77 protein-coding genes and 3 pseudogenes are annotated in these 85242 nt (G+C 60.4%); 40 read left to right on the forward strand and 40 right to left on the reverse strand.

The window, feature by feature from the left end; translation table 11 throughout:
• Nucleotides 1-400: 400 nt before the first annotated feature.
• From F0169_RS01440 to yaaA, 14 genes and pseudogenes are all read right to left on the reverse strand, one after another.
• Nucleotides 401-1852: a mannose-1-phosphate guanylyltransferase/mannose-6-phosphate isomerase gene (locus F0169_RS01440; RefSeq protein ID WP_122250900.1), complete on the reverse strand. Its 1452-nt coding sequence runs from the start codon at nucleotides 1850-1852 to the stop codon at nucleotides 401-403.
• Between the two features lie 171 nt (nucleotides 1853-2023).
• A complete protein-coding gene (locus F0169_RS01445) occupies nucleotides 2024-2677 on the reverse strand; it encodes an alginate O-acetyltransferase AlgF (protein ID WP_058412017.1) in 654 nt (217 codons plus the stop codon).
• Nucleotides 2678-2693: 16 nt separating this feature from the next.
• Nucleotides 2694-3878, reverse strand: coding sequence for an alginate O-acetyltransferase (locus tag F0169_RS01450; RefSeq protein WP_152745239.1), 1185 nt, complete (start codon nucleotides 3876-3878; stop codon nucleotides 2694-2696).
• A gap of 10 nt (nucleotides 3879-3888) precedes the next feature.
• Nucleotides 3889-5421, reverse strand: a complete 1533-nt coding sequence (locus F0169_RS01455) for an MBOAT family O-acyltransferase (protein WP_152745240.1) — start codon at nucleotides 5419-5421, stop codon at nucleotides 3889-3891.
• Between the two features lie 228 nt (nucleotides 5422-5649).
• Nucleotides 5650-6759 carry a mannuronate-specific alginate lyase gene (locus F0169_RS01460; RefSeq protein ID WP_082648995.1) on the reverse strand — a complete coding sequence of 370 codons (1110 nt, stop codon included), beginning with the start codon at nucleotides 6757-6759 and terminating at the stop codon, nucleotides 5650-5652.
• Between the two features lie 8 nt (nucleotides 6760-6767).
• A complete protein-coding gene (locus F0169_RS28120; protein WP_341869078.1) occupies nucleotides 6768-7970 on the reverse strand; it encodes an alginate O-acetyltransferase in 1203 nt (400 codons plus the stop codon).
• A complete protein-coding gene (locus F0169_RS27635) occupies nucleotides 7862-8224 on the reverse strand; it encodes an alginate O-acetyltransferase AlgX-related protein (protein WP_341869076.1) in 363 nt (120 codons plus the stop codon). Before F0169_RS27635 ends, F0169_RS28120 begins: the two co-directional genes overlap by 109 nt.
• A gap of 2 nt (nucleotides 8225-8226) precedes the next feature.
• A pseudogene (algG, locus tag F0169_RS01470) lies at nucleotides 8227-9817 on the reverse strand (mannuronan 5-epimerase AlgG).
• Entirely contained in the window at nucleotides 9817-11304 is a 1488-nt protein-coding gene (locus tag F0169_RS01475) for an alginate export family protein (RefSeq protein WP_152745241.1), read from the reverse strand. The pseudogene algG and the gene F0169_RS01475 overlap by 1 nt, the downstream one beginning before the upstream one ends.
• Complete coding sequence (gene algK / locus F0169_RS01480; RefSeq protein ID WP_425274269.1) at nucleotides 11301-12824, reverse strand: alginate biosynthesis TPR repeat lipoprotein AlgK; 1524 nt, start codon at nucleotides 12822-12824, stop codon at nucleotides 11301-11303. The genes F0169_RS01475 and algK overlap by 4 nt, the downstream gene beginning before the upstream one ends.
• Before the next feature lie 8 nt (nucleotides 12825-12832).
• A complete protein-coding gene (locus tag F0169_RS01485; protein WP_058412011.1) occupies nucleotides 12833-13999 on the reverse strand; it encodes an alginate biosynthesis protein Alg44 in 1167 nt (388 codons plus the stop codon).
• 35 nt (nucleotides 14000-14034) lie between these two features.
• The gene (gene alg8, locus F0169_RS01495) at nucleotides 14035-15516 is read right to left on the reverse strand and encodes a mannuronan synthase (protein ID WP_058412010.1); all 1482 of its coding nucleotides are present in this window, start codon (nucleotides 15514-15516) and stop codon (nucleotides 14035-14037) included.
• Between the two features lie 113 nt (nucleotides 15517-15629).
• Nucleotides 15630-16946 (reverse strand): nucleotide sugar dehydrogenase, encoded by a 1317-nt coding sequence (locus F0169_RS01500; protein ID WP_058412009.1) that lies wholly within the window; start codon nucleotides 16944-16946, stop codon nucleotides 15630-15632.
• Nucleotides 16947-17855: 909 nt separating this feature from the next.
• Nucleotides 17856-18635 carry a peroxide stress protein YaaA gene (gene yaaA, locus F0169_RS01505; RefSeq protein ID WP_058412008.1) on the reverse strand — a complete coding sequence of 260 codons (780 nt, stop codon included), beginning with the start codon at nucleotides 18633-18635 and terminating at the stop codon, nucleotides 17856-17858.
• A 119-nt stretch (nucleotides 18636-18754) separates the two neighbouring features.
• On the opposite strand from yaaA, the gene F0169_RS01510 reads away from it, so the two are divergent.
• The 5 genes from F0169_RS01510 to moaE all read left to right on the forward strand — a co-directional run bounded on the left by F0169_RS01510 (nucleotide 18755) and on the right by moaE (nucleotide 22936).
• Nucleotides 18755-19879, forward strand: coding sequence for a polysaccharide deacetylase family protein (locus F0169_RS01510; protein WP_172979295.1), 1125 nt, complete (start codon nucleotides 18755-18757; stop codon nucleotides 19877-19879).
• Between the two features lie 347 nt (nucleotides 19880-20226).
• Complete coding sequence (locus F0169_RS01515) at nucleotides 20227-21621, forward strand: PhoH family protein (RefSeq protein WP_058412006.1); 1395 nt, start codon at nucleotides 20227-20229, stop codon at nucleotides 21619-21621.
• Between the two features lie 150 nt (nucleotides 21622-21771).
• On the forward strand, nucleotides 21772-22245 hold the full coding sequence (gene moaC, locus F0169_RS01520) for a cyclic pyranopterin monophosphate synthase MoaC (protein ID WP_058412005.1): 474 nt from the start codon (nucleotides 21772-21774) through the stop codon (nucleotides 22243-22245).
• Nucleotides 22242-22484, forward strand: a complete 243-nt coding sequence (gene moaD, locus F0169_RS01525) for a molybdopterin converting factor subunit 1 (protein WP_058412004.1) — start codon at nucleotides 22242-22244, stop codon at nucleotides 22482-22484. The genes moaC and moaD overlap by 4 nt, the downstream gene beginning before the upstream one ends.
• A gap of 2 nt (nucleotides 22485-22486) precedes the next feature.
• On the forward strand, nucleotides 22487-22936 hold the full coding sequence (moaE, locus tag F0169_RS01530) for a molybdopterin synthase catalytic subunit MoaE (protein ID WP_152745242.1): 450 nt from the start codon (nucleotides 22487-22489) through the stop codon (nucleotides 22934-22936).
• Between the two features lie 142 nt (nucleotides 22937-23078).
• Here moaE and rhlB read toward each other — a convergent pair whose 3' ends face one another.
• Nucleotides 23079-24548 carry an ATP-dependent RNA helicase RhlB gene (gene rhlB, locus F0169_RS01535; RefSeq protein ID WP_172979298.1) on the reverse strand — a complete coding sequence of 490 codons (1470 nt, stop codon included), beginning with the start codon at nucleotides 24546-24548 and terminating at the stop codon, nucleotides 23079-23081.
• A 96-nt stretch (nucleotides 24549-24644) separates the two neighbouring features.
• Nucleotides 24645-25301 carry an alpha/beta hydrolase gene (locus F0169_RS01540; RefSeq protein ID WP_152745243.1) on the reverse strand — a complete coding sequence of 219 codons (657 nt, stop codon included), beginning with the start codon at nucleotides 25299-25301 and terminating at the stop codon, nucleotides 24645-24647.
• 346 nt (nucleotides 25302-25647) lie between these two features.
• On the opposite strand from F0169_RS01540, the gene F0169_RS01545 reads away from it, so the two are divergent.
• From F0169_RS01545 to F0169_RS01560, 4 genes and pseudogenes are all read left to right on the forward strand, one after another.
• Nucleotides 25648-26679 (forward strand): amino acid ABC transporter substrate-binding protein, encoded by a 1032-nt coding sequence (locus F0169_RS01545; protein ID WP_053254520.1) that lies wholly within the window; start codon nucleotides 25648-25650, stop codon nucleotides 26677-26679.
• A 72-nt stretch (nucleotides 26680-26751) separates the two neighbouring features.
• Nucleotides 26752-27933 (forward strand): amino acid ABC transporter permease, encoded by a 1182-nt coding sequence (locus F0169_RS01550; protein WP_099237233.1) that lies wholly within the window; start codon nucleotides 26752-26754, stop codon nucleotides 27931-27933.
• 10 nt (nucleotides 27934-27943) lie between these two features.
• Nucleotides 27944-29040, forward strand: a pseudogene (locus F0169_RS01555) (amino acid ABC transporter permease).
• Nucleotides 29041-29051: 11 nt separating this feature from the next.
• A complete protein-coding gene (locus F0169_RS01560) occupies nucleotides 29052-29816 on the forward strand; it encodes an amino acid ABC transporter ATP-binding protein (protein ID WP_003171943.1) in 765 nt (254 codons plus the stop codon).
• 63 nt (nucleotides 29817-29879) lie between these two features.
• Here the strand turns inward: F0169_RS01560 and F0169_RS01565 are convergent, their stop codons facing one another.
• On the reverse strand, nucleotides 29880-30371 hold the full coding sequence (locus F0169_RS01565) for a type II toxin-antitoxin system MqsA family antitoxin (RefSeq protein WP_152745244.1): 492 nt from the start codon (nucleotides 30369-30371) through the stop codon (nucleotides 29880-29882).
• Nucleotides 30371-30679 (reverse strand): type II toxin-antitoxin system MqsR family toxin, encoded by a 309-nt coding sequence (locus F0169_RS01570; RefSeq protein WP_152745245.1) that lies wholly within the window; start codon nucleotides 30677-30679, stop codon nucleotides 30371-30373. The genes F0169_RS01565 and F0169_RS01570 overlap by 1 nt, the downstream gene beginning before the upstream one ends.
• A 159-nt stretch (nucleotides 30680-30838) precedes the next feature.
• On the opposite strand from F0169_RS01570, the gene F0169_RS01575 reads away from it, so the two are divergent.
• Both F0169_RS01575 and F0169_RS01580 read left to right on the forward strand, forming a co-directional pair.
• A complete protein-coding gene (locus tag F0169_RS01575) occupies nucleotides 30839-31498 on the forward strand; it encodes a FadR/GntR family transcriptional regulator (RefSeq protein ID WP_152745246.1) in 660 nt (219 codons plus the stop codon).
• On the forward strand, nucleotides 31488-32753 hold the full coding sequence (locus F0169_RS01580; RefSeq protein ID WP_152745247.1) for a CynX/NimT family MFS transporter: 1266 nt from the start codon (nucleotides 31488-31490) through the stop codon (nucleotides 32751-32753). The genes F0169_RS01575 and F0169_RS01580 overlap by 11 nt, the downstream gene beginning before the upstream one ends.
• A 2-nt stretch (nucleotides 32754-32755) precedes the next feature.
• Here F0169_RS01580 and F0169_RS01585 read toward each other — a convergent pair whose 3' ends face one another.
• The 7 genes from F0169_RS01585 to F0169_RS01615 all read right to left on the reverse strand — a co-directional run bounded on the left by F0169_RS01585 (nucleotide 32756) and on the right by F0169_RS01615 (nucleotide 39882).
• Nucleotides 32756-33406, reverse strand: coding sequence for a DUF1120 domain-containing protein (locus F0169_RS01585; RefSeq protein WP_152745248.1), 651 nt, complete (start codon nucleotides 33404-33406; stop codon nucleotides 32756-32758).
• Between the two features lie 22 nt (nucleotides 33407-33428).
• On the reverse strand, nucleotides 33429-34574 hold the full coding sequence (locus tag F0169_RS01590; RefSeq protein WP_152745249.1) for a DUF1120 domain-containing protein: 1146 nt from the start codon (nucleotides 34572-34574) through the stop codon (nucleotides 33429-33431).
• Nucleotides 34575-34585: 11 nt separating this feature from the next.
• Nucleotides 34586-37015: a fimbria/pilus outer membrane usher protein gene (locus F0169_RS01595; protein ID WP_152745250.1), complete on the reverse strand. Its 2430-nt coding sequence runs from the start codon at nucleotides 37013-37015 to the stop codon at nucleotides 34586-34588.
• Between the two features lie 128 nt (nucleotides 37016-37143).
• Complete coding sequence (locus tag F0169_RS01600; protein ID WP_241679030.1) at nucleotides 37144-37839, reverse strand: fimbria/pilus chaperone family protein; 696 nt, start codon at nucleotides 37837-37839, stop codon at nucleotides 37144-37146.
• A gap of 50 nt (nucleotides 37840-37889) precedes the next feature.
• Nucleotides 37890-38516, reverse strand: coding sequence for a DUF1120 domain-containing protein (locus tag F0169_RS01605; protein WP_152745252.1), 627 nt, complete (start codon nucleotides 38514-38516; stop codon nucleotides 37890-37892).
• Between the two features lie 90 nt (nucleotides 38517-38606).
• Nucleotides 38607-39224: a DUF1120 domain-containing protein gene (locus F0169_RS01610; protein WP_152745253.1), complete on the reverse strand. Its 618-nt coding sequence runs from the start codon at nucleotides 39222-39224 to the stop codon at nucleotides 38607-38609.
• Nucleotides 39225-39261: 37 nt separating this feature from the next.
• Entirely contained in the window at nucleotides 39262-39882 is a 621-nt protein-coding gene (locus F0169_RS01615; protein WP_152745254.1) for a DUF1120 domain-containing protein, read from the reverse strand.
• A gap of 537 nt (nucleotides 39883-40419) precedes the next feature.
• Between F0169_RS01615 and F0169_RS01620 the strand changes: the two genes are divergently transcribed.
• The 9 genes from F0169_RS01620 (at nucleotide 40420) to dacB (ending at nucleotide 49824) form a co-directional block, all read left to right on the forward strand.
• Nucleotides 40420-41142 (forward strand): response regulator, encoded by a 723-nt coding sequence (locus tag F0169_RS01620; protein WP_341869077.1) that lies wholly within the window; start codon nucleotides 40420-40422, stop codon nucleotides 41140-41142.
• A 209-nt stretch (nucleotides 41143-41351) separates the two neighbouring features.
• A complete protein-coding gene (locus F0169_RS01625; protein ID WP_152745255.1) occupies nucleotides 41352-41987 on the forward strand; it encodes a response regulator in 636 nt (211 codons plus the stop codon).
• Between the two features lie 224 nt (nucleotides 41988-42211).
• Nucleotides 42212-42850 (forward strand): DUF1120 domain-containing protein, encoded by a 639-nt coding sequence (locus F0169_RS01630; protein WP_152745256.1) that lies wholly within the window; start codon nucleotides 42212-42214, stop codon nucleotides 42848-42850.
• Between the two features lie 100 nt (nucleotides 42851-42950).
• Complete coding sequence (locus F0169_RS01635) at nucleotides 42951-43421, forward strand: nuclear transport factor 2 family protein (protein WP_152745257.1); 471 nt, start codon at nucleotides 42951-42953, stop codon at nucleotides 43419-43421.
• A gap of 36 nt (nucleotides 43422-43457) precedes the next feature.
• The gene (locus F0169_RS01640) at nucleotides 43458-43733 is read left to right on the forward strand and encodes a GIY-YIG nuclease family protein (RefSeq protein ID WP_058412020.1); all 276 of its coding nucleotides are present in this window, start codon (nucleotides 43458-43460) and stop codon (nucleotides 43731-43733) included.
• 74 nt (nucleotides 43734-43807) lie between these two features.
• Nucleotides 43808-44743: a glutathione S-transferase family protein gene (locus F0169_RS01645; protein WP_152745259.1), complete on the forward strand. Its 936-nt coding sequence runs from the start codon at nucleotides 43808-43810 to the stop codon at nucleotides 44741-44743.
• 108 nt (nucleotides 44744-44851) lie between these two features.
• Nucleotides 44852-47272: a TonB-dependent siderophore receptor gene (locus F0169_RS01650; RefSeq protein WP_152745260.1), complete on the forward strand. Its 2421-nt coding sequence runs from the start codon at nucleotides 44852-44854 to the stop codon at nucleotides 47270-47272.
• On the forward strand, nucleotides 47272-48312 hold the full coding sequence (locus F0169_RS01655; protein ID WP_122250915.1) for a YncE family protein: 1041 nt from the start codon (nucleotides 47272-47274) through the stop codon (nucleotides 48310-48312). Before F0169_RS01650 ends, F0169_RS01655 begins: the two co-directional genes overlap by 1 nt.
• Before the next feature lie 54 nt (nucleotides 48313-48366).
• Nucleotides 48367-49824, forward strand: a complete 1458-nt coding sequence (dacB, locus tag F0169_RS01660) for a D-alanyl-D-alanine carboxypeptidase/D-alanyl-D-alanine endopeptidase (RefSeq protein WP_152745261.1) — start codon at nucleotides 48367-48369, stop codon at nucleotides 49822-49824.
• Nucleotide 49825: 1 nt separating this feature from the next.
• Here dacB and F0169_RS01665 read toward each other — a convergent pair whose 3' ends face one another.
• The gene (locus tag F0169_RS01665; RefSeq protein WP_152745262.1) at nucleotides 49826-50605 is read right to left on the reverse strand and encodes an IclR family transcriptional regulator; all 780 of its coding nucleotides are present in this window, start codon (nucleotides 50603-50605) and stop codon (nucleotides 49826-49828) included.
• 120 nt (nucleotides 50606-50725) lie between these two features.
• Here F0169_RS01665 and hmgA point away from each other — a divergent pair, with 120 nt between their 5' ends.
• The 3 genes from hmgA to maiA are packed head-to-tail and all read left to right on the forward strand — an operon-like array spanning nucleotide 50726 to nucleotide 53947.
• The gene (gene hmgA / locus F0169_RS01670; protein ID WP_152745263.1) at nucleotides 50726-52009 is read left to right on the forward strand and encodes a homogentisate 1,2-dioxygenase; all 1284 of its coding nucleotides are present in this window, start codon (nucleotides 50726-50728) and stop codon (nucleotides 52007-52009) included.
• 3 nt (nucleotides 52010-52012) lie between these two features.
• Nucleotides 52013-53299, forward strand: a complete 1287-nt coding sequence (fahA, locus tag F0169_RS01675) for a fumarylacetoacetase (RefSeq protein ID WP_152745264.1) — start codon at nucleotides 52013-52015, stop codon at nucleotides 53297-53299.
• A 12-nt stretch (nucleotides 53300-53311) separates the two neighbouring features.
• Entirely contained in the window at nucleotides 53312-53947 is a 636-nt protein-coding gene (gene maiA / locus F0169_RS01680) for a maleylacetoacetate isomerase (protein WP_152745265.1), read from the forward strand.
• Nucleotides 53948-54006: 59 nt separating this feature from the next.
• On the opposite strand, the gene F0169_RS01685 is transcribed toward maiA, so the two are convergent.
• Complete coding sequence (locus tag F0169_RS01685) at nucleotides 54007-54810, reverse strand: SirB1 family protein (protein WP_152745266.1); 804 nt, start codon at nucleotides 54808-54810, stop codon at nucleotides 54007-54009.
• Between the two features lie 187 nt (nucleotides 54811-54997).
• Between F0169_RS01685 and F0169_RS01690 the strand changes: the two are divergent.
• Nucleotides 54998-56016: pseudogene (locus F0169_RS01690) on the forward strand (Leu/Phe/Val dehydrogenase).
• 53 nt (nucleotides 56017-56069) lie between these two features.
• On the opposite strand, the gene F0169_RS01695 reads toward F0169_RS01690, so the two are convergent.
• Nucleotides 56070-56330, reverse strand: coding sequence for a YebG family protein (locus F0169_RS01695; protein ID WP_003171979.1), 261 nt, complete (start codon nucleotides 56328-56330; stop codon nucleotides 56070-56072).
• A 269-nt stretch (nucleotides 56331-56599) separates the two neighbouring features.
• Here F0169_RS01695 and F0169_RS01700 point away from each other — a divergent pair, with 269 nt between their 5' ends.
• Complete coding sequence (locus tag F0169_RS01700) at nucleotides 56600-56860, forward strand: DUF6124 family protein (RefSeq protein ID WP_152745267.1); 261 nt, start codon at nucleotides 56600-56602, stop codon at nucleotides 56858-56860.
• Nucleotides 56861-57243: 383 nt separating this feature from the next.
• Complete coding sequence (locus F0169_RS01705; protein WP_058411973.1) at nucleotides 57244-57732, forward strand: phosphate-starvation-inducible protein PsiE; 489 nt, start codon at nucleotides 57244-57246, stop codon at nucleotides 57730-57732.
• Here the strand turns inward: F0169_RS01705 and F0169_RS01710 are convergent.
• Together F0169_RS01710 and F0169_RS01715 are read right to left on the reverse strand one after the other, a co-directional pair.
• Complete coding sequence (locus F0169_RS01710; protein WP_058411972.1) at nucleotides 57729-58046, reverse strand: DUF3509 domain-containing protein; 318 nt, start codon at nucleotides 58044-58046, stop codon at nucleotides 57729-57731. The two genes, F0169_RS01705 and F0169_RS01710, sit on opposite strands and share 4 nt — an antisense overlap.
• 338 nt (nucleotides 58047-58384) lie before the next feature.
• Nucleotides 58385-59761 carry an L-serine ammonia-lyase gene (locus F0169_RS01715; protein WP_152745268.1) on the reverse strand — a complete coding sequence of 459 codons (1377 nt, stop codon included), beginning with the start codon at nucleotides 59759-59761 and terminating at the stop codon, nucleotides 58385-58387.
• Between the two features lie 137 nt (nucleotides 59762-59898).
• Here F0169_RS01715 and F0169_RS01720 point away from each other — a divergent pair, with 137 nt between their 5' ends.
• Entirely contained in the window at nucleotides 59899-60861 is a 963-nt protein-coding gene (locus tag F0169_RS01720) for a LysR substrate-binding domain-containing protein (protein ID WP_152745269.1), read from the forward strand.
• A gap of 196 nt (nucleotides 60862-61057) precedes the next feature.
• Nucleotides 61058-61471 carry an HPF/RaiA family ribosome-associated protein gene (locus tag F0169_RS01725; RefSeq protein ID WP_058411969.1) on the forward strand — a complete coding sequence of 138 codons (414 nt, stop codon included), beginning with the start codon at nucleotides 61058-61060 and terminating at the stop codon, nucleotides 61469-61471.
• A gap of 81 nt (nucleotides 61472-61552) precedes the next feature.
• Here F0169_RS01725 and fecA read toward each other — a convergent pair whose 3' ends face one another.
• The 3 genes from fecA to F0169_RS01740 all read right to left on the reverse strand — a co-directional run bounded on the left by fecA (nucleotide 61553) and on the right by F0169_RS01740 (nucleotide 65415).
• Nucleotides 61553-63889, reverse strand: coding sequence for a TonB-dependent Fe(3+) dicitrate receptor FecA (gene fecA, locus F0169_RS01730; RefSeq protein ID WP_152745270.1), 2337 nt, complete (start codon nucleotides 63887-63889; stop codon nucleotides 61553-61555).
• 99 nt (nucleotides 63890-63988) lie between these two features.
• On the reverse strand, nucleotides 63989-64930 hold the full coding sequence (locus tag F0169_RS01735; RefSeq protein WP_058411967.1) for a FecR domain-containing protein: 942 nt from the start codon (nucleotides 64928-64930) through the stop codon (nucleotides 63989-63991).
• Complete coding sequence (locus F0169_RS01740; protein WP_152745271.1) at nucleotides 64927-65415, reverse strand: sigma-70 family RNA polymerase sigma factor; 489 nt, start codon at nucleotides 65413-65415, stop codon at nucleotides 64927-64929. Before F0169_RS01740 ends, F0169_RS01735 begins: the two co-directional genes overlap by 4 nt.
• A 183-nt stretch (nucleotides 65416-65598) precedes the next feature.
• Between F0169_RS01740 and F0169_RS01745 the strand changes: the two genes are divergently transcribed.
• From F0169_RS01745 to F0169_RS01765, 5 genes are read left to right on the forward strand one after another with little or no spacing between them, the layout of a single operon-like run.
• Nucleotides 65599-65901 carry a DUF3649 domain-containing protein gene (locus F0169_RS01745; protein ID WP_058411966.1) on the forward strand — a complete coding sequence of 101 codons (303 nt, stop codon included), beginning with the start codon at nucleotides 65599-65601 and terminating at the stop codon, nucleotides 65899-65901.
• Complete coding sequence (locus F0169_RS01750) at nucleotides 65898-67472, forward strand: PepSY-associated TM helix domain-containing protein (protein ID WP_152745272.1); 1575 nt, start codon at nucleotides 65898-65900, stop codon at nucleotides 67470-67472. Before F0169_RS01745 ends, F0169_RS01750 begins: the two co-directional genes overlap by 4 nt.
• The gene (locus F0169_RS01755; RefSeq protein WP_152745273.1) at nucleotides 67473-67799 is read left to right on the forward strand and encodes a DUF3325 domain-containing protein; all 327 of its coding nucleotides are present in this window, start codon (nucleotides 67473-67475) and stop codon (nucleotides 67797-67799) included.
• Between the two features lie 7 nt (nucleotides 67800-67806).
• On the forward strand, nucleotides 67807-68385 hold the full coding sequence (locus F0169_RS01760) for an RNA polymerase sigma factor (RefSeq protein ID WP_058411963.1): 579 nt from the start codon (nucleotides 67807-67809) through the stop codon (nucleotides 68383-68385).
• Complete coding sequence (locus F0169_RS01765; RefSeq protein ID WP_172979297.1) at nucleotides 68382-69359, forward strand: FecR domain-containing protein; 978 nt, start codon at nucleotides 68382-68384, stop codon at nucleotides 69357-69359. The genes F0169_RS01760 and F0169_RS01765 overlap by 4 nt, the downstream gene beginning before the upstream one ends.
• 59 nt (nucleotides 69360-69418) lie before the next feature.
• Here F0169_RS01765 and F0169_RS01770 read toward each other — a convergent pair whose 3' ends face one another.
• Nucleotides 69419-69769, reverse strand: coding sequence for a glutaredoxin family protein (locus F0169_RS01770; RefSeq protein ID WP_058411961.1), 351 nt, complete (start codon nucleotides 69767-69769; stop codon nucleotides 69419-69421).
• The gene (gene yejK / locus F0169_RS01775) at nucleotides 69769-70773 is read right to left on the reverse strand and encodes a nucleoid-associated protein YejK (protein ID WP_058411960.1); all 1005 of its coding nucleotides are present in this window, start codon (nucleotides 70771-70773) and stop codon (nucleotides 69769-69771) included. The genes F0169_RS01770 and yejK overlap by 1 nt, the downstream gene beginning before the upstream one ends.
• 396 nt (nucleotides 70774-71169) lie before the next feature.
• Between yejK and F0169_RS01780 the strand changes: the two genes are divergently transcribed.
• Nucleotides 71170-71451: an HU family DNA-binding protein gene (locus F0169_RS01780; RefSeq protein WP_003188840.1), complete on the forward strand. Its 282-nt coding sequence runs from the start codon at nucleotides 71170-71172 to the stop codon at nucleotides 71449-71451.
• 68 nt (nucleotides 71452-71519) lie between these two features.
• Here F0169_RS01780 and rlmF read toward each other — a convergent pair whose 3' ends face one another.
• The 5 genes from rlmF to F0169_RS01805 all read right to left on the reverse strand — a co-directional run bounded on the left by rlmF (nucleotide 71520) and on the right by F0169_RS01805 (nucleotide 78111).
• Nucleotides 71520-72542: a 23S rRNA (adenine(1618)-N(6))-methyltransferase RlmF gene (gene rlmF, locus F0169_RS01785; RefSeq protein ID WP_058411959.1), complete on the reverse strand. Its 1023-nt coding sequence runs from the start codon at nucleotides 72540-72542 to the stop codon at nucleotides 71520-71522.
• 151 nt (nucleotides 72543-72693) lie between these two features.
• On the reverse strand, nucleotides 72694-75540 hold the full coding sequence (locus tag F0169_RS01790) for a valine--tRNA ligase (protein ID WP_152745274.1): 2847 nt from the start codon (nucleotides 75538-75540) through the stop codon (nucleotides 72694-72696).
• A 212-nt stretch (nucleotides 75541-75752) separates the two neighbouring features.
• On the reverse strand, nucleotides 75753-76133 hold the full coding sequence (locus F0169_RS01795) for a DNA polymerase III subunit chi (protein WP_152745275.1): 381 nt from the start codon (nucleotides 76131-76133) through the stop codon (nucleotides 75753-75755).
• A 7-nt stretch (nucleotides 76134-76140) separates the two neighbouring features.
• Nucleotides 76141-76569, reverse strand: a complete 429-nt coding sequence (locus F0169_RS01800; protein WP_058411956.1) for a DNA polymerase III subunit chi — start codon at nucleotides 76567-76569, stop codon at nucleotides 76141-76143.
• Between the two features lie 51 nt (nucleotides 76570-76620).
• Nucleotides 76621-78111, reverse strand: coding sequence for a leucyl aminopeptidase (locus F0169_RS01805; protein WP_058411955.1), 1491 nt, complete (start codon nucleotides 78109-78111; stop codon nucleotides 76621-76623).
• A 284-nt stretch (nucleotides 78112-78395) separates the two neighbouring features.
• Here F0169_RS01805 and lptF point away from each other — a divergent pair, with 284 nt between their 5' ends.
• From lptF to era, 6 genes are all read left to right on the forward strand, one after another.
• A complete protein-coding gene (gene lptF / locus F0169_RS01810; RefSeq protein WP_058411954.1) occupies nucleotides 78396-79514 on the forward strand; it encodes an LPS export ABC transporter permease LptF in 1119 nt (372 codons plus the stop codon).
• Nucleotides 79507-80586 carry an LPS export ABC transporter permease LptG gene (gene lptG, locus F0169_RS01815; protein WP_058411953.1) on the forward strand — a complete coding sequence of 360 codons (1080 nt, stop codon included), beginning with the start codon at nucleotides 79507-79509 and terminating at the stop codon, nucleotides 80584-80586. The genes lptF and lptG overlap by 8 nt, the downstream gene beginning before the upstream one ends.
• A 151-nt stretch (nucleotides 80587-80737) precedes the next feature.
• Complete coding sequence (lepA, locus tag F0169_RS01820; protein ID WP_058411952.1) at nucleotides 80738-82537, forward strand: translation elongation factor 4; 1800 nt, start codon at nucleotides 80738-80740, stop codon at nucleotides 82535-82537.
• Between the two features lie 5 nt (nucleotides 82538-82542).
• Entirely contained in the window at nucleotides 82543-83397 is an 855-nt protein-coding gene (gene lepB / locus F0169_RS01825; protein ID WP_058411951.1) for a signal peptidase I, read from the forward strand.
• Nucleotides 83398-83559: 162 nt separating this feature from the next.
• Nucleotides 83560-84249: a ribonuclease III gene (gene rnc, locus F0169_RS01830; RefSeq protein ID WP_058411950.1), complete on the forward strand. Its 690-nt coding sequence runs from the start codon at nucleotides 83560-83562 to the stop codon at nucleotides 84247-84249.
• Complete coding sequence (gene era / locus F0169_RS01835) at nucleotides 84242-85144, forward strand: GTPase Era (protein ID WP_027604661.1); 903 nt, start codon at nucleotides 84242-84244, stop codon at nucleotides 85142-85144. The genes rnc and era overlap by 8 nt, the downstream gene beginning before the upstream one ends.
• Nucleotides 85145-85242: the final 98 nt, after the last annotated feature.

An 85242-nucleotide genomic window follows, 5' to 3' on the forward strand; every position in this document is an offset into this window, starting at 1 on the left:
TCCCACAGTTGGACCGGGTGCAGCCTTGGAACAGGGTCAAACTTTGAGGGTTTGTCCCTCCCACAGTTGGACCGGGTGCAGCTTTGAAACAGGTTCAAACTTTGAGGGCTTGCCCCTCCCACAGTTGGACCGGGTGCAGCTTTGGAACAGGTTCAAACTTTGAGGGCTTGCCCTTCCCACAGTTGGACCGGGTGCAGCTTTGGAACAGGGTCAAACTTTGAGGGCTTGCCCTTCCCGCAGTTGGACCGGGTATAGCTTTGGAACACGGTCAAACTGTGGGAGCGGGCTTGCTCGCGATGAGGCCCTCAAAACCCCTGCAAAACCCAAAAAAAAGCCCCCACCCAGCCCACTGCGGATAGGGGACGCAATGGGCTGAATGAGGGCTTCTTGTACGACTGCTTTATTGCGCGATAGTTTTCACCGACACGCCACGTTCTATCGGCGTGGAGCGCCCGTAAATATCTTCAAAACGCTCGATGTCGTCTTCGCCCAGGTAGCTGCCCGATTGCACTTCGATGATCTCCAGCGGGATCTTGCCCGGGTTGCGCAGGCGGTGCACCGAGGCGATCGGGATGTAGGTGCTCTGGTTTTCGCAGAGCAGGAACACGTTCTCGTCACAGGTGACTTCGGCAGTGCCGCTGACCACAATCCAGTGCTCGGCGCGGTGGTGGTGCATCTGCAGCGACAGGCACGCGCCCGGTTTGACCGAGATGTGCTTGACCTGGAAACGCCCGCCCATGTCCACCGAGTCGTACGAGCCCCACGGGCGGTAAACTTCGCAGTGGTTCTGGGTTTCGTTGCGGCCCTGCTCGTTGAGGGTCGACACCATCTGCTTGACGCCCTGAACCTTGTCCTTGTGGGCAATCATCATCGCGTCCTTGGTTTCCACCACCACGATGTTGTCCAGGCCGATCACCGACACCAGTTTGCCGTTGCCGTGGATCATGCAATTGCGGCTGTCCTGGATCACCACGTCGCCTTTGCTGACGTTACCGTTGACGTCTTTATCGTTGACCGCCCACAGCGACGCCCAGCAACCGACGTCGCTCCAGCCTGCACTCAGCGGCACCACGCAGGCGCGCTGGGTTTTTTCCATCACGGCGTAGTCGATGGAGTTGTCCGGGCAGCAAGCGAAAGTCGCTTCGTCGAAGGTGATGGTGTCGGCATCCTGCTCGCTGCGTTCCAGGGTCAGTACGCAAGTGTCGTAGATGTCCGGCTCGTGCTTTTTCAGCTCTTCAAGGAAGCGGCTGGCGCGGAACAGGAACATGCCGCTGTTCCAGAAATAGCCGCCGCTTTTGACGAACTCGATGGCGCGTTTTTCATTCGGTTTTTCAACAAACTGCTCAACCCGGCTGACGCCTTCGGGCAGCAGCGAATCGTTGCTCGACTTGATGTAGCCGTAACCGGTTTCAGGGCGGGTCGCCGGCACGCCGAACAGCACCATTTCGCCACGCTCGGCCGCTACAGTGGCCAGCGCCAGTGCGCGTTGCAGGGCTTTCTGGTCGTCCAGCACGTGGTCGGCAGGCAGCACCAACATCAGTTCGTCGCGGCCTTCGTTAACCAGCATCATCGCGGTCAGGGCCACGGCCGGCGCGGTGTTGCGGCCGAACGGTTCCATCAGGATGCGCTGGGCTTCGAGCTTGCGGGCGCTCAGTTGCTCGTTGACGATAAAGCGGTGGTCCTTGTTGCACACCACGATCGGGGTGTCCATGCCTTCGAACACCAGGCGCTCCAGAGTTTGCTGGAACAGCGTGTGCTCGCCGGTCAGGGCCAGGAATTGCTTCGGGAACTGTTTACGCGAAAGCGGCCAAAGACGTGAGCCACTACCACCGGAAAGGATTACTGGGATCATGTGTTTCTCCTTGAAACGATATGAGTCAGAGCTACGAAGGTTTGTCGTTTCACTCTTGTATTTGTCTCGGTCCTTGTGGGAGCTGGCTTGCCTGCGATGCAGGCGACTCGGTCTGTCAGTGACACCGAGGTGATGCCATCGCGGGCAAGCCCGGCTCCCACAGGGAAATAATCAGCGGGTCGACACGGGGCGTTTTACCCAGACTGGCGAGATGCTCGAACCCGAGCCGGTCACATACAGCACCGCCGCTTCACCACGTTCCAACGCAACCGGCTTCACATCGCCGACTTTCTTGTCACCGTCGTACAACGCCAGGCTGACCTTCACCGGGTTGATTTCGCGTTCGCCACGGCCTTTGGCAGCCACGGACTTGACCACGTCGGTTTTGCCGTCGGCGGTTTTCAGGGTCAGCGCCTTGTCACTCAGGTTTTGCACGCGCACCAGGGATTTTTGCTTGTTCTTGAACGGCGGTTCTTCGATCAACTGTGGCTGGCCACTGCCGTTATTCACCAGCGTGTAGTAATGGTCGGCGGCGAGTTTGACCGGCACGGTCTGGCTGCCCAGCTTGGCGCTGTAGTCACCGCCCGGCATAAAGCTGAAGTCGCTGCTGGCCAACGGTGCCACTTCGCTCAGGTTGGTGCTGCCAACGGTGGCGCTGACTTCCTGGTTGCTAGCGTTGTACACGCGCACGAAGCTTGAGCCTTTGGGGGCGACAGGGCCGTACAGGGCGGCGTCGCCGGCGAAGGCGGACATTGAAGCAACGCTGATACCGGCAGCCAGGGCCAGAGTCTTGGCGAGACGACGAGGAGTTGTAGTGAAAGTCATGTGAGTTACCTCTCTTTCAGTTTTGCGCCCGGTCGGGCGTCTCGGATTTTTGCTGGTTAATTGGGGTGTTGCTTGCCATGTTCTGGTGACGTGAACCGGCTTGTTTAAGCTGTGCAACCCACTGCGGGTCGGCATCGCCGATTTCGTTGTCCACCGGCAGATAACGTTCAGGAAACTCCCAGATCAGCACCTGTGGCGGGCTGTTCTTGAAGTCGTCGCTGTTCAGGTAGCTGAGCATCGGCAGGATCGGCCCGTGGCCGTCTTCGGAGTAGTTGATAACGTCGCTGTGCAAGGCTTGCTTGAGCGCGCCGACGAAGTTCCAGTTGGGGTTGGCGCTGTAGCTGGTGCCCACCAGTGCCACCGGGGTTTCGCTGTCGCTGAACAGCGCTTCGTCGCCTTTGTTTTCGGCCAGGTGCGTGACGCGTTTTTGCAGCGGCTCTTTGGGCGGCATCAGGTTTTCAAACAGCGGGTCCAGCGGCAGGAACAACCGCAGGTCGCCCTTGTGTGGCTCGGTTTTCTCGGCTTCGGTGACGAAGCGCTGCGGCGCGCCGCTGAGCGGGGTTTTGTCGGCAATGGTTTTAGCCAACTGCTTGGCGGCGATTTCGGCGCCGTCAGGCGTCCAGTGGGTGTCGGTGCGCAGGAACACTTGCGTGCCGCCCAGCTTGGCCTGTTGCAACGGGCCGAGCAGGTCGGGGGCGATGATCTTGTCGGCCGCCACGCGGGCGTGGAAGTCCTGGTACAGGTTGGCGTGGATGCTCGCCGGTTTTACTTCGCCCAAGTGCTCCGGGTACAGGCGCACCTTGGCCGGCACAATCGCCATCACCAGTTGAATACCTTTGGCCTTGAGCGTCTGGCGCACGCCTTCGACCAGCGCGTAATTGCCCTCAAGGTTCTGGTCTTCATTGACGGCGGGGTTGAACTCCTCGTCGCTGTACAACCAGTGATCGCGGCCCAGCACCACGCCGGCGCGGCCTTCATTGAACAGCTTGTAGTCCAGCGCGGCCCAGAGGTTGGTGCCCAGGCGTTTGATCGGGAACGCGTCGTCGTAGTGCGTCTCGACGGCTTTGCTCCAGCGCCCGTTGAGCACCGTCGCGTCGGCGTTGGTGCTGAAACCCATGAAGCTGCGCAGCGACCAGGCGCCCAGCGCCAACAGCACCAGCATGAACAGGCTGACATAGAGCACGCGTAATGAACGAGTCATGGCAGGCCCCTCAGAATTGGAAGTAAAGGAACGGCGAGAAACTCTGCGCCGACAGTTTCAGAATCGAGGCCACGAACAGCAGCAGCACCGCCGCGCGCATTGCGTAGCGTGGCCAGTCAGCCGCCCAGTAGGCCGGTTGCACGGTGGCGTCTGTGCCCACCGTGAAACCTGGCTGGTGGATGCTGCCGGGGTTGTCGCCCGGCACCGCCTTGATCAGGCTCGGGTCGGCCGGTTTGCGCTTCTCGGCAGGGCGGTTGGTGTAGAAATCGCGCAGGCCGAAGAACGCCAATGTGGCGTACGCCACCACCAGAGTCGCGACTTGCAGGCCGGTGAGGTTGGCGCGGTTGAGTTCCGACAGCGACCACTCGCCAAAGCTGAACATCGCGCCGTACATGCGGCCGGCGACGTGCAGGTTTTCGGAGCGGAAGATTACCCAGCCCATCACCACCAGCAGGAAGGTGAAGGCCCAGCGCACCACGTTGAAGCTGCGCGGCGCGGTGTTCAGGCCGATGGCTTTTTCAATCGCCAGCCACATGCCGTGCCAGGCACCCCAGACGATGTAGGTGATGTTCGCACCGTGCCACAAACCGCCGAGCAGCATGGTCAGGAACAGGTTGCGGTAAGTGGTGAGCGTGCCTTTACGGTTGCCGCCCAGCGTGATGTACAGGTAGTCCCGCAACCAGGTCGACAGGCTGATGTGCCAGCGGCGCCAGAACTCGGTGATCGACTGGCTGATGTACGGCTGTTTGAAGTTTTCCATGAAGCGAAAACCCATCATCAAGCCCAAACCGATGGCCATGTCGCTGTAGCCGGAGAAGTCGAAGTAGAGCTGCGCGGTGTACGCCAGCGCGCCGAGCCAGGCGTCACCGGTGGTGGGGTTTTGCAGGGCAAAGCAGTGGTCGGCGACCACCGCCAGGGTGTCGGCGATAAATACCTTCTTGATGAAACCCTGCATGAACCGCGTGCAGCCCTCGGAGAACTTGTCGAGGGTGTGCGTGCGGTTGTTGAACTGGTCGGCCAGGTCGCGAAAGCGCAACACAGGGCCGGCGATCAAGTGCGGGAAAATCGCCACGAACGCCGCAAAGTCGATGAGGTTGCGGGTGGCCGGGGTGTCGCCGCGGTACACGTCGATGATGTAGCTGATGGACTCGAAGATGTAGAACGAGATACCGATCGGCAACAGCACGTGGGTGAGAATAAACGGCTCAAGGCCTGCCGACTTCATCATCAGGTTGATGCTGTCGACACCGAAGTTGGCGTACTTGAAGTAGCCGAGGATGCACAGGTCGACCGCCACGCCCAGCAGCAGCCAGCGCTGCGCCGGCTTGGTGCGCACGCCGGCCGCACCGACCTTGAGGCCGATCCAGTAATTCCACAGCGTGACGGCGGCGAACAGCGCCAAAAAGTCCACTCGCCACCAGGCGTAGAACACGTAGCTGGCAATCAGCAGCAGCAGGTTGCGATAGCGTTGCCCGCTTAAATAGTACAAGCCGAGAAAGATCGGCAAGAACAAAAACAGGAACACATTGGACGAGAAAACCATCCCGATCTCTCCATGTTTAACCAACAGTCAAGGGCCGCAGCCCCCCCAAACCCCCCCACGATTTCGCGGGAGGGCGGTACAACATTTCCACTGACAAAACCGGTTCAAGCGGTGGGAGGTGGCTTGCTCCCGATAGCGGTGTGGCATTCAACACAGAGGGCGACTGTTACACCGTCATCGGGAGCAAGCCCCCTCCCACATTTGAACCCGGTTTCGTCCGCTGGATTTTCAGCTGCCTTTGTTGCCCTTCTCGTGCGTCGGGTCGTAGACCTTGGTCAGGTCACCCCCAAGCCGGAAGGTCTTGAACGGTTGCATCGCGTGCTTGCGTTCGATCACGTCCGGGGCGCAGGTGTAGAGGGTGCAGAAGGGTTCCAGCCAGGCAAATTTCATGTCTTGCTTGAGGTCCTTCATGTCCTGCTCTTTGCCGTTCTTCTGCTCGAAAATTTCCGGGTCTTTCACCCCGGCCAGCACTTTTTCGCCGAGGCGTTTGAGCGCGCTGTTGTTTTCCTGGCGCAAATCAACACCGTTGACCAGCGCGAAACTGGCGATCATCGACAGCGGCGGCAGGGCGTAGTTGTGGTACGACAAAGCGCGTTGCTGACGCTTCAATTCGTTCGGCAAAAAGCCCTGGGCGTCGACCTGGTTGGCGCCGACCTTGTATTCCTTCACCGCCCAGTCAAACAGGTCGCGGCGGTTGGTGGCGACGGACGTGGCCATCACCGACCAGGCGGCCCAGTAAGAGTGGTTGTTGGTTTTTTCCAGCGGCAGGTTGTCCCAGTCGCTGACCACCTGATCCGCCATTTTGCTGAACCAGCCCTCGATCAACTGCGACTCTTGCTGGTGGTTGGCCAGCGGGTGGGAGTCGGAGAACTTCAGGCGTACATAGGCCGAGGCCATGCTGCCCAAGGCCCATTTGCGCATGGACTTGCCGGTGTGGTTGAAGTCTTTGGACATCAACGCATCCGCCTTGGCCCAACTGGTCAGCCAGTTCAAGGTGCATTCCAGTTGCTCCGGGCGGCCGTCGCGCATGAACTGCATCACGCGCTTGCTGGTGTCTTTTTCCAGCGTGGTGATGTCGGCGGTGCTGTCGCGAAAGGCTTTTTCGGATTGCACGTTCAGGGTCGAGCGCGCCTTGTCGGAGCCTTCGTACTTGCTGCGAAATTGCAGCGAGCCGGTGTAGGGCGCGGGCATGGCGCCGCAGTCATTCTTGAAATCACCGGTCTTGAACGCCTCGATCGGGGCCATATAGCCCTGTGGCGGACGCAGTGGGGCGGCGGCGTTAACGGAGCCGGCGAAGATCGCCATGCCCAGCAGCGTTGGAATCAATAACTTCTGCATAGGTAACCTCATTGCCCAAGTTGAGCGGTCTGTTGACCACGGCTCGGGAATACGTTGCGTGTGCAAATTTTCGCTTCAACCTTCTGCGCGGCCTGGCCCGCTTCCGGGCCTTGCACTTCCACGGCCAGCAAGTTCTGCGAGGCCCAGTCTTCATCAGTGCGCAGTTCGAAGGCGAAACGCCCGTCTGTATCGGATGTTTCGGGTTTTTCGATTTTGATGTCCTCGTGGCGACCGTTCATGTACCAGAGGGTGGCTTGCAGGGTTTTCACCGACGGGTCGGCGAAGCGGATGTCTACCTGGTGACTGCTGTTACGCAGGTCTTTGTTCGAACTGTTAACCAGCAATTCGTTCTTGCCGGGTTTAAGCGTGGTGCTGGCGCTCATCTGCGCGGTTTTGCCTTCGCAGCCGTTGTCGAGCAGCGACATCATCTGGCGGTAGATGGTCTCTTGGTCGAGGCGATACAGCGGCGAGAATTCCCAGATCAGAATTTTCGGCGGGCTTTTCTGGAACTCCTCGCTGCCCAGGTACTGGATCATCGAGCCCTCAAGGCCACCGCCAGGGAAGGCCACGTTGAGGATGTCGGCACCGATTTCCTGTTCAAGAAAGCCGGCGAAGTTGTAGTTCTTGCCGCTGTGGCTGGTCCCGACCAACGTGATCTGCGGGTTGCCCGTATCACCGAACAGGTCGCCATCACCGGCCTCGCCCTTGGGCTCGGTGGTGAACTGGTCCATGTACTGGATGGCGTAGCTGGTGCCGCAGAGTTGCCCGGCCATGTTGTGCAGGGTGCCGGTCTTGCCCATGCGCCCGGAGCGTTTGGTTTCGAACTCACGTTGGGGGATGTCGGCAAATTCAGGCATCGCACGCACTTTGGCGCCGACGATTTTTGCCGTGCGCTGGGCGCCGTAGGGTGTCCAGTGTTGGTCGCCACGGAAGTAAAAATCGTGCGCGGGCAATTCGTCCGGCAGTTGCTCGTTGGTCAACGGCGAGAGGTCCGGCACCACGTAGCCCATCTTGGCGAAACGCCCGAGCATGGTCTTGTAGTTGCCCAGCGCCTTGTCGAAATCGAACGAGGCTTTTTCTTCCGGGTTGAGCTTGTTGCGGTTCACCAGGCCACGGGTCGCTGGTAGACCACGACCAGTTCGACACCCTTGGCCTTGAACGCGTCGTGCAGTTGTTGCATGCGCTTGTAGCCGGCGGGGCTGGTGTCGAATTCGGTGCGCAAGTCTTCTTGGGTACGGAACAGCCAATCGCCTTGCGCTTGCACCAGCGTGGTGAAGTTCTGCTGGTAACGCGTGGTGTAGTTCTTCGCGTCGTGCGCTGCCGGGCACAGGCTGCAGCATGGTTCGGCGCTGAAGGTCGGCGCCTTCACATCGTCGGCGCGTACACCTTGGCTGGCCGCCAGCAGGCCGAGAGTCAAGCCCGAAAGGCTGAGCAGTTTGATCATGTGTGGGTGCATAAGGGTCATCCTCAGTCCTGCATTTCGGTCTGGCGTTCGACAGGGTCGATCAGCACGGCTTTCTGCTGGCGCACCAGCAGGTCGAGAATTTCTTCCTGGCGATCACCAAGAATGCCGGAGAAGCTGATGCCGCTGGTTTTGCTCGGCGCCAGCATCGACACGCGGTACAGCTCGATGCTCAGCGGCGAATCAATCGACAGCGGCCCGCTGCCGTTCACCCGCCAGCTCACCGCCGACCACGATCAGCGACACTTTGGCGTCGAACGGGTCGAGCGCGATGTCGCGGTCGGTGTCGGTCAAGTCTTTGATGTGGCCGTACACGCCGGTCAAGCCGTTGGCCATCGAGGTGTTTTCGTACAGGCGAATGTTCACGCTGTTACGCACCCGAATGCCGTGGCGACGGTTGGCGATCACCTTGTTGCCCCACAGCAAGTTGTCACCGCTCTCATAGAGCGTGATGCCGTCGGTGTGGTTGCGGTAGAACTCGTTGTCGACGACGAGGTTATTCACGCTGTTACGGTCGAGTACCAGGCCCGAGAGCTTGTTGTCGTAGCTGCGGTTGTTGAAGATGAAACTGTCGTTCACCTCCCGGGAAATGATGATGCCGTGCTTCTTTTTCGTGCCGTACACGGTGTTGTCCGCGATGATCAGGCCGTGCGAACGGTCGTGCGGGTCAATGCCGTAGACGATGTTGTCTTTGTAGGTGTTGCCCTTAAGCACAAAGCCTGTGGTCTCGTAGCAGTAGAAGCCGTACCACATGTCCGAGAACTCGGAATCAATGATCCAGCCGGTCGGCTCGGCTCGTTTGAGCACCTTGGCCATGTTCGGCGTGTACTGGGAGATACTCACCCCGTACGACTTGCTGTTGGCGTAGCCGAAGCTGGCCATTTTGGTCTTGGAAATGTAGGTCTCGGTGCCGCCCCAGGCCAACAGGAACGGGCGAAATTCCTTGGGCGACTGGAAGGTCGCCGGGCCATTGGTTTTTTCGTTCCAGCCGGTGATTTTGGTGTCACGCACAAACAACTGGCCGTCGTTGATCAGGAACGCGCCGGCTTGCTGGGACAGGCGCAGCTCTTGGGTCTTGTTGTCGATGTCGAGGATGCCTTTGCGCCCGACCACGATCGGCAACTTGGCCAAAAACACCCCCGGCGAGGTTTCGCTGAGGTACTGCTTGGGCACTTTGCCGAGCAGGTCCTTGAGGTTCAGGTAGCCGTCGTCGACAAAGATCGCCTGGGGAATGCCGTGCTGGCGCACCACCCATTCAGCCATCTTGTTGTCGCCGCCGATAAAGTCCTTGAGCGCGTCTTCCTGCATCATGCGGCGGATGCTGACTTTGCCCACTTTGGTGCGCACAATCTTCTTTTCCATCGCTGCCGCGGTGTAGCCCGACAGGTCCGGCAGGCTTGGTTTGGCCATTTCCAGCGGCGCCGTCGGCGGGCTGGAAATGGTGTAGGTCTTGGCCTGTTGCAGCTCTTTGGCGATGGTCGGCGCCTTCACCGCCGCACCGTCGGCAAAGGCCGAAGTGCTGGCCAGCAGCATCGCCGCGACCAACAGGCTGACCGAGCCTTTGAGGGCTTGAGGGTTCATCGCGCAGGCTCCCATCAGAATTTCCAGACCACGTCGACAAACGCGCGGTGCATGTAGGAGTCGACGCCGCTGCCATACGCATCGCCCGGCTTGAACACGCCGGCACGCAAGCGCACCAGCGCCGACGGTTCGTCGACCGACTGGCTGAGCGCGGCTGGCAGCAGGCCTTTTTTGAAGTACTTGGTGACGACCAGGTCCATCTCTTGGCCTAAGTCTTTTTTGCCGTCTTCAAGCGGCAAAGACGTGCTGGAGAGGATCGCGCCGGTCACGTCATCGGTGTTGTTTTGCACCGCGTCCACACCGTTGCTGCCCACCGGCTTGTTGCCGTCCACGCGCCAGAACTTGTGGTACACCAGGCTTGCGTCGTAGTCCTCGCGCAACTGCCAGGACCCGAACAGGCTCATCGACTGCATGTTGTTCATTTCGCCGCGAAACGCTTCGCCGAAGCGGTGCACGCGCGATTGCGTGCCGGTCCAGTTCGAACGGTTGCTTTGCAGGCCGTTCTGCTCATATTCGGCGCTGGCGCGTGAATAGGCCGCGCCGACTTGCCACTGCGGGTCGAGGCGCAAGCGCACGCCGAGGTCGGTGGCCCAGCCACTCACATCATCGCTGCGCTTGGCGTTTGTCGGGCGGCTGCCGTCGGCGTTCAAGGCGTTGACCGTGTCGCGGTCGCCGCGCATGCCGGTGACGCTGGCCCAGTAGTTAACGGTATTGGTGTTGCGCCAGTTATAGGCGTCGCTGTTGGCTTCGATGCCGAGCCATGTCAGGTCGCCGTTTTCGCGCTTGTCCAACGGGTCGCTGGCCACGCCCGGTTCGGCATAGTCGAGCTTGCCGTCGTCATGCGTGTGGTGGCCGCGCAGGCCGACCCAGTTGCCCGGCGCCCACTGGTAAGCGGCGTCTGCGTAGAAGTGCTGACGGTCTTTATCGACCGGCGACAGTTCTTTGAGGTCGGTGCGGTATTCGCTGAAACGCTCGGCCGCGCCGACATTCGCCTTGAGCAGCGTGGTGTCGAAGGTCCAGTTGAGTGCTTCGATATTGGTGTCGCGCCATTGGCCGTCGTCGTTGCGCAGGCGTTGGCGACCCAGTTTGAGGATTTCGCCGGGGTAGGGCGTGAAGCCGCTGTAGCCAACCCAGAACTCGCGCAGGGCCAAGTAGTTTTTCTTGGTTTTGCGGTCGTCGTTGCTCGATTGCTCGGTGCTGTCATCGGAGGACTGTTGCAGGGTGTCGGTCTCGATGATGTCGCTGGAGGCTACCGCCTGGCCCATCGCGTAGGCGCTCCACGCGCCGCTCTCGCCGTAGACCCACGGGCGCAGGTCGAGGCCGATGCCGTTAACGTCGCCGCCTTTTTGCGTGCCGAGGTCGCGGTCATCTTCGGACTGCCCGGTGATTTTTACGTCGACGCCGAAGTTCTTGGTTTCGGTCAGCGCAGCCAGGGTCGGGCACGACCACAGCAGGGCAAAGGTCAGGCCGATACCGGCCTTGACGAATGGGTTGAGCTTCATAGGGATTCCTCGCCGTCTTCTTCTTGCAGGGCATGCAGTTGCAGCGTGTTCTGGGCCAGGCTGCCGCGCGCGGCCAGTTCCTGTTGCACCAGGCGTTGGCCTTCGGCGCGTTGCTCAGGCGTCAGCGGGGCTTCGAGTTGCGTGGCCAGCTCATTCGCCTCTGGCGTGTCCTGGGCTTTAGCCAATTGGCTAAAGACATAGGCGTTCAATGGGTTGGGCTGGGTGCCCTTGCCTTGGGAAAACAACTGCGCGATGGCGAAGTCGGCGCTGTTCTGGCCGTTGCGTGCAGCGGTCAGCAAGTGGTCGAGGGCTTTTTGCGAATAGACCTTGCCCAAGTAGCCACGGCGGTAGATCTGGCCGAGGTAATAATCGGCGGCGACTTCCTTGCCCACGGCTTTTTCGAAATGCGCTTCGGCCGCTTTGGCATCTGCCGGCACCCACTTGCCTTCGAAGTAGAGTTTGCCCAGCACCAGCTCGGCGCGCGGCTGGTCGGCGGCGCGGCCGTTGTCCAGGTACTTCATCATCTGGTCGACGTCGCCCAGTTCCGGGAAGTCGTAGAGCAGTTGCGCCAGGCTGACCCAGGACGCCGGGTAGCCAGGGGCGATTTTTTCGAGCAGCGCCTGCGCGGTTTTTTCGTCGGTTTTGCCCAAGCTGGTATCACCCAATACACGCGCCACGCTGTCGACGCGTTGTGCGGTGACGGTGCCACGGCTGTAGCCGGCTTCCATCTGCTTGAGCAGTTCGGCTTGTTTTTCCGGCTCGGCTTTTTTCTGGTAGACCGTGGCCAGCTCGACGTAGCAGATGTCGGTGCTGTTCAGCGCGGCCTTGCAGATGCGCTCCACGTCATCCAGGTGCTGGTCGTAGGTGCCCTGAGTGCGATAGAGCAGCACTTGGGCCAGACCGGCTTCCGGGTAACCCGCTGCCTGCCATTGACTGATTTGCTGCTGGGCATTCACGTTCGGGAAGCTGTGCGGGTATTGCAGGTAGAGCATTGCCAGCGGGATCAGGGTATTGCCTTCGCCATTGGCAAAAGCTTTTTTCAGCAAGCCCTCGGCTTCGTGCTGCTCGGCCTCGGTGGCGCCCGGTTTGGCCACCAACAGGCGGCCCAGGCGTGCCTGTGCACGCGGCGAAGTATCGGCGGCCGCGCGGTAAGTGGCTTCGGCCTGCTTGATCTGCGCCGGGTCGCGGGTGCCGACCTGAATGTCGGCGAGGCCGACTTGGGCGTCGCTGTAGCCGAGGTTGGCGAGCTGCTGGTAATTCTGCTGCGCGGTCACCGTGTCGCCACGCTTCAAGGCTTCATTGGCCAGGCGCTGGTCGGGCAGGCCGGCGCAACCGGCGAGGCTGACGGCCAAGGCCAGCGCGCAGTACGCCGCGGCGAAGTGCGAGCGGCTCCGTGTGGGCGCTGGCTTGCCTGCGATGGCATCACCTCGGTGCATCTGAAAAACCGGGTCGCCTGCATCGCGGGCAAGCCCGGCTCCCACAGGGGGCAGTGCTATGGTTGAAATAGGGTTCACAGGCATGTCCTCGCTTACAGACCGTGAGCCATGGCTTTGTTGATCAGCCAGTTCAGGGACGGGCCACGGTCGCTGGTGACTTCTACCGGGCGACCGGCGTAGGTGCTGTCCAGCGGCGCATCGGGCTTGATCTGCACACGGATGTCGGAAGACAAGTCGGCGCTGTTCAGGCTGGTGCTGCTGACGATGGTGCCGGTGCGGGTCTGTTCTTCGTCGGCCACCTGGAAGTTAACCTGCGTGCCGGGGCGCACGTCGCCGAACTGGCGATAGGTGAAGCGTGCTTCAACCGTGGCCTGGCTGCCGCGTGGCACCAGTTGGAAGATTGCATCGCCCTTGCTGGCGTATTGGCCGTCGGCGACCAATTGTTGAGCGACCACGCAATCGCACGGCGAGGTCAGGGTGCCGGTCATTTGCTTGCCGAACAGTTCTTCAACCTTGGCCGGTTGCAGTTGGTCTTCGTCCAGATGGCCCTTGAGCACATCGAGCATGCTGGTGCTGAACGTGGCGAGTGGTGCGCCTTTGGCCGCTACCGAGTCACCTTTGAGCAGGCTTTGCACGGTGCCGTCGCGCGGCATGGTCACGTTTATGCCGGGTACGCTGACCAGGCCCGCCTGGGCGTGGCTGACGAAGTACATGCCGTACACCGATTTGAACACGAAACCGAACGCCGCCAGGCCCACCAAAAAGATCGCCAGGCTGAAGGTCACGGCGCGCAGGCGCCCGAACGCGGTCATGCCGCTGCCGCCATCCTTGACCTTGCGCGCCTTGGTGAAGTTGTCACGTTGCAGGGTGGCAAGCACGTCGCCCATCGACACGATGTCACCCGACAAATGCGAGGTGATCAAGTGGCGCAGGGTCGAGATGTCTTGCTGTTCGAGGTTCTGGAACTGGCAGCCGGTGCGGCCGTCCTGGCGGTTGTAAGAGCGAATCTGCAGCTCTACGTCCATCGCCAGGCCGAGGTTGTCGATGACGAATTGCAGGCGGCCCTTGTGCACTTCACCCACGGTCAACGGCTGGGTGGCGGTGAACGCCAGGCCGCCGGCGGAGAGGTCGATGACCCGCGCTTCGGTCGCTTTGCCGTCATTGCCGAAAAAGCGCAACTTGGCGGGGATTTTGACCCGCGCATGTTGGCGCTGGGCTTCGGATTCGTGGACTACGTTGGCGTTTACTTGGCTGTTCATCAGGGCATTCCTTAAGTTAATTCAGGCTTGGCAGGTCAGACCATCATCAGCAACACGGCAACAAAAATGCTGCCGGCGGAGAAGGTCATGGTCCGAGACGACCAGGTGTTGAACCAACGTTGAAAGCTGGCCAAATCGCGGGTCAGTTTGGTGTCCTGGCGGGTCCAGGACTGTTGATCAAGGCGGAAGAACACGTAGATTTTCACCAGTGCGCCCATGATCTGGTTGTAATACAGAATCACCGGGTACGCCGGGCCGATCGTGTGGCCGGAGCACGACAGCAACAGGGTCAGAATCAGGCGGGTGATGCCGATCCACAGCAGGTACGCGAGGATGAAGGCGCCGCCGTATTTGAAGGTGGCGATGATCGCCACGGTCAGGCCGAGCAGCGAGGTCCACATCGACACGCGCTGGTCGAACAGCACGATGCTGGTGAACACACCGAGGCGGCGAACACCCAGGCCGAGGGCGCGGGAGTTCTGGCGCAGGTTGTTGCCGTACCAGCGAAACATCAGTTTGCGGCTGGCCTTGATAAAGCTCTTTTCCGGCGGGTGTTCCACGGTGTTGATCGCGGCGTCCGGCACGTAGAAGGTGTCGTAGCCGAGGCGCATCAAGCTGAACCAGCTGGACTTGTCATCGCCGGTCAAAAACTTGAAGCGGCCCAGGCGCCAGTGTTGCAGCGAGTCGCTTTCCACGTCGGCGATAAAACCCGGGTCGGTGACCACGCTGGCACGGAACACCGACATGCGCCCGGTCATGGTCAGCACGCGTTTGGACAAGGCCATGGAGCACATGTTGATGTGGCGTTGGGCGAAGCGCAGCTTGTGCCATTCGCTCATGATGTAGCCGCCGCGCACTTCGCAGAACTCGTTGGTGGTCAGGCCGCCGACATTGCCGAACAGCTGGAACCACGGCACGGTTTTGCGCACCACGCCTTCGGCGAGCACGGTATCGCCGTCGATCACCGCAACCACCGCGCGGTCATCCGGCAGGTGGCGGGAGATGGCGCGGAAACCGAAGGCCAGGCCATCGCGCTTGCCGGTGCCGGCGATACGCACGAAGTCGAGCTTCACGTGTTCCGGCGGGTTCATGCGTTCCCACAAGCTCTTCACCAGCAGCTCATCGGACATTTCCACCAGCGAGCAGACCACGGTGGTGGGGAAGCCGCATTCGATGGCTTCGCGAATCACCGAGCTGTAGACCTGCGCGGTGGTCAACGCATCAATCCTGAAGCTGGTGACCATCAGGAACACATGCGAGGGGTCGGCGGCCTTGCCCAGCTTGCGCACTTTGCGCCGCAAGTGGGGGTAGACCACGTACAGGAACAGCATGCCGCGAAAGAAGTGCGTAGCACCCATCGAGTAGCGCCAGATACCCACGGCGCCAATCAGGAAGATAAAATTCTTCGACTCGGCGTCGAACGTACTCGCCGGCAACAGCAAGGCGAGTCCCATCAGCAGGCTCAAAAACAATAGCCAGCCTGCCGACTGTAAAAGTAGGTGTTTTAACTTGGACATGAGCGTCATCCGAAGGTGGTGAAAGCGGCTAGTTACAAGCCGCAAGCCGCAAGCTGCAATTGGCGGTGCTTTTACTCGCAGCTTGCAGCTCGAAACTTGCCGCTGCTCTTCCGTTACCAGCAAATGCCTTCGGTGCGGCCAGTCACGCTGGTGGCCTTGGACATGAAGCCCACCAGGTCGACCACTTGCTTGCCGTGCGGTGCGTTATGCGCCAGGGCACGGAATTTCTCGTCGCGGTTGCCAAGGATGATCACGTCGGAGTTGTTGATCACGGCGTCGAAGTCCGAGTTGAGCAGGGACGACACGTGCGGGATCTTGCCTTCGATGTAGTCTTTGTTCGCGCCGTGCACGCGGGCATATTCGACGTTGCTGTCGTAGATGCTCAGGTCGTAACCCTTGCCAATGAGCATTTCCGCCAGCTCGACCAATGGGCTTTCGCGCAGGTCATCGGTGCCGGCCTTGAAGCTCAGGCCCAGCAGCGCGACTTTGCGTTTGTCGTGGCTTTCGACGATGTCGAAGGCGTTCTGCACTTGCGACTCGTTGCTGCGCATCAGCGAGTTGAGCAGCGGCGCTTCCACGTCCAGCGAACCTGCGCGGTAGGTCAGGGCACGCACGTCTTTTGGCAGGCACGAGCCGCCGAACGCAAAGCCTGGGCGCATGTAGTACTGGGACAGGTTGAGGGTTTTGTCCTGGCAGACCACTTCCATCACTTCGCGACCATCGACGCCGACCGCTTTGGCGATGTTGCCGATCTCGTTGGCGAAGGTGACTTTGGTGGCGTGCCACACGTTGCAGGTGTACTTGATCATTTCGGCGACCGCGATGTCCTTGCGGATGATCGGTGCGTCGAGTTCCTCGTACAGCGACTGCAAGACATCGCCGGAGGCTTTGTCGAACTCGCCGATGACGGTCATTGGCGGCAGGTCGTAGTCGGCGATGGCGGTGGATTCACGCAGGAATTCCGGGTTGACCGCAACGCCGAAGTCGACACCGGCTTTTTTGCCGGAGCAGTCTTCGAGGATCGGGATCACCACATTGGCCACGGTGCCGGGCAGCACGGTGCTGCGCACTACCACGGTGTGGCGGGTGGTTTTGTCACGCAGCACAAAACCGATCTCGCGGCACACCGCTTCGATGTAATCGAGTTCCAGGTCGCCGTTTTTCTTGCTCGGCGTACCGACGCAAATCATCGACAGGTCAGTATCACGGATCGCGTCGGCGAAGTTGGTAGTGCCACGCAGTCGACCGGTTTCGATACCTTGGCTCAACAGTTCGCCCAAACCCGGTTCAACGATGGGCGATTTGCCTGCATTGATCAGGTCGATCTTATCCTTTGAGATGTCCACGCCGACCACTTCATGGCCCCGTGCAGACAGGCAACCGGCACAGACTGCGCCAACGTAACCCAAACCAAATATGCTGATGCGCATCGCATTTACCTCAATATTAATCATGCCAATTAGATGGCCGGAGTTCATGTTTGCAAACGTCACTGTTATCGCGAAGTTAGGCGAATAGACGCCTACTTACTGCGAAACGGCAGGTTAAATAACGAGTGACTAACAATGGCACTCAAGTTGTGCGCAACGTGGCCTTGTAATTGGGGCTTGCCCTGGAATGCAGCCAGTCTTCATGGGAGAAGGGCCTGACGCCAGTGCCGCAGGGTATTGATAAAGGTTATAAGCCTTTTATTATCAATGCCTTGGGTTGTCCCACTGACACATTCAGGTAAGCTCGGCCTTGGCCTTATAGTGTGTGGCAAATCATCCTTGTCGCCGCTCTTAACTATTCAATGGACAGGTGACCTGTGAGTCAAAGTTTAGCCGTGGCAACTTTGCTACTTCCGCTGGTCTTCAGGTAAGCCTTCTCTTACAGCAACAGAGAATTTCGCTACCGGTGGTATGAGCGGCGGTTCAGGATGAAGTTCCTGGCCACTCATCCTGTTTGCGTAAATTTCTTGAAATATTAGAAAAGATGGCACTGGTATTATATTGATAGTACCGTCTACTTGAACCCGTAGTTATAGGGAGTTGATGCGAAGAGATGGTTTTGTGCCACTACTGTTTTGAACATCCGGTGCCACTACGAAAAAAAATGAGAATTGTCGAATGAAATTTTTTTCATAAAGACGTACGGACGGTTTTCTTGCGTCAGATAAATGACGACCGGAGGGAGGCACGCGGATAAAACTGTGGGAGGGGGCTTGCTCCCGATAGCGGTGTTTAAGTCATAGATGCTTCGACTGACCCACCGCTATCGGGAGCAAGCCCCCTCCCACAGTTGACCTCAAGCAGCCTGAACAGCTGGGTATTGGAACGATCAATAGGCTGGGTATGGCGTTATTGGGGTGCGTGATCGCGCAAAAACACCAGGTTGTCCGGCTTGGACTGCTGCGCATCGAAGCGATAGCCCTGCACATCAAACTGCTTGAGCCTTGCCGGGTCGTTGATGCGTTCTTCAATCACAAAGCGGCTCATCATGCCCCGCGCCTTTTTGGCGTAGAAGCTGATGATCTTGTACTGGCCGTTTTTCAGGTCTTTGAACTCGGTGTTGATGATTCGCGCGTTCAGCGCCGTGCGCTTGACCGCCGAAAAGTACTCGTTGGACGCCAGGTTCAGCAGCAGGTCGTCGCCTTGTTCGGCGAGTGCTTCGTTAAGCCATTCGCTGATGCGCGTGCCCCAGAAGGCGTAGAGGTCTTTGCCGCGCGCGTTGGCGAGTTTGGTGCCCATCTCCAGCCGGTACGGCATCATCAGGTCCAATGGGCGCAGCAGGCCGTAGAGGCCCGAGAGCATGCGCAGGTGGTCCTGGGCGTAGTTGAAATCGGCGTCGCTGAAAGTCTCGGCATTCAGGCCGGTGTAAACGTCGCCTTTAAAGGCGAGCAGGGCTTGTTTGGCGTTGGCCGGGGTGAAATCCGGTGTCCAACTGCCGAAGCGTGCGGCATTCAGGCCGCCGATTTTGTCGGATACGTGCATCAGTTCGCTGATGTGCGCCGGGCTTAGTTGGCGCAGTTGCTCGATCAGTTCCCGGGAATGGTCCAGGTACTGCGGCTGGGTAAAGCGCTGGGTTACCGGCGGTGTCTCGAAGTCGAGGGTCTTGGCGGGGGAAATCACCATCAGCATGAAGTCGTCTCCTTTAATCGTGGGAGGATTCTAGGGGGTTGGGCGTTTTGACTCCACCTATGATGGCGATAGGCATGATCCGCTATGATGGGCGGTGACTCTGGAGAGGGAGACCCCGTGTGCGAATAGCGCTTTTATTGTCCGCGTGCCTGATAGGCTTGACCGCACACGCCGCCCCGGTGGATGTGGCCAGCCTGGACCGTGGCACCTGGCCCGAAAAACTCAGCAGCCCGGCGTTGTTCGACGTCGCCTCACGCGCCGAAATCCTGATGTTCGCGCACAGCCTGATTGCCAGCGAAAACCAGGACGAAGCCGCGCTCAAGCAACGCCTGGGCCTGAAGATCATCAACCTGGCCGCCATTGACGATTTGCGCCGCCAGCTCTGGCAGCGCCTGCTGGAAAACTACACGTTTGCCCAGCAAAGCTGCGAGGAAGACGCCTCGTTCTGTTACCTGGTCGAAAGCATGGATGACCTGCGTGAGCAGGCTGGCAAGTTCGCGCTCAGCGACGACTCCTTTTATATACGCTGGGCCGGGCCCAGCCATAACTTCCATGAGCGTTACCTGGACGAGCTGCTGCGCAAAGCCGCGCTGTTCCCGCAGATCAGCAGCGAAGTCGCGCGTTTCGGCGACCACGAGCGTAATGGCGAAGCCTTCAACGACCGCATGTTCCTGATGACCTTCGACGGCGGCCCGGCACCCGTCAGCGGCGCTACCGACTGGCTCACCGACTACCTGCGCAAACAAAAGACGAGCGCCATCTTTTTTGTGCTCGGCAGTAGCCTGCAAACCCGCGTCGAGCGCAGTTCTGCCGCGGATGTTCAGGCGCTGTATCAGGGCCAGTGCGTGGGCATACAGGGTTGGCAATACCGTTCGCACAGCCATTGGGTCGACTGGCAAAGCTCAATCACCCGCAGCGCATCGCTGGTGCAGAACCTGATGCCGGAAAACTACATGCCGCTGTTTCGCCCGCCTTACGGCCAGCGTCGCGCCGACAGCCAGGGGTTCTTTCAATCTCAAGGTTTGCAGGTGGCGTTGTGGGACATCGACTCCCAGGACGAACCGGGCAAACTCAAGGCCGATGAGGCGCAGGAGCGAGTGCTGACCTTGATGTTGCTGTGGCGCAAAGGTGTGATTGTGTTTCACGACACCCAAGACAAGGCGCGGGTAGCGTTGCCGATGTTATTGCAGGCAACGGCGCAAAGTGGGCTGGGTTGGCAGGACTGCCGGGAGGCGTTTCGCTGAAAAGCTCAAGTGCCCGGCCCTGCTGGGCATAAGGCGTTCAAGCGGTGATTTTTTGCGGCATTTCGATGCAGGCGGACTTCCGACTTTAACGGCGTGGCTGGCACTCGGCTAGTGCTATTCGTCATCCTGAAAAATAAACTTCAAAAAAACGTCAAAGTGCTTTTTTCTGTAATGCCTTTTGCGGTATTACGAAGTCAGACCGCCGAAACCTGCAACACAGGTGGCGTCTTCCAAGACTCCTCATGTGGGCACAACACTTGACGTCACTCAGGTGCTGTCGGTGGTCGAATCGAGGCGCAGCACCGCCCAGGTATTGCGTCGACTGGCTCCCACAAAGGTGACCGAGTATGGATGATCATGGACGTAACCCTTCTTCCGACCAGCCAATCCTTTATGTGCTTGATACCAACGTATTGATTCACGATCCAAACGCATTGCTTAACTTCGAAGAACACCACGTCGCCATCCCGATGATCGTGCTTGAGGAGCTCGACAAACTCAAAAGCGGGCACCACAGCGTTGCCGCCGAATGCCGCCAGGCCATCCGCCTGATCGACAAGACGCTGGGCGAAGCCTCGCCCGATGACGTTGAAGTGGGTGTACCGATCCAGCGCGGTAAAAGCGGGCCGAAGGGCTTGCTGTCGATTCTGATGAACAAGCGCAGCGAGCCCAACAGCCTGTTGCCGGAGAATCTGAACGACAACAAAATCATCAACCAATTGATCGACCTGCACGCACGCGACAAGGACTTGCGCCTCGTGCTGGTGACCAAAGACATCAATATGCGCCTCAAGGCACGAGCGTGTGGGATCGCTGCCGAGGACTACAGTACCGACCAACTGGTCGACGACGTGTCGATGCTTTCGCGTGGTTATCACACGGTGACCGGCTCGTTCTGGGACCTTGTGAGCAAGGTTGAAACCCGTCAAGACCACGGCCGCACCTGGCATCAGGTGCAATTGATCGACAACCTGCCTTCTGTGCACATCAATGAATTCATCATCGACGAACAGGGTTTTGTCGGCTGGATCAAAGAGATTCAGGTCGACAAGCTGCTGATTCTTGATCTGCACCAGGAACCCCTGTTGCATCAGGAAGCCTGGGGCCTGAAACCGCGTGACATCTACCAGAGCCTGGCGCTGTATGCGCTGCTCGACCCGGACATCCACTTGGTCAACCTGACGGGCGCTGCAGGTTCGGGGAAAACCATCCTCGCGCTGGCGGCCGCCATCGAGCAGACCATGGTGACCAAGCGCTATCGGCGCATCATCGCTACCCGCAGCGTGCAGGGCCTGGACCAGGAAATCGGTTTTCTGCCCGGCACCGAAGCGGAAAAAATGGAGCCGTGGTTGGGGGCGATCACCGACAACCTCGAAGCCTTGCACATGGATGACGAAAACACCCATGGCAGCGTCGATTACATCCTCAGCAAAGTGCCGTTGCAGTTTAAATCCCTCAACTACATCCGCGGTCGCAGCTTCCAGCAAAGCCTGATTTTGATCGATGAATGCCAGAACCTGACACCGCACCAGATGAAAACCATCATCACGCGTGCCGGCGCCGGTTCCAAAGTGGTGTGCCTGGGCAACCTGGCGCAAATCGACACCCCTTACCTGTCCGCGACCAGCTCCGGGCTTACGTACCTGACGGAACGCTTCAAAGACTTCCCGAACGGCGTGCACATTGCGCTGCAAGGGGTTCCTCGTTCGATTCTGGCTGAATACGCCGAGTCTCACTTGTAAGCGCAATGGGTGTAGGAGGGGGCTTGCTCCCGATGGCGGTGGCACGTTCAACGGCTCTGTTGACGGGCTGACCGCTATCGGGAGCAAGCCCCCTCCCACATTTATTGTGTGTTGGGTTTACAATCGGTGCTCCTGATCAGGAGTATTGCTGTGCTGACTCATCTCGATTCCCAAGGTCGCGCCCATATGGTCGACGTCACTGACAAAGCCGTGACGTTCCGTGAGGCCGTGGCCGAAGCGCGGGTGCGCATGCTGCCCGACACCCTGAAAATGATTGTCGACGGCGCCCATCCCAAGGGCGACGTGTTTGCCGTGGCGCGTATTGCCGGGATTCAGGCGGCTAAAAAAACCAGTGATCTGATCCCGCTGTGCCACCCGCTGATGCTCACCGGGGTCAAGGTTGAGCTGCGCGCCGAGGGCGTCGACGCGGTGCATATCCTGGCGCGCTGCAAACTCAGCGGCCAAACCGGTGTGGAGATGGAGGCACTCACCGCCGCCAGCGTCGCGGCGCTGACGATCTACGACATGTGCAAGGCGGTGGACCGTGGCATGACTATCGAAAGTATTCGCCTGCTGGAAAAACTCGGCGGTAAAAGTGGGCACTTCAAGGCGGATCAAGCATGAGCATCAACGTATTGTTTTTTGCGCGCTACGCCGAAGCGGTGGGCTTGGATTCACTGGAAGTCGAAGGCGACTTCGCGACAGTCGACGCGGTGCGCCTGGCGCTGGCCGGTGACCCCGGCTTTGAAGTGCTCAACGAGACGAGCCTGATGTGCGCGCGCAACCAGGAGTTGTGCGGCCTCGACGAGCCGTTGCAAGCCGGTGATGAAGTGGCGTTTTTCCCGCCTGTGACCGGAGGCTGACCATGGCCATTCGGGTGCAGGCCGAAGCGTTTGATCCCGGTGCCGAGCTGAATGCCATGCACGCAGCCAATGTTGGCGTGGGCGCGGTGGTGAGTTTTGTCGGTTATGTGCGCGACTTCAATGACGGCCACGAGGTGTCGGGGATGTTCCTTGAGCACTATCCCGGCATGACCGAAAAAGCCCTGGCCAAAATTGCCGTGGAAGCCCGGCAACGCTGGCCGCTGCTCAAGCTGAACGTGCTGCACCGTATTGGCGCGCTGGAGCCGGGCGAGCCCATCGTCTTCGTCGCCGCCGCCAGCGCGCATCGCCAGGCCGCGTTTGATGCCTGCGCGTTTGTGATGGACTACTTGAAGACCCGCGCGCCGTTCTGGAAGAAAGAAAACACCCCGCAAGGCCCGCATTGGGTTGAAGGGCGAGGCAGCGATCACGCTGCGGCAGACCGCTGGAAGTAAACACCTGACTAAAGGTGTATGGAGATCCAAATGTGGGAGCGGGCTTGCTCGCGAATGCGGTGTAACAGTCAGTACATCTTTAACTGACAGACCGCATTCGCGAGCAAGCCCGCTCCCACATTGTTTAACCGCATTTCAGCCTTTAAGGGCGTTTGCGCTCTACCGCTCGCAGCAAATGCGTCGACGGCGTTTCACAGCTGATCTTGCGCCCCAGCAGCGTCTCGATAGACGGCAACTGATACGAGTCATCTTCGCCGGCAAAGCTGATCGACACACCCGCAGCGCCTGCACGCCCGGTGCGGCCGATGCGGTGCACGTAGTCATCCGGCACTTCCGGCAGGGTGAAGTTGATCACGTGGCTGATGCCGTCGATGTGAATACCACGGCCAGCCACGTCAGTGGCGACCAGCACGCGAATCTTGCCTTCGCGAAAGCCTTCCAGCGTCTTGATGCGTTTGTGCTGCGGCACGTCGCCGGACAACTGCGCGGCGTTGACGCCATCACGCACCAGGCGTTCTTCAATGCGGCGCACTTCGTCCTTGCGGTTGGCAAAGACCATCACGCGTTCCCAGCCGTTGTCGGTGATCAGGTTGTAGAGCAGCTTGTACTTGTCGGCGCCGGCCACCGCGTAGATGTGCTGTTCGACGTTTTCACTGGCGACGTTCAGCGCTTCGATCTCGACGATGGACGGGTCGGTGGTCCATTGCTTGGCGAGGTTCATCACGTCTTCGGTAAAGGTCGCGGAGAACAGCAGCGTCTGGCGCTCGTCTTTCGGCGGGGTCTGGCGAATGATCTGACGCACTTGCGGGATGAAACCCATGTCGAGCATGCGGTCGGCTTCGTCCAGCACCATCACTTCGACCATGTCCAGGTGCACGTCGCCACGCTGGTTGAAGTCGAGCAGACGGCCAGGCGTTGCCACCAAAATGTCGCAATGGCGGGCTTCAAGGTGCTTGAGCTGCTTGTCGAAGTCCATGCCGCCGACGAACGTCATGACGTTGAGGCCGGTGTACTTGGTCAGGTCGGCGGCGTCTTTGGCGATCTGCACCACCAGCTCGCGGGTCGGGGCGATGATCAGCGCGCGCGGCTCACCCATGTAGCGTTCTTTGGGCGGCGGGGTTTGCAGCAGTTGGGTGATGATCGAAATCAGGAACGCGGCGGTCTTGCCGGTGCCGGTTTGGGCGCGGCCGATGGCGTCTTTACCTGCCAGCGTAAAGCCCAGCACTTGCGCCTGAATCGGCGTGCAGTAGGGGAAGCCGAGGTCCTGGATGGCGTGCATCAGTTCCGGGGCCAGTTTGAAGTCATGGAAGCGGGTTTTGCCTTCCAGCGGCTCGACGGCGAAGTCTTCGAGCTTCCACGCGGCCACGGGCGGTTTGGGTGCAGGCTCGCGACGCGGTGCCTTTGGCTGGGTAACTGGCGCGGCCTGTACCGGTTTTGCCTGTTCCGGCGCTGTCACCGGTGGTTTTTTCGGCGAGGCGGCACGCGCGGTCCGGTCGGGCTGATTACCGTCATTGCGGTTGCCGGGCATTGGGACAGGAGCACTGGGAACAGGCGCGAGCGGCTCAGCCTCGCTTTTGCCGAACATTTTCTTGAGTGCTTTGAGCACGGTGATCTCATTGTTTGGTTAAGGAATGTACGCCGGCCAGTGTAATGCAAGAATCGGGCGCGGCGTAGTGCGTTGGTCACACGGCTACATAATGTATGGATTTCAGCCCAGGCGAGCGGTCAACCACGCACCTATGTCGTGTATCTCTTGAGGTAACACTTCGTGGCCCATTGGGTATTCCTGCCATGTCACGGTGACACCACGGGTCTTCAAATGCTCAAAGGCGCTGCGGCCCATGGCGTTCTGTACCACGTCGTCGTGCTGGCCGTGCAGGCACAAGGCCGGAATGCGCTGCTGGCTGGCGGACAACTCCAGCTCGTCGTCGAAGGTTGGGGCGTAGGTGGAGAGGGCAATTACGCCACCGAGTTCGCCTTGCCATTTGATAAACGCGGTGTGGAACACCACGGCGCCGCCTTGTGAAAAGCCCGCCAGAAAAATCCGCGAGGCGTCTATTCCGCTGCTTTTTTGTTCTTTGATCAAATCCGTGAGCATTTTTGCCGACACGTCCAGCTCTTCCAGACTGATCGAGCGGGCCGGGCTCATGGCCTTGATGTCGTACCAGCTGGGCATCTCGTAACCGCCATTAATGGTCACCGGGCGGTTCGGCGCCTGGGGCAACACAAAGCGGGTGGTCAGTAGGGTGTCCTGCAACGCTTCAGCCACTGGCATAAAGTCGTAGCGATCGGCACCCAGGCCATGCAACCAGATTACGCAGGCGTCTGCGGGCTTGGCGGGCTGAAGAATCAAGGGTTCGGTCATGTCTGCTCCATAAATGTGCGTGCGCTCCGATTGGGTGCGTCGGAACAGTGCGCGACGGGTTGATCTGTTAAGAGAATGTCGCAAGGTTGTATGTTTTTCTATTGACCATGGGCTGAAACGGCTCAGTCAGCACTCTGGTACGGGGCTTGCTATGTGTAGGACGATGTCAGAACTGTCTGATGACGGTAACACTATCAGTGACTGCCGTTTATGGGATAGCCACTGTAATTACTGCGACGACTTCATGCCGCTTGACCCTAAAAAAAGCCAACACGGGTCGATACCGCCTCATAAGGGTGCGCTGGGGTTCGAGCTTCGACACAACAAGAGCAAATTGGAGGTTTGAATGAAGGTATTGAAATCCACCCTGGCCATCGTTACTGCGGCCGCCGTACTGGGTGTCAGTGGTTTTGCCCAAGCTGGCGCTACCCTTGACGCCGTGCAGAAGAAAGGCTTTGTGCAATGTGGCGTGAGTGACGGCCTGCCGGGTTTCTCGGTACCGGATGCCAGCGGCAAGATCCTCGGGATCGATGCTGACGTTTGCCGTGCCGTAGCTGCCGCCGTATTCGGTGACGCGACCAAGGTAAAATTCAGCCAGTTGAACGCCAAGGAGCGTTTCACCGCGCTTCAGTCCGGCGAAGTCGACATCCTGTCGCGTAACACCACCATGACCAGCTCTCGCGATGCGGGCATGGGCCTGAAATTCCCGGGCTTCATTACTTATTACGACGGCATCGGCTTCCTGGTTAACAACAAGCTGGGCGTCAAAAGTGCCAAGGAACTGGACGGTGCAACCATCTGCATCCAGGCCGGTACCACCACTGAGCTGAACGTTTCCGACTACTTCCGTGGCAACAACCTGAAGTACACCCCGATCACGTTCGACACCTCCGACGAAAGCGCCAAGTCGCTGGAATCCGGTCGTTGCGACGTGCTGACCTCCGACAAGTCCCAACTGTTTGCCCAGCGCAGCAAGTTGGCCTCGCCGAAGGACTACGTGGTTCTGCCGGAAACCATTTCCAAAGAACCTTTGGGCCCGGTCGTGCGTAACGGCGACGACGAGTGGCTGGCCATCGTGCGCTGGGTTGGCTACGCCATGCTCAACGCCGAAGAAGCCGGTATCACCTCGAAAAACGTTGAAGCTGAAGCCAAGTCCACCAAGAACCCGGACGTTGCTCGTCTGCTCGGTGCTGACGGCGAATACGGCAAAGACCTGAAAGTGAAAAAAGATTGGGTTGTACAGATCGTCAAGCAAGTCGGTAACTACGGTGAAGTGTTCGAGCGCAACCTGGGCAAGAGCACCCCGCTGGAAATCGACCGTGGCCTGAACGCACTGTGGAACAACGGCGGCATTCAATACGCACCACCTGTACGCTGATCGCTGATGGTTCAATCACCCGGTGGGCCAACCACCGGGTGATGTTCTGTTCCATTATTTCCGGGGCACTTCATGCAAAAACAAATCGGCGCACCAAAGCAGAAGCTCAGCTTCAGCGATCCCAAAGTGCGTGCGTGGCTCTTCCAGATCATCACCATTGTGGCGGTGATCTCGCTGGGCTGGTACCTCTTCGACAACACCCAGACCAACCTTCAACACCGGGGCATTACCTCGGGTTTCGACTTTCTTGAACGCAGTGCCGGGTTTGGCATCGCGCAACATTTGATCGACTACACCGAATCGGACAGCTACGCCCGGGTCTTTCTGATCGGGCTGCTCAACACCTTGCTGGTGACGGTGATCGGCGTCGTCCTGGCGACGCTTCTCGGGTTCATCATCGGCGTGGCGCGCCTGTCGCCGAACTGGATGATCAACAAGCTGGCGACCGTGTATGTGGAAGTTTTCCGCAACATTCCGCCCTTGCTGCAAATCCTGTTCTGGTACTTTGCCGTGTTCCTGACCATGCCGGGGCCGCGCAACAGCCATAACTTCGGCGACACCTTCTTTGTCAGCAGCCGCGGCCTGAACATGCCGGCAGCGCTCGCCGCTGACGGGTTTTGGCCGTTTGTGGTCAGCGTGGTGGTGGCGATTATCGCGATCGTGCTGATGACCCGCTGGGCCAATAAACGCTTTGAAGCGACGGGCGTACCGTTCCACAAATTCTGGGCGGGCCTTGCGCTGCTGGTGGTTATCCCGGCGCTGTGCGCGTTGATTTTCGGCGCGCCGCTGCACTGGGAAATGCCCAGGCTTGCGGGCTTCAACTTCGTCGGCGGCTGGGTACTGATCCCTGAACTGTTGGCGCTGACCCTGGCGCTTACCGTTTACACGGCAGCGTTTATTGCCGAGATCGTGCGGTCGGGCATCAAGTCGGTCAGCCACGGCCAAACCGAAGCGGCGCGCTCCCTCGGCTTGCGCCCTGGGCCAACGCTGCGCAAGGTGATCATCCCGCAAGCGTTGCGGGTGATCATTCCGCCGCTGACCAGCCAATACCTCAACCTGGCGAAAAACTCGTCGTTGGCCGCCGGTATCGGTTACCCGGAAATGGTTTCGCTGTTTGCCGGCACGGTGCTCAACCAGACCGGCCAGGCCATCGAAGTCATTGCCATCACCATGAGCGTGTACCTGGCGATCAGCATCAGCATTTCCCTGCTGATGAACTGGTACAACAAGCGCATTGCGCTGATCGAGCGGTGAGGAAACGCCCATGAGTACGCATTCTTTCAAACCTGACATGCCGCCGCCGAACAAAGTCTTCGGGCCGGTGGCATGGATGCGCGCCAACTTGTTTTCGAGTTGGCTCAATACCCTGCTGACATTGCTGGCCTTCTACCTGATCTACCTGGTGGTGCCGCCGATTTTGCATTGGGCGATTCTGGACGCTAACTGGGTCGGCACACGCGCGCAGACTGCACCAAAGAGGGCGCCTGCTGGGTGTTTATCCAACAGCGCTTCGGGCAGTTCATGTACGGCTACTACCCCGGCGACCTGCGCTGGCGTGTGGACCTGACCGTGTGGCTGGCGATTATTGGCGTGGCGCCGTTGTTCATCTCGCGTTTTCAACGCAAGGCGGTCTACGGCCTGAGCTTTCTGGTGCTGTACCCGATCATTGCCTACTTCCTGTTGCATGGCGGGATCTTCGGCCTGACCAACGTGGCCACCAGCCAATGGGGCGGCTTGATGCTGACCCTGGTGATCGCCACGGTCGGCATCGCCGGCGCCTTGCCACTGGGCATCGTGCTGGCGTTGGGGCGGCGTTCGAACATGCCGGCGATTCGGGTGGTCTGCGTGACCTTCATCGAATTCTGGCGCGGCGTACCGTTGATCACCGTGCTGTTCATGTCTTCGGTGATGCTGCCGCTGTTCCTGCCGGAAGGCATGGGCATCGACAAGCTGCTGCGGGCGTTGATCGGCGTGATCCTGTTCCAGTCGGCTTACGTGGCCGAAGTGGTGCGCGGTGGCTTGCAAGCGATTCCCAAGGGGCAGTACGAAGCGGCCGCAGCGATGGGCCTGGGTTACTGGCGCAGCATGGGCCTGGTGATCCTGCCGCAAGCCCTGAAGATGGTGATTCCGGGCATCGTCAACACGTTTATTGCGCTGTTCAAGGACACCAGCCTGGTGATCATCATCGGCCTGTTCGACCTGCTCAACAGCGTTAAACAAGCCGCCGCCGACCCGAAATGGTTGGGCATGGCCACTGAAGGCTACGTGTTCGCCGCCCTGGTGTTCTGGATTTTCTGTTTTGGTATGTCGCGCTATTCCATTCATTTGGAACACAAGCTCGACACAGGCCACAAGCGTTAGGAGTTGATGTTATGAGCGAAGCGATCAAACAGCCTGTGAGCCCTGAAGGCATTATCCAGATGCAGGGCGTCAACAAATGGTACGGCCAGTTCCACGTGTTGAAAGACATCAACCTCAACGTCAAGCAGGGCGAGCGTATCGTGCTGTGCGGCCCGTCGGGTTCGGGCAAGTCCACCACCATCCGCTGCCTCAACCGTTTGGAGGAGCACCAGCAAGGCCGCATCGTGGTCGATGGCGTGGAGCTGACCAACGACCTCAAGCAGATCGAAGCGATCCGCCGTGAAGTCGGCATGGTGTTCCAGCACTTCAACCTGTTCCCGCACCTGACCATCCTGCAGAACTGCACGCTGGCGCCGATGTGGGTGCGCAAGATGCCCAAGCGCAAGGCCGAAGAAATCGCCATGCACTACCTGGAGCGCGTGCGCATTCCAGAACAGGCGCACAAGTTTCCGGGGCAACTGTCCGGCGGCCAGCAACAGCGTGTGGCCATCGCTCGCGCGCTGTGCATGAAGCCGAAAATCATGCTGTTCGATGAACCGACCTCGGCGCTCGACCCTGAAATGGTCAAGGAAGTACTCGACACCATGATCGGCCTGGCCGAAGACGGCATGACCATGTTGTGCGTGACCCACGAAATGGGCTTCGCCCGCACCGTGGCCAACCGCGTGATCTTCATGGACAAAGGCGAAATCGTTGAGCAGGCGGCGCCGAATGACTTCTTCGACAACCCGCAGAACGATCGGACCAAGCTGTTCTTGAGCCAGATTCTGCATTGATCGATAAGTGATGCCTGAACATAAACCCGGCCGTGTGCCGGGTTTATTTTTGCCTGTTGTTTTTTAGGCGGACGCTTGAGTTGCCAGCGGTTGAGCGTCTTTTGCACTGAGCAATTGATTGAGGTCTTCGCCGGCCTTGAGGGCTTCTATCTCGGCCAGTAAGTGCGGGTGTTTATCCAGTAGGCGCATCAGCGTGAGCAGTGGCTCGGGCGGGAAAATCTCGGCCCTTTCATAGCGGGAAAATGCATTGTGCCCACGGCCGATCAACAGCCTCACGGCTTGCTTTTGGGTCAACTGCAATTTTCGGCGGATGCGCTTCATTTCGGCGGCGATGATGTGCCTGGCATCAATCAATAACTGGTCACTGGCAGTGGAGTAACGTTCTGCGCTGTCGTCGTCGTAATCGAATTCGATTTCCTTGCAGGCCTGGCATTCCCACCCCGCGATGTCTGGAATAGTGCGGGTCATGCCGCGTGTGTTGATCGTGAAGGTACGCCCCTCGAAATGCTGCATTGCATCATCAGACCCGCAGCTCACGCATTGTTGGGTTTTCATCAGGTGTTCTCCTTGAAGGAGATTACGGGAGGCCCACCGCCTGGGCGGTAAGTCACTTTGATGTAAATCTCCATAGCGTAAATTTTGATCAAATAGACGTCCTGCCACAGCCGGTGGTCCGAGTAGGTCGTCATTGACTTGTACAACATGCGGTTCTCAAGGGCGCAGACCACGAATCGCATTTGGCCGAGGCTCAATTCAAGTTGTCGAGCCCCCTCACGCGCGCTTGCTGTAAATGCTCTTATGCCCAGCCTTGTGACATCTGCCTTGATCAACGCGAGGTCGTAGTGAGGTGTGTACTTTTCCATAAGACATCTGAGCTCCATGATTACCCTCTGAGGGTAATTTTACCAATCGAAAATTCAGTTCCTTTCCCTGCCCAAAAACCCTAGTGCGTTGCCTTTGTAGGCAAGTCCGAATAGGCTGTGGGAAAATTCATCCCATGATTGGACGAAAGTGCGAAACCCATGACAGACATCGCCCCGCTGATCAAACGCTCGCTGGTCGACCAGGCCCTGGAGCAACTGCGCCAGCGCATCGCCCAAGGCGAATGGGCCATCGGCGAGCGCCTGCCCACCGAGCCTGAGCTGTGCGCCGAGCTGGGCATCAGCCGCAACACCGTGCGTGAGGCCATGCGCGTATTGGCGTTTTGCGGGTTGATCGAAATCCGCCAGGGCGACGGCAGTTACCTGCATTCGATGAGCGACCCGCTGGGGGCGATGCGTGCGTTATCGCACTGCACCCTCGAACAGGCGCAAGAGACGCGGCAGATGCTCGAAGTGGAGGCCATCGGGCTCGCCGCCGTGCGCCGTACCGAGGCAGATATGCACGGTTTGCGCGCGGCATTGCACGCGAGCGCCGCGCTGTATCACGGTGAGCTGGAGGCCTATATCAGCGCCGACCTGGTGTTCCACCAACGCTTGGTGGACGCGGCTCACAACCCGGCGTTGAGCGAGCTGTATCAGTATTTTTGCGCCATTGTCGCCGCGCAACTGCGCCAGACGCTGAGTATCTCGCCACGTCGCCAAGCGGTTTTTGACCTGCATATCGCCCTGCTCGATGCGGTGGAACAGCAAGACCCGCAACGCGCCAAATCCCTCTGCCGGCAGTTGATCAATGAACCGTGAAGCCAAGCACAGCCCCGAACTTCAAGCACTGCTGATCGACGCCGAAGCCTGCGACGAGGTGGTGCAGCACACCGCGCCGGTCGTCACGCGGCCCTGGCTATTGCTGTTGGGCCTGATTCTGGTGGCGATGAACCTGCGCCCGGCGTTGTCGAGCATGGCGCCGCTGCTGGCTGAGGTCTCGACTAGCCTGGGGTTGTCAGCGGCCAAAGCTGGGTTGCTGACCACGTTGCCAGTGCTTTGCCTGGGTTTGTTTGCGCCGATGGCGCCGATCCTGGCCCGACGCTTTGGTGCCGAGCGTGTGGTACTGGGGATTCTGCTGATGCTGGCTGGCGGGATTATCCTGCGCAGTTCGTTCGGTGAGGTCGGGCTGTTCGCCGGCAGCCTGATCGCCGGTGCGAGCATCGGCATCATCGGCGTATTGCTGCCGGGTATCGTCAAGCGCGACTTTGCCAAACAGGCCGGCACCTTCACCGGCGTGTACACCATGGCGCTGTGCCTGGGCGCCGCGTTGGCTGCAGGCTCCACGGTGCCACTCAGCAAATATTTCGGCGACAGCTGGAACATCGGCCTGGGCTTCTGGATGCTGCCGGCGCTGGTGGCGGCGCTGTTCTGGTTGCCGCAAGTCGGGCAAAAGCACGGCGCGCATCAGGTCGCCTATCGCGTGAAGGGTTTGCTGCGCGACCCATTGGCCTGGCAGGTCACGCTGTACATGGGGCTGCAATCGTCGCTGGCCTACATCGTATTTGGTTGGTTGCCGTCGATTCTTATCGGCCGCGGCCTTAGCGCGACTCAGGCCGGGTTAGTGCTCTCGGGTTCGGTGATGGTGCAACTGCTCAGTTCGCTGGCCGCACCGTGGCTGGCCACCCGTGGCAAAGACCAGCGCCTGGCCATCGTGGTGGTGATGCTGTTGACCCTGGGCGGTTTGTTTGGCTGTTTGTATGCGCCCATTGATGGGCTGTGGGGCTGGGCGATTGTGTTGGGCTTGGGGCAGGGCGGCACGTTCAGCCTGGCGCTGACCTTGATCGTGCTGCGTTCGCGCGATGCCCATGTGGCCGCCAACCTGTCGGGTATGGCGCAAGGCATCGGCTACACGCTGGCCTCACTTGGGCCGCTCACGGTCGGGCTGGTGCATGACTGGACCGGCGGTTGGGCGGCTGTCGGCTGGGTGTTTGCGGTGCTTGGCGCGGGGGCTTTGGTCGCCGGCCTTGGCGCCGGTCGCGCACGCTACGTGCAGGTCACCTGCGAGAAACGCTGAGGTTACAGGTACACCACCTCCAGGGTCGCGAAGCCGTCCAGGCGTGTTTCGCTGCTCAGGTCGAGGTTCTGTTTGGCATTGATCACCGTATCGATTTTGATCGTGCTGCTCAGGTGCTTGATGGCCACCGGGCCTTGCGTACTGCCTTCGGTGTCGGTGAAGCCCAGATAGCTGTTGGCGCCTATGTCGATTGCGTTGCGGTTGGCGCTACGCCAGGCAACGCCGCCAGTGGTGGACTCGGTGCCGTACACGGTCGGCATCGAGTCGGCCACGGTGTGTGCCGGGTCAAAACTCACGGAATACACGCCGAGCCGATTGCCGCTATTGTCGAACCCCAGCCCGTAGTAGATCTCGCTGTTGACCGACGCCGAGCCCTCGCGGTTGTCGTGCATGCGCAGCGCGAAGCGGCTTGGGCCGTTGCAACCCAGCTCGATTTGCAGGTGCTTGGCCGGCAAGCGGGTGTTCTTGTCCTGGTTCAGGTCCTGCCGGGAAATTTTGCCGTAGTCGATCACGCCGCCACTGGAAAGCAATGGCGTGCAAGCGGCGGGGATGATCAGGCCCTTGACGGCCAGGTCGGCGGTGGAGGCGGCGAAAGTGGGTGGCGCGCCCGCCAGGCAAAACAGGGTTAAAACGGCAATACAGTGGATGTTCATGCTGTGGTTCCTCGCGAAACGCTTACTGATAAAAGATTTCGAGGGTGCCGGCACCGTCGATTCTCACCACATCGCTCAAGTCCAGTTCCTCGGTGGGTGCCAGGTAAGCCCTGATACGCACCGTGCCAGCCAGGTTCTGAATCGCCACCGGGCCGGTGGTAATGCCGATGCTGTCGGTAAAGCCCACGTAGCTGTTGGCGGCCATGGCGATCTGCCGACCGCTGGAACTGCTCCAGGCCGCGCCATTGCTGGTGGAGTCGGTGCGATAAAGCTGCGCCACGGTGTCGGCGGTAAAATCCGCCGGGTCGATGGTCAGGTAGTAGCGCCCGATTTTGTTGCGGCTGGCATCCAGGTTCAGGCCGTATGCCGTGCCGTCAATGCCGCCGGTGGCCGTGCCGTCGCGGTTGTCTTGCATCACCAGGGCAAAGCGCGCCGGGGCGTCGCAGTTGATGGAAAACAGCAGGCTCTTGGCAGCCAGCGAGGTTTCGCTCGTGGCGTTCAGGCTTTTGGCCGACAGCGTGCCGTAATCGACAATGCCGCCGCTGGACAACTGCGGCGTACACGCCACCGGAGCGAAACGCGCGCGCAGGCTCAGTTGACGGTAACGTTCGGCCCGGCGGGCTTCGAACTGCCCGGAGACGTCCCAGGTAGTCGCTTCCCTGACTTGGGTGGCGGCAATGTCGGCCCAGGCCTTGACCAACAGCTGCACGGAAAAATGCTTGCCGCTGAGCACGGCGCCGTTTTGCACTGGCGCAATCGCATGCTCAGGGCGCCAATTGAGCGTCGCTGCGCTGGCCGCAGGCGCTTGGCCTACGCCTGGCAGCAGGCCTAATTCCACCGGTTTTCCGTCGAGGATGGCATCACTGACCTGGATCTCGTAGCTGCCGTGGTCGGTAAAGCGAAACCGTTGCGCGTTTGCCGCCAGCGCGGTGTAAAACAGGCTCGGGTCCAGCGCTTGCGGGCAAGACAGGCTCAGGCTCACGCGGCGCTCGCCGAGCAAACGTTGCGCATCGCTGTCGTTTTGCGCAAGGCGGTTCATCTGGCCGAAATCCAGCAGCGCTTCACTCAGGTTCAACTGGCACTCGTCCAGCGCCAGCGCGTTGCCGGCCAGGCCGAGCGTCAGCACGCCGGCACTCAACAGGCGTCGCGTAACAGGGATGTAGCGCATGGCAGTGGTCCTCAAGGTTGATGGCAACGGGCTGCCGCGGTTTCGAAATACACCTCGGGGTTACCCTTTGCCGGCAGCTCAAACTGCAGGTGGCATGCGGGCATGCCAGGCGCTTTGATCCACAGCGGCGGTTGGTCGATGACGTTGGGTAAAAACACTTGGCCGGCCTCCTGCACCACGGTGACAAAATCACCCTCGGCGGTGCTGACCGTGGCGCCGCGTGGCAACGATGTGCCCTGGTCGGTGGTGACGCTGAGCAATACTCGCCGGGTCATGGCCACGCCGAAATCGATGCGGTCGACTGCCCCTCGACCGGCTGTGACAATCGCCAGGCCATTGTTGATGTCGGCATTGCGCGGCAGTGAGCGGGTTTGCACTTCGACCGGGCTGCGGCCATAGGCATTCACCTGCGGCACCACGGCCTGGCCTTGCCAGTCGGTCCATACCGGGCCGCTTGGGGTGCTCACCTGGACGCCGCTCATGTCGCCTACCGAGAGCACGGCGAAAGTGTCGCGCACCGGGTAGGGCGAGAGTGTGACCCCGCCGCCATGCACCACCACCGCACCGCGTGCGCCACCTTGATAGCTTGAGCGTTCGGCATCGGAACGGCTGTAACTGAAGTCGAGCTGGCTGTAGCGCGGCAGGGTCGAAATGCCCACTGTGGTTTCCACCTGTTGATCGCGAGAATCGTGCTCGGCGCTGACGCGGTAACTGAATTGATCGTTGACCTGCTCGTTCAGGCCCACGCCGCTGCGCTGTTCGCCGCCCGCGTTGCGCACCCAACTGCGTGCCCGGCGGTTTTCGCCCAGCGGCATACTGATATTCAGGTACACCGCGTTATCTTGCTGTTGGCGACCGCCCATTTGCCATTCGGCACTGGCCGACAGCGACACGCCAGCAACGCTGGTGCCCCAGGACGCGAGGGCGCGGCTGCTGGTCTCGCCGGCAAAGGTGCTGGAGCGCGAAATGCCACTGCTGAACGCGCCCAGCCAAGGGTGCGACCAACTCAGGTTGAGGCTTTGCTGATCGCGGTAACGTGAGCTGCGTTGCGCGGTTGTGTCGGTCTCGTAGGTGGTCTCCTCCAGCTCGCGGTAGCCCGGCGTACGCCAGGAGTTTGCCGCGTTGAACGCCCATTGCTCGCTCAATTGTTGCGACCAGGCGAGGTCGGTCTGCAGGCCGCGAACCTTGCCCCGCGCAGAGGCGTCCGAGAGCTGGCTCGACAACTGGATCTGCGTGTCCAGCCCCGGCAGCCAGCCCACACTCAAGCCTGTGGAACGGTAGTCACTCGCCGCCAGGATGCCGCTGCCCACAATCACCTGAGGGTGCACCGCGCCGCTCCAACCTGCGCTGACCACCCACGGGTCGCTGCCTTGCGCATCGCCGATCGAGCGCACACGCCCGGCGGCCACCGAGTAGCCCGGCGCGGGCAGGCCCAGGCCCAGCATGGCGGCGGGCACGCTGAAGCGGCGTTCGTCGCCGCTGCTTTCCTTGACCGTCACTTCAACGTCGGAGCGAGTGTTCAGGCGCCGTACGTTAGTCAGCGAAAACGGACCGGCCGGGACCACCGCGGAATGAATCAGGGCGCCGTTCTGCCGCACCTCGACCTGCGCCGGGCTATTGGCGATACCGTCGATGGTTGCGCCTTGGTCCTGGTCTTGCAGCGCCTGTTCGGTCAGCACTTGCACGCCGGTTATCTGCGCGCCGGACAACACCGGGTTGTACAGGTTGATCTGCCCGGCCTGCAGCACCGCCTGTTGGCTGGCGAAGGTGCGTTGGGCATAGGCCTCCAAGTGAGTGCTGCGCGACAGGCCGTCCTGCCAGGTCTGCACCTGACGGCTGCGCACGATCCAGTCGCCGGCATTAAAGCCCACTTCGGTATTGGCCGAGCCGAACCGGCTGGCGTCGTCACCGTACTGATTAACAAACCCGGAGAGGTCGTAGTTGAGCAACCCGGCGAAACCGCCGGTGTCGTACCCGGAAATATCCTGGCGTATTGGGCGCAAGGCCTCGGTCGGCACCACCAGCGACACCGACAGTGTGGCCGGGTCGGGCTCAACCAGGCTTTGTGGAAAGCGCCGCACAAAGCCATCGCAACCACTGTTGTCGTCAGCGGCCACCAGGTCGGCGGCATCCAGCAAGGCCTGGTCAAAACACAGCGCGCCTTGCGCATCAAAATTCACCTCCAGGCGCCCCTGCCGCTGGCCGTTGACGATCAGGCTGACGGTATGTCGCCCGGGCGCGAAACGCGGTGCTTGCAGCAGTAACCTGGCCAGTTGCGGGTCAATGCCGCGCTGGCGCAGGGTGTGGGTGTCGAAGCTCAGGTTGGGTGGTGTGTCTGCCCGCGTCTCCAGTGGCGACAGGGCGCCGGCGAGCAACAGCGCCGGCAAGGCAAAGCGAGGAGGCACGGCGAAGCCGTCACGGTCTATGCGTACTGTTTTCAAGAAGGGCTCTCAGGCGATAGCACGCGTGGCTGAATCCTTATCAGGCGGTGCCGCTCGGTAACGGTCTTTTGCCGTCACCTCGTTCCCCGGGCGCCGGCTATCCTTGAGGCACCTGTTGCGTCATCGGGTTATGGGTTAAGCGGGGCGTCGTAGGCCGCCACGGCGAAACCGTACACGGTGGCTGGCTGGAACCTGACGCCCGTGGCGGCGCTGCCTGTAGCCTGCACACTCAAGGTTTCGCCGGGCAGTACATACGTGCGCGGCAACATGGCGGTTGCGTCGCCTGGCAGCAGCTTCAGTTCCTGCGCCAGGCGCACCACGTAGGCGGTGTTGTTGCTGACCTGTAATTGGCCGTCAAGTAGCGTCCAGGTCAAGTCGGTCCAGGGTTTCGGGTTGCGCGCCAACCCTTTGGGGTGAATGATCAATGGCAGGTTCTGGCGCACGGTTACGCCGACCCGCGCATGCCCGGCTTCGGTGGCGGGCTTGCCCTGCGGCATGCCTTCGAAAATCACCCGCTTGAGCCGTTGGGTGGTCAACGGTTGCGTGGTTTGCAGGATGAACCGCACCAGTTGTGATTTGGAGGCCTCCACCCGCGACAACGGCGGTGTGACCACCAGCAGCGGCTCGCGGTCTTCGGGAATGTCTTCGAGCGTGACGTGCAACAGCGCCAGTTTGTTGTCGGTGTTAGTCACCGAGACGGCGGCTTCACCGTCGGCTTCGTAGACGATCACCACCGAGGTGTCCGGGACCATGCCATCGGCCCTGATCGCAGGGGCGAGCAGTACCAGTGCGCCGAGAACGGCGCTGCTGATCAAGTGTTTCATCGTCATGACGGATATTTTCCGGTAGGGCGCCGGCCAAGCCGACGCCAGGGTCACAGGTAACGCAAATCCAGAACAATGGAGCCGTCCAGCGGCACCTCCTGGTTCAGCGTCAGCGCGCGTGAAAGGTTGATGGCCGTGTCGATGCGCAGTTGGGTAGTGAACTGCCTGATAAAGTCGGGCTGGCGCTCGCCCGGTAACGCAAAGCCCATGTATTGCCTGGGGTAGGCATTGGTTTGCGCGACCCATGTTTCGCCGCTGTCGCTGGACCCCAACGCTTGCATCGGCTGGTTGTCGCCTATCGGGTCGCGGTAGGACAACGACACCGACCCCAAGCGTTCGTCGGGTGCATGCACGTTTGTGCCCAGGCCGTAGAAAAAGTCGGGTGCGAGCGAGGAGTCCGCCCGATTGTCGATGCCCACCAGTGCAAACAGCATCGGCCGACTGCAGTGAATGCCGAGCTCCAGTACGCGTGTCGGCAACACTGTGAATTCGTCCGGCTTCAGGCTGCCGGCGGCAATCTTGCCGTGGTCAACCGTGCCGCCATCGGACAACACCACGTAACAGGCGTCGGGCGTGATGCTGCCACTGACGGCCAAGTCGACCGCCGAGGCGGCCAACGCCAGTGGGTGGTTGCACACAAGCACTAACAGGGTTGAGACGCGTAAAAACCAGTTCATCGAGTTGGCCCACAGGCAGGGTTGGGCTGGGCCTGCTTTACAGTGCCCGCGCCTTTGAATCACGCCAAAGCATGCGCGGCCATGGTTGGGTTACAGGTACATCACTTCGATTGTTGCCGAGCCGTCGATGAGTACTTCGTCATCCAGACCAAGGCCATCGGCGCGGCTAATAATGGTTTCTACCTCCAGATCGAGCATCAACTCCTGAGTCGGCAGCGGCTGGGTGTCGTCGTCCACGGCGCCGACTGACATGTACAGGCCTGGGCCCATGAGTTTTTCCTTGTACCAAGTGACGCCCTGGTCAGGCGAGGCAATCGTCTGTACCGCCACGTTGTCGGCTATCGGGTTTCTCAAGGTCACCTTGTAGTGCCCCAGCTTCTGATCGCTATTGATCAGGCCCAAGCCGAAGTCAGCGTTCGAAATGGATGAACCTGCCTGGTTGTCGATTGCCTTGAGAGCAAAGGCAATGGCTGCATCGCAGTTGACGCTTAAACTCAGCGTGTCGTTGCCGATAATGGTTTGATAGGTCTGGTTCAAGTCGCTGGACGAAATTTTGCCGTGGTCAATGATGCCTCCGCTGGACAAGCCGATGTCGCAGGCGCTGGGTGTGATCAAGCCCTTGACGATCAACTCGGTAGTGGAGGCGGCGAAGGCGAGCGGGGCGCTGAACAGCAGGCTGCTGGCCAGCGGCAGAAGTAGCTTTTTCATGGAAGACATCCTTGGATTTTCAGCGTGTAAAACCGTATTAGAGGTACTTCACTTGCAAGGTGGCGCTGCCGATCAGCTCCACCTCGTCTTTCACCGTCAGCCCTGCAGCCGGAGCGATGTGGGTATCGAGCTCAAGCTGCGCGGTGAAGTCTCGGACGGCGATGGGCGCGAGCGCGCTGCCTGTGGTCACGGCAGTCAGTATCAGGTGGCTCAACTGCGGCGAAGGCTGCCAAGTGGCACCGCCATCCAGCGAAGTGATGATGAGCGCGGGCACGCCATCGGCCACCGGGTTGGACAGGCGAAAGCCTGAACCACCGAGGTTTTCCCCCTCTGGCGTCATGCCCAGCCCGTGCCAGCTGTCGTGGTTGGGAGAGGTGCCGGCCTGGTTGTCGAGCGTGGTCATCGTGAAAACCGTCGGCCCTTCGCACAACACCCTCACGTCCAGGGTTTGGCTGGCCAGCAGGGTGTATTGGTTCTGGTTGAGTTGCTTGGCCGACATTTTTCCGTAGTCCACTACGCCATCCGCTGAAATCGATGGTTTGCAGGCGCTGGGAGTAATCGTGCCGCTGACGCTGAGGTCGGTGTTGCCGGCCGCAAAAGTGAGTGAAGTGCTGGTGATTAACAGGGCGCTACTTAACAGCAGAAGGGAATTTTTCATTGCAGTAGCTTCCAGTGCACGCAGGCGAGGTGTGTCACGTGCCGCAGCACCGCCTGATCATCAAAATATCGACGGACGCGTCACGGCCTTGTATCCAGTGACCGTGAAAGAGAGTCAGTACCTTGCCCTCGCGGTGTACATTAATTTAGCGAGGAGCCGGTACCGATGACATGCAACTATTACGAGAGTGTTTTGGGTAATGGAAAGGCGCTCATGATCACCGCAGAAATACTTAACTGCGGGTTGTAGTTAGCGCTCGGTTTCGTAGTAGTTGTATCGCCAGTGCACTATTCAAAACGATATATTATCTTTGCGATGACGGTTCTTTGAGTGTCATAAACATCCTGCGCAGTGCTCCCCACTTAACTGTCGCGTCAGTGCTCTTAACCCAGGCCGACCCAAGTTGCCCGGGCGTTGGGCGTTGAATCAACGACAGCATTGAGGAGGTGAGCGAGCGTGCGTTCCAGCGATGTCGCTTCGCAGCAAGACCCTTTCCGGTTCTGCCCCCCGGATCATTGGCGGCATAGCGTGATATTGGTGGCCGATGACCACTCGGTCTATCGGCTGTTGATTGGCGAGTTTCTAAACAAACTTGGGCTGGGCCGTGAATTGGTCGGTGATGGTCGTGAAGGGCTGTTGGCCTTTTCCCGAACGCGCTTCGACCTGGTGATCAGCGACTGCCATATGCCGCTGATGGATGGTTTTGTCATGGCCCGTGAAATCCGCCTTCTAGAGCAACAGCGCGGCCTGCGGCGGGTTCCGCTCATTGCACTGACCGCTAACCCGCGGCACGACGACGCCCAGCGGTGTCGTGATGCCGGGTTTGATGCCTGGTTGCTCAAACCGTTGACGTTTGCGCGGTTGTGCGAGGTGCTGCTGCATTGGCTGCCAGGCACACCCGGCGACCCTTCGTCACAGGCACCGCAGCGATCAACGAGTTGGCCGAATCGGGCGGACATGGTGCAGACCTTCGGCAGTGAAAGCGTGGTGGAACAGATGCTCGACAGCTTGTTGCGCGAAGCGCTCACGGACACTGCGGCGCTGGCCCACGCGCGCCTGACGTTGAATGCCGAGCTCACGGCCGAGCGGCTGCATCGCCTGCTGGGCAGCCTGGCTTTTTTGGGCTGCGACGCGTTGGGCGCGCGAGGCGGTTGGTTGGTTGAGCAAGTGCGTGCGCATGGCGTGGCGAAAAATAGCGTACGGCTGGAGGCGTTTGAGAATGATCTTAAATTTTACCTCGCCTACTTGAATAAACTGTGACGCTTAATTATGCGAGTCGCATTGTAGGAATTTGTACTTTAGTGCTGTAGTTTTTGGACGTAGGCGTATTCTTTTTATATTGTAAGTTAATGGTTATATCCCCTATAACGCTGGGTTTGGCTGAAATGACGCCTGCGCCAAGCGGTTGTTGATAAGCGCCAGCAGAGGTAATTTGCGCAAATGCAAATTGCCATCATTCGTGAGTATTTATGTTTCGAGTCATTATTGCCGATGATCATCCTATTGTCCGGATCGGGCAAAGAGTCGTGATTGAGGCGAGCGGCAAGTACAAGGTTGTCGGTGAAGCCAGTGGCCCTGATGAGCTGCTGGCGCTGCTAATCACCACGCCCTGCGACGTTTTGGTTACCGATTTCGCTATGCCGGGCGGGCGCCAGGCCGACGGTTACGTGTTGTTGAGCCTGTTGCAGCGCCTGTACCCGGCGACGCCGGTGATTCTGGTGACGATGTTTGCCAACATTGTGACATTGCGTGAGTCTTTCGCCCGTGGCGCGCAAGCTATCGTGGCCAAAAGCTCATCGGCCAAAGAGTTGCCATTGGCAATCAAGGCGGTGGTGAGCGGCAAGACCTTTGCCAGTGCCGGTTTGCGCGAGCAGTTGAGCGAAGCCGGCACGGGGGATCAATCGCAACTGCCGAGGTTGTCCGGCAAAGAGCGCGAAGTGGTGCGAATGCTGGCCACCGGCATGACCGTCACGCAGATAGCCGCACGGCTCAATCGCAGTATTTCAACGATCAGCAAACAGAAAGGCACGGCCATGCAACGCCTGTGTATTTCCACGGACGTGGACTTGTTTGCCTATGCCCGCGACGTTGGAATGGTGCCGTAGGAAGTTGCAGTTTATAACTGACCTTAATTAATCATTGTGCCGGTGGTCATTCGTATTAGTTGTATTCATCTGGCGTGAATAGTTCGTTATCTTGTCACGGTCGCTCTACTGTTAATGGGCGGCATCACACACCCGTCTATTAATTAAGTCGAACTTAGCGGTTGGCAGCGCGCCGTGGTGCGTCTGTTGAGTCTGTTAATAAGCGACCGACAGTGAGTCTTGATATGCAACCGTCTCGTGCACTTATTAGCGCCGCGTTTATGCTCGCTGGCGCTTCCACTGTAATGGCCGCGTCCAGCCAGGACCTGACCATCACAGGTTCGATTACGCCTTCTGCCTGTACAACTCTGATCACCAGCGGAGGCATCGTGGATTACGGAAAAATCTCGGCCCAGGACCTGCATCCTACCGCTGTCACCCCACTGCCCGAGGCCTCTGTGCAGGTGTCGGTCACGTGTTTGGCGCCGACATTGATGGCCTTGAAGAGTGCGGATAACCGCCCCGGCACTGCGGCTGACCAAATGGGGTCGGTGTCGGTGTTTGGCTTGGGTCTGGCGAGCGCTGATGAAAAGATCGGCTGGTACACACTGGCCATGGCCGATGTGATCGCCAATGACATACCCGCTACCCCGATTGAAACCGTGGATGGCAGTGTATGGTTAGATGCATTCAATTCGGTCTGGCAACCAGGCTGGATGCGCACCGCCAAGGACCCGAGCATTCCAACCCCTGCGCCTCTTGCTCTGACCACCTTTAAGGCAGACGTGGTGGTGGCCGCAACCATCACTAACAAGAAAAACCTGCCGATTACCGAAGAAATCAAAATCGACGGCAGCGCCACCCTCGACCTCATCTACCTTTAACTGCGCCGGGCATCACTCAGGTTTGTCGCGAATAGCCGTGGCTTTCCCGCGTCACGCGCATTATCGTTCAGCACCCCTGACCATCGTGCGAAACCTGCCCATGAGTGATGCCCACAACGCCCTGATCACCGAGTTCTACACAGCCTTCCAGCGCCTGGACGCCGAAGCCATGGCGGCCTGTTACACCGATGATGTGCTGTTCAGTGACCCGGCGTTCGGCGAGTTGCGCGGGCGCGATGCCGGCGATATGTGGCGCATGCTGACCACGCGCGCCAAAGACTTTTCGCTGACCTTCGACCATGTGCGCAGCGATGAAAGCACCGGCAGCGCGCATTGGGTGGCGACTTACCTGTTCAGCGCCACCGGCAACACGGTAATCAACGACATTGGTGCGCGGTTCGTGTTTCGCGATGGCAAGATCTGCGAGCACCACGACCACTTTGACCTGTGGCGCTGGTCGCGCCAGGCATTGGGCCTCAAAGGGCTGCTGCTGGGCTGGTCACCTGCGCTGAAAAACGCCGTGCGCGCCCAGGCGCTTAAAGGCTTGAAGGCATTCCAGGCCAGTCATTGATAAGATTGGCGCTCCTCTGGTTTGCAGCAATCGCCCGTGACTGACACTTCTGAAGCCAAACCCTGGTTCGTCTACCTGGTGCGCGCCGCCAACGGTTCACTGTATTGCGGCATCAGCAATGACCCGGTGCGCCGTTTTGCTTCGCATCAAAGCGGCAAGGGCGCGCGGTTCTTTTTGTCGAGCCCGGCGGTGGCGCTGGTGTACACCGAGAAGTGTGCCAGCAAGGGTGACGCGCTGCGCCAGGAGCGGCTGATTAAACAACTGAAGAAAAGCGCCAAGGAATGCCTGGCCGCGAGTGGCTCATCAGCTTGATTGATCGCTGCCCATCACGCTATTGAATGCCTTTGCGCGCTAAGCTGCGGGTTCACTCGTTTAAGGACCCCAGCATGCCTGAGCTCATTCTTCACCACTACCCGACGTCTCCCTTCGCGGAAAAAGCGCGGCTGTTGCTGGGCTTCAAGGGCTTGTCCTGGCACTCGGTGCTGATCCCGCCGGTGATGCCCAAACCCGACCTGACTGCGCTGACCGGCGGCTACCGCAAAACCCCGGTACTGCAAGTCGGCGCCGACATTTACTGCGACACAGCGTTGATCGCCCGGCGCCTGGAACAAGAAAAGTCCTCGCCCGCGCTGTTCCCGCTCGGCCAGGAAATGATCAGCCAAACCTTCGCCACCTGGGCCGACAGCGTGGTGTTTGGGCTCGCAGTGAGCCTGGTGTTCCAGCCGGAATCGGTGGCGGTGCGCTTTGGCAAATTACCCCCCGAAGCGGTCAAGGCGTTTATGGCCGACCGCGCCGCGCTGTTCAGCGGTGGCACCGCGAGCAAACTGCCCGCTGAGTTGGCCAAGCACCAATGGCCGGCGATCATGGCGCGGCTGGAGCAGCAGCTGCAGCGCGAACCCGGCGACTTTTTGTTCGGCGAACCGTCGATTGCCGACTTTGCCCTGGCCCACCCGCTGTGGTTTCTCAAGGCCACGCCGGTCACCGCGCCGATGGTGGATGCTTACCCGGCGGTTTCGGCATGGCTGGCACGCGTGCTCGGCTTCGGCCACGGCACGCCCAGCGAGATGAGCGCCGGGCAAGCCCTGGAGATCGCCCGCAACGCCACGCCGGCGCCGTTGCCGGACGAAGTGTTCGAAGACTTGAATGGCTTCAAGGCTGGCCAGCAGGTGAGCATTGCCGCCATCGACTACGGCGTCGATCCAGTCGCCGGTGAACTGCTTTTTGCCGGCCGCGAGGAGCTGATCCTGCGGCGTAGCGATGAGCGCGGCGGCACCGTGCACGTGCATTTCCCGCGCTTTGGGTTTTGCCTCAAGGCGCAATAATTAAATTATTTTCAATCTGAGGTGAGGTAAACCCGCCGCCCATCCGTGTAGTGCTTGAAACTGCGAGCTATTCGCATTAACAGCGTTTTTTACACGGGTTCTCAGAGCATGAAGTCAGCGGCGGGCGGTTGGGTAAAACAGTGGCTGGGAGCCTCGGTATTGACGGTATCGGGGCTGGCGTTGCTGCCCTTGAGCTTGGCGCAGGCGCAGGAACAGCAAAGCGCGCAGTTCAACTTCGCGCTGGCGGCCAAACCGCTGCCGCAGGCCTTGAGCGATTTCAGCCGGGTGACCGGCATCAGTGTGATCTACACCGATGAAGCGCCGTATGGCCTGAATGCCCCGGCCGTCAGCGGGCAGATGAGCGCCACCCAAGCCCTGCAACGCCTGCTCGGCAGCTCGGGCTTTACCTTCCGCCAGATCGACGCGCGTACCCTGGCGCTGGAGCCGCTGCCGACCGGCGGCGCGGTTAACCTTGGCGCCACGACCATCAGCGGCGCCAGCCAAACCCAAGACACCACCAGCTACCAGCCGCCGCCCACCAGTTCGGTGATGCGCTCGCGTGGCCTGCTGCTGGAAACCCCGCAAACCGTGAATGTGGTGGCCGCCCAAGTGCTGCGCGACCAACAGCCGCGCAACCTCGATGACGCGCTGGGCAACATCAGCGGAATCACCCAGGCCAACACCTTGGCCAGCACCCAGGACGCGGTGATGCTGCGTGGTTTTGGCGACAACCGTAACGGTTCGATCATGCAAGACGGCATGCCCGTGGTGCAGGGTCGCGCATTGAATGCCACCGCCGAGCGGGTCGAAGTGCTCAAAGGCCCGTCGTCGCTGCTCTACGGCATCCAGGACCCGGGCGGCGTGGTCAACATCGTCAGCAAGAAACCCGAACTGGTGCAGTCCACCTCCCTGACCGCGCGCGGCTCGACCTTCGGCGATGGCAAAAACGGCAGCGGCGGCAACCTGGATACCACCGGCCCGCTCGGTGACAGCGGCTTGGCCTATCGCTTGGTCGTCGACCATGAAGACGAAGACTACTGGCGCAATTTCGGCACCCACCGTGAAACATTGGTAGCGCCGTCGCTGGCCTGGTACGGCGACACCACCAAAGTGGTCTTCGCCTATGAACACCGCGAGTTTCTGTCGCCGTTCGACCGTGGCACTGCCATCGACCCCAAGACCAACCACCCGCTGAACATCCCCGCGACGCGTCGCCTGGATGAGCCGTTCAACAACATGGAAGGCCGCTCCGACCTGTATCGCCTGGAAGTCGACCACGACTTGAACGACGACTGGAAAGCCCACGTCGGCTACAGCTGGAACCGTGAAACCTACGACGCCAGCCAGGTGCGCGTCAGCGCCGTCAACGCCAACGGCACGTTGACGCGCAGAATGGACGGCACCCAAGGCGCGCTCAGCACCGACCGTTTCGCCACCGCCAGCCTGGAAGGCAAGGTCAACGTGCTGGGCATGCAACATGACCTGGTGTTTGGGCTGGATGACGAATACCGCAAAATCTACCGTGCCGACCTGATCCGCCAGGCCTCGCGCGGCGGCTTTAACTACAACAACCCGGTGTATGGCAACGAAGTCGCGGGCACCACCGTCAGCGCCGCCGACAGCGCCCAGACCGACCTGCTGCGCAGCGACTCGCTGTTCTTCCAGGACGCGATTCACCTGAACGATCAATGGATTCTGGTCGGCGGCGCGCGCTATCAAATGTATGACCAATACGCCGGTAAAGGCGTGCCGTTCACGGCCAACACCAACGGCAATGGCCAGGCGTGGGTGCCGCGTGCGGGGCTGGTTTACCGCTTCACCGATGAGTTGTCGTTCTACGGCAGCTACACCGAGTCGTTCAAGCCTAACTCGACCATCGCCGCATTGGCCGATGGCAGCGTATTGACCGGCGACTTGACGCCTGAAGAGTCCAAGTCATGGGAGCTGGGGGCCAAGCTCGACATGCCAGGGCGCATCACCGCCAGCGCGGCGTTGTTTGATATTCACAAACGCAACGTGCTGGTGTCGGTCGGTTCCGGCGCGAATACCATTTACAGCATCGCCGGCGAAGTGCGCTCGCGCGGCCTGGAGCTGGACGTCAGCGGCCAGTTGAGCGACCAGTGGAGCCTGATCGGCAGCTACGCGTTCACCGACGCCCAAGACACCAAAGACCAGGACCCGACGTTGCAAGGCAACCGCCTGCAAAACGTCGCCAAGCACACCGGCTCGCTGTCGGCGGTGTACGACTTCGGCAACCTTTTTGGCGGCGATCAACTGCGCGTCGGCGCAGGCGCGCGGTATGTCGGCGAGCGCGCCGGCGATGCGGCCAACGACTTCAACCTGCCGGGCTACACCGTCGCAGACGCGTTTGCCAGCTACGACACCAAAATCGAAGGGCAGAAGGTCAAGTTCCAGCTCAACGTGAAGAACCTGTTCGACCGCACCTACTACACCTCGGCGGCCAGCCGCTTGTTCGTGTCCATGGGTGACGCACGGCAGGTGTCGGTTTCCAGCACGTTGACCTTCTGATGAAACCTTACGCCTGGCTTTTTAGCGTGTTGCTCAGCACCTCAGCGCTGGCAGACACTGGCGCCTACCACCGCGAACACCGGGTGACACTGCCCGGTTCCGGCCACAGTTGGGGTTTTGTCGGGCTCGACCCGACACGCCCGTACCTGTTTTTGGCGCGGCGCGAAAACGGGTTGACGGTGTTTGATGTGCAGCGCCAACGCGCGGTCAAGACCGTGGCGCAGTCTGACGGTGCAAATGGCGTGGTGTTCGTGCCTGAGTTGGACCGCGTGTTTGTGCTCAATACCGACGGCAGCTTGAGCGTGGTGCAGTTATCCACACTCAAACCGCTGAAGCGTATTGCGGTGGCGCAAAGCAACCTCAACAGTGCGGTGTATGAGCCTTCTACCGGCAAAGTCATCATCGTCAGCGGGCGCCGGGCAGACCGCTCGACGCTGTTTGAGTTTGACCCTAAACAAGCGCGCATTACCGGCGCGCATGAACTGGCGGTGAAGAAAATCGACCCGCTGTTGCTCAAGGGCGATGGCAGTTTTTTCCTGCCCATGCGCGATGAAGGCAAGGTAGCGCGTTACGCGGCCAGCACCTTCGCCGTGCTCGATACCTGGCAGTTTGCCAATTGCGCCAAACCCAGCGCGTTGGCTCAGGACGTTGAGCGTCAACGGTTATTTGTGGCCTGCCGGGGCGATGCGCCGGTGTTGATCGTGGCTGATCGGCAGACAGGCGAGGTCAAGGCGACGGTGCCGATTGGGCGTGATGTAAACGCGCTGGCCTATGACGCGCAGCGGCGTCGCTTGCTGGTTCCCAGCGGCGTAGATGCAAACGTCATGGTCATCGAGCAACAGGGCGCCGATCACTACGCGGTCGCCGCCACCCTCAGCACCTTGCCGATGGCCTACAACATGGCCTTTGACGCGCAACGCCAGCGGGTTTACCTGCCTGCCATGGACTTTGTGCAGCCCGCGCCGAGCGCGTCCGAGCCTAAACCTGATGCGCAGTTTCAGGCAGGAACATTCTCTATCACCACCCTGGCACTTGATTGAACGCAGTGAATTACCCAAGCTGCGCACTTTCGTAGATTCAGGAATGCCAGGCTTATGCGGTTGCGACGATGGATACACGCCAGCGCGATGGCGCTGGGCTTTGGCCTGTTGCTGGCGGGTTGTGCCACGCCTTCAAGCACGGGAACCGGGCAGAGCCTGGACGCATTGCTGGCCGACCCGGCGCTGTATGGCGCGACTGTTTCGCTGACGGTGCGTGACGCGCGCAGTGGCAACACGCTGTATCAACACAACCCGAACACGCGGCTGGTGCCGGCTTCGAACCTCAAGCTGCTGACCACGGCGGCGGCGATGGACGTGCTGGGGCCGCAGTACCGTTTTGCCACGCAACTGCTCAGCAACGGCATACGCCAGGGTGATCGCCTGACCGGCAATTTGTACCTGCGCGGCCTGGGTGACCCAACCCTGCAGTTCGCTGATTACCAGGCACTGGCGGCGCAACTGGCCAGCCAGGGTGTGCGCCAGGTGCAGGGCGACTTGGTGTTCGACGACACCTGGTTTGACGACGAGCGGCTGGGTGTCGATTGGTCGCATGATGACGAAACCACCTACTACGGCGCGCAGATTTCAGCGCTGACCGTGTCACCCAATACAGATTTCGACGCGGGCAGCGTACGGGTCACGGCCAAGGCGCCAGTGGCCGTCGGCCGGCCGGTAAACGTCGACATCTACCCGCCCACGGATTACCTGCAACTGAGTAATCGCGCGGTCAGCGGGCCAGGCAATACCTATGCGATCAACCGTCGCCATGGCACCAACCTGTTGCAGCTCAGCGGCGCCATCGCGCCGGGCAAGCAGAGCGCGCAACTGGTCAGCGTGTGGGAGCCGACGCAGTTGGTCGCCAACCTGTTCGAGCAAGCGCTGGCGCAGCAGGGCATTAAGGTGTTTGGGCGCCGTGTGATCGGCGGCGCAACCCCGACCACGGCGACGCAGCTGGCCGAGCACCAGTCGGCGCCATTGCAGGAGTTGATCACGCCGCTGCTCAAACTCTCGAACAACAACATGTCTGAAGCCTTGCTCAAGGCGATGGGCCGCCAGAGCGCCAACAGCGGTACGGCGGCGGCAGGTGTGGTGGCGGTGGCGGGGTTTCTCAAGCGTCAGGGGCTGGACAGCGCAACGCTGAACCAGGTTGACGGTTCGGGCCTGTCGCGGCGTAACCTGGTGTCGTCGCACACCCTCACCGACCTGCTACTGGCGGCGAGCAAACAGCCGTGGTTCAACGCCTGGTACAACGCATTGCCGATTGCCGGCAACAGCGACCGCATGATCGGCGGCAGCCTGCGTTATCGCTTGCGCGGCACGCCGGCCGAAAACAACCTGCATGCCAAGACCGGCTCCATGGGCGGCGTGTCGAGCTTGAGCGGTTACCTCACCGACGCTTGCGGGCGCAAACGGGTGTTCGCCATGCTGACCAATAACTACGTGGTGGCCGGCGCGCAGGTCAAGGCCTTGGAAAATCGTGTGGTGCTGGCCCTGTCAGGTTGTGACAATTGATTCAAGGCTGATAGCCCATCCGCCAACTCACGGCCCGCGTCGCCGCCAGCAAGCGCTGCGCTGCCGGGCCGTGTTCGTCGGCATGGAACAGTGAGGTGGGGCCAACCACCGTCATCACCGCCGCCACGTGCCCGACCGCATTAAACACCGGCGCCGACAACGCATCGACACCCGGCATCAGCAACCCATGCACAAAATGCAGGCCACGGCGGCGGATCTGCTCGCACGCGCTGGCGTAGGCTTGCTCGTCGGCCAAGGCATGCGCGCTACCGGCTTGCACCTCGCGTTCACGCAGCTCCACGGTTTCCCGCGAGGGCAGGAAAGCGCTGAACACCAGCCCGGTGGACGAACTGAGCAGCGGCAAAACCGAACCCAATTGCGTCACCACGGTGATCGCGCGTACCGCCGGCTCAATGTGCACCACCGTCGCGCCCTGGTTACCCCACACGGCCAGAAAGCAGGTTTCATTCAACTCATCGCGCAACTCCGCCAGCGGCAGCGCGCCGACTTTCAACACGTCCATGCTGCTCAGCGCAGCCAGGCCCACGCGCAACGCTTCGCGGCCCAGGCCGTAATGGTTGGTGGCGGTGTTCTGTTCGGCAAACCCCGAGGCAATCAGCGCCTGCAAATAGCGGTGCACTTTGCTCGCCGGCATTTGCACATGCTCCGCCAGGCGCGACAGCGAGGTGGCCGGCGACAGTTCGGCAAGCGCCTTGAGAATATCGGTGCCCACTTCGGCCGAGCGGACTTTCTGTTTACCGGTGTCGCGGGGCTTTTCCATGGGGGCGCGGGAATCCGAAAGATGAATGGGCGTCTTTATAGCTTGACGCTCAAGAGTGATCAAATTACGTTATGCGTAAACCGATTACGATAAAAATAACAGACCCTCAGAGGACGCTGCATGAACCTCGAATACCTGTCGGGCTTCGGCAATCAATTCGCCAGCGAAGCCCTGCCCGGCGCGCTGCCCGTTGGCCAGAACTCCCCGCAAAAAGCCCCTTACGGCCTGTACGCCGAACTGTTCTCCGGCACCGCGTTCACCATGCTCCGCAGCGAAGCCCGGCGCACCTGGCTGTACCGCATTCAGCCGTCGGCCAATCACCCGGCGTTCGTCAAACTTGAGCGGCAACTGGCCGGTGGGCCGCTGGGCGCGGTGACGCCGAATCGGCTGCGCTGGAACCCGCTGGAGATGCCCGGCGAGCCCACGGATTTTATCGACGGGCTGGCAGGCATGGTCGCCAACGCGGCGTCGGAACAGGCGTCAGGCATCAGCATTTACAATTACCAGGCCAATCGCTCGATGGAGCGGGTGTTCTTCAACGCCGATGGCGAATTGTTGATCGTCCCCCAGCAAGGTCGCCTGCGCATTGCCACTGAGTTGGGCGCGCTGGACGTCGAACCGCTGGAAATCGCCGTGCTGCCGCGTGGCCTGAAATTTCGCGTCGAGCTGCTCGATGCTCAAGCGCGCGGCTATGTCGCGGAAAACCACGGCGCGCCGCTGCGTCTGCCCGACCTTGGCCCGATTGGCAGCAATGGCCTGGCCAACCCGCGTGACTTCCTCACCCCGGTCGCGCGGTACGAAGACCTCAAGCAACCGACCACACTGGTGCAAAAATTTCTCGGCGAACTGTGGGCCTGCGAGTTGGACCATTCGCCGCTGAACGTGGTGGCCTGGCACGGCAATAACGTGCCATACAAATACGACCTGCGCCGCTTCAACACCCTCGGCACGGTGAGTTTTGACCACCCGGACCCGTCGATTTTCACCGTGCTGACCTCGCCCACCAGCGTGCACGGCCTGGCCAACCTCGACTTTGTGATCTTCCCGCCACGCTGGATGGTGGCCGAAAACACCTTCCGTCCGCCGTGGTTCCACCGCAACCTGATGAACGAATACATGGGCTTGATCCAGGGCGCGTACGACGCCAAGGCCGAGGGTTTCCTGCCCGGCGGCGCGTCGCTGCACAGCTGCATGAGCGCCCATGGCCCGGACGGCGAAACCTGCACCAAGGCGATCAACGCAGAACTGGCGCCGCACAAGATCGATAACACCATGGCCTTCATGTTCGAAACCAGCCAAGTGCTGCGCCCCACCCAGTTCGCCCTTGAATGCGCGCAACTGCAAACCAGCTATGACGCGTGCTGGGCCTCGCTGCCTGCCACCTTCAACCCGAACCGGAGATAACCCATGACTCAGCCAACACTTGCCCGCAGTTGGGTGAACTCCGCCAACGGCCACCGCGATTTCCCCCTGCAAAACTTGCCGCTGGGCGTGTTCAGCATCAACGGCTCGGCACCGCGCAGTGGCGTGGCGATTGGTGATTCGATTCTCGACCTGCATGCGGCGCTGGACGAATTTGACGGCGACGCCCGGCGTGCGGTTGAAGCGGCCGCCGGTGGCCAGTTGAATGCATTCTTCGAACTCGGCCGTGGCCCGCGCGTAGCCTTGCGCGAGCGCCTGTTGGAACTGCTCGCCGAAGGCAGCCCGTTGCAAGCGCGTGAGGCGCAGGTGCTGCACCGCGCCGCCGACTGCGAGTTGCATTTGCCGGCGAACATCAGCGACTACACCGACTTCTATGTCGGCATCGAGCACGCGCAAAACGTCGGCAAACTGTTCCGCCCTGATAGCCCCTTGCTGCCTAACTACAAATACGTGCCGATTGGTTACCACGGGCGCGCCTCGACTGTTCGCCCCTCCGGCACGCAGGTGCGGCGCCCCAAAGGCCAGACGCTGCCCGCTGGCCACACCGAGCCGACGTTCGGCCCGTGCGCGCGCCTGGATTTCGAACTGGAACTGGGCATCTGGATCGGCCAGGGCAATGCCATTGGCGACGCGATTGCGATTGGCGATGCCGCCGAGCATATCGCCGGTTTCTGCCTGCTCAACGACTGGTCGGCGCGCGATATTCAGGCGTGGGAATACCAGCCGCTGGGGCCGTTTTTGTCGAAAAGCTTCATTACCAGCATTTCGCCGTGGGTCGTCACGGCAGAGGCGCTGGAGCCATTTCGCACGGCCCAACCGGCGCGCCCTGAAGGCGACCCGCAGCCGCTGTCTTACCTGCTGGACCCGCGTGATCAGGCGGCTGGCGGCTTTGATATCGAATTGGAGGCGTTGCTGACCACCGCCGCCATGCGCGAACAAAACCTGCCGGCCCATCGCCTGACGCTGAGCAACACCCAGTACATGTACTGGACCGTGGCGCAAATGGTCGCGCATCACAGCGTCAACGGTTGCCAGTTGCAGGCCGGTGACCTGTTTGGTTCGGGCACCTTGTCGGGGCCGCAGCCAGCGCAATTCGGCAGCCTCTTGGAGATCACCGAAGGCGGCAAAAAGCCGATTGAATTGGCCTCCGGCGAGGTGCGCAAGTTCCTTGAGGACGGCGATGAAATCATCCTGCGTGCGCGTTGCAGCCGCGAAGGTTTTGCCTCCATCGGCTTCGGCGAATGCCGTGGCACTGTGGTCGCGGCGCGCTAAGAGGGCAGGGTGATGGAACTCTATACCTATTACCGCTCGACCTCGTCGTACCGCGTGCGTATCGCCTTGGCGCTCAAGGGTCTGGACTTCACGGCGCTGCCGGTGAATTTGCTGGTGCCGGCAGGCGGCGCCAATCGCCAGCCCGAGTATTTGGCGATCAACCCGCAGGGCCGCGTGCCGGCCTTGCGCACCGACGACGGCGACCTGTTAATTCAATCGCCGGCGATCATCGAGTACCTGGATGAACGTTATCCACAGGCGCCGCTGCTCTCGAAAAACCTGATAACCCGTGCACATGAGCGCGCGGTGGCGTCGATCATCGGCTGCGATATTCACCCGCTGCACAACTCCAGCCCGCAGAACCTGCTGCGGCAGTGGGGGCATGATGAGGCGCAAGTGCTCGAATGGATCGGGCATTGGGTCAGCCAGGGCTTGGCGACGGTAGAACAGTTGATTGGCGACACGGGGTTTTGTTTCGGCGAGCAGCCGGGGCTCGCGGACGCGTTCCTGATTCCGCAGTTGTATGCAGCGGAGCGCTTCAAGGTGCCGCTGGCGGCGTACCCGCGAATCGGCCGGGTGGCCGCGTTGGCGGCGCAGCATCCGGCGTTTGTGCAGGCGCATCCGGCCAATCAGCCGGATACACCCTGAGTCATTGAGGGCGCTGATTTTTTGGAGAGTGGGCTGCTGTGGTGAGCAAGCCAAGTATTTCAGTGCACGACCGCGCTGGGCGGCAGGCTGCCCAGCCGCTCGGTCAAGCGCAGGCGCTGGATCGGGTCTTCGCTGAGCAATAAGGCATGTTCCAGGTCAAAACGCTCGGCGCTCGGGCAATCCAGGCGCTGGTACAGGCTGGCCCGCGCCAAGTAATCGGCGGCGCTGGCATTGCCCAGCTCCAGCACGCGTTCGGCATCGACCAAGGCGGCCAGCGGCGCGTCGTTGGAGAGGTGCAGTTGGCGCAGGTTGCGAGACAGCCGTTGCAGGATCGAGCGCGGTTCGGCGGTGATCAGGTGGTCGGCGTGCAACTTAAGGTTCGGCCCGTACTGACGGTGCAGCAATTCGCGACAGTCATTCGGGTACAGGCGCCGCCCGCCGCACGGGTCGAGCAAATGATCGGCACCGGGCACGCGCAGCAAAAAATGCCCAGGGAAGTTCACGCCGACCATGGGGATGTTCAAGCGCCGTGCCATCTCCAGCGCGATCAGGCCCATGGCCAGAGGTTGCCCGCGTTTGCGCTGCAGCACTTGGTCGAGCAAAGCAGCGGCGGGGCGCAGCGGGCTAAAGTCGTCCTGAGCATACCCGAGGTCGTTCATCCGTCGCAGCAGTGGCTGGCCGAGTTCATCTGCCGGCAACAGCGGCATGCCGGTGCTGAGCTGTTGTTGCAGCACGCTGAGTTCTTGCAGGATCATCGGCGGCCGCACGTCCGAGTCGTGCTCGGCAGCAATCCACAGCGCCGCTTCAAACAGCGCAGGGGGTGAACGGTCCAGGCAGGCGAAAAAAGCTTTGCGGGGATTCATTGCATTCTCCGGCGTATGCCCCCGTTTTAGCCTTGCTGCGAATTTTCGTCCAGTGACTTAATAAATTTCCTGCCTGCTTATGTCACAGGTCCCACAAAATCGGCTGGGCTTATTCCAGCGCACTTCAGCAGTTTTCTGCCGCAAGCCTATACTTGGCCTCTAACAGACGTGATCCGGGAGCTTGACGATGTTTGCTCTCATGCACAGCAACCGCCTTGAATCGCTGCACCTGAGCATCGACCCGGTGACCGGGCTGAAAGCCGTGATAGCCATTCATAACAGCCGCTTGGGCCCAGCCTTGGGCGGTTGTCGCTATCTTGCCTACGCCGACGATGAAAGTGCCGTGGCCGATGCCGCGCGCCTGGCCCGGGGCATGAGCTACAAAGCCGCGCTGGCCGGCCTGCCAGTGGGCGGCGGCACGGCGGTGATCATCCGCCCGGTGCACGTCGAAAGCCGCGCGGCCTTGTTTGAGGCGTTCGGCCGCTGCATCGAAAGGCTCGACGGCCGCTTCATCACCGCCATCGACAGCGGCACCTCGGTGGCCGACATGGATTGCATCGCTCAACACACCCGCTTCGTCACCAGCACCACCGCCGCCGGCGACCCCGCGCCGCATGCCGCCATGGGTGTGTTCACCGGCATTCGCACCACCGCCATGGCGCGTTTGGGCAGCGACAACCTCGAAGGCTTGCGCGTGGCGGTTCAAGGCCTCGGCAACGTAGGTTATGCACTGGCCGAACAACTGCACGCCGCCGGCGCTGAACTGTTGGTCAGCGACATCGACCCCGGCAAAGTGCAACTGGCCATGGAACAACTTGGCGCCCACCCCATCGCCAACGACGCCTTGCTCAGTACGCCCTGCGACATCCTCGCGCCTGCGGCCTCGGCGCCGTGTTCAACCGGCACAGCGTCGGCCAACTGCGCTGCGCAGCCGTGGCCGGTTCCGCCAGCGCGCAACTGAGCAACCTCGACATCGCCGACCAGTTGGAGGCGCGCGGCATCCTCTACGCCCCGGACTACGTGATCAACTCCGGCGGCCTGATCTACGTCGCGCTCAAACACGGCGGCGCCGAGCTGGCCGACATCACCGCGCACCTGTCGAACATCGGCACCCGCCTCACCGAAATCTTCGCCCACGCCCAAGCCGAAAAACGCTCACCCGCACGCGTCGCAGACGAATTGGCCGAGCGCCTGCTGTACAAATAAGCCAGGCATTAAAAAGCCCTGAATCGTTGATTCAGGGCCTGTTCAATTCGGGCTTACTCCGCCGCTGCGTTGAGCAACTCGGACAAGGCATCCGGTTGGCTCTTGAACGCCTTGGCAAACACATCGCGATTCTTCGCCATGTAGATACCGGCTTCTTCCACCTGCTGCTCGCTCAGCGACGGCACGGCTTTTTGCAACACTTCTGCCAGCAACTCAGCGAGTTCAAGCATCTTGTCATGACGATCAGCTTCGGCTTTATCCATGAACAAACGCTCCAGATCTCGGCTGCTGCGGTATACCACTTCGACGGCCATTCACCACCTCACATGCCTTCACGATAGTTGTCTTTTGCGAATACTGTATTTATATACAGCAAAAAGAGTAAGCCAAACCGCCGGGTTTGGGTAGTAGTTTTTTAATGTAGCCGGGAAATAGGGGTTTGCTACAACGGAAATTTCGTACGGCGCGGTGAGGTTGCCGCGTAATCCTGCGTTGGTTTACCTTCTCCGGGTCTTGCAGCTGCAGGGCCGAGCTTGGCGGCTCGATTAAGGTAAACCTATTCAGTTAACTACGGAGCTGCACAATGGGAACAAATACCTCCCGTAACGCCGACCATTTGAATCCAGAGCCGCCTGTCACGCTCTTCAACGTAACCCGGAAAACTGACACCGAAACCCTACTGGCCAACGCCAGTGAAACCTTAAGCAGTGCCCGTGAAATGGCCAATACGCTGGCATTTGACCTTGAAGGTCCGCAGCGAAGCCTGGTACTGGCTATTCACCAGTTGGTTGAAATGGGCGGCCTGCTTGTCGAACGAGCACTGGAGCAAGTCGCCCCAGCCTGACGCCAATCCGGCGCTCGCAAGCCTGTTCTGGCTTACACACCTGTTCAGGCCTGCGAGGTTATCGTGGCGAGCGCGCCCTTTGTGGCGAGCGGGCTTGCTCGCGTTGGGCTGCGAAGCGGCCCCAATTCAGGCGATGATGTTTTTTCAGGTAAAACCGGGTTGCAGGTTTCAGGGCCGCTGCGCGCCCCATCGGGAGCAAGCCCCCTCGCCACTGCAAGCCGCCTTCCCACAGCGCCCCCCGCCACAGGTTATGTGTTTGCCTTGTGTCTCATGTCAGGCGGCCATCATCTCACTTCCCAGCCTCTGGCCTTTTTTCTGCATGCAGAATAACCGTCACGTCCAACCCGCATTATCCGGTCGAGCCGACCTAAGGAAACATCATCGTGAAAATCAACTGGGCCGAAAGGCTGCGCCAGCAAGTCCATGGGCTGGCTGAGTCGCTGGGCAACCTGTTCGTCGAGACCTTCCACTACCTGGCGCTGTTCGCCATTGGTGCGGTGACCGCTTGGGCCGCGGTGATGGAATTTCTGGGAATGCTGGAGAACGGTCACATCAAGATTGATGACATCTTGCTGCTGTTCATCTACCTGGAATTGGGCGCGATGGTCGGGATTTACTTCAAGACCAACCACATGCCGGTGCGCTTTCTGATCTACGTGGCAATCACCGCATTAACCCGCCTGCTGATCTCCAACGTGTCCCACCACAACCCGCCCGACATCGGCATCATCTACCTGTGCGGCGGTATTCTGCTGTTGGCGTTCTCGATTCTGGTGGTGCGCTATGCGTCGTCGGCCTTCCCGTCGATGAAGATCGAAGGCCCGCGCCGCAAGGGCGGGGCCAGCCTGGAGACCGAGAAGGGCGAGCTTTAAAGCCCGGCGCTTAAGGGCAGAGGACGGGCGGGCGGTGGTTGCAAGAGTTTGTGACTGTCGCCGTCGGTCATTACCGCCAGAATCTCCATGGCGCTGTGGCCGTGCTCGATGGCGATGCCGAACTGAATGCTTTGTACCAGGCGTTTGAGGCGTTGCGGGTCGTTGCGTTGTTCGGCGCTGATCATGCGTTTGGCGACCACGCCCTCCTCGTTGGAGAGGGTGAGCATGATGCTGCCATCCAGCCGCTGGATGCTCAGGTTGACTCGGTAATTGGGCGTGAAGGTGTCGGTGATGATCTGAAAAGGATTGTCCATGGTGCGTTACCGCCTGATAAGAACATGCAGTCATTGACGACCGGTGTCGGGTTTAGTTCGCGTTGCCTGACCGCCGGCCACTCCATCGCTGAGGTTTCACAAGGTCCGTTTTCCCTCAAAGGCTGTACAGCAAGGTGCGTGCCGTACAGCTATTTTCAGTCAGCGATAAACCACTGTGGGAGGCGGCTTGCTGCCGATGACGGTGGTTCAGCCGAGTATTTATTGGCTGAACCAGCGCTATCGGGAGCAAGCCCCCTCCCACATTATTTTTTGCAGTGCGCTTGAGGCGGGTGACCTGTTTCAGGGCAGTCGCGCAAAAACGATCGCAGACAGCGCAGTCAGCATTCGACCCAATTGACGGCGAGGCCGCCGCGTGACGTTTCTTTGTATTTGTCGTGCATGTCGGCGCCGGTATCGCGCATGGTGCGAATGACCCGGTCGAGGGAGATAAAGTGTTTGCCGTCGCCGCGCAGGGCCATTTGCGTGGCGTTGATCGCCTTGACCGCAGCGATCGCGTTGCGCTCGATGCACGGCACTTGCACCAGGCCGCCGACCGGGTCGCAGGTCAGGCCGAGGTTGTGTTCCAGGCCGATTTCGGCGGCGTTTTCCAGTTGTTCCGGGGTGGCGCCGAGAATGTCGGCCAGGCCGGCGGCGGCCATCGCGCAGGCGGAGCCGACTTCGCCCTGGCACCCGACTTCGGCACCCGAGATGGAGGCGTTTTTCTTGCAGAGAATGCCGACCGCCGCAGCGGCCAGGAAAAAATTCACCACGTCGTCATCTGACGCGTCGGGGTTGAACTTCATGTAGTAATGCAGCACCGCCGGGATGATGCCCGCCGCGCCATTGGTTGGTGCGGTGACCATGCGCCCGCCGGCAGCGTTTTCTTCGTTGACGGCGAGGGCGAACAGGTTGACCCATTCCATCGCCGACAAGGTTGAGGTGATGACATTCGGTTTGCCGATTTCGAGCAAGGCGCGGTGCAACTTCGCCGCGCGGCGTGGCACGTCCAGCCCGCCCGGCAAGATGCCTTCATGACGCAAGCCTTGCTCGACACATTCGCGCATTACCGACCAGATATGCAGCAGCCCACTGCGGATCTCTGCATCGCTGCGCCACGCGCGCTCATTGGCCAGCATCAGTTCGGAAACCCGCAGACCGTGTTCACTGCACAGGGCCAACAGCTCGACGGCGCTGGAAAAGTCGTAGGGCAGCACCACATCGCTGGCAGGTGCGATGCCGGAGGCGGCTTCTTCAGCTTCGATGATAAAACCACCGCCCACCGAGTAATAGGTTTGCTCGCTGAGCAGGCCGTTGTCGCCATACGCGTGCAGGGACATGGCGTTGGGGTGGTAGGGCAGGCTTTCGTCCAGCAGCAGGAGGTCGGTGCGCCAGTTGAAGGCAATGTCCTGTTTGCCAGCCAGTAGCAGCCTGCCGGAGTCGCGCAGTTGCTGGATACGCGTGTTTATCGAGGCGGGATCGACCTGATCCGGCCATTCACCCATCAAGCCCATCACGCAGGCGCGGTCGGTGGCATGGCCGATGCCGGTGGCAGACAGCGAGCCGTAGAGGCGCACTTCGACACGGCGCGTGGCGCTCAGCAGTTGTTGGCCTGCCAGCGCGTGGGCAAAGGTCGCCGCCGCGCGCATGGGGCCAACGGTGTGCGAGCTGGAGGGGCCGATGCCGACTTTGAATAGATCGAAAACGCTGATAGCCATGCTTAAGCCTTACAAGCAATGCAAAAGAATTCGCTGCCATGTTTTGTAGCGCAGGCGGGATTAGCGCGATACTGACCCTCTGGATTGGCACTGACCAACGAATTATCCTAAGACACCCTTTAGCAGGACTAAACACTATGGCTCGCCCTCTGCATGCTCAAACGTATGTCTGGCTGCACGTTTTTTCCTGTGCCGCGCGGCATTTGTCGTTCACCCGCTGCGCCGAAGAGCTGCACATCACGCCGGGGGCGGTGAGCCAGCAAATTCGTCAGTTGGAGGAACGTTTGGGCTTTCGGCTGTTTCACCGGCGCGCGCGCGGCGTGGAACTGAGTGCCGAGGGGCAGCGCTTGGCCGCGACAGTGGCCGAGGCCTACGGCAGCATTGATGCCGAGTTGCAGCGGTTGGACGCGGGCATGATCAGCGGCACGTTGCGCCTGCGTTCGATTCCCTCGTTCCTCGGCAAGTGGCTGACCCCGCGTTTGCCGCGCTTGCAACAACGTTTCCCGGACATCCAGCTGCGCCTGGTGGCCGAAGACAGCAGCGTTGCCCTGCACGAGGGCGATTTTGACTTGGCCATCGACTTGAATGACGGCAGTTACCCCGGCCTGCTATCCACAGCCTTGCTTGATGAGCAGATTTTTCCGGTGTGCGCCCCCAGTTTGCTGCGCGGTCGACCACCGCTGCATGGCCCGGCCGACCTAGTGCATTTTCCGCTGTTGCACGACATCACTGCCTGGCGTGGGAGTTATGAGTACGCCGAGTGGGAGTTTTACCTGAATGCCATCGGCTACCACGGCGCTGATGTACGGCGCGGGCATACCTTCAATCGCAACCACCTGACCATTGAGGCCGCCATTGCCGGCATGGGCGTGGCCATCGCGCGGCGCACCTTGCTTAACGATGAGCTGGAGCGCGGCACCTTGATCGTGCCGTTCGGCCTCGCCGTGCCGAACCATAAACGTTACGTGTTGCTGTATGCGCCAGGTGCGTTGAACCATCCGGGCGTGCGCGCGGTGCATGACTGGCTGGTGGAGGAAGCGGGGATTTTTCGCGTTTTGCACCCGTTGGGAGAGGGCACTTATACGGATCGTTTGGCGTAAGCAGATGTAACTAACTCCCCACCCTAACAGCGTTTTTGCTCCTCGTCAGACTTAATTTGTAATGTGGGATTTATCTTTGCAAAGGGCTTGAAATGTTCTTCCGAGTGCTCAATTGTGTAATCAAGAGGTCATCGTTACACCGTACCGGTGTTGCAGTTGTGGCCTCTCGCGAGCTAGCTGAAATAAGGGAAGAACTATGCAAATCCAAGTCAATAGCGATAACCATATTGAAAGCAGCATCCGACTGGAGGAGTGGGTACGTACTACCATTGAGAGCACGCTCGAACGTTATGAAGAAGACCTGACCCGGGTTGAGGTCTACCTGAAAGATGAGAACGGCGACAAGCCCGGTCCTCACGATTTAAGCTGCCGCCTGGAAGCGCGGCCAAAGGGCCATCAGCCGGTCTCTGTGCTGCACAAGGCCGATACGCTTGAACAGGCGATCGACGGCGCCGCCAACAAGCTCGACCATGCGCTGGAACATCTGTTTGGCAAACTGCAAGGCAAGCCGCGCGCTGCCGGGAAAACCCAGCCGACCATCAAAGTCAACGAAGATGAGCTTGAACAGGAGTTTCTGGAAAAAGAACGCGCCGTGTTTAACAACGGATAGCTGACCGTTCTTTGATCCCTACTAAAACGCTCGCGATTGCAGGCCCGTTTTTGTTACAGCGGCCAAAAGCCTGGCACGCGGTTAGAACGCGATGGAGGTTTGCACGTACACCGTGCGCGGCTCGCCTACGTATTTGCCTTTGTTGTTGTCGTCGAACGAGCGCGTGTAGTACTGCTTGTTGAGGATATTTTTGACACCGACCGCCACGTTCAAGTCCGACAGCTGTGGGCCGAAGTCATACGCCGCGCGGCTGCTGAACAGCATGTAACCGGGGATGCGCCCGGTACTGCCGTCGGCACTTTCGGCCTGGGTGTTGGCGTTGTCGGCGAACTGGCTGCTCTGGTAGCTGCTGTCCAGGTTGAGCTTCCAGCGGCCTTCGGTGTAACCGACGCCCAACGTGCCTTTGTGCTTGGACGAGAAGGGCACGCGGTTGCCTTTGTTCGCGCCGTCTTCGCGGATGGTCGCATCGACGTAGGCGTAGGTGGCGTACACATCAAAACCTGCCAGCGCCGGGCTCAACCCGTCGAGCGCGTAGTTGATGCTCGACTCGATGCCTTGGTGGCGCGTTTCGCCACGCGCGATCACCGAATCGGTGGCCTGGTTGCTGTCGTACTGGTTGTCGAAGTTGATCAGGAACGCGCCGATCTCCGCGCGCACCGTGCCGTTGTCATAGCGCGTGCCGAGTTCCCAGGTGCGCGCCTTTTCCGGTTTCACTTCGTCGTTAGTCACGCGGTTCGGCATCTGGCTGTACTGCACGCTGCCGAACGAGCCTTCGGTGTTGGCGTAAAGGTTCCAGTCTGCGGTGAGGTGGTAGAGCACGTTCAACGCCGGCAGCGCGGTGTTGTAGTCGCCCTTGTACTTCACGTTGGTCAAGTTGTTGGTCTGCTGCGACTCGATCATCTCGTAGCGCACGCCCGGGGTGATGGTCCACTTGCCAATATCAATGCGGTCATCGACGAAAAACGCATTGGCCTCGGTGGCGCCACGCGTGTCGCGGTCGTTGCGGCTATTGGTGTCGGGCATTTGCTGGTTGGCAGTGATCGGCGTGCGGTAGCGCAATTCGTGGCCGGCTTCGTTGATGTAGCGGTAGCCGATGCCCACTTCATGGCTGCTCGGGCCGAGGTCGAAGCCTTGCGCAAAGCGGGTTTCCAGGCCGCGTACCCAGTACTCGCGCGGCGACAGCGAGAGGAAGTTGCCTTGGTCGAGGTAGCCATTACGCAAGGTGGTGGTGAAGAAGGTGTTGGCGGTGAATTCGCGGCGGTCTTCCTGGTAGCGGTAACCGGCGTTGAACATCGTACGGCGGCCCCAGAATTTGTCGTAGGGGCGAGTCGACTGGTACGGATCAGCCTTGTAGTCCTTGACGTTCAAGCCACCCGGCATATCGGCCTGGCCTTCGTAGTACTGCGCCATGGCATTGAAGCTGTTGGCGTCGTCCAGTTGGTATTTGCCCTTGAGAATCAGGTCGTCGATACGCGTGTTGCTGTTTTCACGCCAGTCGCCGCCACGCGTGCCGGAGTACAGGATCGCGCCGCCGAGGCCATTGTCAGCGGTGCCGCCGGCCAGCAGGTTGCCGGTGGTTTTAAAGCCGTCGTGGCTGGAAGACGGGCTGGTTTCAGTCTGCAAGCCGCCTTTGACCGTTGGCGCATCCGGGATCGCGCGGGTCACGAAGTTGACGATGCCGCCGACGTTTTGCGGGCCGTAGCGCACCGCGCCGCCGCCGCGCACCACGTCCACGGCGTCCATGTTGCCCATGCTGATCGGCGCGAAGGACAGTTGCGGTTGGCCATACGGCGCAAACGGCACCGGGATGCCGTCCATCAGCACGGTGGAGCGCGACGCCAGGCGTGGGTTGAGCCCGCGAATACCGAAGTTCAGCGCCATGTCATGGCTGCCGGTGCCGTTGTTGTCCGGTGCGTTGACGCCGGGGATGCGGTTGAGCACGTCGCGGGCTTGAGTGGCACCCTGGCGCTCGAACTCCTCGCGGCGGATCACGTCACGCGCGCCGGCGTGTTCGAACACGTTGGTTTGCGCCGCGTCGCCGAGCCAGTCGCCGACCACGCTGGAGGTTTGCAGCTCAAGGGTGGCGGGCGCGCTGGCCGGTTGCACGCTGTAGGCGTTGTCGCCCTCGGCGCGCGCTTGCAGGCCGGTGCCTTCGAGGAGTTTTTGCAGCCCTTCAGCGGTGCTGAAATTGCCCGACAAACCACGGCTCTGCAGGCCCGCCGTGACCTCTGAGCCGAACGAAATCAACACGCCCGACTCGCGCCCGAATTGATTAAGGGCGGCTTCCAGCGACGCCGGGGCGATGTGATACGGCTTGGCATCGGCCGCCATTACCGGCGGCAGTGCGCTGAGGCTGAGGCTGGCGCCGAGTAGCAGTTGGCGCAAGGTGCGGGCGAGAAGGGTCGGTTGCTGGGGCATTAAGGGCGGTCCTGAGAAGGAAGGATCAAGGTGGCTTTCCTTCTCTGTCACGCGAGGTGTGGAAAACGGCTCAGAGTATTTTGAATAAAGTCGAAAAAATTACGCGCGTGCCTGCACGGTCACCCAATAGCGGGTAAAACGCCGCACGTGAACCGGCAGGCTGACCTCCAACAGGTCGAGAATACGTTCGCTGTCGTCCAGCGGGTAACTGCCGGACAGCAGCAGGTTGGCCACTTGCGGGTCGCAGTTAAGTTGCCCGCGACGGTAGCGGCCCAACTCGGCCAGAAAATCCTCCAGGCGCATGTGCGCAGCCACCAGCATGCCGTCGCCCCACGCACCGCTGTTGGCGTCGACAGGGCGCGGCGTGTCCCAGCCTTTGCGGGTGAAATTGACCTGGCGCGCGGCCTCAACGCTCAGCGGCAGGCCGCTGTAGCGGTTGGGCATCACCTCGACGTGGCCGTCGAAAACCGCCAATTGGGTGTGGTCATTGAACTGGCGCACATTCAGCCGAGCCGCCTGGCTGCTGAGCAGGCCTTGGCCGGTCAGCACCTGCAGCGGCGCAGTGCCGGCGCGGCTGGTCAGCAATATCTCGCCTTCCAGCAGGCGGATAACCCGCGCGACGCCATCAAAATGCACGTCCACTGCGCTGCCGGTGTTGAGCTGCAATTGGCTGCCATCGGCCAACTGCACCTTGCGGCGCTCGCCGATGGGGCTGCGGTAGTCGGCGGTCAGCGGCGGCAAGATATGCTGCTGGCGCAGGCTCCAGGCCGCGGCAGAACCGGCGCCGAGAATCAGCATCAGCTTGAGCGCCTGGCGCCGGCTGCGTGATGTCGGCGCATTCAAGGCCGCATGCGCCAGTGGCGAAGGCATGCCACGCAGGCGCTGGTTGACGCGTTGTATATGGTCCCACGCGCGTTGATGTTCGCTGTGCGCTGCCAGCCATTGTTGCCAGGCCGCTTGCTGGCGCGGGTTGAGCGCGCCTTGCTGCATTTCCATCAGCCAATGCACGGCTTGCTCGGCCACCTGCGTAGAAAAATTCATAAGGCGAAGTAACAGCGCATGGCGGCTTTATTAAGGTGGCGCTTGACGGTGGCGATCGAGATGCCCAGTTCACAGCCAATTTGCGCGTAAGTAAGGCCGTCGAGCTGGGCCAGCAGGAACGCGCGCTTGACCAGAGCGGGCAGGCCGTCGAGCAGTTGGTCGAGCTCCAGCAGGGTTTGCAGGATAATCGCGCGTTCTTCTTCCGACGGCGCCACGTGTTCAGGGCATTGCGCCAAGGCATCGAGGTAGGCGCGCTCGAGGTCCTGGCGACGGTAAAAGTTGAACAATACGCGCTTGGCCACGGTGGTGAGAAAGGCGCGGGGTTCGATCAGCGTTGGCGTTTCGCGTGCGCTAAGCACCCGTATAAAGGTGTCTTGGGCCAGGTCGGCCGCGCTTTCCGGGCAGCCGAGCTTGCGTCGCAACCAGCCGGTGAGCCAGTGGTGATGGTCGTGGTACAAGACTTCGACGGTGTTGGACGGCTGCAACGCGATCACCCTTCGCCGCATGCAGGCGAGCATCGGCAGGTTTTAGAGAACAAGAACTGTTCGCATTGTAGGGCGCATGACCAGGTTCGGCAATCGCGCTTTGGCGGTGATTCATCCGTTCTCTTTTGCTTATGAGAATATTTATCATTAATATTGCGCGCTGACGAACCTGGCGCCTCCTGCATGAAAAGCAAAAGCTCACTGCCCGTTACCTACCGTCTGGCCGTTACGTCACGCGTACTGGCTGCCGTGGTGGGCGGCTATTTGATGGCTTCTTTGGCGAGCATTTGCCTGGCGCTGTGGCTGCCGGTCGCCCGTGCAGACGCGGTGGTCACCGGCATGATGAGTTCGTTTGTGTTCTATCTGCTGGCGGTACTTTGGTGCTTTGCCTGCCGCACGGCGTTGCGCGCCTGGTTGGGCGTGATGCTGCCCTGTGCACTGTTTGCGACTCTGGCGGGTGTGGGCTTGTGGATGGCACGCACATGAAAGAGGGCTTTCGTCAGGCCATGGCCTGGTTGCACACCTGGGCCGGTTTGATTTTTGGCTGGCTGCTGTTTGCGATTTTCCTGACCGGTACCTTGTCCTATTTCAAGGATGAAATTACCCACTGGATGCAGCCCGAGGTGCAGGCATACCCGTTGGACGATGCCCGCAGCCTTGCCGCCGCCCAAACCTATTTGCAGCAACAGGCGCCCAATGCCGCGCGCTGGTTTATCAGCCTGCCGGACAGCCGCACCCCTGGCCTGTCGGTGATGTGGCAAGACAAGGTCGACCCCGGCAAGCGCGGCGACTTCGTTCAAAAAGTCCTCGACCCGGTCACCGCTCAACCGGTCCAGGCCCGCGACAGCAAGGGCGGCGAATTTTTCTATCGCTTTCACTTCCAGTTGCAAATGCCTCACCCATGGGGCCGCTGGCTGTCGACCATCGCCGCGATGGTGATGTTTGTCGCGCTGATCACCGGCATCATCACCCACAAAAAAATCTTCAAGGACTTCTTCACCTTCCGCCCGCGCAAAGGCCAGCGTTCCTGGCTGGACGGGCATAACGCGGTGGGCGTGCTGGTGCTGCCGTTTCACTTGATGATCACCTACAGCAGCCTGGTGATCTTCATGAGCATGGTGATGCCGGCGCCGATCCTTGCTTCCTACGGCGGCGACAGCCGGGCGTATTTCAATGAGGTGTTCCCCGCTACCAACAACGCGCCGGCGCTGGGCCAGCCGGGTAAATTGCTGCCGTTGTTGCCGATGTACCAGCAAGCGCGCGAGCAGTGGGCGGGCGGGCATGTTAGCCGTCTGGTGGTGAATAACCCGAGTGATGTGAACGCCTCGGTGAATGTGCTTCGCGCAGGTTCCGACCGCGTGGTGAATGATTTCGGCAGCACCGTGTCGTTCAACGGCACCACCGGCGAATTGCTGCGAGTGAGTGGCGAACAATCGCTGGCGTCGGCCATCGGCGGCAGTTTTTATGGTCTGCACATGGGCCACTTCGCTGGCCCGGTGCTGCGCTGGCTGTACTTTATCTGCGGCCTGGCGGGCACGGCGATGATCGGCACGGGCCTGGTGATCTGGCTCGGCAAGCGCCAGCTCAAGCACGCTAAAACCAAGGTGATGCCGTTCGAGTTGCGGCTGGTGGAAGTGCTGAATATGGCCAGCATGACTGGGCTGATGATCGCCATCGCGGCGTTTTTCTGGGCCAACCGACTGTTGCCGGTGAATTTCGCCGAGCGCTCCGACTGGGAAGTGCAGGCGTTCTTCGCTGCCTGGGGCCTGAGCCTGTTGCACGCGGTGCTGCGTCGAGGTCGCCGGGGTTGGGTGGAGCAATTGAGCTTTGGCGCGCTGCTGTTTGTGTCGATTCCACTGCTCAATGCGCTGACCACCTCACACCACTTGGGCGTGTCCGTGGCCAGAGGCGACTGGGCCATGGCCGGTTTCGACCTGACCTGCCTGGCCAGCGGCGTGTTCCTTGGCTGGGCCGCCTGGAAAATGCAGCACCGCGCGGCGCCGCAACCCAAGGCCGGGCGCGCGCGGGCATTGACGCTCAAGCAAGAGGCGAACTGAATGCTGCTCGCACTGCTGATGTGCTACGCCGGGTTTGCCGCGCTGTGCTTGTCCACCGACCGCCATCACGGCGAGTTGCTGCACAGCACGTTATTGCCTCGCAGGCGCCTTGCGTTGCGCGTGGCCGGTTGGTCGCTGTTGCTGCTGTCGATCGCGCCGGCGGTGGCGGCCTCAGGCTGGGGCCAGGGCTTGGTGGAGTGGTGTGCGGTGTTGATGTTCAGCGCATTGCTGCTGGTGTTGCTGTTGCCGTATCGGCCAAGGTTGGCCTTGATGCTGGCGGGCGTCGGCCTGCTGGCCAGCCCGGTTGCGGCCGTCGCCTTATTCTGAGCCACCGATGATGATCAGCACGCCACCCGAATCCCAAGACAACCCGCACCCGGAGGCGGCCGGTGGGCGTGCGCATTTTTTGCAGGTGTTTTTGTCGCAGCGCTCGCAAATGGAAGCCCTGGTCAGCCGACGCGTAGGCTGCCGCGCCACGGCGGCCGACTTGGTGCAAGACCTGTTTCTGCGTTTTTGGCGCAGGCCATTGGTGCAGGTCGAAGAACTCAGCACCTATCTGTTGCGCTGCGCCGGTAACATCGCCATCGACCACTTGCGCAGCGAGGGCGCGCGCGTGCGCAGCAACGAAGGCTGGCTGCCCGAGCAACAGCACAACCAGGGTTGGGAGCCGCAGGCCGCGCTGGAGGCGGGCAACGATTTACGGCATGTCGAAGCCGCCTTGCGCAGTTTGCCCGAGCGCACCCGGCAGATTTTCCTGCTCAACCGCATCCACGGCCGCAAATACGCGCAAATCGCCAAGGCCATGGGGCTGTCCCAAAGTGCCGTGGAAAAACATATGATGCGTGCCCTCGAAGCCTGCAAGGCCAGCCTTCGCGAACCATCGCCCCCACGCACGCCAGGGAAAGCACCGTGAACGTTACCCCCACGCCCGCCCAGGAGCAGGCCGCACTCGACTGGCTGAGCTTGCTGCACGATCAGCCCAGCAGTGGCGACCAGGCTACGTTCAGCCACTGGTTGCGCGCCGACCCTGCGCACGTCGAGGCCTATGCACAGGCCCAGGTGCTGTGGGAGTTGAGCGAAGTGCCGGCGCGCAAACTGGCGAACGAAGAGGCGCTGGCCTTGCAGGGCTACCTCAATGCAATGAACCCCTCCAAACGCGCGCGTGCTGTGCGCTGGTCCGGTGCATTGGCCATGGCCGCCTGCTTGCTGGTGATGGTGTGCATGGGCGGCGGCTGGCAGCCGTCGCGCTGGGTCGATGATCTGGGCGCCGACTATGTGACGGCGCCGGGGCAAGTGAAAACCGTGACCCTGGCCGATCAATCGCAGGTCACGCTGGATGCCGACAGCGCCATCGCCGTGGATTTCAGCCACGGAGAGCGGCATATCCAACTGCGCCGCGGTGCCGGGTTTTTCAGCGTGACCCACACCGGCCAGCCATTTGTGGTCGAGGCCGGCAGCGGTGAAGCGCGGGTGCTGGGCACGCAATTCGAAGTGCGCCTGCAACCGGCCGGGGCTCAGGTGACCGTGCTCTCTGGTCGCGTGGGCGTGACGCCGTCCAGGCAGGGCCGGCAGCAAATTCTGAGCGCAGGCCAGCAAGTGGCTTACGCCGAAGGTGTCGCCTATGGCCTGCAAGCGGTCGACAGCGAATCACGCCTGGCCTGGCGTGATGGTTGGCTGAATTACTACAAAGTGCCGTTGGCCGAAGTGGTTCAGGACTTGGGCCGTTATTACCCTGGCCGCATCCTGCTGCTGAACGATGAAATGGGCGCCAAACGCGTCAGCGGCAGCTTTCCCAGCAAAGACCCGCAGGCGGTGCTGAATGCCTTGCAGGCCGTGTTGGGGTTTGAGCAGCACAGCCTGTTGGGCCGCATGATCGTGCTGCGCTAGGCAAAGGTCTAACGCGGTCGACTGCTTTCACAATTGATTTGCCGGGTTTCAAGAGTGGGTTACTTCAACGCCGCCATGATCGCTTCAGCGTTGAATTCGCGAATCAACGTGCCGTTCACGTCAACAAACGGAATGCCGCCGCCGCCCAAGGCCTCATAGGCCTTGCGCGCCTGGGCGTCCTTCTCGATGTCCAGCGCCTGATACGGCACGCCTTTCTGGTCCAGAAAGCGCCGGATCTGTTTGCAGTAGCCGCACCACTCGGTCGAATAGAGCACCACGCGCGCAGAGCTGCGCACCTGCTCCGACACTACCTGCGAGGGGTTGAACAGCCGCTCGATCTTGCCCCAGTTCTGGATAACCACCACCACCAGCAATACCAGCAGGACTTTTTTAAGAACCCCGCCGAGCATCAGTTACGGCGCTTGAGCTGGTCGGTCAGTTGCGTTGGCAAACCCTTGATGATCAACGTGCCGGCAGCTTCGTCGTATTCGATCTTGTCGCCCAGCAGGTGCGCCTCAAAGCTGATCGACAAGCCCTCGGCGCGGCCGGTGAAGCGGCGGAACTGGTTGAGGGTGCGTTTGTCGGCGGGGATCTCCGGCGACAGGCCGTAATCCTTGTTACGAATATGGTCGTAGAACGCTTTTGGCCGATCTTCATCGATCAAGCCCGAGAGTTCTTCCAGGCCCATCGGCTCGCCGAGCTTGGCTTGGCTGCTCGCGTAATCGACCAGGGTTTTGGTTTTTTCGCGGGCGGATTCGTCGGGCAGGTCTTCGCTTTCAACGAAGTCGCTGAAGGCCTTGAGCAGGGTACGGGTTTCGCCGGGGCCGTCGACGCCTTCCTGGCAGCCGATAAAGTCGCGGAAGTACTCCGAGACTTTTTTACCGTTCTTGCCTTTGATAAACGAGATGTACTGCTTGGACTGCTTGTTGTTCTGCCACTCGGAGACGTTGATGCGTGCGGCGAGGTGCAATTGGCCAAGGTCCAGGTGCCGCGAGGCGGTCACGTCGAGGTCGTCGGTCACCGCCACGCCTTCGCTGTGGTGCAGCAAGGCGATGGCCAGGTAGTCGGTCATGCCTTGTTGGTAGTGGGCAAACAGCACGTGGCCGCCGGTGGAGAGGTTGGATTCTTCCATCAGCTTCTGCAGGTGCTCGACCGCCGTGCGGCTGAAGCGGGTGAAATCCTGGCCGCCGTCGAAATACTCCTTCAACCAGCCGCTGAACGGGTGCGCGCCGGACTCGGCATGGAAGAAACCCCAGGCCTTGCCTTGCTTGGCGTTGTAGCTCTCGTTGAGGTCGGCAAGCATGTTCTCGATGGCGGCGGACTCGGCAAGCTCTGAGTCGCGGGCGTGGAGAACTGCGGGTGTGCCGTCGGGTTTTTTGTCGATCAGGTGGACGATGCAGTGACGGATCGGCATAGGCTTCTCGGCTGGTTGAAGGGGAGCGGTCGGCCTCCCCGAAAAGTCGCCCAGTGTACCGCACCCGTTGGGCATGGCACGCTTCGAAGGGCGTTTTGGGTGCCCTCTGACGGCCTATATGCCTTTTTTTCACGGTTTAGAGCGATAAAGCTGACCAAATGGGTATGTTGAGGCGGATATTTCCCCGTCTCTGTGCTAGTTTTGCCCCGTCTTACGCCAAGTCTCGGCGTTAAGCGTGCATTCAGCATCTGTCAGGTCGAACCAATCCCTGTTTCAAGCATCTATAACCCCGATCTCCGTGGTTATAGCCGGGGTTGCCAGGCCTTGATGGTCGGGCTCGAAGGCTGACACTGCACTCTGCAATCCATATGAATTTGATAGGGAAGGAACACCACAATGGCTATTACTAAAGACCAACTGATCGCTGACCTGGCTGAAGCAGTAGACGCACCGAAAACTACCGTGCGCGCTCTGCTGGACCAACTGAGCCAAGTTGTTGCTGACCAGCTGGAAAACGGCGGCGAAATCACTCTGCCAGGCGTTGGCAAACTGAAAGTGACCGAGCGTCCTGCCCGTACTGGCCGTAACCCTTCGACTGGCGCTGCCATCGAAATCGCTGCCAAGAAAGTTATCAAGCTGGTTGTGGCCAAAGGCCTGACCGACGCTGTTAACAAGTAAGACGCAGCAAAAAAAACCGTGCTCCGGAGCGATCCGGGCACGGTTTTTTGTTGCCTGCGATTTGCTGATCAGTCTTTGCGGGCCCAGCGCTGGCGCCACACTTGCTGCTCGCTCTTGGTCTGGAAGGTCCAGGCGACAAAGCGGCTTTGCTTCTGGCCTTGGGACATCTCGACGACCTGGCTTTCGAGGACACCGGCTTTTTTCAGCGCGATTTCGATGGCCGGCAGGTTGGAGGCTTTGGAGACCAAGGTGCTGAACCACAGCACTTTGTGCTGGAAGTGCGCGCTCTCGGCTATCAGTTGCGTCACGAAGCGCACTTCGCCGCCTTCACACCACAGCTCGGCCGATTGGCCACCGAAGTTCAGTACCGGCAACGTGCGTTTCGGGTCGGCCCGGCCCAGTGCGCGCCATTTACGCTCGCTGCCCTTGGTGGCTTCGTCCATGGAGGCATGGAACGGCGGGTTACACATGGTCAGGTCAAACCGTTCGCCCGGCTCCAGCAGGCCCAGCAAAATCTGCTTGGGATTGGTTTGCTGGCGCAGCTGGATGGCCTTGTTCAGCCCGTTGGACTGCACGATGGCTTTGGCGGCAGCCACGGCGGTCGGGTCGACTTCCGAACCGAGGAAGTGCCAGCGGTAGTCGCTGTAACCGATCAGTGGGTACACGCAGTTGGCGCCCATGCCGATGTCCAGCACCTTGACCGGCGCGCCACGCGGAATCTCGCCGTCGTTGACGCTGGCCAGCAGGTCGGCGAGGAAGTGCACGTAATCGGCACGCCCCGGCACTGGCGGGCACAGGTAATCGGCCGGAATATCCCAATGCTGGATGCCATAGAAGGCTTTAAGCAGCGCCCGGTTGAACACCCGCACCGCGTCCGGGCTGGCGAAGTCGATGCTTTCCTTGCCGTACGGGTTGAGGATCACGAATTTCGCCAGTTCCGGCGTGGTCTTGATCAGCGCCGGGAAGTCGTAACGGCCCTGGTGGCGGTTGCGCGGGTGCAAGGTGGCCTCTTTGCGCGGCGCGACGGGCTTGGCCGTGGCTGCGGTTTTAGGCTTCTTGCGCGAAGGTTTGGGCGTAGTGGGGGCGGTCATGTTAATTCTGGTGTTGGCTCAAAGTGGCGAGCATTGTCACACACCTGAGTCCAACAGGGTCAAATGTGGGAGGGGGCTTGAGCCAGTAATAAGCAGTACCGGGGCAAAAAAAAGAGACCCGAAGGTCTCTTTTTTCATGCAGGCTCACACCTTACAGGCTGGAAATCCGCGCGTATTGCTCGGCCAACTTGCTCAAGGCCTGTTCAGCCTCGGCCAATTTGGCGCGTTCTTTGTCGATCACTTCAGCCGGCGCTTTGTCGACGAATGCCGCGTTGGACAGCTTGCCGCCCACTCGCTGCACTTCGCCTTGTAGGCGCAGCATTTCCTTGTCCAGACGCGCCAGTTCTGCGCCCTTGTCGATCAGGCCGGCCATTGGCACCAGCACTTCCATGTCGCCGACCAGCGCGGTCGCCGACAGCGGCGCTTCGACGCCCGCTGCCAACACGGTGATCGACTCCAGCTTCGCCAGCTTCTTGAGCAGCGCATCGTTTTCGGTGAGGCGACGCTCGTCTTCGCGACTGGCGTTCTTCACGAACACCGCCAGTGGCTTGCCCGGGCCGATGTTCATCTCGGCGCGAATGTTGCGCGTGCCGAGCATCAGGCTCTTGAGCCATTCGATATCGCTTTCGGCCGCTTCATCGATGCGCGCTTCATTGGCCACTGGCCAAGGCTGCAGCATGATGGTTTTGCCTTCGATACCGGCCAGCGGCGCCAGGCGCTGCCAGATTTCTTCAGTGATGAACGGCATGAACGGGTGCGCCAGGCGCAGCGCCACTTCCAACACGCGCACCAGGGTGCGACGGGTGCCGCGCTGGCGTTCGACCGGCGCGTTTTCGTCCCACAGCACCGGCTTGGACAGTTCCAGGTACCAGTCGCAATACTGGTTCCAGATGAACTCGTACAAGGCCTGTGCAGCCAGGTCGAAACGGAACTGATCGAGTTGGCGGGTCACTTCGGCTTCGGTGCGTTGCAGCTGCGAGATGATCCAGCGGTCGGCCAGCGACAGCTCATAGGCTTCGCCGTTCTGGCCGCAGTCTTCGCCTTTATCCAGCACGTAGCGCGCGGCGTTCCAGATCTTGTTGCAGAAGTTGCGATAGCCTTCGACGCGGCCCATGTCGAACTTGATGTCGCGACCGGTAGACGCCAGCGAGCAGAAGGTGAAGCGCAAGGCATCGGTGCCGTAGCTGGCGATGCCGTCGGCGAACTCGTCGCGGGTCTGCTTCTCGATCTTTTTCGCCAGTTTCGGCTGCATCAGGCCCGAGGTGCGTTTTTGCACCAGGGTTTCCAGGTCGATACCGTCGATGATGTCCAGCGGGTCCAGCACGTTGCCCTTGGACTTGGACATCTTCTGGCCTTGGCCATCACGCACCAGGCCGTGCACATACACGGTCTTGAACGGCACCTGCGGCGTGCCGTCCTCGTTCTTCACCAAGTGCATGGTGAGCATGATCATCCGGGCAACCCAGAAGAAAATGATGTCGAAACCGGTCACCAGCACGTCGGTGGAGTGGAATTTCTTGAGGAATTCGGTCTGTTGCGGCCAGCCCAAGGTCGAGAACGTCCACAGGCCCGAACTGAACCAGGTGTCGAGTACGTCGTTGTCCTGTTGCAGCGCGATGTCTGCGCCGAGGTTGTGCTTGGCACGTACTTCGGCTTCATCACGGCCTACATAGACCTTGCCCGACTCGTCGTACCAGGCCGGAATGCGGTGGCCCCACCACAGTTGACGGCTGATGCACCAATCCTGGATGTCACGCATCCACGAGAAGTACATGTTTTCGTACTGTTTGGGCACGAACTGGATACGGCCATCTTCAACGGCAGCAATCGCAGGCTCGGCCAACGGCTTGGTCGACACGTACCACTGGTCGGTCAGCCACGGCTCGATGATGGTGCCGGAGCGGTCGCCCTTCGGCACTTTCAGGCCGTGGTCGTCGACGCTGACCAGCAAGCCTGCGGCATCGAAGGCGGCGACGATTTGCTTGCGCGCTTCAAAACGGTCAAGGCCGGCGTATTCGGCCGGGATCTTGCCGTCGATGCTGCCGTTCAGCGTGCCGTCGAGGTTGAACACCTGGCAGGCCGGCAATACAGCGGCGTTCTTGTCGAAGATGTTCAGCAGCGGCAGGTTGTGGCGCTTGCCGACTTCGTAGTCATTGAAATCGTGGGCCGGGGTGATTTTCACGCAGCCGGTGCCGAATTCAGGGTCGCAGTAGTCGTCTGCGATAATCGGGATGCGACGACCCACCAGCGGCAGCTCGACAAACTTGCCGATCAGCGCCTGGTAGCGTTCATCGTTCGGGTTAACCGCGACGGCGGCGTCGCCAAGCATGGTTTCCGGGCGCGTGGTGGCGACGATCAGGTAGTCGTTGCCTTCAGCAGTCTTGGCGCCATCGGCCAGCGGGTACTTGAGGTTCCACAGGAAGCCTTTCTCGTCGTGGTTTTCCACTTCGAGGTCGGAAATTGCTGTGTGCAACTTGGTGTCCCAGTTGACCAGGCGCTTGCCGCGGTAGATCAGGCCGTCTTCATGCAGGCGCACGAAGGCTTCTTTCACCGACTCGGACAAGCCGTCGTCCATGGTGAAGCGCTCGCGGCTCCAGTCGACGGACGAACCGAGGCGACGGATCTGACGGCTGATATTGCCGCCGGACTGATCTTTCCATTCCCAGATTTTTTCCAGGAATTTCTCGCGGCCCAAGTCATGACGGCTTTGGCCGGTGGCTTCGAGTTGGCGTTCCACCAGCATCTGCGTGGCGATACCGGCGTGGTCGGTGCCCGGTTGCCACAGGGTGTTGCGGCCCTGCATGCGGCGGAAACGGATCAACGCATCCATGATCGCATTGTTGAAGCCATGGCCCATGTGCAGGCTGCCAGTGACGTTCGGTGGCGGAATCATGATGGTGTAGGAATCGCCGGCACCTTGCGGGGCGAAATAATTCTCGGACTCCCAAGTGTTGTACCAGGAGGTTTCAATAGCGTGCGGCTGGTAGGTCTTATCCATGCGCGGCGGGACCCTAGTTGGCATTTATTCAGGAAAGCCGACAAGTATAACGGGGGATAGGGCGCAGGGCGAGGCGAAGACAGGGCTTAAGGTGTATGCGGGGCAAATGTGGGAGGGGGCTTGCTCCCGATGAGGGTGTGTCAGTTGATAAATCTGTAACTGACCCATCGCTATCGGGGCAAGCCCTCTCCTGCAGGGGATCTGTGTGTGGCTCAGGATTGGTATTGGCTGAGCAACCGTTCCATCCGCGCATCCAGCCGGCGCTTGATCTCGGTTTCAATGTGCGGCGCGAAGTCGTCGATCACGTCTTGCATGATCAGTTGCGCCGCCGCGCGCAGTTCGTTGTCCAAGTGCAGCAGCAAAGCGTCGGGCGCTTTTTCTGTGGCGGCTGCGACCGGCGCGGGTTCTACAGCCGGCGCGGGTGCAGCGGCCTTGCCACCGACCATCTCGAACAACAGCGGAATCTGTACATCAGCCTTCACCGAATCGGTCAGCAGCGGCGGTTGCAAGCCATCATCACCCAGCAACTGGCGGATCGACTCAAGGTCATCGAGCAAATGGTCGTCTTTCTTTTTCGGGTTGGAAGTGTCCATCGTGTACTCAAAGTCGTTGTAGCCGGTGATCTTGCAAAGAATAGCCCTGTTCGCGGTAGAAACGGAAACTCTCCCGCGCGGCCTGACGAATAGCCGGGTCTTCCACCACCACCTCTGCCACGCGCGCAAACGCCTTGGCAAAAGCCGGTACTTTCATGTCCAGGTTCACCAATAAGTCATGGTGATCGCCGCAGCTTTCGCCCAAGCCCAGTACCACCAGGCCGTCGGGTTCTGACTCGGCAGGGCCGTGGGGCACGAAGCTTTCGCCCTTGAAGCGCCACAGGCGTGCATCCAGCTCGTCGCGTTGGGCGCCATCGCTGCAATGCAGGTAGATGCGGTGGCCCATGCGCCAGGCTTTTTCGGTGAGTTTGCAGGCAAAGTCCAGGCGCGCGAGAGGATCGGCGCTGGGCAATATATAGAAGTCGACTTGGGTCATTGCGGTTCCTGAGGCCGGGGCAGCCTGATGGCCACCCCGGCATCATCAGTTTCAGGCTTTGGCGCGGTCCAGCAGGTATTGGGTCAGCAACGGCACTGGGCGGCCAGTGGCGCCCTTGTCCTTGCCGCCGCTGGTCCACGCGGTGCCGGCGATGTCGAGGTGCGCCCAGTTGAAGTTCTTGGCGAAGCGCGACAGGAAGCAGGCAGCGGTGATGGTGCCGGCTTTCGGGCCACCGATGTTGGCCATGTCGGCGAACGGGCTGTCCAACTGTTCCTGGTATTCATCGAACAGCGGCAATTGCCAGGCGCGGTCGTCGGCAGCTTTGCCGGCGCTGAGCAGTTGCTCGATCAGTTCGTCGTTGTTGCCGAGCAGGCCCGAGGTGTGAGCGCCCAAGGCAACCACGCACGCACCGGTCAGGGTGGCGATGTCGATCACGGCCTGCGGTTTGAAGCGCTCGGCGTACGTCAGTGCATCGCACAGCACCAGGCGGCCTTCGGCGTCGGTGTTGAGGATCTCGACGGTTTGGCCGCTCAAGGTGGTGACGATGTCGCCCGGACGGGTCGCGCCGCCGCTTGGCATGTTCTCGGCACACGCCAGGATGCACACCAGATTGATCGGCAACTTGAGTTCGAGCACGGCGCGCAGGGTGCCAAACACGCTGGCAGCGCCGCCCATGTCGTACTTCATTTCGTCCATGCCGGCGCCAGGCTTGAGGCTGATGCCGCCGGTGTCAAAGGTGATGCCTTTGCCGACCAAAGCGTAAGGCTTCTCGGACTTCTTGCCACCGTTGTACTGCATCACGATCAGGCGCGGCGGCTGGTCGCTGCCTTGGCCCACGGCGTAGAACGAGCCCATGCCCAGTTCCAGAATCTTCTTTTCATCCAGCACTTCGACTTTCAGGCCCTTGAACGCTTTACCCAGCGCCTTGGCTTGCTCGCCCAGGTAAGTCGGGTGGCAGATGTTCGGCGGCAGGTTGCCCAGGTCGCGGGTGAAGGACATACCGTTGGCGATTGCGGTCGCGTGGGTAACGGCGCGCTCGACTTCAGCCTGAGCAGCCTTGATGGTCAGCAGGGTGATTTTCTTCAGCGCACGCGGTTCGGCTTTCTGGCTCTTGAACTGGTCGAAGAGGTAGCCGCCGTCTACCAGGCTTTCGGCCAGCAGGCGGGTCTTGCCGTAGCTGTCGCGGCCCTTTACCACGATTTCGTCCAGCGCCAGCACCGCATCGGCGCCGCCCAGGCCTTTGAGCGTGTTGAGGATGCCGCTGATGATCTTGCGGAACGGGCGGTCGCCCAGTTCGGCGTCTTTGCCCACGCCCACCAGCAATACGCGCTCGGCTTTAAGGTTAGGCAGGCTTTGCAGCAGCAGGCTTTGGCCGACTTTGCCGGCCAGGTCGCCGCGCTTGAGGACGGCGCTGATCGCGCCGCCAGTGAGTTCATCCAGTTGCTTGGCGGCAACGCCGAGCGTGCGGCCTTCGCCGACAGCGACCACGAGGGTGGCGGTTTTCAACGTTTCGGGGCTAACGCTTTTTACAACCAATTCCATTTTCGGGTCCCTTATAAAGGTCTGAGAGCCTGGCGTTTGTACGCAGGCTTTAAAGCGTGGCGGCTGTGTAAACCGCCCGCGACAAAGGCCGCAGTTTGAACCTCGCCGGCGGAGCCTGACAACCCTTGCAGCACGCTTTATGCACGCGCATGAGCAAGCACCGTGACAGGCGCGGTCAATCACAGGATAATGCGCCATCTTTTTAGCCGGCCCGTGTAAATCGGGTCGACTCGGTATGCTTGCTTGTTTGGCCGCCTTAGCCTGACAACCCTGGAGTGTCTGGTTTGATCGTCTTCCGTTATCTGTCCCGCGAAGTCCTGTTGACCCTGAGTGCCGTGAGTGCGGTGCTGTTGGTGATCACCATGAGTGGTCGTTTCGTCAAATTCCTCGCTCAGGCCGCTTCGGGCGCCCTGGACCCTGGCTCGTTGTTCCTGATCATGGGCTTTCGTCTGCCGGGCTTTTTGCAGCTGATCCTGCCGCTTGGCCTGTTTCTCGGCATTCTGCTGGCTTATGGCCGGTTGTATCTTGAGAGTGAGATGACCGTGCTTTCGGCCACCGGCATGAGCCAGCAACGCCTGCTGGCCATGACCATGGTGCCTGCTGCCGGTGTTGCCCTGGTGGTGGCCTGGTTGAGCATGAGCCTGGCACCACAGGGCGCCATGCAATTCCAGTTGCTGCTGAACAAGCAGGACGCGATGACCGAGTTCGATACCCTCGAACCTGGGCGCTTTCAGGCACTCAACGACGGCTCGCGGGTCACCTACACCGAAACCATGACCGATGACCGCGCCAACCTCGGCGGCGTGTTTATTTCGCAGAAAAACCTCGGGCAGAACCAGAAAGACCGTGGCATTTCGATTCTGGTGGCCGACAGCGGGCGCCAGGAAGTGCGCCCTGACGGCAGCCGTTACCTGATCCTCGAACATGGCTACCGTTACGACGGCAGCCCTGGCCTCGCGGATTATCGGGCGATCAAGTACGACACTTATGGCGTAATGCTCGCCAGGCCGGAAATAAGCGAAGAGGTTACTGACCGCGACGCACTGCCGACCGCCTCGCTGTTCGGCAGCCAGGAACTGCGCTCCATCGCTGAGCTGCAATGGCGTATTTCGCTGCCGTTGCTGGTGTTTATCGTGACCTTGATGGCCGTGCCGCTGTCGCGCGTTAACCCGCGTCAGGGTCGTTTCCTTAAGTTGTTGCCGGCGATTCTGCTGTACATGGCGTACCTGACCATCCTGATTTCCGCCCGTGGCTCCCTTGAGAAGGGCAAGTTGTCGCCGACTCTGGGCCTCTGGTGGGTGCACGGGATCTTCCTGATGATCGGCCTCGGCCTGCTCTACTGGGAACCTATCCGTTTGAAAATGAAGAGCCGTCGTGGCCTGAAGGAGTTGGCCCGTGGCTAAGCTTGATCGCTACATTGGTAGCAGCGTTCTGTTCGCGATTCTGGCGGTGTTGGGCATTATTCTCGGGTTGGCGTCGTTGTTTGCCTTCATTGATGAAGTCGGCAACGTCACCGACACCTACACGGTCTCTGATGTGTTGAGTTTTGTGGCCTTGACCGCACCGCGTCGTCTTTACGACATGATGCCGATGGCCGCGCTGATCGGTTGCCTGATCGGCTTGGGCACCCTGGCCAGCAGCAGCGAACTGACCATCATGCGTGCGGCCGGTGTGTCCATCGGCCGTATTGTCTGGGCGGTCATGAAACCCATGCTGTTGCTGATGGCGTGCAGCGTGCTGATTGGCGAATACGTGGCGCCACCTTCCGAGGCCACCGCCCAGGCCAATCGCGCACTGGCGCAGGGCTCGGGCGATGCGCAAAGCGCCAAGCACGGCCTGTGGCACCGCCAGGGTGATGAGTTCATCCACATCAACGCCGTGCAGCCGGGCGGCCTGTTGATTGGTGTAACGCGTTATACCTTCGACAAAGAACGGCACATGTTGACCTCCAGTTTCGCCAAGCGCGCGCAGTACGCTGCGGGCCAGTGGCAATTGAGTGAGGTCACCACCACGTACTTCCGCAATGTTGGCCAGGGTACCAAGGCCAGCACCGAAGTGATCAACGTGCCGACCGAGCAATGGGACATCGCCCTCAAGCCTGAACTGCTGAATACGGTGGTGATGATCCCCGAAAGCCTGCCTATCTCCGGTTTGTGGAGCTATATCCACTACCTCAAGGACCAGGGCCTGAATAACGGTCGTTACTGGCTGGCCTTTTGGGTCAAGGTGTTGCAGCCGGTGGTCACCGCTGCGCTGGTCTTGATGGCGATTTCCTTCATCTTCGGCCCGCTGCGTTCCGTGACGCTGGGTCAGCGGGTATTCACCGGTGTGCTGGTCGGTTTCACCTTCCGCATCGCCCAGGACCTGCTCGGGCCGTCAAGTCTGGTGTTCGGGTTCTCGCCGCTGTTTGCCGTGCTGGTGCCGACGGGGATCTGCGCCGTGGCGGGTTTCTGGTTGCTGCGCCGAGCCGGTTGATACCGCGCTTATGAACAAAAAATGCCCCGCTCGAGAGATCGGGGCATTTTTGTTCTGGCAAGCAAAGATGACGTCTGGCCCGAGCATCAGGTACAATTCCCGGCTATTTTTCAGCGGGCAATCTGCCTGCAGCCTTTTTGAGTGTTGATCCGTGAGTGATTTGAGTCATATCCGCAATTTCTCCATCATCGCCCACATTGACCATGGCAAGTCGACGCTGGCCGATCGATTCATCCAGATGTGCGGCGGCCTTGCCGAGCGTGAAATGGAAGCCCAGGTACTGGACTCCATGGACCTTGAGCGTGAGCGCGGTATCACCATCAAGGCCCACAGCGTTACCCTGTACTACCTTGCCAAAGACGGCATCAAGTACCAGTTGAACTTCATTGACACCCCCGGCCACGTTGACTTCACCTATGAAGTCAGCCGTTCGCTTGCGGCCTGTGAAGGCGCCTTGCTGGTGGTCGATGCGGGCCAGGGCGTCGAAGCCCAATCCGTGGCCAACTGCTACACCGCGATCGAGCAGGGCCTTGAGGTCATGCCGGTACTGAACAAGATCGACCTGCCACAGGCTGATCCGGACCGCGTTAAAGAAGAAATCGAAAAAATCATCGGCATTGACGCCACCGACGCCGTCGAGTGCAGCGCCAAGACCGGCCTGGGCGTTGATGAAGTGCTCGAACGCCTGGTCAAGACCATTCCCGCCCCCACCGGCAACTACGAAGATCCGCTGCAAGCGTTGATCATCGACTCCTGGTTCGACAACTACCTGGGGGTTGTTTCCCTGGTGCGTGTACGCCATGGCCGTGTGAAAAAGGGCGATAAAATTCTGGTTAAATCCACCGGCAAGATCCACCTGGTGGACAGCGTCGGTGTATTCAACCCCAAGCACACCGCTACCACTGATCTGAAAGCTGGTGAAGTCGGCTTTATCATTGCCGGTATCAAGGACATTCATGGTGCGCCGGTAGGTGACACGCTGACCTTGAGCTCCACCCCTGACGTTGACGTGCTGCCGGGCTTCAAACGCATCCAGCCGCAGGTTTACGCCGGCCTGTTCCCGGTCAGCTCCGACGACTTCGAAGATTTCCGCGAGGCGCTGCAGAAGCTCACCCTCAACGATTCGTCGTTGCAGTACACCCCGGAAAGCTCGGACGCGCTGGGCTTCGGCTTCCGCTGCGGGTTCCTCGGCATGCTGCACATGGAGATCATCCAGGAGCGTCTTGAGCGCGAATACGACCTGGACCTGATCACCACGGCGCCGACGGTTATTTTTGAGCTGGTGCTGAAAACCGGTGAAACGATTTACGTCGACAACCCGTCCAAACTTCCAGACATCTCCTCTATTGAGGACATGCGCGAGCCGATCGTGCGGGCCAATATCCTGGTACCGCAAGAGCACTTGGGTAACGTGATTACCCTGTGTATCGAAAAGCGTGGCGTGCAGCACGACATGCTGTTCCTCGGCTCCCAGGTACAAGTGACCTACGATTTGCCGATGAACGAAGTGGTTCTCGACTTCTTCGACCGTCTCAAATCCACCAGCCGCGGCTATGCTTCGCTGGATTACCATTTTGACCGTTACCAGTCCGCTAATCTGGTGAAACTGGATGTGCTGATCAACGGTGATAAGGTCGACGCCCTGGCGCTGATCGTGCACAAGGAAAACGCGCACTACAAAGGGCGTCAGTTGACCGAAAAGATGAAAGAACTGATTCCGCGCCAGATGTTCGACGTTGCGATCCAGGCCGCCATTGGCGGGCAGATCATTGCACGGACCTCCGTCAAGGCACTCAGAAAGAACGTACTGGCCAAATGCTACGGCGGCGACGTAAGCCGTAAGCGCAAGCTGCTTGAGAAGCAAAAGGCCGGTAAAAAACGCATGAAGCAAGTGGGCAATGTGGAAATTCCACAAGAAGCCTTCCTTGCAGTGCTCAGGTTGGATAGTTAGGTCCTATGTCACTAAATTTCCCGCTGTTGCTGGTCATCGCTGTTGCCGTTTGCGGCCTCCTGGCGTTGCTCGATCTGGTGTTTTTCGCCCCGCGTCGGCGGGCTGCTATCGCCTCTTATCAGGGCAGCGTCAGCCAGCCCGATGTGGCGGTGGTCGAGAAGCTGAACAAAGAGCCTTTGCTGGTTGAATACGGTAAGTCGTTCTTTCCGGTGCTGTTCATCGTGCTGGTACTGCGTTCGTTCCTGGTAGAACCGTTTCAGATTCCTTCGGGCTCTATGAAACCTACCCTGGACGTGGGTGACTTCATCCTGGTGAACAAGTTTTCGTACGGCATTCGCCTGCCGGTGGTCGACAAAAAAGTCATCCCGGTCGGTGACCCGCAGCGCGGCGATGTGATGGTGTTCCGCTACCCAAGCGACCCGAACGTCAACTACATCAAGCGCGTCGTGGGCCTGCCGGGTGACGTGATTCGCTACACCAGCGACAAGCGACTGTTCATCAACGGTGAGTCGGTGGCCGAGAAATTGCTCGGCTCCGAGCCGAACACCTTGGGCAGCGCCGAGCTGTACCAGGAAAAACTCGGTGCGGTAGAGCACGAAATCCGCAAGGAAATGAGCCGCTACCGTGCCACGCCTGATGGCGAGTGGAAGGTGCCTGCCGGGCACTACTTCATGATGGGCGACAACCGTGACAACTCCAACGACAGCCGGTACTGGGATGACCCCAACATTCCCAAAGACCTGCTGGGCATGGTCCCCGACGAGAACATTGTCGGCAAGGCCTTCGCGGTCTGGATGAGTTGGCCGGAGCCCAAGCTCAGCCACCTGCCGAACTTCTCGCGGGTCGGGCTGATCAAGTAATACAGGCGGCGCTGTGAACACAGCGCCGAATGCTTTTATGGGGCTTGGACAAGTGTCCGACGCCTGCTGCACCAACCAGGATTTGAATTTGAACACTGCGTCAATCGTCGATGGCCGCCGGTGCCACCAACCCGATATGCATCAACCAGGTATGGATAAACCGTGACCGTTTCTCTAAGTCGTTTAGAGCACCTGCTCGGCTACACCTTCAAGGATCAGGAACTGATGGTCCTTGCCCTCACACACCGCAGTTTTGCAGGGCGTAACAACGAGCGCCTGGAATTCCTCGGTGATGCCATTCTCAATTTCGTCGCAGGTGAGGCGCTGTTCGAGCGCTTCCCTCAAGCACGTGAAGGCCAACTGTCGCGCTTGCGTGCGCGCCTGGTGAAGGGCGAGACCCTGGCCGTGCTGGCCCGTGGCTTTGGCCTGGGCGAGTACCTGCGGCTGGGCTCGGGTGAACTGAAAAGCGGCGGTTTCCGTCGCGAGTCGATCCTGGCCGATGCCCTTGAAGCGCTGATCGGCGCGATTTACCTCGATGCAGGCATGGAAGCTGCCAAGGCGCGTGTGGTCGCCTGGCTGGCTTCGGAAATCGAAAGCCTGACGCTGGTCGACACCAACAAAGACCCAAAAACCCGCCTGCAGGAATTTTTGCAGTCGCGCGGGTGCGACCTGCCACGTTACGAAGTGGTGGATATACAGGGTGAGCCTCATTGCCGCGTGTTCTTCGTGGAATGTGAAATCACCTTACTGAATGAAAAAAGCCGAGGTCAGGGTGTGAGCCGTCGTATTGCCGAACAGGTAGCGGCCGCTGCAGCACTGATTGCCCTGGGCGTGGAGAATGGCCATGACTGATTCAACCGCAACACGCTGTGGCTATGTTGCCATCGTCGGCCGCCCGAACGTGGGCAAGTCCACGCTGCTGAACCACATCCTCGGCCAAAAGCTCGCGATCACCTCGCGCAAGCCGCAAACCACCCGCCACAACATGCTCGGCATCAAGACCGAAGGCAGCGTGCAAGCGGTGTATGTCGACACCCCCGGCATGCACAAAGGTGGCGAAAAAGCACTTAACCGCTACATGAACAAGACCGCCTCGGCTGCGTTGAAAGACGTTGACGTGGTCATCTTCGTAGTCGATCGCACCAAGTGGACCGACGAAGACCAGATGGTTCTGGAGCGTGTGCAGTACGTCACCGGCCCTTTGATCGTCGCGCTGAACAAGACCGACCGTATCGAAGACAAAGCCGAACTGATGCCGCACCTGAGCTGGTTGCAGGAACAACTGCCGAACGCCCAGATCATGCCGATCTCGGCCCAGCACGGTCACAACCTCGAAGCGCTGGAACGCGTGATCGCCGGTTACCTGCCGGAGAACGAGCACTTCTTCCCGGAAGACCAGATCACCGACCGCAGCAGCCGCTTCCTCGCCGCCGAACTGGTACGCGAGAAAATCATGCGCCAGATGGGCGCCGAGCTGCCGTACCAGATCACGGTCGAAATCGAAGAGTTCAAGCAGCAGGGCAAGACCCTGCACATTCATGCATTGATCCTCGTTGAACGTGACGGCCAGAAGAAAATTATCATCGGCGACAAGGGCGAGCGTATCAAACGCATCGGCACTGAAGCGCGCAAGGACATGGAGTTGCTGTTTGACTCCAAGATCATGCTCAACCTGTGGGTGAAGGTTAAGGGTGGTTGGTCCGACGACGAGCGCGCACTGCGTTCGCTCGGCTACGGCGACCTGTAAGCACACCGCAGGGCAGAAAATGTGGGAGGGGGCTTGCCCCCGATAGCGGTGGCTCAGTTAACCAACAAGTGACTGATACACCGCCATCGGGGGCAAGC

Origin of the sequence: Pseudomonas kitaguniensis (assembly GCF_009296165.1) — a bacterium.
In the GTDB taxonomy this organism is placed as follows: Bacteria; Pseudomonadota; Gammaproteobacteria; order Pseudomonadales; family Pseudomonadaceae; genus Aquipseudomonas; species Aquipseudomonas kitaguniensis.

Excerpts from the sequence above, each read along its gene's own strand:
- F0169_RS01780 (WP_003188840.1), top strand. The coding sequence starts at position 71,170 with ATGGCTATTACTAAAGACCAACTGATCGCTGACCTGGCTGAAGCAGTA.
- F0169_RS01685 (WP_152745266.1), bottom strand. The coding sequence starts at position 54,810 with ATGAATCCCCGCAAAGCTTTTTTCGCCTGCCTGGACCGTTCACCCCCT.
- F0169_RS01750 (WP_152745272.1), top strand. The coding sequence starts at position 65,898 with ATGAAAGAGGGCTTTCGTCAGGCCATGGCCTGGTTGCACACCTGGGCC.
- F0169_RS01650 (WP_152745260.1), top strand. The coding sequence starts at position 44,852 with ATGAAGTCAGCGGCGGGCGGTTGGGTAAAACAGTGGCTGGGAGCCTCG.
- F0169_RS01645 (WP_152745259.1), top strand. The coding sequence starts at position 43,808 with ATGCCTGAGCTCATTCTTCACCACTACCCGACGTCTCCCTTCGCGGAA.
- F0169_RS01755 (WP_152745273.1), top strand. The coding sequence starts at position 67,473 with ATGCTGCTCGCACTGCTGATGTGCTACGCCGGGTTTGCCGCGCTGTGC.
- F0169_RS01550 (WP_099237233.1), top strand. The coding sequence starts at position 26,752 with ATGCAAAAACAAATCGGCGCACCAAAGCAGAAGCTCAGCTTCAGCGAT.
- F0169_RS01445 (WP_058412017.1), bottom strand. The coding sequence starts at position 2,677 with ATGACTTTCACTACAACTCCTCGTCGTCTCGCCAAGACTCTGGCCCTG.
- F0169_RS01715 (WP_152745268.1), bottom strand. The coding sequence starts at position 59,761 with ATGGCTATCAGCGTTTTCGATCTATTCAAAGTCGGCATCGGCCCCTCC.
- F0169_RS01795 (WP_152745275.1), bottom strand. The coding sequence starts at position 76,133 with ATGGACACTTCCAACCCGAAAAAGAAAGACGACCATTTGCTCGATGAC.
- F0169_RS01790 (WP_152745274.1), bottom strand. The coding sequence starts at position 75,540 with ATGGATAAGACCTACCAGCCGCACGCTATTGAAACCTCCTGGTACAAC.
- F0169_RS01500 (WP_058412009.1), bottom strand. The coding sequence starts at position 16,946 with ATGCGCATCAGCATATTTGGTTTGGGTTACGTTGGCGCAGTCTGTGCC.
- F0169_RS01635 (WP_152745257.1), top strand. The coding sequence starts at position 42,951 with ATGAGTGATGCCCACAACGCCCTGATCACCGAGTTCTACACAGCCTTC.
- algK (WP_425274269.1), bottom strand. The coding sequence starts at position 12,824 with ATGCCTGTGAACCCTATTTCAACCATAGCACTGCCCCCTGTGGGAGCC.
- F0169_RS01570 (WP_152745245.1), bottom strand. The coding sequence starts at position 30,679 with ATGGAAAAGTACACACCTCACTACGACCTCGCGTTGATCAAGGCAGAT.
- F0169_RS01725 (WP_058411969.1), top strand. The coding sequence starts at position 61,058 with ATGCAAATCCAAGTCAATAGCGATAACCATATTGAAAGCAGCATCCGA.
- maiA (WP_152745265.1), top strand. The coding sequence starts at position 53,312 with ATGGAACTCTATACCTATTACCGCTCGACCTCGTCGTACCGCGTGCGT.
- F0169_RS01760 (WP_058411963.1), top strand. The coding sequence starts at position 67,807 with ATGATGATCAGCACGCCACCCGAATCCCAAGACAACCCGCACCCGGAG.
- F0169_RS01720 (WP_152745269.1), top strand. The coding sequence starts at position 59,899 with ATGGCTCGCCCTCTGCATGCTCAAACGTATGTCTGGCTGCACGTTTTT.
- moaD (WP_058412004.1), top strand. The coding sequence starts at position 22,242 with ATGAGCATCAACGTATTGTTTTTTGCGCGCTACGCCGAAGCGGTGGGC.
- F0169_RS01665 (WP_152745262.1), bottom strand. The coding sequence starts at position 50,605 with ATGGAAAAGCCCCGCGACACCGGTAAACAGAAAGTCCGCTCGGCCGAA.
- F0169_RS01625 (WP_152745255.1), top strand. The coding sequence starts at position 41,352 with ATGTTTCGAGTCATTATTGCCGATGATCATCCTATTGTCCGGATCGGG.
- F0169_RS01800 (WP_058411956.1), bottom strand. The coding sequence starts at position 76,569 with ATGACCCAAGTCGACTTCTATATATTGCCCAGCGCCGATCCTCTCGCG.
- F0169_RS01565 (WP_152745244.1), bottom strand. The coding sequence starts at position 30,371 with ATGAAAACCCAACAATGCGTGAGCTGCGGGTCTGATGATGCAATGCAG.
- yaaA (WP_058412008.1), bottom strand. The coding sequence starts at position 18,635 with ATGCTGATGGTGATTTCCCCCGCCAAGACCCTCGACTTCGAGACACCG.
- F0169_RS27635 (WP_341869076.1), bottom strand. The coding sequence starts at position 8,224 with ATGACCCTTATGCACCCACACATGATCAAACTGCTCAGCCTTTCGGGC.
- F0169_RS01605 (WP_152745252.1), bottom strand. The coding sequence starts at position 38,516 with ATGAACTGGTTTTTACGCGTCTCAACCCTGTTAGTGCTTGTGTGCAAC.
- yejK (WP_058411960.1), bottom strand. The coding sequence starts at position 70,773 with ATGCCGATCCGTCACTGCATCGTCCACCTGATCGACAAAAAACCCGAC.
- F0169_RS01585 (WP_152745248.1), bottom strand. The coding sequence starts at position 33,406 with ATGAACATCCACTGTATTGCCGTTTTAACCCTGTTTTGCCTGGCGGGC.
- F0169_RS01460 (WP_082648995.1), bottom strand. The coding sequence starts at position 6,759 with ATGCAGAAGTTATTGATTCCAACGCTGCTGGGCATGGCGATCTTCGCC.
- rlmF (WP_058411959.1), bottom strand. The coding sequence starts at position 72,542 with ATGACCGCCCCCACTACGCCCAAACCTTCGCGCAAGAAGCCTAAAACC.
- F0169_RS01735 (WP_058411967.1), bottom strand. The coding sequence starts at position 64,930 with ATGAATTTTTCTACGCAGGTGGCCGAGCAAGCCGTGCATTGGCTGATG.
- era (WP_027604661.1), top strand. The coding sequence starts at position 84,242 with ATGACTGATTCAACCGCAACACGCTGTGGCTATGTTGCCATCGTCGGC.
- F0169_RS01515 (WP_058412006.1), top strand. The coding sequence starts at position 20,227 with ATGGATGATCATGGACGTAACCCTTCTTCCGACCAGCCAATCCTTTAT.
- F0169_RS01545 (WP_053254520.1), top strand. The coding sequence starts at position 25,648 with ATGAAGGTATTGAAATCCACCCTGGCCATCGTTACTGCGGCCGCCGTA.
- F0169_RS01630 (WP_152745256.1), top strand. The coding sequence starts at position 42,212 with ATGCAACCGTCTCGTGCACTTATTAGCGCCGCGTTTATGCTCGCTGGC.
- F0169_RS01695 (WP_003171979.1), bottom strand. The coding sequence starts at position 56,330 with ATGGCCGTCGAAGTGGTATACCGCAGCAGCCGAGATCTGGAGCGTTTG.
- F0169_RS01580 (WP_152745247.1), top strand. The coding sequence starts at position 31,488 with ATGAACCGTGAAGCCAAGCACAGCCCCGAACTTCAAGCACTGCTGATC.
- F0169_RS01575 (WP_152745246.1), top strand. The coding sequence starts at position 30,839 with ATGACAGACATCGCCCCGCTGATCAAACGCTCGCTGGTCGACCAGGCC.
- F0169_RS01600 (WP_241679030.1), bottom strand. The coding sequence starts at position 37,839 with ATGAAACACTTGATCAGCAGCGCCGTTCTCGGCGCACTGGTACTGCTC.
- dacB (WP_152745261.1), top strand. The coding sequence starts at position 48,367 with ATGCGGTTGCGACGATGGATACACGCCAGCGCGATGGCGCTGGGCTTT.
- F0169_RS01560 (WP_003171943.1), top strand. The coding sequence starts at position 29,052 with ATGAGCGAAGCGATCAAACAGCCTGTGAGCCCTGAAGGCATTATCCAG.
- F0169_RS01590 (WP_152745249.1), bottom strand. The coding sequence starts at position 34,574 with ATGCGCTACATCCCTGTTACGCGACGCCTGTTGAGTGCCGGCGTGCTG.
- hmgA (WP_152745263.1), top strand. The coding sequence starts at position 50,726 with ATGAACCTCGAATACCTGTCGGGCTTCGGCAATCAATTCGCCAGCGAA.
- F0169_RS01805 (WP_058411955.1), bottom strand. The coding sequence starts at position 78,111 with ATGGAATTGGTTGTAAAAAGCGTTAGCCCCGAAACGTTGAAAACCGCC.
- F0169_RS01615 (WP_152745254.1), bottom strand. The coding sequence starts at position 39,882 with ATGAAAAATTCCCTTCTGCTGTTAAGTAGCGCCCTGTTAATCACCAGC.
- moaE (WP_152745242.1), top strand. The coding sequence starts at position 22,487 with ATGGCCATTCGGGTGCAGGCCGAAGCGTTTGATCCCGGTGCCGAGCTG.
- F0169_RS01770 (WP_058411961.1), bottom strand. The coding sequence starts at position 69,769 with ATGCTCGGCGGGGTTCTTAAAAAAGTCCTGCTGGTATTGCTGGTGGTG.
- lepB (WP_058411951.1), top strand. The coding sequence starts at position 82,543 with ATGTCACTAAATTTCCCGCTGTTGCTGGTCATCGCTGTTGCCGTTTGC.
- F0169_RS01475 (WP_152745241.1), bottom strand. The coding sequence starts at position 11,304 with ATGAAGCTCAACCCATTCGTCAAGGCCGGTATCGGCCTGACCTTTGCC.
- F0169_RS01455 (WP_152745240.1), bottom strand. The coding sequence starts at position 5,421 with ATGGTTTTCTCGTCCAATGTGTTCCTGTTTTTGTTCTTGCCGATCTTT.
- fecA (WP_152745270.1), bottom strand. The coding sequence starts at position 63,889 with ATGCCCCAGCAACCGACCCTTCTCGCCCGCACCTTGCGCCAACTGCTA.
- F0169_RS01610 (WP_152745253.1), bottom strand. The coding sequence starts at position 39,224 with ATGAAAAAGCTACTTCTGCCGCTGGCCAGCAGCCTGCTGTTCAGCGCC.
- F0169_RS01710 (WP_058411972.1), bottom strand. The coding sequence starts at position 58,046 with ATGGACAATCCTTTTCAGATCATCACCGACACCTTCACGCCCAATTAC.
- F0169_RS01745 (WP_058411966.1), top strand. The coding sequence starts at position 65,599 with ATGAAAAGCAAAAGCTCACTGCCCGTTACCTACCGTCTGGCCGTTACG.
- F0169_RS01450 (WP_152745239.1), bottom strand. The coding sequence starts at position 3,878 with ATGACTCGTTCATTACGCGTGCTCTATGTCAGCCTGTTCATGCTGGTG.
- fahA (WP_152745264.1), top strand. The coding sequence starts at position 52,013 with ATGACTCAGCCAACACTTGCCCGCAGTTGGGTGAACTCCGCCAACGGC.
- alg8 (WP_058412010.1), bottom strand. The coding sequence starts at position 15,516 with ATGTCCAAGTTAAAACACCTACTTTTACAGTCGGCAGGCTGGCTATTG.
- F0169_RS01440 (WP_122250900.1), bottom strand. The coding sequence starts at position 1,852 with ATGATCCCAGTAATCCTTTCCGGTGGTAGTGGCTCACGTCTTTGGCCG.
- F0169_RS01485 (WP_058412011.1), bottom strand. The coding sequence starts at position 13,999 with ATGAACAGCCAAGTAAACGCCAACGTAGTCCACGAATCCGAAGCCCAG.
- F0169_RS01700 (WP_152745267.1), top strand. The coding sequence starts at position 56,600 with ATGGGAACAAATACCTCCCGTAACGCCGACCATTTGAATCCAGAGCCG.
- F0169_RS01540 (WP_152745243.1), bottom strand. The coding sequence starts at position 25,301 with ATGACCGAACCCTTGATTCTTCAGCCCGCCAAGCCCGCAGACGCCTGC.
- F0169_RS01655 (WP_122250915.1), top strand. The coding sequence starts at position 47,272 with ATGAAACCTTACGCCTGGCTTTTTAGCGTGTTGCTCAGCACCTCAGCG.